Below are 109,161 nucleotides of genomic sequence, written 5' to 3'. Positions count from 1 at the left end.
TTTGACCTCCTGTTTGAACGATTCTTGAACCCGGCCAGAAAGTCCATGCCTGATATCGACGTGGACTTCGCCGACTCCAAGCGCGAACGCGTAATTGAATACGTGAAGGAAAAGTACGGCGAAAGCTCTGTATGCCAGATCGTTACTTTTAACAGGCTTTCTTCTAAAGCCGTTTTACGCGACGTGGCAAGAGTGCTGCAGATACCAATTTCTGTGGTTAGCTCAATTACTAAGTTTATACCTTCTAAATTCGGCAAGGTTTATTCAATCGAACAGGCACTTGCCGAGGTACCCGAACTTAAATGGGTAAATGAATCAAGGGATCCCAAGATACTTGAACTCATAAAGTACGCAAAGATACTTGAGGGTATGAACCGTAACTCCTCAAAGCATGCCGCAGGCGTCGTTATTTCACCGGGCGACGTGAGTAACTTCGTCCCCCTGGCTACTCCCGGAAACTCAAGCGACCTGGTTACACAGTACAACATGAAGGAGCTTGACACAACGGGGCTCCTCAAGATGGACTTCCTCGGGCTCCGTACACTTACGATCATTCAGGATGCTATTGACCTCATAAAAAAGACGCATAATGTTGAAATAAATCCGGATGACATTCCTCTGGATGACGAAAAAACTTTTGCTCTTTTTGCCAAGGGACAGACCACTTCCGTATTCCAGTTTGAAAGCGGCCCCATGAGGGAGTACCTTAAAAAGCTGAAGCCCACAACAGTCAAAGACCTTTCAGCCATGAACGCCCTTTACCGTCCGGGCCCTATGGAGTTTATTGACGACTTTATTAAAAGAAAGCACGGCCTGGCAGAGACCGTATACCTCCACCCCGTCCTTGAGCCTATGCTCAAGGAAACCTATGGCATCATTGTCTATCAGGAACAGGTAATGCAGATTGCAAACCGGGCAGCCGGAATGACGCTGGCTGAGGCTGATTTACTGCGCCGCGCTATGGGTAAGAAGGACCTTCAGGCAATGAAGGAACAGAAGGTAAAGTTTGTCGCAGGTGCCGTTAAAAACAATATTGCTGAAAAAACAGCCTCTGAAATTTTTGACGCCATCGATAAATTTGCAAATTATGGCTTCAATAAAAGCCATGCTGTGGCCTACAGCGTCGTTGCTTATCAGACGGCTTACCTTAAGGCCCATTACCCGGCTGAATTCCTGGCTGCAAACCTTACAAATGAAGTCGGCAATACGGACAAGGTTACAACCTTCCTTGAAGACTGCCGCAAACTTAAGATCGAGGTGCTCTGCCCTGATGTTAATATGCCTTCAGTGTATTTTGACGTCATCGACGGTAAGATCCTCTTTGGTATGTGCGCTATTAAGAACGTGGGTATTGGCGCCGTTGAAGAAATTAAGAAAAAAAGAGAGGAACTGGGGCGTAATTTTACAAGCATATTCGACCTTTGTGCAAACGTCGATACAAGAACGGTTAATAAAAGGGCTCTCGAAGGCCTCATACTTGCTGGTGCACTGGATAAACTTTCAGGCACCAGGGCGCAGAACATTGCAGCCGTCGAAATGGCACTTGAATTCGGCAGCAAAGTAAAAAATTCCAAGTTCAGCATTACGGACAGCCTTTTTGGAGGCGGAAACATGGAGGAGGTTGCAATACCCGAGCCCCCGCTGCCTGAGGTCGAAAACTGGACTTCCAAGGAAGAACTTTCAAAAGAAAGGGAGGTCCTGGGCTTCTATCTTACTGACCACCCTTTAAGAAAGTACGAGCTTGAATACAGGTCATTTGCAACTGTCTTCCTGGGAGAAACAGAAACTCTTGAGAATGTTGAGCAGGTCCGCGCAATTGGCGTTGTTACGGGACTGAAGACAAAAATTGACCGCTCGGGGAAAACCATGGCATTTTTTTCGCTCGATGACCTTTCAGGCTCCTGCGAGTGCGTCGTCTTCGGGTCGACTTTTGAAAAAATCGGGAAGTATATTTCTGAGGAGGCTACTGTTCTTCTCGTGGGGCGCCCTGAAAGCAGCGGCGATGCTATAAAACTGCAGATAGAAAACGCTATGCCCCTGGAGGTTACAAAAGCACAGTTTACAAAAAGCCTCAAGGTTGTAATTGACCAGGAGAAGTTTTCTACTCCGGAAATAATAATTAAATTAAAGAAGATACTGGAAAAATCACAGGGCAATATCCCTGTCATCCTTCACGTAGTTAATAACGGTGAAAAGCCAAGGCTCTTTCACCTGAAGAATTACAGGGTGAAAATTTGCGATGAGCTTGCTCATTCTCTTTTGGAATTGCTTGGTGAGGACAGTATTCTATATTGTACATAGTATTCACAACAATAGCCTTAACTGCCCCCGGGCAGGGGAACCATCTGCCTTAAGGCTTATTGAATAACAAATTCTAATTTTGTATTATGTGAATCATATTTTACGAATTAACGAAGAAAGGATATAAGTTGGAAACAAAAAAGACTAATGAAAAATACTGGGCATTGATTCTTGGGGCATCAAGCGGCTTCGGCGGTGCAACAGCTGTTGAATTGGCAAAACAGGGATATAATATTATTGGTATACATCTGGACAGACAGGTTACAATGCCTAATGTTCAACAGGTTATAAAGAAAATTGAAAAGACAGGCCAGAGGGCGGTTTTCTTTAACATAAATGGCGCCGATCCGATTAAAAGGGAAGAGGTCCTGGATGAACTTCAGGAAAGAGCTTCTGAAACAAAGGAAAAGGTCAGAGTGCTCGTCCACTCCATGGCTTTCGGAACACTGAGGCCCTACTTTGCAAAGAATCCTGACCAGGCTGTAACACAGGCTTCCATGACTATGACACTCGACGTTATGGCTCACAGCCTCGTTTACTGGACACAGGGCCTGGTATCCAGAAACCTCCTGGCCGAAGGCGGCAGGATTTTCGCACTTACAAGTGCCGGTTCAGAAACAGTAATTCCAAACTACGGCGCCGTCTCAGCTGCAAAGGCTGCCCTCGAGGCGCACATTCGCCAGATAGCTGTTGAACTTGGCTTCATGAAGGTTACAGCCAATGCAATTATGGCTGGCGTAACAGATACTCCGGCTCTGAAGAAAATCCCCGGAAGTGACAAAATGCTTGAATCAGCAAAACTGAAAAATCCGATGGGTAAACTTACCGTTCCTGAAGAGATAGGCCATGCTATTGCGCTTCTTTGTGAAGAAAACGCTGGCTGGATCTCCGGCAATACAATCCGCGTCGACGGCGGGGAATATGTAGTTAATTATATGGGCGAGAAAGTCTGTAAACCATTTGCCTGAGAAGTGTAAGTTAGTCGCCACTGGTATGCTATATATAGATTAGGCTCACACTAATAAACAATAAAATAAATTAATCAGGGTTAATTGAATCATGTTTGAATTTAGTTTTACCGAAGAGCAGCAGATGCTGCGTGAGATGGTCAGGGATTTTACAAATAATGAGATCAAACCAATTGCTTCAAAAATTGATGCTGAAGAGAAAATTCCGCGCGATTTAATAAATAAGCTTGCTGAAATCGGCGTGCTCGGCGTTTCTATGCCTGAAGAGTACGGCGGCTCGGGATTTGGTGAAGTTGGTTACTGTATAGCTCAGGAAGAAATTGCACGCGGCTGTATGTCAACTGCTACTTTTATCGGTGCGCATCAGTCCATCGGAACAAACGCAATTTATCTGGGCGGTTCCGAGGAGCTCAAACAAAAATATGTTGTGCCCCTTGCTAAGGGTGAGAAAATCGGTGCCTTCTGCCTTACTGAACCACAGGCAGGAAGCGATTCTTTCAACCTTAAGACTAAAGCCTGCCAGGATGGCGACGAATGGGTTATTAATGGCGACAAACTCTGGATTACAAACGGCGGCATTGCCGACATTGTTTCAGTTTTTGCCCGTACACCAAAAGGTATAACTGCCTTTGCAGTTGAAACAAGTACTCCCGGTTTCCAGGCTGGTCCTTCGGAAAAGAAAATGGGAATAAAGGGAAGTACTACAAACGCTATTACTTTCGACAACGTCAGAGTGCCCAAAGAAAACATGATCGGGCAGGAAGGACGCGGCTTCTTAATAGCAATGAAAACTCTTGACGCCGGCCGCTTAGGCCTGGGCGCTGCCTGCCTCGGTGCTGCAAAGGAACTGCTCGCTATGTCCACAAAATATGCAAAGGAAAGGGAACAGTTCGACACTTCAATAAGCAACTTCCAGGCGGTCCAGTTCATGCTGGCTGAAATGGCAATACTCATATACAACATGGAATCCATTGTATACCGTACTGCCGTGGATTACGACCTCAAGAAAAATATTTCACGCCAGAGCGCAATAGTCAAGTATTTTTGCTCTGAATCACTTGACAAAATTGCAGATCATGCTGTTCAGATCCATGGCGGCATGGGATACTCGCGTGAACTGCCTATCGAAAGATTCTACAGGGATTCACGTATCAACAGGATCTTTGAAGGCACAAATGAAATTCAGAAGGGCATTATTGCCCGTGATGTACTGAAGAGAAACGGAGCAATGTAATATTTAGATTATTTATACTGGAAATTATTAATTACGAAATGGAGAGAGACTAATGAAACCGCTTCAATTTACTGATGCGAACTTTTCAAGTGAGGTTTTGGAATCACCTCTACCCGTAGTGGTTGACTTCTGGGCCACCTGGTGCGGACCATGCAGAATGATCGCTCCTATTATAGAAGAACTGGCCGGTGAGTACGAAGGTAAACTTAAGGTCGGAAAGCTCGACGTTGATGAGAATCAGCAGACGGCAATCAAGTACGGCGTAAGGAGTATACCTACTGTCCTGTTCCTCAAAGGGGGAAAAGTTGTCGATACAATTATCGGCGCTGTTCCTAAGGGGCAGTTCCAACAGAAAGTAAAGGCTCTGCTTTAAGCAGGGCTTTTCTTTTTTTTTATGATGAATATTTATTCACGAAAGTATTGTTTCTTTTCAAAAATATTCATTAACTTATGGTAGGAAAAAGGTACCGGAATTATGCACTAAAAAAAAACGTTCAAAGTTCCACAATCATGTTGCGTTAGACGGTACATTTAATTACTTTTGCGTTTTAAGAATCAGGGCTCGAAAATTATTAAATATGAGAATCCGTAACCCTTGTTACTCCACCGGGCCGCAAAAGTTCCCGGACGGGAGTGATACCGGTTGCTTTTTCTATTATTGATTTTGTTTTTTTCTTTTTTTTATTAAATTATTTTCCAGATTCGTGTGAATGCATTTTACACGCATTCAGAGTTTGTCTTGCATGTAGTTTGAGGGGTTCAAGTCTAGATGCTTCAGGAACAGATCCTGCTTGTCAACACTTAGATACGATGCTAATTTATTCTTCTGTTTTACCCAGTAGGGAGAGGTGTACTCTCTCTGTCGCGGTGATTGCATTTATATACTTATAAAATATCATTTATAACAAATTTTGGAGGTCGGTCAAATCTGAAAATTTCGGTAATGAGGTAATTATATCCTTAGGTTAATTAAACAAATTAGGAGAGTAGTATGCAGCGAAAATTATTTTACTATTTATTTTTAATGCTCCTTTTGCCTATGCTGGTCTTTGCAGGGACAAAAGGAAAGATTAAGGGTAAAGTAACTGACTTGCAATCAGGCGAACCCTTGATCGGAGCCAACGTGATTGTTGAAGGGACATCACAGGGCGGTTCCACAGACGTTAATGGAGAATTCCAGATCCAGAATCTGGAAGCAGGTGCTTATACACTGAAATCTTCATTTATCGGTTATCAAACCGTAACAATATCAAACGTCAGAGTTAATGCAGACCTGACAACAGAAATGAACTTCCAGCTTCCTGCTGAAGGCATTTCTGTGGGAACAATCACAATTATTGCTCCCAAGCCTCTGGTTAATAAAGATAATACGAACGCAGTTCGTATCACTACCAGCGATGATATCAATGCATTGCCGGTCAGAGGCGTCAACAACATCGTCGGTCTTACCGCAGGCGTTGTCTTAAAAGATAATGCAGTGTTTATCCGCGGCGGCCGTATTGACGAAGTTGGTTATTACCTTGAAGGCGTTTCAATCACAAACCCGATGACTGGCGGTCGTGCAGTTTCAATATCACAGGATGCTATCGAAGAAATTCAGGTGCAGGCCGGTGGTTATACTGCTGAATTCGGCGGTGCCAACTCTGGTATCGTTCGCCAGCAGCTTAAATCCGGTGGATCTCAGATGAAGGCCAGCCTTGAATATATCACAGATAATATTTCATTCAAGAGCGGCAAAGATGCTTTTGACGGTAAAAAAAGATTAGGCGCTTACTGGTACGGTTATAATGAAATGAGCGCAGTCTTAAGTGGTCCTGTTTTCGACCAGAGATTCAAATTCTTTGGTAACGTTGACTATAACTTTAGAAGAGATCCTAACCCTCAGCCCTATCCGGGTGTAAATATTGGATCTATTGTTGATAAAGAAAGCGGCGATTCAGTCAACCTGGTTGTTCCTGCAGGCGCAACTTACGGCGCAGCACAGGAATGGACAACTTACACCGGTACATTGAATATGGATTTCACTCCTATCATGATCAGACTTTCTGGTACATATACAAACCAGAGAACTGACATAGGCGGATATCCTGTATCAGGTTTTATGAACAAGAGACTAGGCGAGAACCTGGTCAATAATGGTACCTTTAATGTTAAATTGACACACGTTCTTAGCAGCAACATGTTCTATGAACTTTCCGGTGGTTATTACATTCAGAACAGTGTAACACAGGATCCTTATCTTAAAGATAACTTCTGGGCTTATGGCGATAGCGCCAAAAACGCAGCTGTTGGTTATGTGTGGGAAAGAAGCGCAAATGATCAGCAGTATGAGTCAAGAATGGGTGCTTATACCCCTCCTGCTATCAGAAGCATTATGGGTATTGCTTTTACTGGTGATGGCGGAACTGCTGTCAATTATTCAAAGAACGACAGAACCGGCATTACATTCAATGGCAACCTCTCATGGAACCCTGGCAAGAATCACTCAATTAAATTGGGCGGTGAATTCCAGCAGTACACACTCAGAAACTGGTCAGGTGTTGGCGGACAGAATACCTTTGCCCGTACAATCGCTGAAGACCTGTCAAAAGATCCGAATGCTAACCTTGCCGAAATTCAGAAAAGCCTTCTGGTTGGCGCCGGTGTTAACAACTATGGTTATGATGTATGGGGCAACAAGACTGATGCCGGTATGGAAGCTGCGCACAAACCTATTTTTGCCAGCGGTTATATCCAGGATAAAATTGAATATGAAGACCTCGTCTTAAATCTTGGCGTAAGATATGACTATTTTGATGTAGATAACAAGAAAATGGTCAATCCTGCAAAACCTGAACTCTCAATCAACAAAACAAACGGTGAATTGATTGAATCAGGCTGGGACGACGTTCCTGTATTCAGCGAATTCAGCCCCCGCTTGGGCTTCTCTTTCCCGGTTACTGATAAAACTGTATTCCATGCTCAGTATGGAAAATTCGTTCAGCAGACCAGAGGTCTCGATATGTATCAGGGCTACGGAAGAACCGGTTATGAACTCAGGTACGGATTCTTCTTTACAAACCCTGTTGGTAAATATATTAAACCTACACGTACAACTCAGTACGAATTAGGTTTTACACAGCAGTTAACCGATTTCATGTCTTTAGACATTACCGGTTACTACAAAGATGTTAAAGATCAGGTAATTTTCTATCAGCAGATGGTTGACAAAACCTCACCTTATAAGGCTTACAACACCTTGGCCAACGGTGACTTTGCTACAACCAAGGGTCTGGAAATGACCTTTACAATGCGCAGATATGAGAGAATCGCTCTTAACGGAACTGTAGCATTCCAGGATGCACAGGGTACTGGCTCATCACCGAACTCTAACCGCGGTATGGTTGGAGCACCGGTTGACGGAGTTGTATTTGTTCCTAAATATATCTCTCCCCTTGACTTTAACAATGCTCTTAGAGCAAACCTGAATGTTGACTATCGTTTTGGTGACGATGACGGCCCGGCATTATTGCATAACTTCGGCGTTTCTTTGCTTATGTCCTACAACAGCGGCCATCCATATACACGTGGTCTTGGCGGCCCGGACCTCGAAGGCGATGCAAGAAACAGATACCCGGTTGAACCCCTTAACTCGTCAACAACTCCATCAGTATTCCAGGTTGACATGCGTGTTGACAAAACTGTAAAACTGTATGACAAGTTGTCAGCTAATATCTATGTACAGGTGATTAATTTATTTGACGCGAGAAATATTGAGAACGTATTCTTGAGAACAGGTTCTACTACAGATGATGGCTACATTAATGATCCTACTCTTTCAGGTAAGAAAATCAGCAACTATGGCCAGCAGTACGTAGACCTTTATAAGGCAATGTATATCGATTACTATGAACAATATCAGGATGCTTCAACACAGTTACAGACGTCACCCTTGTTCTATGGTCCTCCTCGTCAAATTAGATTAGGAATTAGATTAGAATACTAATTTCTGATTTATTTTTACAAAACAAATATTGATAGGAGTTTTTAAAAAATATGAATCATAAGCTTATAAAATTCATAAGTATATTATTGCTGTTAGCCGGATTTACAGCACAGGTATACGCCGAAGGCGTATCTAAAGGCAGTAAACGCCCGCTAAGAAAAACAAACGGTACGCCGTCATCAACAAAATTTAATATTAACCAGATTGCTACCTGGTTTATTAATGATGGCTCTTCTGACCTCGACAACCTCGGAAACTCAGGCTTTGTCTATCCTAAAGGAAGCGGCAAAACTGCGTTCTTCCAGTCAGGTTTCGTTTGGGGCGGTAAAGTAGGCGACAACATCCGCGTCGGTGGTTCAACCTACCAGAGCGGTGTCCTTCCTGGCGCTGTTATTAATGGCACTCCTCAGGATCCGGGAGATCCAAGTGTCCACATTTACAGAGTAAGAAGAGACTATAAGACCGGTGGTATGACCACTGAAATGGCTGACGGAGAAGGAAGTGAAGCTGATATCCGTGCTCAGTACGATAACGACTGGATGACCTGGCCGGCAGACCTCGGCGCTCCTTACGAGGACGTCAATGGCGACGGAAAGTACGATCCTAATGTCGATATCCCGGGCGTACCCGGTGCAGATCAGACTATCTGGTATGTTAACAACGATTTCGATAGAAGCACTGTCAAATCTTTATATGGTTCAGAACCGATCGGCCTTGAATGCCAGACGACAGTCTGGGGTTATAATATGGGCGGCGCCCTTGGTAACATGCTCTTTAGAAAATATAAGATCATTAACAAGGGTACTAATAACGTAAAAGATATGTACGTGTCTATGTGGAGTGACCCTGATCTTGGCGATGCTACAGATGACCTTGCCGGATGCGATACTACCTTAAGCCTTGCCTTTATTTACAATGGTAAGGGATATGATAAAGTATACGGCGACTATCCTCCTGCAGCAGGATTTGACTTCTTCCAGGGCCCTGTTGTTGCAGGTACCGCTACAGATACTGCTATCTTTAATGGAAAGAAAGTTCCGGGAAAGAAAAACCTCCCTATGACAGCTTTCTACTATTTCATCAATGGCAGCGATACTTACTCAGATCCTGATCTTGGTCCTTATTATGAAACCGGTACAAAAGCTTTTTACAGGCTTCTTCAGGGCCAGATGAGTACTAAGGATGAATATTTTCCGATTCCGGCCGATTTAGGCGGCGGTGTTACTAAGTTCCCTCTTTCAGGCGATCCTATTGCCGGAACAGGCTACCTTGATGGTAAACTCTTCGATCCGGATGACCGCAGATTCGGTATGTCTTCGGGCCCGTTTACTATGGCCGTTGGCGATACTCAGGAAATCGTGGTTGCTCAGATGGCAGCAGGCGGCCCTGGTTCAGGCCAGAGCTATATCGATGCTCTTAAGACTCTGAAGAATTACGACAAGAAAGCACAGGAAGCATACGATAAATTCTTCGTTCTTCCTTCAGCTCCAAGGGCTCCTATGGTTGATGTTACTGAGCTCGATCAGGAAATTGACCTTAACTGGGGCGCTCACCTGGATCAGGTAGCTGAAACAGAAGCCCACAATAAAGAGGGTTACAAGTTCCAGGGTTATAATGTCTACCAGCTTCCAAGAGCTAACTCAGGCCGTAACGAAGCTATAAGACTCTTTACGTATGACGTTGCAACTTTAGAGGATGGCAGTCCGGATACAGTAAAACTTATTCTGGATAACGAAGTAGATCCTAAGAGCGGTCTTCTCTTACCTGTCGTTAAACAGTTCGGTAACAATACCGGAATTGTTAGAACACTTAAGCTCGAAAAAGACTACATTACAGGTCAGCCTCTTGTCAACGGCAAGAAATATTACTATGCTGTAACAGCCTATGCATATAATCCGGATAAGGAAGCTGTTCCAAATAACCTGGAAAGTTCACTTGCACCTATTACAATCGTTCCTCATGCTCCGAACCCAGGTGTAAAATACAATTCATCTTACGGTGAACTTCTTCCTGTTACAAGAACCGGCGGAAAGAGTGATGGTTCAGTTATTGCTACTGTTGTTGATCCTGCCAAGGTGAATGGACACACCTATCAGGTAACCTTTGATACCATCAGAGTCTTTAATAAGGCTCTTTATGCCGAAACTAAGGATTCTGTTCAGGCTAATGAGCTGCGCAATGCCTGGACTTTAACTGATATGTCAACAACTCCTCATCAGGTCAAGATTTTCCATAAACTCGACCAGGCAGGTACCAGCGATTCTCTGCTGACATTTGACGGCTTAATTATTAAAGTGCTCGGCCCTCCTGAAGGTATGAAGTCAGACGATCCAAACACAACTGACGATGCCAGCTTGTGGGGATGGAATGTAACTGCCGGAAAACGTCAGTTTACATGGTCGGGTGCAAATGGCTTTGGTCTGGAAGGCTTCCAGGGAGCTATGGGTATGGGCTTGGATTATGGTTCAACTGTGCCTGCTTCAAACTTGAAGAACGTTGTACTCAAGTTAGCCCAAGTAGATTCACTTGGAAATGTACTTGATCAAAATGATCCGGATGTATCCTATGCCTACAGGTTCGTTCGTAAGGCTAACAAAGACCTTGCAAACCCTGCCTTTGGTGAATTTATTACCAATAAGGTCGGAGGCTGGGCATATCAGGATTTCAAGAAGAACTTCCCGTTTGCAGCTTACGATGTTGAGGATCCTGCACATCCAAGAAGACTTGCAATAGGCTATCTTGAAAATAATATGCCTAATGGAACTGTTGATGGCAAATACTGGCCTCCGGTTGGTGCAAGCAATACCGCTGACGACAGTCCGAGAGAATGGTTCTTTATCTATGATACTGATTATAAAGAAACACCTGATCCTGAATTGGCCGGCCCTGCAACTGGCAGTGGCGTATCTCCAATGCTTTATTGGTCTACAGTGGACAGGCGTTATGATGCTCCTTGGTCAGGAAAGGATGAATTGGCATTATTCGTAAACCATATTAATCTTCCAGCTGATTCATGGACATTTACTTCAAAGACTGTCGAAGTTAGCTCGGAATATGCTAAAGCAGACGTTGAGAAGATAAATGTGTTCCCGAATCCGTATTACGGTGCTAACTCTCAGGAGTTAAACAAATATCAGAGATTTGTAACGTTCAGCCATTTGCCGCAGAGCGCTACAATCAGAATCTTTAACTTAGCCGGACAATTAGTCAGAACGATTAGAAAAGATTCTCCTGATCAATTCCAAAGATGGGATTTAGCTACAGAATCAGGCCTTCCGGTTGCCAGCGGTCTCTATATTGTATACGTAGACATGCCGGAATTAGGCAAAACCAAAATATTAAAAGTAGCTGTTATCCAAGAACAACAAATCTTAGACAGATTTTAGTTAAAAGGAGAACAAAATGAAGAATATAAAAATTAGTTTAGTTTTATTGCTTTTAGTCCTCGCGGCTGCACAGTCTGTCTATGCGGGAGGCGGCAACCGTAATGGTACTGCTGGTGCTGCCCAATTATTAATACCTGTCGGTACACGCGGTATTGCTATGGGTGGCGCTACTTTGACAAATGCAACAGGCCCGGAAGCCATTTACTGGAATCCGGCCAACCTTTCAAGAGCTCAGAATACAACCAATGTTATGCTCTCACAGATGAGTTACATCGCCGATATCGGTGTTTCTTACGGTGCAGTTTCAACTAACATTGAAGGTCTTGGCGCTCTTGGTCTTTCTATTAAGGGCCTTAATATCGGTGATATCCAGACTACTACTGTTGATAACCCTGATGGTACAGGCCAGACTTTTACACCTCAGTTCCTGACACTCGGCGTTACTTATTCAAGAATGCTGAGCGACAGAATTGCTGTTGGTTTAACTGCAAACTATATCTCTGAAAAGATCGACCGTGTAAGCGCTACCGGCTATGCCTTTAACGTTGGTATTTCTTACCAGAACCTTGGTAACATCAGCGGTTTAAGCTTTGCTGTAGTCATGAAAAACATCGGTCCTCAGATGCAGTACGACGGTCCGGGCCTCTATGTTAAAGGCTCTTCCTCAGAACTGCTCAGAGGTGAACAGTATTATAAAATGACTTCTGCACCTTTTGAACTCCCTTCAACCTTAGAGTTGGGACTTGGATACAAGTATGACATCAACAGCGAAAACGCTCTGCAGCTGTCATCTTCTTTCCAGAATACCAACTTCTATGGCGATGAGTACAAGGTTGGTGCTGAATACGGCTTCAATAACTTATTCTTCGTACGCGGCGGTTATGCCTACGTTTCTGACATCAACAGAGACGACGTAACTTTCGGTCCTACTGCCGGTGCAGGATTAAATTATCAGGCCGACGGTTTTGATTTCAAGTTTGACTATGCATTTAGACAGACAAAATTCTTTAATGCAAACCATGTATTTTCGGTTTCATTCGGATTTTAACAGAATCATTACCTCTTAATTTGCAGCAATGCCCCCTCTATTTGGGGGCATTGTTGTTTTAAATGGAATCTGCACATTTATCCCACTTTACACATCCAGGGTAGGGAATTGAATAATCCCTGTTTTTTTTAGAACTTTTTGATATTTTAGCTGTACAAGAATATAAAATTATTTATAATCACTAAAATCTTTGTACTAAGAGTTCTGTTCCTACCTATTTAAAGCAGATAAATGCAATCTTAGTAATAAAAGGGATATGTATGAAAAAAATCCAACTCATAGCAATCTTGTTTGTTCTTTCTTTCTGGGGTCAGAGCTATGCACAGGGCAAGTTAAATTTTGATTTTGATTACGCCAGGTTCGGCTACGACAGCGTGTCGAATTATGTCGAGTTTTATTATTCCTTCGGGCAAAGCCAGCTGACTTTGTACAGGAAAGACACGGCTCATTTTGTCGGGGCAACTTTACACATTGAGATTACCGATACCGTGGCTAATAAGGTCGTGCTTAACAAGGACTGGAAGATTGAAAATGCTGTAAGAGATACCTCAAAGGCAGGAATGAACAAAAACCTCATCGGCGTCGTGGGCCTTGTTATCCCGCGCGGTGTCTTTAAATGCGTGGTATCGGGGCAGGATGCCGTTAATAAGAACAAAACGAAGTTGATAGTTGAAACTATTAAGGTCGAACCCCTCATCGGGGGCAATCTGTCCTTAAGCGATATCGAACTATCGTCCAATATCAGGCAGGAAAATGCGGATTCAAATTCAATTTTCTATAAGAATACACTGGAAGTCCAGCCGAACCCTACTATGATCTTCGGCGAGGGCGTACCGGTACTGTTCTATTATACTGAAATCTATAATATGATGCAGGATTCACTTAAGGGCAACCTCAAGCTGCATACACTCCTGGTTAACAGCAAGGGTTATAAATTAAATGAAAAAGTAAAACCCATTACACGCGGAAGCCTCTCAAGAGTGGACGTAGGTACTCTAAACCTTACAAAGTATCCAACCGATACATATACACTCATTATAGATGCAATAGACAGCGCAGGCAATTATGGAATCTCTTCCTCAAAAAGATTTTACGTCTATAATCCATCTGTAGTCGATACATTTAAGCAGGTGGCTGGAAAAACCGATATGCTTGGAAGCGAATTCGGCGTCCTTAGCAGCGAAGAGTGCGACCAGATGTTCGAAATCTGCAAATATATTGCCTCAGGCAACGAAACTTCGCAGTACGGCAAACTCGACAACGTTGAAGCCAAAAGAGATTTCCTTTTCCAGTTCTGGAAAAAAAGAGACCAGGACCCTGCAACACCTGAAAACGAATTTAAGAACCAGTACATGAACAGGGTCAGGCTTGCAAACGAAAGGTACGGTACTATTAACCGAAAGGGAATGAAGACCGACCGCGGCAGAGTGCTTGTCCTTTACGGGGAACCTGATGAAATAGACAGATACCCCAGCGACCTCGATAAAAAGCCTTATGAAATCTGGCACTATAACCAGATCGAAGGCGGCGTCATTTTCGTCTTCGGTGATGTTTCAGGATTCTCAGACTACCAGCTTCTCCATTCAACCAAACGCGGTGAACTGAGAGACGATAACTGGTCAAGAAGAATTGTTACAGCCGAATAGTTCTTTTAAGGCTAAACTATTCTTACATAATGCTTAGTTTTTTTTATATGGATATATGAATTTATTTCATATATCCATATTTTTTTTGTGTTAATAATTTGGATTATGCAGCGTGGATTTTAAAAACAGGTTCGAATACTTTCTATTTACATCATTTGTAAGAGTTTTCAGTATTATAGGTATAAAACGGGCCAGGCATGCGGCCCATTTCCTGGCGTTCCTTTTCTATTATGTCATTCCTATAAGGAAATCTACTGTTCAGGGCAACCTTAAGCTCGCTTTTCCTGACCTTTCAGCCAGGGAATTAAAACGCCTTTCATACAGGTGCTATTACAGTTTTGCTGTCACTCTTATCGAGATTATGTGCATTCCGGAGCTTAAAATCGGGGAGCTGAAAAAAATGGTATACTGCCCTGATCTCGAACTTATCCGGAAAAAGTTTGATGAAGGCAAAGGAGTATTAATGCTTACGGCCCATTTCGGAAACTGGGAGCTCGGGGCAATTTCAGTAAGCGCTCAGCTCGGAATTCCTATGTATGTTGCGGCAAAACCGCAGCGCAACAATCTCGTCGGCAGCTGGCTGACCATGATGAGGGAAAAGTTCGGCAACAAAGTGGTTATGCTCGGTATGTCTTTTAGAAACATATTTAAGGAACTCAAAAACCGCCATTTAATTGGACTTGTCGGCGACCAGAGGGGGGACCCCGACGGCCCAAGAGTCAACTTCATGGGCCTCAGCTCTGCAGTATACCCCGGAACAGCCGTGCTTGCAATAAGAACAGGAGCCCCCGTAATTGTCTGCATTATTGCCCGCCAGGAAGACTATTCCTACAGGGCTTTCGTGGAAATAATTGAAACCTCAGAGCTCGAAGGAACTGATGACGATAAAATAATTGAAATTAACCAGCGTTATAGTTCCATACTGGAAAAGTATATCAGGATTTATCCAGAACAGTGGCTTTGGATGCATAAAAGGTGGAAATACTGATGAACAGGGAAAAAATACTGGTAATTCAGACTGCCTTCATTGGAGACGCAATTCTAACGCTCCCAATGCTTAAAAAGCTTAAGGATATCTATCCCGATTCAACTATCGATGTTGTAACTACACCCCAGGCAAGCGGAATATTCAGGGCAAGCCCCTATACTTATAAGGTATATTCGTACGATAAAAAGGGGAAGGACCGCTCATTTATGAGCCTTCTTAGGTTTGCCGGGAAGATTAAAAGCGAAGGCTATACCAGGATTTACTCTCCTCACCGCTCTTTTAGAACCTCCATGCTCGTTTTGCTTTCGGGGGTAAGGGAAACCTACGGGTTTTCAAACGCCTCCTTACGTCAGGTCTATAAAAATATCGTACCCTATAACTCCAGCCATCATGAGGTTCAAAGAAATCTTGAACTGCTTGAGCGTGGCTCTCTTACTTCAGACTGGAGGATCCTGCCCGAGGTTGTTGCTGAAACAGAAGAGAAAAAGAAAGTTACTGAATTCATGGCGGAAGTTACCCGTTCCATAGCCCAAAACGGAGCGGCGGCAGGCGTTAAATCGGCCTCAGGTGTTAAGTTTGCAGCTGTTGCGCCAGGTTCAGTATGGATGACAAAGAGATTTCCAAAAGAAAGATTTATAGAGGTTATAAATTACCTCATTTCCTGTTCCTATACAGTTCTTCTGATCGGAGGCAAAGAAGACCAGGAATACTCAAGCGGGATTGCTTCCATGTTTGATGGCAGTGTGATTTCAACAGCAGGACAGTTTTCCATAATAGAGACAATTGAAATTTTAAGGCAGTGCAAAGTACTCGTTTCAAATGACAGTGCGCCAACGCACTTTGGTATGTGTGCGGATATTCCTGTCCTGACCATCTATTGCTCCACTGTTGCCGCTTTCGGATTCTACCCATATAACTCAAAGAGTAAATATGTGAGCTACGATGACCTTTCCTGCAAGCCATGCGGAATCCACGGCAGAACTCAGTGCCCTCTGAAGACATTTGATTGTGCATATAAACTGGATATCAGAACAATTGCACGGGCAATTGAGGAAATTACAGCAGACGTCTGATTCCACGGCAGAGATTCTGCACCTTTATGCAGCAAATTAATCTGTGGAAGAAAACCTTAATATATATTATACTAAGTAAATATCTATAATAACAATTCATTAATAATTTAATTCGTACTATATGACTGAAGAACGCAAGGGAAAATTTATTTCAATAGATGATGACATCAGTTCAGCCGTAAAGGCAGCTTCTGAAATATTTCGCAATAACGGGGTCTTTGCTTATCCTACCGATACCATATACGGACTGGGAGGTAATCCTTTCAGCAGGGAGGTCGTAAACAGGGTTGCCCGTATAAAGGAGCGCGATGAAAAAAAGAAATTCATTTTGCTCATCCATGACCTGCCTACACTTCTACGTTATACACGTGTGGAACTGGATAAGCATTACGACTTCCTTCATAAGATCTGGCCAAATCCAATTTCCATTATTCTTAACCTTAATGCCGAATCAGCCCGGCTCTTGGGGCAGGCAACGGCTGCTTTCAGAATCCCGCACCATAAGTTCTGTAAAATGCTCCTTTCGGAAATCGAAAGGCCCCTTATCTCTACCAGCATTAACAAGGCCGGCAATATGCCTATTAATGAAAGAGACGTCATTAACTACGAGTTCGGCAACGAACTCGACGCAATATTCTATACAGAGAAAAAGGTGGTTGAAAAAAGCTCAACGCTCATAGACCTGACCGGAAACAGCCCTGAACTTCTTCGTGAAGGTGCCGTAAAATTCAGGGATATTATGGAGGTTTATTAGAAGACCAAAACCCTGTTTTAATTGACTTTTTACGGAGGGTTGACTAACTTTGCAGAAAAATATACAGCATGAACTTACAGAAACTCAAAGATATAAAGGATTTCTCCCTCTTAATTATTCCAAGCCATCAGGGGATCCAGACTAAAAGCCACAGGCTTGGCATTACGAAAATGCTCATCTACATGTCAGCATATTCTTTTTTTATATTTGTCATTATTTTATTATTATTAATTGGCACTCCTGCCGGTAACATCCTCATGATGAAAAATGACGCCGCTCTAAGAGAACAGAATAAAAAACTGTTCCAGCTGAATAGAAAAGTGCTTCTGCTTACGCACGAACTGCAGGGGATTTCAGCAGCAAATAAAAGACTTAAACTGGCAATTGCCATGGGCGATTCTAACCTGGCTAAGACAATGAGGCTTTCCGGGCAGGATAAAACACAGAAGGGAAACCCCCTGGGGGGTGACATTTATGCCGTCGTTGAAAAGTTTTTCCGGGAGAAAATGCCCTATGCTGGCTTGTTCTCTGAAAAAAAAGGAATATATTTCCTGAAACCTGTAGGCAACGCATTCATTAGCCGTGGATTTGACGCCTCAAAAGGGCATATGGGAATCGATTTTGCTGTCAGAACCGGTACCTCAGTTACGGCTGCGGCTTCTGGCTATGTGGCTTTCTCAGGCTATACGGCAGACGACGGCTATATGTTAATCTTAGTCCATGATGAGGGCTATATTACTATCTATAAGCACTGCTCGGGCCTTACAAAAAAGATACGTGACAGAGTTGTGCAGGGAGAAACGATTGCTTTGAGCGGAAATACGGGGCTCGCTACAACGGGGCCTCATCTGCATTTTGAGATCTGGAAGGAAGGGCAGGTAATTGATCCTAAAGACCTATTAATTAACTAAGGAGTAACAGCGTGGGACTCGTACAAAGAAAATCAACCGGCGCAAGCATAGAAGAGGTCAGCATTATCAGTAAAGGTGTTAACCTTGAGGGTAAATTCGTCAGCCCGGGAAACGTTAGAATTGACGGTACTGTTAAAGGGGATATTTTTGTTACCGGAAATCTTACTCTTGGCGAAAGCTCTGAGGTCAATGGCGAGGTAAGAGCTGAAAACCTGACGCTTAGCGGTAAGATTACCGGATCAGTATCTGTTGCTGAAAAGGTTATTCTGGAGGCCAAATCGTACCTCAAAGGTGACCTCGTAGCCAGAATACTGGTAGTTGAGCCGGGAGCATTTTTTGACGGAAAGTGCTCAATGGCTGAATTTGAAAGCACCACCGGAGAATTGGTATCTGAATAAATTTGCTGAATTGTTAAATTTCTTTAATTTAACGGTTATGTTTAACTGAACAATTAAGCTGCCCGGAAAAAACAATGCAAAAGCCGGAAAAACATAATGACCCTTCGGATAAAAACTCTTCACCTGAGAACTATCCCGGGAGAAAATATGCCGAAATAGGCCCTTACCTGGGCTTGGGGGTTCAACTGGCGGCTTCAATTGTACTGATGTTCTTTCTCGGCTACTGGCTCGACGGAAAGCTGGGAACTGGCCCTGTTCTTACTATCGTTATGTCGTTCTTTGGCGGTTTTGCCGGCATTTACAACGTAATTAAGACAGTTTTAGAGATAAACAGGAAGAATAAAAATGAAAAAGGTACTTAGTCAAATCTTGATAGTGTTCCTCGGTGTTTTTGTTCTGGTTTTTGTTCTCTTTAAGGCAGGTACGGTAGGCCCACAATTCCTGAATGCATCTTATTACGGCGGAGCGATTAATTTAATTAACATCCTGGCAGCTTTATATGCCTTTAATTACTCGGTCGACAAGGAGAATAAAACCTTCCTCCTGTTCAACATGGGGGGGATGCTCGTCAGAATGTTTCTCATTCTCGGATCTGTTATAATTTTCCTGAAATTCTTGAATATTGACAAATATGGTTTTATATTTACTTTTTCAATTTTGTATATTGCACTCTTAATAGTTGAGGTAAATTATTTCAGAGTGAAAATATCTCAGTTGAAAATATCACAAAAGAAAGCATAGATCTGGTAAAAATTATGGAAGCTAATACAGTTAAAGCAGTTAGCGATACACTGGCCCAGGCTAATAATAAATCAGACAGCGGATGGATCCTGCACCATATACTTGATTCAAAATATATAGATTTTGAACCGTTTGGTAGGATTTATCTGCCAGAAATACATCTGTTTGGAATTGACATCTCAATTACAAAACACGTTGTATTCATGTGGCTCAGCCTGCTGATTCTGGTGCTGGTTTTTTATTTCGTGTCCAAAAGCTATAAAAAATCCAGAGTCCCTAAAGGCTTTGCAAACGTAGCTGAACTCCTGGTGGTCTTTGTGCGCGATGATATCGCAAGGCCAACCATCGGCAAAGGATTTGAAAAATTCCTCCCTTACCTTCTTACCGTTTTCTTCTTTATTCTCACTGCTAATTTCCTTGGGCTTTTCCCATATAGTGCAACTGTGACAAGCAATATTTCCGTTACGGCTACACTTGCGGCAATTTCATTCCTTGTTACTCAGGCAGGCGGAATTAGAAAAAACGGCCTCTTCGGATATTTTAAGGGGCTTATTCCCCACGGCGTTCCGGTGTTCCTTTTACCTGTAATGCTGGTTGTTGAAATACTGGGACTCTTTACAAGACCTTTCGCATTGGCAATACGTCTTTTTGCAAATATGACAGCCGGGCATATAGTCATTCTGGCTTTACTTGGACTGATTTTTATCCTGAAGACTATATTCGTGGCCCCTGTTTCAGTTGCCTTTGCTCTGTTTATTTACTTGCTGGAAATTTTAGTAGCCTTGATTCAGGCTTATATTTTTACAATGCTGTCTTCTCTTTTCATCGGGATGGCAGTCCATCAGGAACATTAAATTAATCAACGGTACATGTCTAAATAAAAGGAGAAAACTAAATGAATTTCGATTTCGCATATTTGGCAGCCGGTTTCGGTGCAGCTTTAACAGTTATTGGCGGTGCTTTGGGTATTGGTAAATTAGCTGGCGCAGCAATGGAAGCAAGCGGAAGGCAGCCCGAAGCTGCAGGAGACATCAGAACTTCAATGATCATTGCTGCGGCTCTCATTGAGGGTATTTCGCTGTTCGCACTGGTTATTTGTATTTTATTGGCTTTGAAATGAGTCTTTATGGAGTGTTTTTATAACACTCCCATTTATTTTTAGGACTAATAATTCAAAGGAAGGGTAAATATGTTTGTTAAGCTGAATATAGCTTTGATTGCGTTGCTTGAGACTGAAGAAGGGAAGCCAAGTTTGCTTGCTGTGAATCCGGGACTTATCTTTTGGACGGTTATTACTTTCATAATACTGCTAGTCTTGTTAAAGAAAGTTGCCTGGAAGCCAATACTCGGGATTCTGGAGGAAAGAGAAAATTTCATTAAGGATTCCCTCGACAAGGCTGAGAAAGCCCGTCTGGAAGGCGAAAGGCTTTTAGCTGAGAACAAAGAAGCCATGGCCAGAACCGAGGAAGAGGCTCAGAAAGTTATCGCTCAGGGCAGGGAATTTGCTGAAAAACTAAAAGAACAGATTCTTTCAGACAGCAAAGCTGAAGCAAAAAAAATGCTCGATGCCGCAACTGCCGAGATCAAACGCAAAAACGATGAGGCTTTCGAGTCGTTAAAAGGCCAGGTTGCCCTGATTGCTATTCAGGCGGCAGAGAAACTCCTTAGGGAAAACCTCGATAAGGAAAAGCAAATGCATCTGGTTGATAGATTTATTAATGATTTACCGAAAAACTGATTATGAGCAATTTTAACATTTCCACTAGATACGCTAACGCTCTGATGCAGCTTGCTTCAGAGAAGGATCTCTTTGAGCAGATATCCTCTGACATGGAATCGGTTTTTAATACCATCAGGCAGTCACGAGAGTTTAAGGTGATGCTTACCAGCCCGGTGATTAAAACCTACGACAAGGAGCAGGTGCTTCTGAAGGTGTTTGAAAATAATATCAGCCACGATTCACTGAATTTTCTGCTCTTTATTGTGAGGAAAAACAGGGAAAATCTGCTTTTTGACATGATCAGGCGATTTCTCGACTTAAGAGATAAAAAACTGGGAATTGTTAACGCTGAGGTTACCAGCGCATCGGAGTTCTCCGATGAACAGAAAAGTAAACTAACAATTAAACTTGAGGAATATACCCGTAAGAAAGTAAGACTTTCCTTGCAGATTAACAGGAACTTACTTGGGGGCTTTATCGTTAAAATCGAAGATACGGTTTTGGATGCCTCACTGTACCATCAGCTCGAACTGCTGAAGGAGCAGTTCATGAAGGGTGATTCCTCACTGAACTAAGTTTAGATTAAATTTAAAGGAAATAGAAATGGCAGAAGTTAGACCTGATGAAGTATCTGCAATTTTGAGAAAACAGCTGGCCGGCTTCGACAACGAAGTGGATGTTTATGACGTCGGTACCGTCCTTCAGATCGGTGATGGTATTGCACGCGTTTACGGTTTGTCTAAGGTTATGGCTAGCGAGCTTATAGAGTTTCCGCATGATGTTTTTGGTATGGTGCTTAACCTCGAGGAAGATAGCGTCGGATGCGTCCTTTTTGGTGATTACTCCCTCGTAAAGGAAGGCGATACAGTTAGAAGAACCAAACGTGTTGCCTCCTTCCCTGTTGGTGAAGCAATGCTTGGAAGGGTAATCAATCCTCTCGGACTGCCTATTGATGGAAAAGGTCCTGTTCACACCGAGCAGTTCCTTCCCATTGAAAGAAAAGCTCTTGGCGTTATTGCCCGCGCCCCTGTTAAACAGCCTCTGCAGACAGGTATTACGGCCGTGGATGCTATGATTCCAATCGGACGCGGACAAAGAGAGCTTATCATTGGCGACCGCCAGACCGGTAAAACAATTATTGCAGTTGATACTATTATTAATCAAAAGTATACACATACCGAAGATGCCAAAAAGATCGGTGTTAAACCAGTTTACTGTATTTATGTTGCAATCGGGCAGAAGTCTTCTACAATTGCACAGGTTGTAGCCAAGCTCCATGAACACGGCGCTATGGATTATACAGCTGTTATCGTGGCTTCTGCTTCAGAATCTGCCCCCCTGCAGTTTATTGCTCCATATTCCGGAGCTACTTTGGGGGAATTCTTCAGAGACTCAGGCCGCGACGCCTTGGTTATTTATGACGATCTCTCGAAGCAGGCTGCGGCTTACCGCGAAGTTTCGCTGCTGCTAAGAAGACCCCCGGGACGTGAAGCCTTTCCGGGCGACGTATTCTACCTGCATTCAAGATTGCTTGAACGCGCTTCAAAATTAAACGACGAACTTGGCGGCGGCAGCCTTACGGCTCTGCCTGTCATTGAAACTCAGCAGGGCGACGTTTCGGCTTATATCCCTACAAACGTTATCTCAATTACAGACGGCCAGATCTACCTGGAGCCTAACCTCTTTAACGCTGGCGTCAGACCCGCTATTAACGTCGGTATAAGCGTTTCACGTGTGGGCGGTAACGCGCAGGTTAAGGCAATGAGAAAGGTCTCCGGATCTCTGAAACTCGACCTTGCTCAGTACAGGGAGCTAGAGGCTTTTGCCAAGTTCGGTAGCGACCTCGATAAGGCTACCCAGCGCACACTGTCAAAAGGTGCCCGCCTGGTCGAACTCTTGAAACAGGGGCAGTATAACCCTATCCCTGTCGAAAAACAGATCGTCAGCGTCTTTGCAGGCACAAACGACTACCTGGAATCTATACCGGTCGAGGACGTAAAACGCTTTGAAAAGGAACTTCTGGAGTTCATTGAATTGAAGTATGTCGACATTCTGGATACTATCAGGGTCGAAAGGGAACTCAAGGAAACAACAATCGCTAAACTGAAAAGTGCTATTGAAGAGTTCTTGCCTAAATTCAAGGCTTCTGAAAAATAAGGCCCTGCGCCTTAACTGAATTCTTTTATAAATCTTGCCCCTCAAAAAGGCAAGATTTATAATTTATGGCAGTGTGTTATCTAAAAGACTTTTTTCAAATTATGCAGCTTTAACTGGAACTGCTCAAAAGCTTTTAGACTTGTTGTTAATGAAAAATGTTTTATTTTAAATTACAGTGATGTTTTAACCCCAAAATTTAATTAAAATGGCTACATTAAGGGACATCAAAAGAAGAATAATCGGTGTGAAGAGTACGCAGCAGATTACTAAAGCCATGAAAATGGTGGCTGCTGCTAAACTGAGAAGAGCCCAGGAAAACATCATAAATGCCAGGCCCTATTCAAGAAAAATATCCGATCTGTTCAGACAGCTGGTATCAATAGACAGTAATATAAATAACCCGCTTCTTGCCCAAAGACCGGTTAACAATGTGGCTGTCGTTGTCGTAACCTCCGACAGGGGTCTCTGCGGCGGCTTTAATATGAACCTCATACGTGAGGCTACCAGGCTTATACACGAAGACTACAGGGATTATTATGAATCCGGAAACCTTTATATCTATCCAATCGGAAAAAAAGGTGCCGACCACTTCAGCAGAAGAAATTATAAAATGCTGGGTGAACTTTCAGGCGTCTTCTCCGACCTCCAGTTTCCGGCTGCTGCGGGCATTGTAAACGACCTTAAAAAACGTTTCCTCTCCGGGGAAATAGACCGCGTTCTCGTGGTCTTTAATGAATTTAAATCAGTAATGCAGCAGAGAATTACAATCGAACAGCTCTTGCCCGTTCCCAGGGTTACTAATAATGACGTTGAAGGCAAGATAAATACTGACTATATATATGAACCTGATAGAACAGTCATCTTGAATAATCTGCTTCCCAAACACCTTAATTCTCAGATGTGGAGGATTTTACTCGAATCCAACGCTTCTGAATTAGGCGCAAGAATGACGGCCATGGATATGGCTACCGAAAATGCTAAAGAGCTAATTAAAGTTCTGCAGTTGCGCTTTAACAGGGAACGCCAGGCGGCAATTACTACGGAAATTCTGGAGATTGTAAGCGGCGCAAACGCTTTAAAAGGTGAATAAAAATAAAAATATTTGAAAAAATCCGGAAAATTAGCTAAATTTAGTGTCATTTTTTAAAATTATATGTTCGAAGATTTAACATACAAGCTGGAAACAGCTCTTAAGAAAATAAGTGGACAGGGTAGATTAACTGAAAGCAATATTTCCGATAGCTTACGTGAGATACGCCGTGTACTTTTAGATGCTGACGTTAACTATAAAGTCGCAAAAAAGTTTATTGATGACGTTAATGCTAAGGCCGTGGGACGCGAAGTCCTGAACTCTATTACCCCCGGCCAGCAGATAACAAAGATTATATATGATGAACTGACTGCCCTTATGGGCAATAGCCAGTCCGAAATAAAACTAAGCGGTTCTAGCCCTTCGGTAATCCTGATGGTAGGCCTTCAGGGAAGTGGTAAAACCACCTTTAGCGCTAAACTGGCTAAATCGCTTAAATCCAAAAATAGAAAAGTTCTTTTAGTTGCTGATGACGTTTACAGGCCTGCTGCTATAGATCAGCTTAAGCAGCTGGGAAGCCAGATCAGCGTTCCGGTTTTTTCGGCAGACCACAAGGATGCCGTTAAGATTGCAAAGGATGCCGTCTCCTACGCAAAGGAAAACGGGCTCGATACTTTGATAATAGATACCGCTGGACGCCTTCACGTCGACGAGGAGATGATGCAGGAGGTTTCTGCCATTAAGCAGAACGTTAATCCCTCTGAAACACTCTTCGTGGTAGATTCAATGACAGGGCAGGATGCCGTTAATTCTGCCAGGGCATTCCACGAGAAAGTTAATTTCGACGGAATTGTTCTTACTAAGCTCGATGGCGATACAAGAGGCGGCTGCGCTCTTTCTATTCGTGCCGTGGTGGATAAACCGATTAAGTTTATCAGCCTTGGCGAAAAGCTCGACTCAATTGAGCCTTTTTATCCCGAACGCATGGCTTCCAGAATCCTGGGAAAAGGAGACATTGTCTCTTTGGTCGAAAAAGCCCAGGAACAGTTCGATGAAGTTGAAGCTCAGGAACTGGAAGGCCGCTTAAGGGAGAATAAGTTTGACTTTGAAGATTTTCTTAAGCAAATTAAGATGATCAAAAAAATGGGTTCTCTCAAATCCATTATAGGCATGATCCCGGGCATCGGCTCGCAGATTAAAAATGCCGACATCGACGACAAACAGCTCCTTAGAGTTGAGGCAATTATACAGTCGATGACTAAACAGGAAAGATCAGCGCCGAAAATCCTTAACGGCGGCCGCAGAAAAAGAATCGCCCGCGGCAGCGGAACTAGCATTCAGGAGGTTAACCGCCTGATTAAACAGTTCCAGGAAATGCAGAAAATGATGAAAATGATTAACTCATCATCTATGGGCGGAAGGAAAAATCCTTTCGCGGGACTAAAGAACTTTAAAATTAATTGATTTTAGAATAAATTGATATAACGTAATATATAACTCGGAGGAACAAATAATTTGGCAGTTAAGCTAAGATTAAGAAGAATGGGTAAAAAGAAACAGCCGATTTATAAAGTGGTTGCTGCTGATTCACGCGCCCCAAGAGATGGAAAGTTTTTGGAAGCTATTGGATTGTATAATCCGCTTACCGATCCTGCTACTATCGATATAAAAGAAGACAGGGCTCTTTACTGGCTTGGAGTTGGTGCCCAGCCTACAGACACCGTCAAAAACCTTTTAAGCAAAAAGGGTATTTTGCTCAAAAAGGAATTGTCAAAAAAGGGTCTGCCTGAAACAGAGGCAAATTCTAAATTTGAAGCGTGGTCTAAACTTAATGAAGCCAAAGTTGGTTCGGCCAAAAAACAGTCTAAATCTGGTGCAGCAGAAGGGACAGCATCAGCTAAAGAGCAGCCAAAGGAAGTCACGGAAGTAAAGAGTACTACTTCCGATGAAAATCCTGCCTAAAGCGTTCTTATAAAAAAAGGAAACTTTTGGAGGGTTTCAGATCACTAACTAAGTACTCTTCGCTTAAACTTAAGAGGGTTAAAAAATGAAAGAATTCATTGAATTTATCGCAAAGCATCTTGTGGACAACCCAGATGGCGTAAGTATCGAAGAAAAAAGCTCGGAAGACAATAAGATCGTGCTGTCTCTTAAAGTCAGTGCGGAAGACGTTGGTAAGGTGATTGGTAAGCAGGGCAAAACTGCTCAGGCTATGAGAACATTGCTGACAGCTGTCGCTGCTAAAGAAGGCAAACGCGTAGTTCTGGAAATTCTGGACTAAAGTCCAGGCTGACTTGAAAATAGTGAGTGAGTATTATTTAATAGCTGAAATAAAAAGCCTCTTCGAAACGGGAGGCTTTGTAAATGTAATCCCTTACTCAGATAGTCCTGAACGGTTAATGAAGCTTAATGACGTCTATATTGACGTCTTTGGCGATAAAAAGAAGTTCTCTGTTGAGAAGGTAATCCATACGGGCAAAGTATGGTCTGTTAAGTTTAAGAATTTTAACAGCGCCCGCGAAGTTGAATTCCTCCTCGGCAAAAGAATCTTCGTGGACCAGGATAATCTGATCGGTCTTGAAGAAAATACCTATTTTATTCACGACCTGATCGGCAGCCGGGTCTTCCGTAATGGCGGGCTCATTGGTAATCTGGTTGACGTTCTCAGCCTTCCTGCCAATGATGTCTATGTCATTAAGGACTTATCTGAAGGGGAATTACTGATTCCTGCTGTTAGTGACTATGTCGAGAGTTTTGACCCCATTAACAAGATTCTGGTCTTAAGACCAGGCGGTGATATTTTCGAAGAAGAGGACGATGAGGATTGATATAATTTCTGCGGTTCCGGATCTGCTTACTAGTCCGCTTAATACAAGCATTATCAAAAGAGCGCAGGATTTTAAGAAAGTTGAAATTGTAGTTCATAACCTGCGCGACTATGCGCACGATAAACATAAGACAATTGACGATAAGCCTTTCGGTGGAGGAGCTGGCATGCTCCTTAAACCTGAACCGTTCTTTGAATGCATTGAATATTTGTTCAGCCAGAGGAAATACCAGCACGTAATTTATAGCTGTCCTAAGGGAAAAATATTTAATCAACAACTGGCCAATAAGTTCTCTATTGCTGAAAACTTAATGGTAATTGCTGGTCATTATAAGGGAATTGACGACAGGGTTAGAGAAGCTTTCGCTACAGACGAAATTTCAATAGGCAACTTTGTCCTCAGCGGCGGGGAACTGCCCGCTCTGGTCGTTGTCGATGCTATTGTTAGACTCATTCCCGGAGTCTTGGGCGATAGCGAATCAGCACTGGAAGATTCTTTCCAGGATGGGAATATTGTTGAGGCCCCTTACTTTACCCGTCCGGCTGATTACCGGGGCTTGAAAGTGCCTGAAGTACTCTTATCGGGGAACTTTAAGAAAATTAAGGACTGGAAAGCTGAACAGTCCACGATATTAACTGAAAAATGGAAAAAAATAAATAGTTCGGAGTAGGACATGGATAACTTAAAAGAATTTGTTGCGGATCAAATTAAAACCGACTTGCCGGAATTTAACCCTGGCGATCATATTCGCGTACACGTTAGAGTAATCGAAGGTGATAAAGAAAGAATTCAGCCTTTTGAAGGCGACGTTATCTCAATCAGAGGCGGCGGCGTCAGCAAAACCTTTACTGTTAGAAAGATCTCCTCAGGCGTTGGAGTAGAAAGAATTTTCCCGATGAATTCTCCTAAAATTGCCAAGATCGAAGTCCTTAAACAGGGCGACGTCAGAAGAGCAAAACTCTTCTACCTTAGAAATCTTTCGGGTAAGGCTGCAAGAATTAAAAATAAAGCTAAATAAGTTTTGGGAACTACAAGCCGCCTTTAACTAGAGCGGCTTTTTTTTTCTTTTGGACTATACAAAAATTGAAACTAATATTTCCAAAAAATATCTATACTTCAATGCTCCGCGAAGTGCTCCCGAGGGAACTGAAGGATAACCTCACCTTCCGCGAGGCTTCGGTCCTGAGCACTGAACTCGAGAATGGAAACGCAGATGTGGCGCTCTTGCCTGCGTGCGACCTGATAAAACATCCCCACTTCCTCGTCTCTTCCCGTGTGGCTATTTCTTTCGACGGGCTCCTCTCAAACGCATTTTACTATTTCGTGCCCGAACAGAACAGGTTTTCTGATATATTTATGCACGGGGATATTTCTACAAATGAAATTATCCTTTCGAAAATCCTCTTTAAGGAAAAATACTCTGCGGATGTACAGATCCACCTGGAAACGGGTAAAATTGATACCTCACAGAAGAATTACCTCATTGTGGGCGACGATAACCTGGATCATGGACGCTTCAATTCAGGTATTAGCCTTTCAGATGAGGTTTCTGAAATGCTCTTTATGCCTTATGTTAACTTTGTGGCGGCCGCTAAGGAAGCCTCATATCTCGAAGAACTGCACCACGCGCTTCATGATACAGACGTTCTTATTGAGGATAACCTGGATAAGCTCCTGAAAAACTTTGAAATTGACGAGCCCTCAAAAGAGGTGATAAAAAATAACTTCAACTCGGTTTATTTTGAAATGACAAATTCTGAGACCGATGCATTAAAAGAGCTTCTGCAGCTTCCATATTTTCATGGAATAACCGATGATATGGTTGAACTGAAGTTTGTGTAGAAAAAGACGGGTTTTATGAAAAAGGGGAAGCAAATGCTTCCCCTTTTTTTTACTTAAATAGTTACATGCGATATGCTTAAGACATTTTCATTTTCACGGAAACCCTTCAGCATTTCACTCGTTGCAGGCTTGTTTATCTTCATTGTACAGCAGGCGGCTATTCCGCCCTCAAAGATAACATTTTCAACTTCTTCAATGTTTATATGCCCTTCCCTTAGAATGGAAAATATTTCAGCCAGAACACCCGGGCGGTCGAAATGCTTTATTACAAGCTGATACTGTGCGTCTGTCTTCTTTGCGCGGTTTACCCAGTTTGCAATTACGCCGCTCTTGATGAAGTTCTTTATTATTTTTACTGTTTCTTCTGCTACAGCATTCTGCGCCTGTTCTGTAGAGGCCCCTATGTGATGAGTTACGTAAACATTCTCAAGCTCCTGAAGAGGTGAGCAGACTTCGCCCGATTTTCCTTCGGGCTCATCCTTAAAGACATCAAGACCTGCTTTAATTCCCTTTGTCTTAACAGCTTCAATTAAGGCTTCCTCATCCACTATCTCAGCACGCGAGGTATTGATAAAAATTGCGCCCGGCTTAACATAGCTGAACATCTTTTTATCGAAAAGGTTGCGGGTTTCATTTGTAAGCGGAAGGTGGATTGATATAACGTCTGCAATAGGAAGTATCTGATCCATTTCAGAAAAGTCCTTAATTGCAACGCCTTCAATGCGTGAAATATCCTTGCCGTATACGTTCATCCCTAAGGCCAGAGCCCTGTGGGCAACTTCTTTACCTATATTGCCGACGCCAATAAGCGCAAGGTTCTTACCCATAAGTCCCTCGGCTTTGGAATACTCGGCTTTATTCCATTTCCCCGCCTTGAAATCTATTACGTTACCTGGAATTCTTCTGTCCAGGGCAATCATAAAGCCCACCGCCAGCTCAGCAACAGCAACGGAGTTCTTTCCGGGGCAGTTTGCAACATAAACACCCTTCTGGTTAGAAGCGGCTATGTCAATGTTGTTTACTCCGGCACCTGCCCTTACAATAAGGTTCAGCTTGTCGCTTTTCTTTATAGTCTCGGCATTTACAATTGTCGAACGTACTACAAGAATGTCAATATCACTGATATTTGCAGGCAGATCATTTTCGCCAAGTTTTGGGGCGAATATAACCTCCAAACCCATATCTCTCATCTGCTGGAGATAGTGTTCGGGGAACTTGTCAGCTACTAAGACTTTCATAAGTTTCTCCTTTTGGGATCATTTATAAATAAATCGGCTAAAGCATTGGTATTTTTATACCAAGCTCTTTAGCATTATCAATGGCCTGTTTATAACCTGCATCAGCATGCCTTACAATACCCATTCCGGGGTCATAAGTCAATACCCTCTCCAGCCTCCTGGCAGCCTCTTCTGTCCCGTCGGCAACTACTACCATACCGGCATGGATTGAATTACCGATGCCTACGCCGCCGCCGTGGTGAACCGATACCCAGCTTGCTCCTCCAATTGAGTTAAGAAGTGCATTTAAGATCGGCCAGTCGGCAATAGCATCGCTTCCGTCTAACATTTTCTCGGTCTCACGGTTCGGAGAGGCAACCGAACCGCAGTCTAAGTGATCTCTTCCAATTACAATCGGGGCTTTAACCTTGCCATCTCTTACGAGTTCGTTAAATATTTTCCCCATCTTCGCTCTTTCGCCATACCCTAGCCAGCATATCCGGCTTGGCAGCCCCTGGAAATGAACCCTCTTCTGCGCCTTTTCAATCCAGTTAATAAGTGACTTATTCTCCGGGAAGGCATCCATAACCGCTCTGTCTGTAACAAAGATGTCTTCCGGATCTCCCGAGAGTGCAGCCCAGCGGAAAGGCCCCTTGCCGTCGCAGAAAAGGGGACGTATATATTCAGGTACAAAGCCCGGTATGTCAAATGCGTTCTCAAGACCGTTGTCTTTGGCTTCGCCTCTTATATTGTTGCCGTAATCAAACGTTATGGCGCCCCTTTTCTGGAATTCCAGCATGGCTTTTACGTGCTCTACAATGGTCTCTTTTGCCAGGCGTATGTACTTCTCAGGGTTAAGCTCTCTTAAGGAGAGCGCTTCCTGAAAAGTCATTCCCATGGGAACGTATCCGTTCAGAGTGTCGTGGGCTGAGGTCTGGTCCGTCAGAACCTCAGGAGTGATGTTTCGTCTTAAAATTTCAGGAAGTATCTCGCCCGCATTTCCAACAAGGCCAACTGAAAGGGGAGTCAGGCTTTCCTTTGCCTTAAGCACAAGGCTTAATGCTTCATCCAGGCTTTCAGTCATAACGTCCACGTAACCGGTATCAATTCTTTTCTGAATTCTTGCCCTGTCCACATCAATGCCTAAAAATGCTGCACCGTTCATGGTTGCAGCCAAAGGCTGGGCTCCGCCCATTCCTCCAAGACCCGCCGTCAGAAGGAATTTCCCTGCCAGCGTGCCTGAAAAATGCTTCCTGGCGCACTCGGCAAAAGTTTCGTATGTCCCCTGAAGAATGCCCTGTGTCCCTATGTAAATCCAGCTTCCTGCCGTCATCTGGCCGTACATTGTAAGCCCTAAGGCCTCAAGACGCCTGAATTCATCCCACGTTGCCCACTTGGGAACCAGCATGGAGTTGGATATAATAACTCTTGGGGCATCCTTGTGTGTTCTGAAAACCGCAACGGGTTTACCCGATTGTACAAGTAAAGTCTCGTCGCTTTCTAATTCCTGCAAAGTTTTAACAATGGCGTTGTAACAGTCCCAGTTGCGGGCAGCCTTTCCTTTGCCGCCATAGACAATGAGCTGATCGGGATTTTCCGCAACTTCAGGATCCAGGTTGTTCATCAGCATTCTCATTGCTGCTTCCTGAATCCATCCTTTACAGCTGAGGGTTGTGCCGTGCGGAGCTGTAATGCCGCTTTTAAGGTTCGTTTGCATGTTAGTCACTAAAATGTGTTGCTAGAATGTTTTGATATTGTGTATATAAGGACTTATATAACCATTTTTTCAAAAACCAGCTTTTATTCATCTTCTCCTTTAAGAATTTAACATTTTCCTTGAGCTGAAGTGTAAGACGCGTGAGCTCTTCTTTTGTCAGTTTTACGTTTTCACTAGGCTCGTTCAGCTTGTCAACAATTGAACTGAACGCCCTGACGTCCGGAAAGAAACGGTTGTCCGTTTCCATCTGCTTAATAGCCTGTTTACAGAAATTAATTAATAACCTTTTTTCATTTTTGTCAAATTCGTACGTGTAATTCTTAAATAGCTTTTTCATAATCCCTGTTGAAGTTTAATGATAATAAATTCTCTCTCATGGCCTGATAGCCTGGTTTAATAACATTATAAATGTAATGGAGGCGTTCCTTATACGGAATAAAAGCCGACTTCATCGCATTTATAGTAATTTTTTCAATGTCATCGAGCGTGATATGAAAATACTGGATGGCAGTCAGAAACTCTTTTGTCATCGTGGTATCACTCATCAGGCGGTCATCCGTGTTAATTGAAACGCGGAATTTTTCCTTGTAAAGGTACCCGAAAGGATGGTTCTCAATTTTATCTATTGCACCCGTATGCACGTTGCTTAAAAGACAAATCTCAAGCGGAATACGCTTATCGAGTATATACTGGGCAAGTTCACCAAGGCTTACAACATTGCCTTTCTTGTCGAGTACGATGTCTTCAGTCAGGCGCGTTGCGTGCCCAATGCGGTGAGCACCGCACCACTGCAGAGCCTGCCAGATGGATTCCTTTCCGAAGGCCTCCCCGGCATGAACGGTTATGTTGAAATTAGAGCGCTGAATAAACTGAAAGGCGTCCAGGTGTTTCTTCGGGGGGTAGCCTCCTTCTTCACCTGCCAGATCAAAACCCACAACGCCCTGATTCCTGAAATTAACGGCCAGTTCGGCTATCTCCAGGTTGTTTGTCATATTCCTCATGCCGCAAAGTATAAGCCCGTAACCGACTCCGAAATCCCTTTTGCCCTTGTCAAGCCCTTCTAAGACGGCTGCTACAACGTCGTCGTAATAAATCCCTTTTGATGTGTGAAAGACCGGTGCAAAACGCGTCTCTACGTAGCAGACGCCGTCACGTTTCATGTCTTCCATCATTTCATAGGCAACCCTTGTAAGTGCCTCCTTGTTATTCATAACGGCACATGTATGTTCAAAGCCCTGAAGGTACTCTACCAGGTTTCCCTTGTTTGCCCCGCGGTGGAACCACTCGGCTAACTCTTTTGGGTCTTTTGTCGGGAGTTTCTTATATCCAATGTCGTTTGCAAGCTCAATAACAGTCTGCGGCCTTAAGCCGCCGTCAAGATGGTCGTGAAGCAGTACTTTCGGTACCGTACGTATGATCTGTTCAAGTTCCAATTTTTACCTCAATTTTGACTCGTAAAATATCCTTTTTAAGCTCTAAAAGCAATATCAGCTCTTTAGCCCGAAGGAACTTTTTGCCCGATTTTTTGTATATTGATAGAAGTTACTAAAACATTCCATTATGGACAAGATTCGGGAAAAGGAAGAAATAATTCTTGATTTTAGAAGCTTAAAATGGTAATTTTTCCAAGTAAATTTCGATAAAATAACAAGTACTAACCGGGAGATTAAATGAAACGGATTTTTGTTTTCTCAATGACAGCAATCCTGCTGGTACTCAGTTTAAGTGCATTCCAGTGTTCTTCAACTGAAATGACCAGTGCTAAGCTCTATATCCAGCAGAAGAACTATCCGAAAGCGATGGAAGCTTTGCAAAAAGAACTGCAGAAAAATCCTAAAAATGATGAAGCATACTACTTCTTGGGCTATCTCTATAGCGAACAGGGCGACTATACAAAGATGATGGATGCTTTTAATAAATCATTGGCAATCAGCAACAAATTTGCAAAGAATATTGACGATACCAGAAAGTATAACTGGATGAACTCCTTTAACAAGGGTGTTGCATTCTTTAACAAGGCTACCAAAGCCCAGGCACAGGATAGCGTAAAGATGTATTACGACAAGGCTGTTCAGTCTTTCAACGACGGTATTGCAGTTGAGCCCGATTCAGCCGATACTTATAAGAACCTGGCTTTTGCCCTCCTTTCAGCAAACCGTACAGATGAAGCTGTTGCTCCTTTGGAAAAACTCAGAAGCGTTAAAAAATCAGCTGACTCTTACAAACTGCTCGGCCAGATCTACAATCAGCAGGGCTCTACTGAAATGAATAAATACAAGCAGTCAAAGACTCCTGAAGACAGCGTAAAAGCTATGCAGGCATTCGACAAGGCTGTTAACGTTCTGGAAGAAGGAAGAAAACTCTTCCCGGATGATCAGGACATTCTTCTTCACCTTTCAAATGCTTACATTTCAGCAAACAAGGCCTCTGTTGCAATGGAAACATTCAAAACAGGCGTTGAAAAGGATCCGCAGAACCAGTACTACAGATACAACTACGGTACCCTTCTTCTTCAGGCCGCTGACGTCGATTCAAAAGCAGCCAACTACGATAAAGCTCTTTCTGAATACCAGGAAGCAGCCGACCAGTTTACAAAAGCCATGGAACTTGATCCTAAGTACCACAATGCCATATTCAACCTTGGCGTTACTTATGTAAAGTGGGGAACAGCTCTTCGCGAGCAGTCTGATAAGCTGAACAAGGAAAATCCTGAATACAAGAACAAATACCAGCAGGCACTGCCTTATCTGCAGAAAGTAACTGAACTTAAGCCTGATGATCCTATTGCATGGGATACTTTGGCTAAGGTATATGCCGTTCTTGGTATGAGCAAAGAATCACAGGAAGCTTTTGCAAAGGCAGATCAGTTAAGGAAGTAATTTTACTTTAGTTTTACTAAGCCCTCATGTTGCCTGATAATATGGTAACATGCGGGCTTTTTTATTATATTGAATAAAATTTGGAGAAGAAATGAACTCAAACAATAACAATGACCAGCCTCAGTCTCAGCAGATCAATATTGAGCTGGGGGAAAAGGAAGCCGAGGGTATCTATTCAAACCTGGCAATCATAACTCATTCACCGGCTGAATTTGTAATTGATTTTACGCGTGTGGTCCCGGGTGTGCCAAAGGCTAAAGTTCATGCAAGGATCATAACAACTCCGCAGCATGCGAAAATGCTGATGCTTGCCTTAAAAGATAATATTGAAAAATTCGAATCCCGCTTTGGTGAAATTAAGCTCGAGGGTCAGCCCGACCCCCAGCAGTTCGGTTATACCAGGCGCGACGAGAAGATCAACTAACAGTTCAAGGTTCAAAGTTCGAGGTTTTTATGAATAGCCATGACCTTCAGGTCGTGGTGGTTTAATGGTCCCCAAATTCGCGGGACTTTAGTCCCGGATCTTCCAGGAAAATTGGAGGGTAATAAAAAAGCCGGATATCAGAAACAGCTCTGAAATCCGGCTTTATTTTTAATCTATCTTAATCTTAGAACTTCCACCTTGTATCTAATGCGAGCGTCACACGCTTAAGGCTGTTCGAGAAGCAGTAGTTAAGATCCCTGGTTGCAATTGCTGCATCAAAAATGCCGCCGTTAAAGCCAAGCCCGAACGTCCAGTTGAAGTTTTCCCTTCCGCCTGCTGAAATACCGGAGCGGATAAATGGAACACCGTTTGCAATCTTCCATTCAAAACCCAGGCCGAATCTGGGAGTCGTTGAATTTCCAGGCAGATCATTAAAGCCCTGGTGATATTCCAGTACCAGGAGCATGCTTCCCGGAAAATCTGAAATAAACGGCGCCTTATCCAGCTGGTAAGTTGCCCCGAGGCTTAATGCCAATGGAAGCGAAGTTGAAAAGCTGCTGAGGTACCTTCCTTCATAATTATCGCTGCTGTCGCCTATTTCATCCATCTTGTCTTTATTGGTCGGATCAGTTAAATCGATGTGGTTGGTATAGCTGTATTCGGCTGCATTTGTTTTCCACTTTACGCTTCCTGCATCTGTAAGGGCAAGCCCAAGAGTAAGAATATCATTAACCTTTGCCGTAAGTCCGAAATCCAGTCCAACGCCCGAACCTGCCGGAGTAGGGAAGGCAGAGAACTTTCCTTCCCTTTTAGTTGAAAGGGAATCGAAACTGTACGTAATGCCAAGGTTGGGTGAAGTAGCAATAAGTCCGCGTGCCTGTGCATCGGCTATAATACCGTTGTCATTTGTTTCAATCGATGCATTGAACTGGTCTGTTCCTGCATATGCATAACCCTGTATGTACTTTATTGTAACGCCAAATGTAACCTGCTCAAACATATTGCCGGGCAGCTTAAAGACATTGGTTAACAGGTCGTTAATCTGTCTTGAATATGAGAGCCCGTAGCTCCTGAGCCACCAGGCCGTAAGTTTTGCATCACTGAAATTAATAACCGAACCCTCGGGATTGCCTTGCATTGCAAAATTGGCCAGCCCTTCGGGAGCAGTAAAATCAACCGAAACCCTGTCGTTTACAGTAAGGGCAAAAGCCCCTGCCTTCTCCCCTGCATTGATGTATAAGTTGAAAAGAGGCATTGAGATGTCTGTAAAGACATTTCCGCCATCCTTAAACATATCGGCAAAGTGCTCTTTGTCTGCCGGGCTCAGTAGCCTTCCAACCTTCTTCGAGGGATCTGCAGGATCTGGAACTCCGCCGAAAAAGTAATTATAATCCTTAATCGACATAAAGTTGGTGCCGAGGCCGATATTTATTGACGGCAGGGGAAGAGGAATGGCAACCGTCTGAATTTCAACTCCGTTATTTCCCGTTAAGGCCAGGTTGGCCGGATTTTTACCAACAGCAAATATTCCTCTGGAACTTGCCGTATACGTATTCCCCATGGCTGTTGAGCGGGCATCTGAAGGGGCGTAGGAACCTCCTATCTGTGCCTCGGAATTTATGTATATCACGAGGAGAAAAGACATTAAGAAAAAATATTTCATGCAAACCCCAATTCTTTGTTTTCTGTTTTTATTTTAATGGCTGTTTTATTTCTCATTTATCCTGTAGACCAGTCTGGCCGAGGCTTTCACCCTTATGGAATCCGTAATCTTGAACTCCACCGGTAAGGCCGAGCCTGTGGTAGCGCCGCTTGTATTTATTGCAGCGTTTGAGATGATATACTTGCTGTTGACAAATTTATCTACGTCGCTTCCGGTTAGCTCAATGGTTTCCGTTCTTACTGACGGAGCGGTTACCTTGCCATTGGCGTCAATTGCTGCAGCCGGTACAAGTACGAAGTTTTCACCCGTCTGCCTGTTTGGCGGCAGATCCAGAAGTTTTATCTTCTGTGTCTCATCCAGGAAAGAACCCGTCCACTTTACGGCTGCCGGAATCCCGTTTGTAATCTGAAGAGTGAGTACAATGGACTGAATTTTAGTTATCTCTTTCTTCAGGTTGTCTTTAAGCTTAAGCTCGGTCGTATCCTTAAACTCGCCGTCGGCAACGCCTACGTTGAACGGGAAGGAAATCTCGGCATGACCCGTAATTGAGTCGCTCTGTGCCACTGAGTATACAACCTGTTCGGCATCGGGGTTTACCGTTGCTGTGCCGCTTATTGTAAGCTCAGTCGGAAGGCTCGGTGAGAAGCTCGAGAGGAATGCAGCAAGGTCTGCCGAAGGAACATTGACCACGCTGTCTATCTGCCCATCCAGGTTTGAAATGTAATCCGTGAATTTAAGAGTTGAAGAATATCCTTTTGCCTTAACCGTTCCGTCAACTTTAACCTTGAACTTTGAAGAAGGCTTGAGGTAAAGCTTCAGCTCAGGATCCTTGAATGATATTTTAGCATACTTTAATTTATCCTTCAGGTCTCCAAGGCTGAATGAAACAGTAGTCGGTTTTATCTCCAGCGTTGTGGGCTTTACTATACCTGTGATGCTCTTAAGTGAAAGCTGCGACATCTCTACGGTTTCCGAAACATTGTCTGTGCTCCTGACTGTTCTGTCGGTTGCTTCCTTAGTTGTAACTTGTACCTTATATGTTATCAGATTTGTAGGAGCGCCTCCCGACCTCAGTACAAAATTACTCAGATCCAGTGTGTAGGGTAGAGTTGACTTTCTCCCGACATTTAAGTTTAACTCATAGGGCTTCGTTGAGCTGAGATTCTGATAGAGGCTTAAGAGCGTTATCTTTGCACTTAAGTCAACATCTATATTGTTTACCAGATTAAGAACCATTGTCCCATGATCTATGACAACAGTCTGGAACTTTGTCTGGTTATCAAGCTCAAAGCTTTTCTGCATGTCAATAGTATTTACCTGTATGTTTCCCCTAACCTCATTTACAGCAAGGTTCTTAAAAGAAGCATCGATGTTGATTGAGTTCTGAGGAACAGTAACCTGGCTGCCTCCGCTTCCGGGCGTCGAAAGTGCACCATGGAAACCGAGTTTATTTGATACGCTCAGTCCTGTTGCTAAAGGCACAGTAACTGTAACTGATGAATTTTTAGGGATATTAATGTCCGATCCCATCTGCCCGATTTTCACCTTGTTGCCGTCGTTCTCCAGATAACAGTTTGAAAGCACAAGGTCAATGCTCATTACGTTTGTCAGCTTAAGATCCAGTGAGCCCGAACTGAGTACAACGTAGCTGAACTCATCAATCTGCGGGAAAACAACGCTTACAGGAACATTGCTGACCTGTGGAATCGGGAAGGCCTGCCCTGAGGGAAGGTTTGTCCAGCTGCTGGAAATTGAAGCCGACTTTGGTGCCGGATCCTGAATCTTCACTTCTCCGATTGTCTTTATTTCGTTTGAATTGACATCCTGGTCTATCTTCAGGCTGTTGCCGACGGTAACTTTTTCAATTTTCTTGTCGTCGGCATAGTAAAGCAGGTTGGCCTTGGCTGTGCCTGCAGGATAAGACTTGATCATATCTGATTTTTTAATTGCATCCGCTAGCGTGTAAGTCGTATCCATTACCGGCATATTAAGATTTACATCCCACTGCGGGGCTTCAAATCCGTCCGGCGTATCCATACAACCCGTTAAATAAATCGCGGGGAAAAGCAGAGAGAAAATAAAAGTTCTGTAAAGAATTTGCTTCATGAACGTACTCCGATCATTCATTAAAAGTTTGGGATAGTATAGCTGTGAATTACAAAAAGGTTATAAAGAGCTTCAGAATTTATAAAGTTTGTTCTACAAAGACAAGAAGTTTTTCAATACTGAATTATCGGTTTTGCAAATTCAAAGTTTAGCTAATTGTTTAACATAGACTTACTTAAGTCATAATGCCTGAAGATAAATCTTTGCTGAGAAGGATTGTGCTGCCGTTTGGGAAGCCTATCTTGCAATTCTCTTTCTTGAATTCTTTTTCCTGAAGTGAAGGCTGCCATATTGACTTAACAGGGCAGCCCTTGAAAATTACTTTTGTGTCCTGAAAAGATTTATGAGTGCTGCGGAAAGAAAAAGTATGTTGGCCAGCCAGGCGGTTATCAGAGGGTCCAGCACACCGTTTTTTCCGAAAGCTTCGCTGATCTTCATGAAGCCCAGATAAATAAATGTGAATAAAAGGCTGAGGCCGAACTGCAATGCCAGTCCGCCCCTCTTCTTATTGGCTGAAAGAGGGAGCCCTAAAAATATTACTATAAGGCTCGCAAAGGCAAATGAATACCTTGAATGGTATTCTATCAGCGTTCTTGTAGGGTCGTTGCCCGTACGGGCCTGGTTGCGGTAAAAATCCCTGAGTTCCGAAAGCGTCATCTCCTCGGGCTTCTGCTGCTTGGTTACCACATCCCTGGGCAGAAAATGCAGCTCTGGCAGCTGTTTTTCGCTAAACTTCTCCACACTTTCTCCTGCCGGCAAAAACATTCTTTTTGTGCCGTTGAAAGCATGCCATACTTTTTTTGTGCTGTCGTACTGCATCTGTACTGCATCCAGCCTTGAAGTCATGTGCGTCAGGTCCTTTGGGTCAAACTCCTGTATGCTTACCTGGCTTGCCCTTGAATGCTGCGTGTCGAAAAAGTAAATGTTAACTATCCTGTTTCTCGTATCCTGAAAGAATATATTTGTCCCGGCAGCGGCAAGATCTTTTTTCATATAGACCTGCTCAATTTTCACCTTCCCCTTGTTGGCCAGCGGAACCACGTAGCCCCCGAAATAAATTGAGAAGATGCTGATGAAAAGCGATGTAACAATAAATGGCGCCATGATCCTGTAGAGGCTTACACCGCTAGACTTTACGGCTGTAAGCTCATTCTGGTTAGCCATCCTTCCAACAGTAAACAAACACGCCAGCAGTGAGGCTACAGGAATCATAAGCCTTATTATTTCGGGCGCAAAATAGATGTAATACTCAAATATGATCGGGTAGGAGACATTCTGGTCAATAAAATCGTCCAGGTTTTCCATCATGTCAATAATGACAAATATCAGCGTAAAGGCCACGAGGGCAAAAAGCAGCGTCTGCAGAAACTGTTTTACAAAATAACGGTCAATTATTTTCATTTTCTTCCTGAGGTGCCCTTAACTGGCGGGGAATGAGTTTTGAAAGGAACGATAAATTAATGTTGACAGTCTCACGCGCCGATTTTATGGTAAGCAGTATTCCAAGTATTCCAAGAACAAAGTTGGCGCTCCACATCCCCCAGAACGGTGAAAGCAATCCCCGGTCAGCAAACTTTTCGCCGCCTATTAAAAATGCCCAATAGATTAAAAAGAAAATAACACTGATCCCGGCAGCCACTCCCATGCCGCCCCTGCGCGTCATAATGCCAAGCGGCGCCCCGATAAGAACAAAGATAATGCATGCAAACGGAATTGAGTATTTCTTGTGAACCTCAACCATGTAGCTGTCAATTCTCTTCCTGTAGCTGTCAACATTCTCCATGTCGGAAGATAGTATGTTCTTTGCCGCATTAACCCTGTCCTGTACCCTGTATAATAGCAGCTCGCCTGAGGACTGTGAATACGGCGTCCTGTACATGTAAGTGCTGTCTTTAAGAAAATAGTCCCTGATGTCTCTGTTCATGCTTGCCTGAAAGCGGTTCTGAATATTCTTAAGGCTGTCCACAATAACCATCATATCCTGCGCGCTAAGCTCCCTGTCGCCCCTCTGTCCGCCCGGCGTCGACTGCTGAAAGCTGAACTGTTCGGCATCCATGGCTATCCTGTGGTTCGTAAAGAGGAGCTTCCTGTAAAGTGTGCTGCTTCCGGGGCTCGTCTCGTGAATTTCTCCGCTTGAAAGATCCATTATCAGCTTCTTCTGATCGCCTGAAAAATATATCTTCCCCTTTTTTGCTGTCACAACATTCAGGTGCATGGGATCCGAGTAATCGTAAATTGTTACCCCTTCGAGCGTATTTGTCTTTTCATCAATATTCCTGACCAGTATGGAGTAATTTGCCACCTCCTGCGAAAACAACCCCGGTATGAGCGATAAGGTCGGCTTCTTGTTCGAAATATCCTGTATCAGTATGCGTGCTGCGTGGTTGGCATCGGGATAGATCTTGTTATTGAACTCAACGAGCAGAAATCCTATTACTATGCTTAAAATAAATGGAGGCATGATCATCTTGTAAACACTGACGCCGCTGGCCTTCATAATTGCAATCTCATTGTTGTGAGACATGTTGCCGTAGGCCATCAGAGTTGCTACCAGTATGGACATCGGAACTACAAGCACAACCATCCATGCAAGGTTGTAAGCTATCAGCTTTGTGATGATCCAGAAACCCAGCCCCTTGCCAACCAGCCGGTCGGCAAACTTCGTCAGGAAATTAAACAGGAAAATGAATATCAGCGTGAGAAGCGAGAATATAAAGGGTCCTGCGTGGTTTCTTAATATATATCTGAATAAAATCATTATCTGAGAATAAGTCTTCGTTTATAATACATAAATATAGCAAAGGCATAAAAGTTTAACAACATTAAGCCGGGAAATATATTATATTTGATCTGCTGTTTTAAATTGTTAATACTTATTATTAAATTTATAATTATACATTTTGATCTTTTATTAAGTTGCAGTCTGATTATTTGAATCTGCCTATGCAGTTACTGTGGTTATCCGCCCGGAATGCGATAGAAAAGAAATAAATTAAAGCCTGTTTCAGTAATTTTAACCTTGTGGGGTAAACGTGGAAAAAGTAAAAAATTATATTTTGGAAAATCAGGACCGGTACATCGAAGAATTAAAAGACTTCCTGAGAATACCGAGCATAAGTGCGGGCACTGAGAATAAGAAGGATATTCAGCAGTGTGCTTCCTTCGTAGCCGATAAGCTGACTGCGGCAGGTTTAAGCAGGGTGGAAATCTTTCAGACCGAAGGCCACCCGATTGTCTATGGCGAATGGCTCGGAGCTCCGGGCAAACCGACGGTTCTTGTCTACGGGCACTACGATGTCCAGCCGGTCGACCCGGTTGAATTATGGAATAACCCTCCTTTTGAACCCGTTGTAAAAGATGGCAAGATCTGGGCCCGCGGCGCTACAGACGACAAAGGACAGCTTTTTATTCACGTTAAAAGCGTTGAGGCTTTCTTTAAGAGTAACGGCAGCCTCCCTTTGAATGTCAAATTCCTTATTGAGGGTGAAGAGGAAATTGGAAGTGAAAGCCTCTCGGCTTTCTTAAAGCAGAATAAGGATATGCTTAAGTGCGATGCGGTCCTCATTTCAGACACGTCGCTTTATGCCCCCGGAGTCCCTTCACTTACATACGGTCTCAGAGGCCTGTGCTATATGGAAGTTGAAGTCACCGGTCCCGACCGCGACCTCCACTCCGGCAGCTTTGGCGGAGCCGTGGCAAACCCGATAAATATTCTTGCCTCCATGATTGCACAGCTGCAGGATAAAAAAGGAAAAATTAAAATTCCGGGCTTCTACGACGACGTGCAGACACTTACAAAAAAGGAAAAGGAAAGCTTTAAGAACCTGAAATTCTCCGAAAAGGCATATGCAAAGGACCTGAAAGTAGCCGAACTTAAAGGGGAAGAAGGCTATACTACTCTGGAAAGACTCTGGGCACGCCCTACACTCGACTGCAACGGAATCTGGGGTGGCTTCCAGGCCGCAGGAGCAAAAACCGTAATCCCATCCAAAGCCGGCGCCAAGATCAGCATGAGGCTCGTCCCGAACCAGGACCCTAAAAAAATTGCCAAACTCTTTACCACCTATTTCAAACAGCTGGCGCCAAAGAGCGTTAAAGTAAACGTGAAGGCCCTTCACGGGGGCTACCCCGTTGTCGTACCTTTGGAACACAAGGTGATTGTTGCCGCTTCCCAGGCCATGGAAAAGGCTTTCGGCAAAAAGACTGTCTTTATGCGCGAAGGCGGGTCTATTCCTATTGTCGTGGATTTTGTTAAAAACCTTAAGGCTCCGGCCGTACTTATGGGATTCGGCCTGGACAGCGAAAATCTGCATTCGCCAAATGAACATTTTGACCTGAATCACTTCAGGTTAGGTATTTTAAGCTCATCTTACTTTTTAGAGGAACTGTCACAAAAGAGCTGATAATACTCTGCATTTCTCAATGTAAACCGGAGCTATTTTTTGAGGCACAGCCTTTTTAAGGCTGTGCTGCAATTAAGAGGGGGGCCAACAAAAATGAAAAAGTTATCGCTTGGTTCACTGGTTATAATTTTACTTTCGCTCCTACTGGCCTCTTGCGGCAAAAAAGAGGAAGAGAGCCAGGGCTATGATGCTGCATTTTCAGACGTCAGGGATAGACGCATTCAGGAATATAACCTCGATGTGCAGAAGGATCAGGCCTCTCAGAGGTCTGCTAACGATACACTTGCACTTAAGGAACATATTCTCCATAATTATCCGGCCGGATCATACCTTGTTTATTTTGACCGTTCAAATACCTTCAGCGTGCCGCGCCCGGCTGTAATTTACTATAAGGCCGATCAGGCATACGTCTTTGCCATAGTTGCCAAGTCAAAGCCAGGCGAAAGGCTCATTGAAACCAAAAACATTACGGGCTACGAATCGAGCTTCATTAACCTCGACAGCACAAAACTTGGAACCGCTTTCTTCTTCCTCACACTCTTCAGCTACGACGAGGGAGGATTCCAGCAGGTCTGGGAAAAGGAAATTCCCATGCACGGCGGCTTTAACCGCATGATACTTAAGACCTGGGGGCCGCAGAGGATACTCTACGTTGAAGTTAATTTTGAAGACGGAATTATCGTGGGCCACAGGAATTATAACATCTTCATGAATAACGGCATCAGACAAATGCCGCACCTGCTGGAAACCTATGAGGGCATCTCCCGCAAAAGGACTATTGCAGACGTAAATAAGGACAATTATCCCGACTACTATGAATATACCTTCTACTCTCTGAGTAACAGGATATATCCGGTCGATTCGGTTGCCTTTTACTGGGATAAGAAAAGGGATCTCTATGTTAATTCCAGAAATCCCAGGCAGACCAGGCCTTATTAGCTTTAGCATTATTATGCCTGGGAAGTGAAATATCCTTGCCCGTAACTGCTTTAAGAAGTAACTTTTTAGAATTATTTCTTAGCAATTTCCCGTTATTCTTGCTATTTTCCTGCTATAGAAGAAAGGAGTGTAAATGCCAGATACTGTTTTAAGAATTTCTCCAATGATGGATTTCTTTAAGTCAGTATATCAAAATATTGTATTGGATGAGCCAGGCAGCAAAGTCAGTAGCTTTACCGGTGCCAAAGAGGAGTACGAGGCCCTGACGGGCGGGGTTGCCCTTCGCGACATATCAGATTCCGGACTCCTGGAGCTCTACGGGCGTGAAAGCCTTGAATACCTTCACAGGATCAGTACAAATTCTTTAATAGATCTTCCGGCCTCAGGCTCTCAGGCATCAGTATTTACTAACGAGAAAGGGCGCATAATTGACAGGGTAAGGATAGTCAACCTGGGTGAATACCTGCTCTTAATCGGCAGCCCTGCCTATGCAGGCAAGCTTCAGAGCTGGATCAACAGATATATCATAATGGAGGATATTAAGGTAAAAAATGCCTTTGGGGGCTATTCTGCCTTTGAACTCCTGGGCCCGCAGGCTGAATCGTTTCTGACCTTGATTTTCGGAAGCCTGGCCGACAACCTTGAGTTTAACAGCGTAAAGAGGATTGAAGCCGAAGGTATTAAAATTAACATCCTTAAAGTCATTGAATTTAACCAGAAGAAATTTATTTTGTGGGGCAGTGTTGAAGAGGGAATTAACCTCCTTAAGCATATTAATACCCAGGACAGTGTATTTGATTTCAGAATGGCGGGTGAAGAGGCTTATAAAGTTTTCCGCGTGGTAAAGGGAATTCCCGCCGCCCCAAATGAAATAAACGATATGTACAACCCTCATGAAACAAACCTGCTTGAAGACGTAAGCTTTAAGAAAGGGTGCTATATCGGCCAGGAAGTAATTGCCCGCCTGGATACATACGATAAAGTCCAGAAAAGCATTGCGGGACTTATCTTTGATGAAAAGGCGGAAGTCAAAGACGGCTTCAGGCTTTTTAATGCTGGCAATGAGGTAGGAAAAGTTACTACTATGGCGCGCTCGTTTCATCTTGAAAAGGAAATTGCCCTCAGCATCATTAGTAAAAACTTTTCTGCCCCGGGGATAAAACTTACAGCCATGGATGAAAGCGGAAAGGAATATTCTGTAACAGTATGCAGTCTGCCTTTAAGAAAATGAAAATATACACAAAAACAGGCGATAAGGGGGAAACGGGACTCTTCGGCGGGGGACGCGTCCGGAAGGATGACCTCAGAATTGAAGCCTATGGTACTATCGATGAATTAAATTCAGTCCTTGGCGTCGCCTTAAACAGCCTCCGGGACGAAGGCGTTATTACACTCCTCGGAATGATCCAAAGACAGCTTTTTGTTGCCGGAAGTGACCTGGCCGCACCCCGCGATAAGGAAAACGCAAAGTTTAAGATCCCAAGGGTAGAAAAGAGTTTCAGCGTGGAAATTGAGCGCCAGATAGACCTTTATAACGGGAAGCTGGATGAACTAAGGCATTTTATTCTCCCCGGAGGCTCACCCGGAGCTTCTTACCTTCACCTGGCGCGCACGGTCTGCCGCAGGGCCGAAAGACTGGTGGTAGCCTTAAATAAAAGTGTTGAAACAGGGGAGGAAATAATCGTATATTTAAACCGTCTTTCCGATCTTTTTTTCGTCCTTGCAAGGTATGAAAATAAGGTCTCCGGGACTCCTGACGTAGTCTGGAAAGGCATGGAAGAAAAGTAAAGGCAGCCTGAACTTTTTTCCCCATCACGTTGTTTGGATTTATGTTGATAAGCTTTAACTGCTTAAAAACAAGCCTTAAGTCCTTTGAAACATTTTCAAGGGGGTGAAATTGGCTTCGACGGGGTTAGTTAGGCTTTGAACTGCACATCGTGTTCACCGTAGACACGTAAAACGGCGGTAATAAAACAATAACTGGCGAAAATAACTACGCCTTAGCTGCTTAATTATAAAAGTAGCCGTTCGCTCTGACTTCGCGCACCGGGTCTGAGATGAACGCCGATCAGGTGTGATAGCGGGATGAGCGTCCGGGTAAATCCTGCAAATCTTAACCGGGCAAGCTTAAAGTCAACCCTGCCTGCCGGGATGCTTTAAGCCTAAAAAATCGACAGGCTATGTGTGTAGACGTTCTTAGTATTTCAACTTCGGACGCGGGTTCGACTCCCGCCACCTCCACTAATGCTGATTAAAAAAGGCGCCCCTGAAAGGCGCCTTTTTGCTTTTTATACTTCACTTAAGCTACTTAACCAGGATCATTTTTTTTGCTGCCATATAGCTCCCCGAACGGATCTGATAATAGTAAATCCCGCTTGCAAGCTTGTCTGCCTGAAGCATCCTTTCATGCATGCCGGCTGCCTGGTATTCATCAACAAGCGTTGCAATTTTCTTCCCGAGCATATCAAAGATTTCCAGCCTTACCACTCCGGCCTTCGGTATATTGTACCTTATTGTTGTCGACGGGTTAAAGGGGTTCGGATAGTTCTGCATGAGCTCATAATAGGGAAGCGCAGTTAAACCCCGTATGCTGCTCTTAGCGTCTGAGAGTACAACGGGAGCCTTAAAATTAACATTGAGTACTGTATCTGCTGACACATTTACAATTAAGGAGTCTCCCGTAAAAAGCTTGTCTCCCAGATATATGTTCCAGATGAGGCCTGTGGTATCGGGACCATAGATCTTCAGGAGGAATTGACCTTCCTGCATAGATACGAGGTGATATTTCCCGGTCGGTTCTGAATAGTCATATGTGCTGTCGCCCAGTGAAAGCAGGACGCCCTTGACAGGTTTATTATTAACATCTGTTATATGCCCAGTTACTACAGAGGCTTTTTCAAAGCTCAGATATTTATAATCCGACGTCTTAAAAGCATTCTCGATGCTTATTGATTCTTCAGGTATGCCGAGATGGTAAATCAGAAGGTTCTTCAGGTCATAAGGACCGTCGGAGAGGTTACCGTATAACATGCGCCCGCTGAATTTAAGTCTGACATTTCCTTTCTCGTTTGCCGGAAGAAAATCTCTTCCTGAGGCCCGGCAGACACTTTCTCCCTCGGAGTTCATTAGCTGACCCATTGCAACAACATAGCCCGAATCAAGCGGAATTACTTCGACATCTATTTCAAGTGAATCAGTAAGCCCGTTATTATCCGTATCAATAAGCTTTTCGGTATAGCTGCCGGTGGACTGAATGATCTTACCCCTTGGCTGCTCAAACTGATTTATGGTGTAAGCCTGGGTATTGTAGAGATTAAATCCTGATGAAACAAGGTTCAGTACTGTGTCCAGAATTACCGCGTAGCCTATTTTGTACGGCCCGTCTGTTTTGCTCTTTGCTATAGCTGTGCCGGCAAAGTTTAGCCTCACCAGGCTATATCCTTTAATGGCAGAGACCTCGGAAGAAGAAACGGTAATTAAGGAATCTTTCTGACTCGTGAGGTAAGCCGTAATAATATATCTGCTGTCCTTAAGGGATGTCAGCTGCAGTTCGGCCTGTAGAGTATCTATGAGGCCGTCATTGTCGTCGTCCTTCGTATATTCATTTGTTCCCGTAATAATCACGGCTTCAGGAGGCGCAAACTGAGAAGCCTTGTATGCGGCAGTCTGTATCTGATCTGCTGTAAGCTGTGCCCCATCTGCGCTGCATAACTGGACGGAAATTGTGTATGGCCCGTCTTGGCCTGCTGCTGAGAGAGCTCTTGCTCCTGCTTTATGGATTATCTGGTTGTCTCCGGCTATAAGCTGAAAAGGCATTGAAGCCGAAGTTATACTTATGCTGTCTTTCAGCAGCGTGCTTTGTATCAAATAGCTGCCTGCAAGGCTCGACTGAATATCCAACTTTACGGATATAACATCATATAATCCGTCCCCGGTGGTATCTTCGGGGGATTCTGATATCTGACTGACGCGCAGGGGGATCTCACCGAATTCAGTATACTGGTGCTGCCCGGTTTTGAACTCCGCTGAATCAACAATTGTCCCGGTCGTGTCCAGTATATAAAGGTCGAAAGTATATGTCCCGTTTAATTTCTTCTGGAATATGCTTTCACCGCTGAAAGTTGGATGAACGGTCAGTTTGCCCGGTGCGGGTCCGATAACTTCATACCAGCTCCCCGGAGCCTCGGTATAGGGTTGTGTAGCTAAAACAATATCGTTCTGCCTGAGAAGCCCCGAAACCATATATTTCCCTGATTTTGTAATCTCAATTTCAACCTCGGCACCGAGCTGATCAGTATATGCATCTCCGTCAGTATTGACGGCTTTTTCTGAAAATACACCTGTAAATCTGGCGCCGTCGGTTAAGGGGGACTGAATCAGAGGGTGAATTTTGGGAGTGAAAATAAATTCATATGTATATTTTTTCCAACGCCCGTCCTCTAGCTCAAACGACTCTCCTGTAGCCAGAACGCGGGGCCCCTGATCGGGAGGAGGATCGCCTGTCTCATAACCCCCTGGAAACTCTGTCCTGATATCCCAGGCCACATGGAAGTAAAAGTCTTTGAAAGACTTATCAAAGACCGGATCATAATACACTGTTCCTTTCTGCCCGAAAGTATGTGAATCGAAGAGCCACCTTTCAGAATTTATTTCAGCACTCCGGAAAGCGTTACCTCGTGCGCTTTTTGTCCCTCCGTATGCTACCAGATTTGTTTTGGATAAAAAGCCTTTGCCATAAATTTTTCCCTGATGATGCACTGTGGAAGTACCGCCTACCCCAAGAGTTTTTAACAGGTTCATCCATACATTAGAAGTTGCCTTGCAGTCTGCTTCCTCTGTCTTGCCTTCTACTATTTCATACCACCTGAACCATGGAATGGGAGCATTGCCATATGACCACCTCATTCCTCCTTTGTTATAAATGCCATGCATCATCTCCTGAGCAAGCTTTTCTTCGGCGTCCGGACTCAGCATAGTACCTTCAGTAAATTCTATTGCTTTATCCATCCACACCTTTTTTATTCCGCTAAGCTTTGGGTCATCGTAGCTTACCCATAGGTCCAGTATATAAATGTCACTGCCAACCTGGTTTTGGTTGTCTCCATAGAACTTAAAATTAAGTTCCAGGTTGTACTTACCAATTCTGCCCGGCAGCTTTATGGCCAGCTTTCCTTCCTTTCCCTTAAACTCAGATACATCCTCAACGTAAGTTTTCCATTGGGAGGTTATCTTATAATTGCACACTGTTCTGGAATTCGCACCAAGTTTATCATCGGGAAACGACTGGAGTTTTACGTTTAACTTGATTTCACTCTTTCTGGCCGCGGCTGCAAGCGGTTTATTGACAACGGGTGGATCTGTCAATTTCCCGTCTTTATCGAATTTTTGGCTGAGCAGGGGCTTGGGAACATCCTTTAACTCAATGTTTCCTATGGCACTGATTTCTGTGATATTTAAGCCACAGAGTATGGGGTAGTCTTTAACGTCTCCATACGTCCAGTCTGCCTGGCATGGGTCCGTAGGATCGTAGCCCCAGCCGAGGTTTACTCTCATCCAGGCTGGTCTTTTGGCGTCAGCCGGTACTTTTACATCCTTTATTAACGTCATTAAGTGGCTGTCAAAGCCGATGGCATAGCCCTTCATTCCTTCATGTATTACGTATTCGTCCGGTCTGTTGCCCCATGTCTTGTCTCCGTCCCAGTCGATCCATACGTTAATATTCTCAGGACTCGCATCGTAACTCTGGCAGGGGTTATTGGCTACACATCCGTAAGGGTTTGTTATGTTCACTACAACGGTGATTTCAATACCGGTGAATGTTTCTTTTACTTTTACGCTGTTAATGGACTCATAAGTAGTGCTGTGGCTTCCCGGTGCACAGTACCCCGGAGCGCCGTCCTGCGGGGAGGATTTTACTTCAGGCAGGTTCATTGCCGCTCTTTTGAGCAATGCCTTTTTATCCTCCATTCTTCTCTGCGGCAGAATCTCTCCGGCAATCAGAAACAGCAGCAGTATTGTAAATGCTGACTTCCTAATTGTGAGAAGTAAAGGTTTGACTGCGCTGAAAAGTAAATGCTGATTTGACATACCTGATAGCTTCATATATTACCCCCTTTGTTTTGAGAGTTAAAAAAGCCCGATATGTAATAAGACTGGCCGGCTGCCTTGTGCCGTTAAAGAACAGCTTTTATTATAAATAAAAACATTGTATCTGTGCTGGAATGTGATTGCTCTAAATGTAAAAAATCAGACAAAAAAAACAAGTTCATGAAAAAGGGGATTATTGCACCTGATGTCTGTTTTTTCTTGAAGTTTTTCCTTAAAATGTTCTGAAGTGTTTACTCTTAAAATCATCAGGTGAGAAATGATACTGGCAGTGGACGTCAGCTATAATCAGGACGAGGCCTTTGCTGCAGGCGTTGCCTCCTCCCATAACTGGACGGACGAAAAGCCCTCTTATGAAGTTACAACGAGCCTGAAGGGGATCAATAGCTACATCCCCGGCAGCTTCTACTTAAGGGAGCTTCCAGTAATTTTGGAGCTCCTGAAAAAGTTAAATGAAATGCCCGAGGCTATTGTTATCGACGGCTACGTCTGGCTTGGAAGTGAAAAAAAAGACGGCCTTGGAGGCCGCCTCTATATAGCTCTGAATAAAAAGATACCGGTAATCGGCGTTGCAAAGTCGCCCTTTAAGGATACGCCTGAGACCATTAAACTCTTGCGCGGCAAAAGCCTCCGCCCGCTTTATGTTACCTCTGCCGGAATTAGCCTCCAGGAAGCCAAGACTTACATATCACACATGCACGGAAGAAACCGCATCCCAGCACTGCTTAAAAGAGCGGACCAGCTCAGCCGTGAAGGCATAGCCTACTGAATATTCTTCCTTATAAACTTATGCAGCTCCTCAACCGTGTGGAATACATAGTCGCTTTTTGATTCCATTACTATGGCCTTTGCATAGCTGTCCCAGACCACTGAGGCAATCTTTACTCCGGCTCCGCGCGCGGCTTTGATGTCTGCCGGGGCGTCGCCTATAAGAAGCACCCTCGACTTATCCAGCTTGTACTTTTCCACAAAATTCAGTACGCCCTCGGGATTAGGCTTGTGCTTCTTCACGTCGTCGCCTGTAACTATCATGTCAAAATAGTCGTATAACTCAAGTGCCTTAAGCGTTATTGTTGAAGCTTTTCTCCCTTTGCCTGTAAAGATCCCGAGAGGCATTTTTGTCTTTTTTATATCTTCAAGAATATCTTTTATGCCCGGATATGTATCCGCCAGCTCAGCGTGCTTCTTATCGTAAAAATCAAAATAATCATAATGAGCTTCGTTGTACTTTTCACCCGTGAGATCCTTTAAGATCTCATCTTCCGGGGGGCCGAAAAGTGCAATCAGCTCCTCCGGCGTGTATGTCTTATTTAAATACTTTTTTGCAACGTGATTAAATGAAGCAAATATTAACTCGTTTGTTGAAGTAAGTGTACCGTCTATATCGAACAAAATTCCATCAAAATTCTTCACTGCTGTCCTTCTTTAATGCTGAAAACAAAAATCTTTCCGTCCATATTTGACGCCGCAAACATGCCCTGGCCAAGCGGCATTACCGTATGCGTCCTGGAGGTCCCTGTAAATATGAGCGGCTTGTAATTAAAACTTTTATCTATCTGGTAAATAATACCGTTCTTGCAGCCGAAAATTACACTGCCCTCACTTTCAATCGGGGTAATGGGAGTTGTGTCCAGACCGAACTTCAAATCAACTTCTTTCTGAAGCTTACCTTTGGCTGCGCCTACAAAGTAAAACTTGTCTGTCATCCCCTTTATAAAAAGCGTCTGCTTGTTTGCGCTTATTCCAATCGATTCCCAGGCCGGAAAAGCATCGCTCCTCCAGACTTTTTTCCCAAGGAGCAGGTCCACGGCCGAGACAAATTTATCGGGAGTTGCCGTATAGACATTCTTCCCGTCTGTAACGGGTGCGCACGCGGCAGGGGAGTAGTAAAAATTCTTATTTCCCGTCCACTTCCACAGCAATACACCCGAGCGGGCATCAATGCAGTAGAGGTAACTGTCCCAGCTACCGTAGACAAGCCTGTTTTCATAATACATCGGCCGGGTTTCAACCATTCCCTGCGCACTCGTGTTCTCCCAGATCTGATCGAGTGTATTTACCTCGTAGCTTAAAAGCCTCCCTTTGCTTGTTCCTACAATAAAAACAGTATCCGGTTTTGCACCGCTCATCAGGCGCTTGTCGCCATTATAGCCTATTGCAATTATCTGGCTCGTTACCGGCTCCCCAATCCCTATAGTCTGCAGCACCGTCCCTTTTTCCGCATCAATTGTAATCAGGTCACCCTGCATTGTTCCTACTGCAAGCACATTATCTGCAACAGCAGGACGGCTGTAAATTGTTCCCCCGGTCTTTATCTCCCATAATAAATCCCCGTTTGCAGAAAAACATGATACCACGCCGTTGGTTGCGGCAGCGTATATTTTGTTTTTCCAGGCTACCAGGGGGCTTACCATAGTAGTATTAAGATCCTTCTGCCATTTAACCTCGGCATTATAATTTACAAACTGCGCGGAATCCACTTGCGGAACGTTAAGCTCCGTTTTCTTGCTTACGGAAGCCCACAGGTGAGGAACAGAGTCGCGGTTGATCTCAAAGCACAAAAGCGAATCCTGGGCGTTTTCAACCTCAGTATATCCCCAGGTTTTCTTTTTGTCCTCAAGCGTCGAACGGCCCATTACAGCCGGTATGCCGTTAAAATCAAATACCTTGTTTACGTGGCCGTGCCCCAGCATTACAAGCTTAATGTTGTAGTTCCTCAGGCGGTTCGTAACTTCAAACCAGTTGTCCACCTCTTCATTTAACGGGTGATGGGCACAGAAAATAATTTCCTGCTTCTTATCCAGCTTCTGAAGCTCACTATCAAGCCACTTCAGGTCTTCAACTGCAAAATGTCCGCCGCCTCCGCGCCATGGAATGCCGCTGTTCATGCCTATGAACCTGATGCCGTTAAAGTCAAAGCTGAACCTGCTGCTTCCCCAGAGTTCAGTAAATTTGGTAAGCCCGTTGTCGCTCCACTTGGTGTCGTGGTTCCCGGGTATGACGTAATATTTTACCTTCAGCCCATCCAGTATCCCTTTGGCCTGTTCCAGTTCGGCCGATTGCCCTTTTTCAGCAATGTCACCCGAGGCTATAACAAACTGTATGTCGCTCCTCTTGTTTATATCATCCACTACCTGCTTTAAGTATTCCTCTGCCTTGGGGCTTCCTATGTGAACGTCCGTTATCCAGCCGAACTTGAACGGCTGCGCAAAGCTAAGTACGCTTAAAAGGAGGGTTAAGAGTATAGTCAGCTTAAATCTTTTCATTTCTTGTTTCCGAATTTATCATTTGTAAAATTATTCTGTTTTTCTGATGGCATTTAATGCTTTTTACAGATAAAATCATATCCTAAATTTACTAAATATTTTGTTTTAAACTTAAATTGAATTAAATATTAATTATCCTTAAGCTGAATAATGGCTGCAAAAAAGGCGCTTTTATCTCAGAACTTTTTCAGAGTTGGAGTTGTATAAACGGGAAAGAAAGAGTAAAACCAGCTAAGCTGACAAATGCCCGTCCAGGTGAACTTTTGAGCAAAAGTTATTCGTTGAATTTGCAGCCATGTATTGATATATTACTATTCTAAAATTTTGAGTAAAAATGGAACAAATTCGCAATTTTTGTATAATAGCGCACATTGATCACGGCAAGTCAACTATAGCTGATTGTCTTCTGGAAAGAACAGGAGCGGTTTCCGAACGCGAGCTTAAAGCACAGCTCTTGGATGATATGGACCTGGAAAGGGAAAGGGGAATTACAATTAAATCCCACGCAATCCAGATGAAATATCACGCAAAAGACGGCATTGAATATACCTTAAACTTAATCGATACTCCGGGACACGTGGATTTTTCCTATGAGGTATCGCGCTCTCTTGCGGCCTGCGAAGGCGCAATCCTTGTAGTTGACGCCGCACAGGGCGTTGAGGCACAGACCATTAGCAACCTTTATCTGGCTATTGAGGCCGGACTGGAGATAATACCTGTAATCAATAAAATTGACCTTCCCAGTGCCATGGTGGACACTGTCAAGGGTCAGATAGTGGATCTTATAGGCTGCGATGAAAACTCGATCCTCCTTGCAAGCGCAAAGACCAGAACAGGCATCGATGACATTCTTGAAGACATAGTCAGGAAAGTACCTGCGCCTAAAGGTGACCCTGAGGCCCCGCTTCAGGCACTCATCTTCGACTCGGTTTTTGACGCTTACCGCGGGGCTATCGCTTATGTAAGAATTTTTAACGGCACGCTCCACGAAAAAGACCAGATCAGGTTCTTTGCCAACGATAAGATTTTCCTTGCCGAGGAAATAGGCGTCCTGGGGCTCCGCAAGATTAAAACCAAGGAGCTTACAGCAGGTAATGTGGGATACCTTATCTCGGGCGTTAAGGATGTGCACGATACCAAAGTGGGCGATACACTTACTCTTGCTAAAAACGGCGCTGAGCACCCGCTGCCGGGCTATAAGGAAGTTAAACCTATGGTCTACTCGGGCCTCTATCCTACAAATACTGAAGAGTATGAGGACCTCAGGGATGCTTTGGAAAAATTCCGCCTCAATGATTCGGCGCTCGTCTTTACTCCCGAGACTTCGGCAGCCCTGGGCTTCGGCTTCAGATGCGGGTTTCTGGGCATGCTGCACATGGAAATCGTGCAGGAAAGGCTTGAAAGGGAGTTTAACCAGTCCATTATTACAACCCTTCCAAACGTTGAGTACTATGTCTATAAGAAAAGCGGGGAGAGAATAATAGTAGATAACCCTGCCGATATGCCTGATATGGGGGACATAGAGCTCATCGAGGAGCCGTACGTCAAGGCACAGATTGTTTGCCCCAGCGAGTACGTCGGAAACCTGATGAAGCTTGCTACGGATAAGCGCGGCGTCTATAAGAATACATCATACATAGATCCTACACGCGCCGATCTTCAGTATGAGTTCCCTCTGTCTGAAATCATTTTTGATTTTTATGACAAGCTGAAATCTTTTTCGCGCGGCTATGCGTCTTTTGATTATGAATTTATAGGATACCGTGAGAGTGATCTCGTTAAACTCGATATTCTCCTTAACGGCGAACAGGTCGATGCCCTGTCAATCATCGTCCACAGAAGCCGCTCTTTTGAATGGGGAAGGAAAGTCTGCGATAAGCTGAAGGACCTGATACCAAGACAGATGTTTGAAATCGCAATCCAGTCTGCCATAGGTAACAAGGTCATATCACGCTCCACGGTTAAGGCTTTAAGGAAAAACGTTCTTGCCAAATGCTATGGCGGCGATATTACTCGTAAAAGAAAACTGCTTGAAAAACAGAAGGAAGGTAAAAAACGCATGAAGCAGGTGGGTAACGTTGAAATACCTCAGGAAGCGTTCCTGGCAGTTTTACAAATTGAAGATTAAGAGGAGGCTAATTGACTTTTAAGGAAGGTGCCCGGCGGTTCCTGGGCATTAAAACAGAAGAAGAATTAAATCAGGTTAAAACACCGCAGGAAAAATTCAGGAACTTCGTTGAGACCCTTGTCTTTGCCCTGATCGGTGCGCTGCTTATTAAAACATTTTTGCTGGAGTCATCCAGAATACCCACGGGCTCAATGGAAAATACAATCCTGGTGGGGGATTTTGTCCTGGTAAACAAGGTGATCTACGGCTCAACTACACCAAGAAATATCCCGTTTACTAATATTTCACTTCCTCACTTTAGCTTCCCTTCAATCAGGGAGCCTAAGGCTAAGGACGTGGTTGTCTTCGACTGGCCGGGTTACACAAACGACCTGGAGCCGAGCGAAATAATGAGCTACGTTAAAAGACTCATCGGCATGCCGGGCGATACGGTTAAAATTGTCGACAAAGTCGTCTTCGTTAACGGCAGGGAATTCTGGCGCCCGCCTCACATACAGTACGTGAGCCCACAGACTATACCGGCCGGAATCGCAAACCCCAGGATTTTCCCCCCCGGAGCACCCTGGAATGAGGATAACTACGGACCTTTAGTCGTTCCTAAAAAGGGAGACGTGATTCACCTTTCCCCGTCTAACCTGGAGCAGTGGAGGACAATTATAGACAGGGAATTCGGACGCCGCGTGGTTAAACTCTCGGGAAACCAGATTACTATTGACGGCAAACCTGCCGATTCATATAAGCTGACAAAGGACTATTACTTTATGATGGGTGATAACAGGGACAATAGCCTCGACAGCCGCTTCTGGGGCTTCGTTGCCCGCGACAGGGTTATCGGCGAGGCTGCTATCGTCTACTGGTCATGGGACCCGTCTATACCTTTTTCAGATTTCTTCGAACTCCTGGGCTCAGTCAGGCTTAACCGCATTGCCAGGATAATTCATTAAAATTTACTGTTTCATTAAATGGCGGAAATCTTTTTCCGCCAGTGTATTTTAGGAGATTTTACATTGTCCTTTTCCGATGACCTTGAAAAATATGAGGAAGCTCAAGCCGGAGAGGATTTTATCGAAGAAAAATCTCCTGCTGAAAGACTCAGAATGTTTTCAAAGGCTCTTTTTTATGCCATTCTGGCGGCCTTTGTACTTAAAACATTTGTCGTTGAAGCTTTCCGGATACCTACAGGCTCAATGGAAAAAACCCTCCTTGTAGGTGACTTTCTCCTTGTGAATAAATTTATCTATGGCGCCTCCACACCAAGACGCATTCCCTTTACAGAACTGGAAATCCCCCGCGTTACACTCCCGGCTTTTAAGGATCCTGAAAGAAAGGACGTCGTTGTCTTTGAATACCCGGGCGACCGCGACCAGGTAAGGCCGCAGGAAAGGGTTAACTATATCAAACGCCTCATAGGTGTTCCGGGCGATACAATCAGAATCGTGAATAAAGTCGTTTTCGTCAACGGAAAGGAATTCTTCAGGCCCCCGGGCATCCAGTACGTAAGTTCGCATACAAAGCCCGCTGAAGAGGCCGAATACAGGATTTTCCCCAGGGGCGCTTTCTGGAATGAGGATAATTACGGGCCCGTGGTCGTTCCGAAAAAAGGGCAGACTGTGGAGCTTAACTACAGAAATATTGAGCTCTGGCGCACTATTATTAACAGGGAACTCGATTCGGAAGCAGTCAGAGTTGAGGGCAGGAATATTTATATTCTCGATAAGCCAGCCAGCAAATATACGGTCCAAAAAAATTATTACTTTATGATGGGCGACAACCGCGACGACAGCGCCGACAGCCGCTTCTGGGGCTTCGTGCCGAGAGATAAAATCATCGGCAAGGCTTTTATCGTCTACTGGTCATGGGACCCGGCAAAGACAAATATTCTGGACATTCTGGCAAGCGTAAAATGGAACCGCGTGGCACGCCTTATCCGTTAGGCGCTTTTGGAATTTTACGACTCTTAATTTCAATTGATGTTTTAACCATTAAAGACTAACTTCTATAGTGCCGGCCTGCCCGGCCAAATTTGTTTATTTAACCCGAAGGTAATATGCCGAAGAAATTACTTTTACTTTTTGCATTCTTTCTTTTCTCAGGTTTGTCTTTTGCTCAGACAAAGTACCTGATATACTTTAAGGATAAAGGGGTAAAACCTTCTTTGTCTTTATCCAAGTCTTCTTCGTTATTTAACTCTGCGGAAAACCTCCTGAGCCCGAGGGCAGTCGAAAGACGCAAAAAGGTTATGGGCGAGAGTTCCTACATTACTTACGAGGACCTTCCCGTCAAAGATGACTATATTCGCTCATTAGAGGGCCTTGGGGTCAAAATAAACAACGTCCTAAGGTGGTTTAATGCCGTAAGCGCATTTCTCACTCCTGAGGAGCTTAAAAGCGTTTTAAGCCTCCCCTTCGTCGAAAAGTTAGAAAAGGTTAAAGTGCTTTATAGACCGGACCGCAATCTGAAACCGGAGGGCCCGAAGGAGCTTGGGAAAACCGGCAGCCTTATGGACCTCGATTACGGCAACTCTTTCAGACAGTTGAACCTCTCCGACGTTCCTCAGCTGCATCAGAAGGGTATAACGGGACAGGGGATTATAATCGGACTCCTCGACTCGGGATTTGACTGGAAGTACCACGAGGCACTGTATAACAGGACAGTCCTTGCCGAACACGACTTTGTCTTTAATGACGATGTTACAGCAAACCAGGAGCAGGATGCACCTGATCAGGATGAGCACGGAACGGCTGTTTTCTCAATCATCGGCGGCTACGCGCCCGGCCACCTCATAGGTGCGGCATATGGCGCCAGCTTCATACTTGCTAAAACAGAGGACGTAAGGAGTGAAACACACATTGAGGAGGATAACTACGCGGCTGCACTGGAATGGATGGAAGGCCAGGGCGTGGATGTTACGAGCAGCTCTTTGGGTTATAATACCTTTGATTCTCCTGAATCTTCTTACACTTATGCCGACATGAATGGAAAGACTGCTATTTCAACTCTGGCGGCCGAAATGGCATTCCAGCGCGGTGTCCTTACCGTTACCGCCGCCGGTAACGAGGGGAACACTTTCTGGCACTTTATTACGGCTCCGGCAGACGGATTCTATACTATTGCAGTCGGGGCAGTCTCACAGTTTAATGTTGTGGCGGGCTTCAGCTCAAAAGGCCCTACGTCCGACGGACGCATAAAACCGGACATTGTAGCCCAGGGGTCAGGCGTCTATAAGGCCGTATCCCAAACGCAGAACTACTACTCCTACGGCAGCGGAACCTCCTTTGCAACTCCCATCGCTTCAGGATGCGCGGCTCTGGTTCTGTCTGCTTATCCTTACCTTACAAATTTCGAACTTAGGAGGATACTGCAGATCACAAGCGACAATGCCTCGTCTCCCGATTCCTTAAGAGGCTACGGACTGGTCTCTGCCTTGCGGGCAATTGAATACCCGAACCTCGAGAACTCGCGCTCGGGACTCGTTCTTCATAAGGCATTCCTCGATTCCGATGGCGTAAAGCCTGAAAGCGTGGAGATGTTTTATTCTTTTGGCGATTCAAATTTCACGCCTCTTCCGGTTAATCACCTGAACCAGACTTTTTATACCGTGAAGCTGCCGTCAAATAACACAAAAAACCTCCGTTTTTATTTTACATATACCAATAGCCTTGGGAATCCTGTGCGCTCGCCGCTTACGGGAAACTTCAGCCTGGAAGACAGCTCCTTTACCCCTGCGGGCGTCCCTGAATCATTTGCCCTATCGCAGAACTATCCGAACCCTTTTAATACTTCAACAAGGATCGACTTCTCAGCTTATGCAAACGAGAACGCTAAACTGGTTATTTATGACATACTTGGCCAGCAGGTTATGGCTTATGATCTGATAACAAAAAACGGGAAGAATTCGGTTATATGGAACGGCATTAACCAGTATGGATCACACTGCTCAAGCGGAATATATTTGTATTCCTTAAAGCTTAACGGGAGCCTCTACACAAAGAAAATGATCCTCCTGAAATAAATCTGCAATTAAAATAAAAGTTGCAATTAAACGGAAAATTTGTTTTTCTAAGTATTATGAATTTAACCGGGTATTATAATGGAAAATATTATTTGTCCTGAACAGCAGGCATATCTGGAATCCATTAGAAGGGAAGAGGACCCCCTCATTCTTGAGATGGAGCAGTACGCAAAAGAACACAGGGTCCCGGTGCTCGACTGGAAATCCGTCGAGTTCCTGGAACAGCTCATACTTATCTACCGCCCCAAAAGAGTGCTCGAAATAGGAACGGCTATTGCGTATTCCTCAATTCATATAGCACGGTGCCTAAGAAAAAAAGGCAGACTCTTTACAATTGAACATAGCGCCGATAACCTGAAACTGGCTGAAGATAACATCAGACAATCAGGCTATATAGACAAGATTAAACTGGTTGAAGGCAATGCACTGGACGTAATGCCCAAAATGAAGAAAAAGTTTGACTTCATTTTCCTCGATGCCGATAAGGAGGACTATAAGGCACTGTTCGACCTGTCCATGGTGCTCCTGAAAAAAGGAGGCGTTATGTTTGTCGATAACCTCCTCTGGCACGGCTATACCGCCTCTAAACAGGTCCCTAAGAAATTTCAAACCTCAACCGGACACATCAGGAAGTTCAATGAGGAATTTCTATCACACCCGGATCTGAATGCCTCCATTCTTCCCATTGGCGATGGTATAGGCCTTGGCGTAAAGAAAAGATAAAGGAAAATATGCAGCAGAATACAGCTATGAATATCCTGGAAGAGGTGGAAGCCCTTTCAAAAAACAGATTAAAAATGAAGGATGACCTGCAGCGGATCATAGATCTCAGCATGAAAAACGGCAGGGTCCCGCTCCTCGATGAAACTGCCTTTAAGGCAAAGTACCTCCAGGGCCTCTTCGGCATCATACAGCGCGGCGAAAGCTCAATTGATGAGGAGGTATTCAGGCGCTATATGGCTGAATATATGGAAAACATTCAGGAGGTAAAGAAAAACCTGGCGCTTATAATTGAAGCATCAGGAAGCTTTTTCAAGAATATTTTTGAGGAAAAGTACTTTTCCATGACGCAGGAGGGTATCTCCAACCTTAATAAACTGATTTATGACCTCGGATGGTATAAGATGTACCTGAATGACAGGAAAACCGGAAGCCAATGAAGACAATCCAGATAATATTGGTTTTTTTTCTCATTATTCACTATTTTTAACAAAACTTAGCATATAATGGGGTTTTCCCCGGACTTTTTTTGATTTGAATTGTTCTGTTCTTTTGCTGCAGGCTATATTTTTATTGAATAAATTGTGAGGCTGTTATGCAGGAACTTGTACTTGATCAGAAAAATCTCTACCGTCTGCCCTGGACGTTGCCGGACAATGCTATCTCATGGCTGGAACCGACTTCGCTCTGCAACCTGAGCTGCGACGGCTGCTACCGCGAAAATGAAGCCAACTCACACAAATCCCTCGATGTAATTAAAAAAGAACTGGATGTGTTTGGAAAGCTGAGAATTACCGACGGCGTTTCAATAGCCGGCGGCGACCCTCTGCTGCACCCCGAAATCCTTGATATAGTGCGCGAAGTGGCAAAACGCAGGATGAAGCCTATTATTAATACTAACGGCCTGGCCCTTACAAAAGAGCTCCTCCTGGAGCTTAAAGAAGCGGGCGTCTTCGGCTTTACTTTCCATATAGACAGCAAACAGAACCGTCCCAAATGGAAAAATAAGAACGAACTGGAATTAAATGAACTAAGGCTGTACTATGCACAAATGCTCCGCGAGGCAGGAAACATATCCTGCTCATTTAATGCTACTGTTTACGAGGATACGCTTCAGTATGTGCCGGAGATGGTCGAATGGGCTCAAAAACACATCGATATCGTCCAGGTAATGGTTTTTATTGCCTACAGGCAGATTGTTCCGCAAATGCCCATGGACTGGTACGTTGGAGGCCAAAAGGTGGAGATGAACCACTTCTGGTATTCCACTCAGGATAAAAGAAGAGTGGATATTTTATCCACAGACGTACTGGCAAAGGTTCGGGAGAAATTCCCCGAATTCAACCCCTGCGGGTACTTAAACGGAACAGAAAAACCCGATTCATTTAAGTGGCTGTTGTCCATTAGGGTAGGAAATAAAAATTCCATAATGGGCTACATGGGCTCAAAATTCATTGAGCTGATGCAGACCCAGTATCACTTCTGGCAGGGGAAATACCTTGCCTATGCCGCTCCTAACTTTACAAGTATGGGTAAAAGCATCCTTTTACTCTGGCCTTTCGATAAGGGAGTAAGAAAAGCTGCCGGAAAGTTTCTGAGGGCAGTATTCACTAATCCACTTAACCTCTTTAAGGGGCTTCATTTCCAGTCCATTATGATGATTCAGCCGGTTGACTTTATGGAAGACGGGGGACAGAATATGTGCGACGGCTGCCCCGATATAACCGTGTGGGAGGATAAACTGGTCTGGAGCTGCCGCCTGGAAGAACCCAAAAAGTTCGGCTGCTTCGTTAGAACAGTCCCTAGAAAAGACCAGGCTTTCTGATATTAGAAATCATTACTAAAATAGTATAAGCCCCGGAAATAAAAGCCGGGGCTCTTACTCTTTACTTTCCATTATTCAAAAGAAGTATAAATGATTACTAATAGAAAATGGCTTCCTGTTGTGCTCCTCCGCCTCATGATGCTTGCATCTGCCTTTTATGTCTGCAGCTGCGACGTCAGGATAAACGAAATAGAGGATAATAGCGGATATAACTTCCATTACCAGGGGACGGGGGGAGTGACAATTACCTGGGATGACAATTCTGTTGACGAATGGTTTAGTACACGGGAGCTGTTCAAAAAATATGGCGCAAAGTGCACCTTTTTTGTATGTAACTTCTGCAGCCTGAATCAGGAAGAAATAAGAAAGCTTAAGATCCTCAAGGACGAAGGACATGAAATAGCCTGCCATTCTCTTATGCATAAAGATGCAGTGCTCTATTATATGGATTACGGGACTGAAAGCTACATTAAAAACGAAATACTTCCGGCCCTGGATTCTATGCGCCTGAAAGGGTTTTCTCCTGAAACTTTTGCCTACCCTAACGGCTCCAGGAATTCCGAAACAGATGAGGCGCTCTTAAAGTATTTCAGAGTAATCAGAGGTACAACCTATGGCAGTAGGGGAGTGTTATATTCATGGGGAAGAACAAGAATCCTTCAGGCTGCAGGCATAGACAATAGTTATAACATTCAGCTTGAATCAATATACAGCATGCTTAAGGAGGCTTCTGACAGCAGCCAGGTAGCAGTCTTCTACGGACACAGAATTTCAGACTCTGCAAACAATACCGCTTACTACTGCACATCGCGCGACCGCCTGGAAGCAGTGCTTAAGCGGGCATCAGAGCTTCACCTTCATTTCTATACCGCCTCTGAACTTGATGTAAGAAATATGGCAGACACTTATAGCAGCAGTATAAAAGCGAGTCAAAAGAATTACTTCAATAAGTAGATCCAAAGCTTTCCTAAAGAAATTATAGCCTATAAAAATATTATTTACAGTATAGTAGTAACGCTTAATTTAATGCATGTATATGGCGCGTCTTTACATACAGGAAAAGAAAAGACGCATATAATGCAAAGAAAAATACTGTTGCGGAGCTGCATTGAAACTTATACAATAGGGGATTTGTGTAACTCCATATAAAATAATAAGTAGCCCAAATGGTGTAAAAACTACTTCAGGTAAGCAGCGTATAAGTATAAGCAAATGATGATTATGAGAGCGTGATATTAATATTTTTAGACGTCTTTAGACGTTCCTGCTGCCTGAAAATAATATTTTTATTCGTGTTTATTTATCGCATTAATAAATCAATATGGCAGAAGAACTCATGCAGTTAATCATGAATATTCCGTTAAACATTGCGCTGCATGCAGTTAGCATAATGCTTCAGCAACAAAGTATGAATGAATGGAAATAACTATGTATATGAATCGTTTAATGAAGTTTACCGGATAGAATGCTGCAGCATATAGGCACTACTATAACTATGCAAACTCTTAACCGGTTATTAAAATGCAAAGCTTTAATGAAAGCCTGCGCTAACATTAAAGCCGTAATAGTTTTACGCTATACATAAAAATTACTGCGGTTTTATTTATCATTAGATTGATAATATAACATTATGTTTTCATTCTCTTTAATACTCTGCCATGAAAGTTACAGCTTATCCCTTAGCCCTGAATCCTATAAGATTTTAATAACGGATTGTTAACACGTTATTAACACATCACTCAAAATGTTTAAGTGCAGTTTTGCTGTTCCTGCCCGATGCACACGGCTGATAGAAATATGCATGAAAATGCATTAAATTACATTTATAGACAAAAAATCCGATTATACATATTGACAAATAACTTTTTATATCGTAGGTTATAATTCATAAAATAAAAACATTAATAAAGTTTTAATATAAAATCAGCCGACGAACTTTGAAAAACATGACATTAAATAGCGCAATGTGGATGTGTATGATTATGATGTTCCCCCAGGGAAGCTGACGTCGGCTGCGTATATATATAAGTATTAAAAACCGGCTTCAGCAATGAAGCCGGTTTTTTTTTGACCTGAACTGATTAACCGGTTATAATTAATAATATATTTGTACAGAGAGAGATAGAAAAACAATTGGAGAAACAAATGGGAAGTAATAACGGATATAAATTCGAAACCCTTCAGCTTCACGCCGGACAGAAAGTAGATCCGGTAACTAAATCACGCGCGGTGCCTATATACCAGACATCAAGCTATGTCTTTGATGACGCCAAGGATGCTGCCGACTTATTCGGCCTCAGCAAATTCGGCAACATTTATAGCAGGATCATGAATCCTACTACTGACGTTTTTGAAAAACGCATTGCGGCTTTGGAAGGCGGCGCTGCTGCTCTTGCCGTCTCTTCCGGCCAGGCTGCTGCAACTATAACTCTTGCAACCATTGCCCAGCAGGGGGATAACATCGTCTCCTCCAGCTTCCTCTATGGCGGAACCTATAACCTCTTTAAGGTTACTTTCCCCAGACTCGGAATAGACGTTAAATTTGTGGAAGGCGATGAAGTGGAAAAATTTGAAAAACTCATAGACGATAAAACAAAAGCCCTCTATATTGAAACTATCGGCAACCCTAAACTGAACATCCCTGATTTTAAGGCTCTGGCTGACCTTGCACATAAAAACGGAATCCCCCTTATTGTAGATAACACTTTCGGCGCCGGCGGCTACCTGGCTAACCCGATTTCATTCGGAGCGGATATATTGGTTGAATCCGCCACAAAATGGATCGGCGGCCATGGCACTTCAATTGGCGGCGTAATAGTGGATTCGGGAAAGTTCGACTGGGCAAGCGGCAAATTCCCGATGTTTACTGAACCAAGCCCGGGCTACCACGGTATCGTCTTTGCAGATCTCTTCGGTACTAAGTCTCCTTTCGGCAATATCGCTTTCATTATAAGGGCAAGGGTCGAAAACCTGCGTGACCTGGGCCCCTGCATCAGTCCGTTTAACTCTTTCCTCCTTCTCCAGGGCCTTGAAACCCTTTCTCTTAGAATGGAAAGACATTCCTATAACGCCCTCGAACTCGCCAAATGGCTCGAAAAAGATGAGAGGGTTGAGTGGGTACTGTATCCCGGACTGGAAAGCCATCCTTCTCATGAAAATGCAAAGAAATACCTGAGAAAGGGACAGGCTGGCTCAATGCTTGCCTTCGGCGTAAAAGGCGGCCTTGAGGCCGGTAAGGCATTCGTTAACAACGTTAAACTGGCAAGCCTCCTGGCTAACGTGGGCGACGCTAAAACCCTGGTTATACACCCTTCGTCTACAACACACCAGCAGCTTTCTGAACAGGAACAGCTCGAGGCCGGTGTAACTGCCGATATGATCAGAGTCTCTGTGGGACTCGAACATATTGATGACATAAAGGAAGATTTTGACCAGGCGCTTAAGGCAGCGGTAAAATAATTAAACTAATAATTCAGAATATGCGAATACTAAACGAAACTGCGGAAACTAATACTCTTACTCCGGTTACAAAATTTGTGGATCTGTACAGCGAGCGGAATCCGCTTATATTTGAAACCGGAGCTGAATTAACTAACGTTAAAGTTGCTTATCAGACCTACGGCCGCCTTAACGCCGATAATGATAACGCAATTTTAATCTGCCATGCCCTTACGGGTAATGCACATGCCGCTGGTAAACTGAGCCATTTAGAAAGCAATCCGGAGAGTGATCCGGATTGCTTAACTAAATACAGCAGCATGAACTTCGGCAAACCGGGCTGGTGGGATAGCCTTATCGGCAGCGGTAAGGCTTTTGACACAGATAAGTATTTCGTCATCTGCTCTAACATTCTCGGCAGCTGCTACGGTACCTCAGGCCCGGTATCCATAAATAAAAATACGGGAAGAAGCTTCAGGTGCGGCTTCCCTAAGGTAACAGTAAGGGATATGGTTAAAGTGCAGCATGAGCTTGTTAAATACCTGGGCATAAATAAACTCGTTACTGTGGCAGGCGGATCCCTTGGCGGCATGCAGGTCCTCGAATGGGCTGTTATGTACCCTGAAATCCTCAATTCCATAATCCCCATTGCAACTACGGCAAGACACAGCGACTGGGCAATAGGACTTAATAATACGGCAAGAAACGCCATTAAGTTCGATCCGGATTGGAATAACGGAAACTACACTGAACAGCCTTATAAAGGCTTTGAACTGGCCCGAATGATAGCCATGATTACCTACCGCAGCTACACATCCTTTAATTCAAGATTCAATAGAGAAAGATTAAATAACGCCTCGGATTATTTTAACGATGAGAACCTTTTCCAGGTCCAGAGCTACCTTAACTATCAGGGAAAGAAACTGGTTGAAAGATTTGACGCCAATACCTATTTGTATCTTTCAGATGCAATGGATCTGCATGACGTCAGCTATAACAGGGGAACTTTGGAAGACGTGCTTGGAAGCATTAAGACTCCTGCACTCTCAATCGGTATAAATACAGACGTGCTCTATCCGGCTGAGGAGCAGAAGGAAATTGCAAAGCTTATTCCAAATGCCAGATATGCCGAGATAGACTCGCCTTACGGGCATGATGCTTTTCTGATTGAATTTGAACAGATGACAAGGATTATTTCAGGATTTCTTAACGGCCTGTCCTCTTAAAAATATTTCGGGGTAAGAAATTGCAGGATTGCAGGTTTATAAAGCACTGGGAATTATACCCAGTGCTTTTGCTAATAGAATAATATTTTACAAAGTCCTTTGGCCTTATATTCTTCTGACTTTATTTTTTATTAGCTAAGCTTCCTCTTATCACACTTCATATTATTCCTTATCCATTATAAGGTCCCTTTCCGTTGCCGGCTTAATATTACGGTTTGTACGGAACATGTTCTTGGGGTCCCACTTTGCCTTCACCTGTGCAAGCCTCGTTAGCGCTTTTCCAAATGCGGCTTCGTTGCGTTCCGGACCTTCATCCTCAGTCATAAAGTTTACGTAGGCGCCGCCTGTGGAGTACTCTTTCATGTCATTCCACGCGTTACGCGCCCAGGCTATGTGCGCGCTGTCTTCTTCTGCCTTTTCCCACGCGGCTGTTATGTTTAGCGCAAACTTGGCGTTGCGGTTGCCAACAGGCGAATGTTCAGTCCTAAGTTTATTCAGTGCGCCTTCTATCTGGAAAAGGACAACGGCTGAATGAGGCGACTTGATCATTTCAGCATTCTTTATGAACTTTTCACAAAGCGATGGCTCAATATCCGCAAGATACTCACTCTTCCAGTAATAACGCCTGCCTTTCGGCTGAGTGGCGTCTAGCATCGACTGCAGTTGTGTATATGGCCTTTTAATCAGTACATCTCCAACAGGGCTGCCGAAAGACTTTATCGGTGCAACGAGCTTTTCTCCATCCTCGGGCTTCCCGCTGTAGCACGCAAGAAGGGCAATAATAAGTTTTCCATGAATTTCTTTCGGGAGCCATGGTGCAGGAGGTGCAGGCCTTATCAGCGCTACAAGCGTGAGTTCAGAAGGACTTGTCTTAATCAGTTCTCTATAGAGGCCCAGTACCCCGGGAGCTTCGCTTACAGGCCAGGCTACAATTCCTCCTATAACCTCAGGTCCCACATTATAGAGCACGTAATCAATGCCCGTCACAATTCCGAAATTTCCTCCTCCTCCGCGCAGACCCCAGAACAGGTCTGGGTTGACTTCATTGCTGGCGCGCACAAGTTTCCCTTCGGCTGTTACTACATCCATTCCAAGGACATTGTCTGCTGTCCAGCCCCACCGCCTCGTAAGATAACCGAAGCCGCCTCCTAGCGTCAGGCCCGCAATGCCCGTTTGCGAAACAAATCCCAGGACTGCAGCAAGGCCGTGCAGCTGGGTTTCCCGGTCCACGTCACCCAACTGGCAGCCCGCCTGCGCGTGCGCAACCTTTTTCTGCTCATCTACCCATACCCCGCGCATGAGCGACATGTCCAGCATAAGTCCTCCTTCTGCTGAGGCCAGCCCTGCAATATTGTGCCCTCCGCCTCTTATACAGAGGAGAATGTTGTTATCCCGCGAAAACTCTACAGATGCAATTACATCCTGGGTTCCAATGCAGCGCACAATGAGCCCGGGCTTTCTATCTATCATACCGTTCCAGAGGCTGCGGCAATCCTCGTAGCCTGAATCCCCGGGCGTGAGTATGGGCCCCCGGATGCGCATCTTAAAATTGTCCAGCTTATCCTGCGGCAGGTCTATCAGGCTGCCGTCCAATGTATTGAATTTCATAGCACATTTTCCTTCCTTCATTTTACTGTCTTAAAATATGAACTGATTATTTTATCCCGGCGTTTAAAGAAGATCTTTTTAAGTAACATTTATTTTTTTAAGTATCAGTGCCAATTTTCCTGCACACCAAAATCCGGCCTCTGCTTTCAAATGCTCCATACATAGTCGGTTTTACCGCGTCTTCTTTTACTGTCACAGGTAAATTAAGAGTAGAAAAATATTGCATGGAAACGTTTCTTGTCTTAATTTTTCACAAACCGTAAAATTATATACTGTAAGTATTTAACAGGGAGCAATATGAACCGGACAAAGCTGCTTATTTTATCTGTTTTGTTCCTGCCCTGGGCTTCAGGACTTCTGAATGCACAGACAGAAAAACTTCAAATTTCAAATCCGGGTTTTGAACAAAAGTCCCCGGATAATAAGCCCGCAGACTGGCAGACGGATTCCAGGGGTGAAGCACAGATTCTTCTGGACTCAAAGACTGCGCACGAAGGAACTTCAAGCCTTCTTGTAAGTAACAGGGATTTCAGCCGCACTTCGGTCACCTCCGGCGTCGTTAAGCTCAAAATCGGGAGCCTCTACCGCCTGAGCGCCTGGGTTAAAACTGAAAACGCTTATACTAATCCTTCTGACCAGTACCCGACTCCTGTTGCTGCCTGCATCTCAATGATGTCATTCCCTTTTACAAACCATTCGCCGGCGCTCGGAAGTACGTCGGAATGGCAGAGGATTGAAACCATTTTTATTGCAACAACAAAAGAAGACAGAATTTCCCTGAACCTGGGCTACAACGGCGGAGCCAAAGGCAATGCCTGGTTCGATGACGTGCGCCTTGAAGAGGTAAACGATATTTCACAGTACATCCCTATGGAAACTGTCAGGTGGTACGGAAAATCTTTCCGCTTCGAGGATAAAGGATGGATTTTCCTACATATTGAAGGGGAGCCGTACCAGAGAGGCTGCCAGTACGGATACCTTGCTGCCGATGAAATTAGGGAGTTTATTAGTAAACTTGCCATAAAGAAAAATACGGCAAACCCGCAGCAGGGATGGAACGACATCCGCTTTTCAGCCGATGCAATAATGCTGAGACGCTACGAAGAGGAATACCTGACGGAAATGAAGGGTATTGCAGATGGAGCCAATAAGGCCGGCATAAACCTCTTCGGCAAAAACCTCGACCTTATAGATATCGTTGCCCTTAACTCTTCTATAGACCTCGACTATGCGGCCGATGCACTTCATAATACGTCAAACCCTCTTACAGGAAAAAGCTTCCTTGCAGCTGAAGACGAGCTTTCTCTCCAGGATAAACTCCATAAGTGCTCTGGCTTCCTGGCTACAAAGTCTGCAACAAAAGATAGCAGGATTGTCTTCGGACAGCTCTTTATGTGGAACGGATATACAGGACCGCACTGGAATTTTATTGTTGACGTTAAGCCTTCAAAGGGTAACCGCCTGGTTTATGAGACCTACCCCGGCGGAATTCACTCCGGAGCCGATTTCTATATCAATGAATCGGGCATAATGATTGGCGAAACTACAGTAGGCCAGACACCGTATAATCCCGACGGCATACCGCAGTCTAACCGCATCCGCAAGGCCGCCCAGTACGCTAAGAGTATTGATGACGTAGTCAATATTATGGCTGAAAAAAATAACGGTCTTTATACAAACGACTGGCTTATTGCCGACACCAAAACCGATGAAATTGCAATCCTGATACTGGGAACAAATAAATATAAAGTATGGCGCAGCTCTAAAAACGATTTCTACAACGGGCAGAAGGACTGGTACTGGAGCGATAACAATAATAAGTCACTCGAGGTCAGAAAAGAATATATTGTAAACGACGACAACTCACCCTACGACCTGGCATTCAGACCCGTTAACCGCGACCTTGCTTTTACAAAGTTCTACGAGGAAAATTACGGGAAAATTGACCCCTCTAAAGCATTTAACCTCTGGAACTCTTCTCCTATTAACCGTCCCCACGCGTGCGACGGCAAGGTTACAACTTCTGAAATGGCAGAGCATATGATGTTCTTTGCCAACTACGGAAAAGTTACACTCCGTGAAATGTTTATAAATGAAAACGGACGCGTGCCCGACCTGCCGGGCGCAATACCTCATTTGTCGCTCGGATATTCTGTAATTAATCCCGTCCTCTTTACTGAAAAACTCAAGGAAATGCACGAAAAAGAACAGAAGTCTCTAAAAGCAGATGAACTTACTCCTGTGCTTGACGAGGTAAAAGAAGCCTTCTCGTTCGATAAAGCTTCTTTGTGGCACAATACGGTCTATCCTTCATCAGATAAGGTGAACTGGTTCATAAGCGGCACGGCTGCATACTGGAATATGCTGAACTCAATGCCTTCAGGCTCCCTTAAAGCATCATCCTACATAAAAGATGAGCTCGCTGAACTTAATTCGAGGCTCCTTTATACAATGCAGCACGAAGGGACTGTTGCACCCGACGAGGCTAAAACAGTCTATAACGAATACAAGCAGTACCAGATCCCGAGGATACGCGGCACATACCTTCTGCACCAGCTCAGAATGCTCCTGGGAAATGATACGTTCTCAAAGGTCATGACGAAATTCCATGATACTTTTAAGGAAAAAGAAATTACTTCTAAGGATTTCCTGAATAATCTTGAAAAAGTAAGCGGAAAGAATCTGGACGCTTTTGTAAGCCAGTGGACCTCAAGAGGTGACCTGCCTCAGATTAAAGTTTCTGCCTCCTCAGCTTCCGAAGGTAATGGATGGAACGTGACTCTGAACGTTAACCAGGAAGGGAAGCCATACCATTTCTTATCAACAGTCATGATTGAAACTGCTAAAGAACAGGTTTGGAAGAAAGTTGAAGTCACAGATCAGAATGGTACATTCTCCTTCAGGCTTAAGGATAAGCCGGAAAAGCTGACATTTAATGCCGGTAACGACATCCCTGTAGAAAGAGAATGCGTTTATACTTTTAGCAACTTTTCGGACGATTTTTCAAAGACTCTAATTGTCTATGGAACCTCAGGTGAAGATGAAGCTAATCATACACTGGCACAGAGATTCCAGAAAATGGCGGCCGACAAGTTTACTGAAATCCTCCTTCCGATTAAGAAGGATAATGAAGTTGATTTATCTGACCTTTCAGAGAGTGACCTTGTGATTTTAGGCAGCGCTTCTGAAAACAGCCTGATGAAAAAAGTAACTGAAAAGCTGGAAGTTAAAGCAGGGAAGAATCTTTTCAAGTGGAACGGGAAAAACTACGGCAGCTCCGACGACGGGCTCTTCCTGGCTTACCCCAATCCTTATAACCCAAAGAAGACAGTTTACCTCTTCATTGCTAACAGCGCTCTTGAACTCTACCACATGACAAAGAACCTTTACCGCATGCCGCAGTGGGCAATTTTCAAAAAGGATCAGATAGTTGAAAAAGGCTACCATGCTCCCTCGGCAATGCAGGTAACTTTAACCGGCAGCGCTGCACAATAAAATATAATTATAGTATATTCAGGGACAGACTCATATCAGCCTGTCCTTTTTTATTAATCAAAACAGGGAAGTATGACGCTAATCGGAGTTATATCGGATACACACGGGCTTCTTCGCGAAGAGGTAAAAGAGTTATTTAATGGCTGCGCGCTGATACTCCACGCGGGGGATGTGGGGCGTGAATCCGTGCTTGAAGAATTAAGAAAGATAAAGGATACCGTTGCCGTAAGGGGAAATGTCGACTACTGGGCCGACAGTCTGAAAGAAAGAGAATATGTAACTGTTGAGAATAAAAGGATTTTAGTGCTGCATAATATTGCAGACCTTAAGACAGATCCCGCTGAAAACGATATTGACGTAGTGATATACGGGCATTCCCACAAAGCCATGATAAAAAATGAAAAGGGAGTTTTATACTTTAATCCCGGCAGCGCAGGCCCCCAGCGCTTCCGCCTCCCGATAACAGCCGGCCTTCTTAGAATTGAAAACGGGAACATGGAAGCAGAAATAATACAATTAAAATAAAATGCCTTACCATGCCGTCAGGGACCATTTTCCTGACGGCATGACTTTCGTATATTATTTTTTCATGTATCCCACGGTCTGCGAAAGAATGATCTTCTGCTCCGGCTTTAAGTTAAGCTTCTTTGAAAGAGCCTCCCTGTCCACCATCCCGCGCACTACAACGGCCAGCCCCTCTGAGGCGCAGTATAAGTACACATTCTGTGCAATAAAGCCGCAGTCGGCGCCGGTGTAGAGCATATTGTCGCCGCTGGAGGAATTTCCGGTCTTTGACATGTCTGCTACAAAAACCAGGTCAAGCGGGGCATCCTTTACAAAATCCTGCTTCCCCGTAAGCGGCCTCAGATCCTCGTCTGAGACTTTTATGAGCGAGTGATCCTTTGCGTCATAGAGAAACATACCGTCTTTTGTTGCCGCATAAACGTCTATTTCCTGCCAGTTCATGGCCGAGGGAGCTGTCCTTTTTCCCGTTTCGCTTCTGTTGATGCCGAATGCGGCCCAAAGGAGGTTCGACAGATCCTGCATTGAAAGAGCCTCAGGACTGAAGGTGCGTGTGGATTGCCTTAAGCTTAAAGCCTGCATAAGTGGCTTTCCTGCCTCTTTCTGCGGCGGCGGGAGCTTTAATGCCTTGTCCTGTGCGCATGCTGAGACTGTAAGAATAAATAATACCACTGGAAGAAGAACCTTAATCTGAAACATTTCAACTCCGGATTTATTAAACAAGATAGTTTTATACAGAATTATGGGAATTGCTGCAGGACACTTGAAAACATATGACAATAAAGATTCAGAGTCAATATTTACTCTTCTACGGCTACTGTTTTAATGCCTTGTAAGAAAAACAGGGTCTTGGTAAGTTGTTTTGGGCACGAGTGAGGGGATACTGCTGTCAATATATTACTGATTAACGTGGATTAAATAACACCATAATTAAAATAATAATATTATGGAGGCCTTATGAATGCGTATCAGAAAGAAAGCATTAGAGTGCTGCTGCAGAATGTGGACGACTTGCAAAGCGCCATCAGCCCTATGTCTTTTGTCCCTAATTCCTATAAAGATGAGGAAAGAGAGTTCCTTCTTAATTCTGTAAGAGCCCACAAAACCTTTGAAAATCCAGAAGATTCCGCTATGGTTCCTCCGAACCAGGATGTTTTTATAAGGGAATCGTTATCCAGAACTATTAGGGAATTTAACGATTTTATTGCCAAAGAGATCCTGCCCAGAAAAAGGATGGCGCAGATTGAATATATGAGGAACCATTTAGAGGAAATTTCAAAGCGTCCCGTTGTGGATATAATTAAAAACCAGCTTGAGGTGGCACAGGATCTTGAAAACCACGTCTACGGCGAACTTCTGGCAATCCTGGATGAAAAGGAAAAATAATACTTTAAGTCTGCGTCTGCATCTCTGAAAAATTTTCAAGCGGCTTTATTCCCATTGAACAATCCAATTGCGGAATAAGGCCGTAGGGTTAATTTTGCCCTCACTTTTCTCCTTTCCCCTTCTTCACTTTCTCTTGAAAGGGGAAAGGAGCCCAAAGATGTTTCACCTTACAATTGATGAACTAAGCCGCCTGCTGCCGAAAAGTGAACTTACTGCGGTTTCCGCTTCTTCGCATTCCATGCAGGTAGCTAACCCGCAGTTTTATAACAGCAGGGTGCTGGAATTTCTTCGGAAAAGCTGATTGACTCGGAGTAAATTAGTAATTAATTTTGTTCTGTGTTTACTTCAAATTCATGCGTCCTCATAATCCGCTCAATAAAAAAAGGAGTTTTACTATGGCCCCGCAGGGTGAATGTCCTGAAGAAGTTATTATCAATATTGAAAAAGGAGCGCTCGACCGCTGGAAGACCGGCGACACATTTGGGTTTGTTGATATTGCCGCCGATGATATTACTTACTTCGATCCTTTTGTCGAATCGCGTGTAACGGGCTTAAAAGATTTCCGCGATTTCTATGCATCTTTCAGGTATACTTTCAGTTTTCCCCGCTATGAACTGGTAAATCCCCATGTCCAGCTCTATAACGATACAGCAATACTTACATTTAACTTCATCGGCTATTTTGAAAACGGGCAGGAGAACAAGTGGAATACAACTGAGGTCTACCATCTCGTTAACGGCCAATGGAAGCTGGCGCATTCAAACTGGTCGCATACAAAGCCATGAACATTTAACCGTACCATACTCCTGAATTTATGGGGGAAATGAATATTATTGACTTATTGGAAGCTTAAGACTATTATATTCTAACACATTAATGATGAGCTATTCAGTCAGAAATAAAGTTAGGAGTGATGACTTATGGCAGGAGTAATGGCATCTGAGTATCTGAAAGAGCTGGAAATGGAAACGGCTTCCACGCGCAAATGTCTCGAGAGGATTCCAATGGAACTTTCGGCCTGGAAGCCTCACAATAAATCTATGACACTGGGAGACCTGGCAACGCTGGTTGCGGAAATTCCCAGATGGTTAACTCATATTATAAAAGTTGCGGAAATTGATTTTGCCACTTTTGAGCACTACCAGCCCCGTACTACTACTGAACTGGTGAAATTCTTTGATGAAAATATGCTGGGAGCCAAAAACGCTTTGCAAAATGCTTCCGATGAAGGGCTTTTAGAAACATTCTCCCTGAAAAGCAACGGGCTGCTCCTTTTCAGCTCGTCAAAAAAAGAATCCGTGGTGCAGACAATAAACCATCTTGTTCATCACCGCGGGCAGCTGACGGTTTATATGAGGCTTAACGATATACTAGTCCCTTCCATTTACGGCCCGTCGGCAGATGAAAAAGGTTTTTAGTGTAAAAGGATTTTAGTATAAAAAGGATCTTAGAACAGATTACTGTCCTATGAATTTATTGCTGATCCTGAAAGCCCGAAGGCGGTATTTCTGCCTTTGGGCTTTTATATTGCTCTTATATTCATGCCGGCAGAGTGAAATGAAAGCTGGATCCTTTCCCGGGCTCAGATTCCACCCAGATTCTGCCGCCATGGCGTTCGACTATTTTCTTGCATAGGGCCAGGCCGATGCCTGTACCTGAATACTTTTCTCTTTCATGCAGACGCTGGAATATTACAAAAATCCTCTCGTAGTACTGTGGATCTATGCCGATGCCGTTATCGCGCACCGTAATGAGCCATTCGGAGCCCGTTCTTTCTGAACTTATATCCACTTTAATGCCCTCACTGTTCCTGAACTTCAGTGCGTTCTGAATCAGGTTCTGGAAAAGCTGCTTCATCTGTAAATCGTCTGCCTTTACAGTTGGAAGATCTTTATAGGTTATTACTGCTTTACTTTCATTTATAAGTACCTCCAGATCCCCTAAGACATCTTCCACCACCCCTTTTAAATTAACAGAAGTGAACTCTCTTGCTTTTGATGACACCCTTGAATACAACAGTAGATCATTTATCAGCGTACTCATTCTTAGCGCCCCGTCAACTGCATAACTTATAAAGTCGTCTGCATTTTCATCCAGCTTGCCCTTGTAGTTTTTTGAAAGCAGCTGCAGATAACTTGAAATCATCCTGAGCGGCTCCTTCATATCGTGGCTGGCTACATAGGCAAACTGTTCAAGCTCATTGTTTGACCTTTCAAGCTCTTTTAAAACCTCATGGAGCCTTTCTGCTGCTTTTTTCTGTTCATGAATGTCTGTTGAAGTTCCGAACCATTTTATGATATTTCCCTTGTTGTCCCTTAAAGGAACGGCACGCGTTAAAAACCAGCGGTAGTGCCCGTCGTGCTTTCTGAATAGAACTGTGTCTTCATATATTTTCCCGGTCCGGAGGGATTCTTCCCATTTCTCTTCTGTTCGGGCAAGATCATCCGGGTGCAGCATTTTAAGCCATCCCCAGCCTTCCAGCTCCTCTGCGTTCATCCCCGAGTAATCCAGCCCCCACTGGTTTGCGTAATCAAGATCACCTGTTCTCTCAGCCGTCCATACAATCAGCGGCATGGTTTCAGCAATTGTCCGGAATTTCTCTTCACTTACCCTTAAGTCCTCTTCAGCTTTCTTTAATTCTGTTATATCCTGGATTACATTAATTGCTCCTGTTATTCTCCCTGCGTCATCCTTAAGCGGCATTGCTGAATTTATAATGGTTTTAGGATTTCCCCCAAAGCATACTATATTTACAAGCTCATTTGTAACTGTTTCACCTTTTTCAATTGCCCTTGCTGATGCCCATTCATGCGGCCCTATGGGCTCCCCGGAGTCGGGCCAAAACCCCTTGTAATCTGCAAAACTTTCTATGCCCACACGCCTCTCACCCCCCCAGATATCTTTCGCCTTCGGATTCGATCTTGTAATCTCACCCTTTTCATTTAAGAAAAGTATGCCCACAGGAAGCAGCTCGAGCACCTGCTTAAGAAAGGCTTCGCTGGCCTTAACCGTCTCTTCCTCAAGTTTTCTTTTGGTTATGTCTTCCACAACGCCTACAAAGAAGTCCCTGTTTGTAGACGCCTCGTGCATAAGCGTGCACGTAAATATTGTCCATGCTATTGAGGCGTCACGGCGTATATATCTTTTCTCTATTTTGAAATCCGATATTTCTCCCGAGATAAGCCTTAACCTGCAGTTAAGATCCTTCTCAAGGTCGTTGGGATGAATTATATCCGAAGGACTCATGTGCTGGAGTTCTTCACGTGTGTGACCCACAATCTCGCAGTACTTGTCATTAAGCCTGATCCAGCGGCCTGCCATATCAAAATGAACTATTCCTGTCCCTGCCTGCTCAAAAGTCCGCCTGAAGAGGGTTTCACTTTCAATAAGTTTGCCTTCAAGAGACTTTTTGTAGTTCAGTATATACGTAACGAACATGAAAGCTGCTATCCCTAATACCGCATTGAAAAGTGCTATTCTTAAATTCCCCTCAGAACGGCTTAAGAAAAACTCTGCTATTATCAGCAGTACACAGAGCACCAGTATAAGATTTGTAAAAAGAGGGTTTTGCAGCTTTATGGATACATAAATGAGCGGAATAAGGTACAGTATCCATACGGCATATCCTAGCGGAAGATATAAATCTATAACAAAGATTATAACTACAAGAATTTTTGCAATCGCCAGAACAGCTATTACGCTGCTTCCCTTATTATAACCAGTTGGGGGCTGAAGGTTAAGTTCCATTCAATGCCACAACTCCTTTCAAACTCAATCGGCTTTTCTTCAAAAAAATTGTTCCAAGCAAAATCAGGCTATTAACTATATAAATTAACTTAATCCCCATAGGCCGGAATTCAAATACCATAATTTGTCTAAATTATACCCCGAAGTATTATATATCCTGAATTACTACAGTCTTTGATGTGTGAGAAAAGTGATCGATGGCATCTTTTTTTGAAAATGGGGCACTTTGTGCTCTTGTTCTGCATGGCGGAATTTTTATATTATAAAAATTGATGTCCCGCTGGCTCCTGTACAGTCTTTTACAAAACATCTTTTTGCGGATTAATGGCCGGCCAGGAACTTTCAAATGAACCGGATGTATTAATAGATGTAAACCCATGCAGAAGAAATTAAAGTTATGAATGGAAGAATGGATAAAAAGAGGAGGATATTTGCTTCGATATTTCTATTGGGGTATTTGTCTTTTATTGTAGTTAGTATTACTCACTTCCATCACTTTGATTCCCTGAACCCGGATAAAACAGTCCTGTCTTCTGAAACCTCTGTTTCAAAAACTCTCACTAATTCAGAGGATAACTGCCCGGTATGCCATTTGTATTCCTCTGTAATTATCTGCTCCCTCAGGCAAACCGTTTCAAATCTGCAAACGGTTGAAAGCCCTGTAGCCACAGTAAATGAAGCCGGTTACCAGACTGAATTCTTCTCCTCACTTTCCCTGCGTGCACCTCCGTCTTTAGTTTAATTTTTTATTTAAGCCTTAGCTTCGCCTGATTAAAAACAGGCTTTTCTTTCTGAGCGCATACTTATGATGTGCCTGGCTGCTGCTTTTTAAACTATAAAAGGAAAATAAAGATGGATGTACCACAAGTTTATAACCGGCGGGAAGAGGCCCTTAAAAGGTTGTCTCCCGTTCATATGATAAAGAATGCTCTTACAATTGCTTTTATTATGGCCGTTTTACTCCGGACTAACCTGCCGGCAGAAAATGAAAAGAATAACAATGCTCCTTCAAAAAATGAAACAATAAATTTTACAGTAACTGTTCTGGACAAGAATACACAGGCTCCCCTGCAGTACGTGGTTATTGTCCTCAGGGAGGGAGGCTCCATTGTTGCTTCTGCCTCAACGAACCCTTTTGGAAAAGTGGTCTTTAATGACCTTGGAAGCGGCAGCTATCTTCTCTCAACGCATTATGTCGGCTATAACGACTTTAACGACACTGTACTTGTTGACCCCGGGCATAAGGGCTATGGCGTTTTCCTTTCAGAAAGCACAGTGCAGCTGAACGAAATTGTAGTTCAGGGAAGTAAAATCCAGAACTCTGCTTCCTCAATTGACATAATCAGCGGACGCCAGGTTTTTGAAGGAGAGACATACCACGCATCCCCCGCGGGAACAATGACGCAGCTTATTCAGCAGAACCTCTCGGGTGCGGTAAGGGCCCCGAAAGGGGAGGTCCATATCAGGGGTTCGCACGGTGAGTTTTCTTACCTGGTTGACGGAATACCCATCCCGCTTGGAGTATTCGGGGGGCTAAATGAAATTGTTGACCCTAAGGTTATATCAAAAATTACTTTCTATACAGGGGGATTTCCGGCAGAATTCGGCGGGCAGCTTGCAGGGCTGATGGATATTCAGAATAAAGTCCCTACAGGCAGGTTCCACCTCGATTTGTCCAGCTTTGCGGGCAGCTATCTGACTTCAAACAGCGCACTCTCAGGAGGTCGCATAGGCGCCTTTAAGGCATTAAACTCAAACGGGCAAAGCATCTCGCTTAGTGACCATCCGGGAAATCTTGGCTATTTTATTGGGGCTTCGCGCCAGGAAACCGACAGGAGAATTGACCAGCCCGCAGAAGAGCTCTTCCATGACCATGGATCGGATTATTTTGCTTATGGAAAATTTGACTACCTGATTAACGGCCGCGATTATGTTACTATGAACCTTAACTATAGCAAAACACAAACCCAGGTGCCGTATGACCCCGCGGAAGGGATCAGGCTGGATAACCAGGACTCTTATAACTCATTCCAGACCTTGTCCTATTTCCATACGATTTCAACCGAGCCTGAAAATGAAACAAACCTCTTCATCGGGGGTTTTGCACGTGAAGGAGGACTTAATTTTATTCCGGATCTGAATGACGGGAACAAAACTTACCTGAACGGCGATTCTTCCACCGGTTATGTCGTAGGGCAGAACAGGAAATTTACAACCCTTGGCATCAGGGCAAAATACGATGAAAGACTCTCGCACCATTTCAAATATGCCGCGGGTTTTAACTACGGGGATACTTTCGGCAGGGAAGATTTCAGTTTTTTTAATGTCTCGTCTCAAAGCCTTGGCAGCAATACCCGCTACCATGGCTACGACGCTGGCATATTTGCTGAAACAGAATGGCATCCGTTTGAATGGATAAGGCTTGATCTGGGATTAAGATACGACGTGCATAATGCTCCCTCAGCTGCAAATGAGTATGAGCTGTCGCCCAGAATAAAGTGGAACGTGTTTATTAACGAGTTTAACAGCTTAACCCTCAGCTACGACAGGCTTTTTATGCCCTCAAACATAGAAAACCTGGGATCTGTGGCATCCCTCCTCGGCAATAATGCACCCCCGGCTGTTCCTGAAAAGGATAATTTGTATGAACTGACATTTCTCAGGAACTGGCAGAATGGCTTTAGTTCTAAGTTGTCCGGGTTCTATAAAGAGGCTGCCCCGGGACTTGATGACGAGACGCTTGGATCGAGCACAATCAGGGTAAACGTTAATATCGCCCGCGTAAAAGTCAGCGGCTTCGACATGTCCCTTACATACAACCATCCTGAAGTTCCCCTCTCGGGATCCATTAACGGCTCTCTTATTCATGCCTACGGGCGCGGACCGGTTACAGGCGGGTTTCTGCCTGCAGATCCCTCAACGGATGTATTCGACCTGGACCATGACGAGCGCCTCTCGGGATCAATAGTGCTTAATTACCAGCCTGAGAACTGGTTCGTTAATCTCAGCGCAAATTATGCCTCGGGACTTACAAACGGTAATGAGAATTACGCTTTCAGAACCGGGCTTTTCAGTTTTAACCAGGGGGCACATACAACCCCGGCATGGATTTTTAATCTCTCGGGAGGCTTTACAATTAAATTCTCAAGAGGACAGACAATTGAGCCCTCGGTATATGTAACAAATCTTTTGGATCATAAACATCTGATCAAGGGCGCATTTTTCTCAGGCGCAAGTTTTGAGGAAAGGAGAAACGTGGTGTTCAAATTAACTTATCATTTATAAATCTATTCAGCCGCCGGAAATTTTTGAAACATAAATAAAAGCAGAAAAAAGACTCCATTTATGATTGTACTTAGAATTTTATTATCTGTATATTATATCAGCTTAAAACTTTTGTATTCAGGTCAAGCCTTATGCTGATCATCATAAAAACATTCATAGCAAATAGGAAAGATTGCTCATAAATCAACCTGGAGCCCGTAATGAGGAGCCTTTTAACTGCCATTATCGCAATCATTTTTTTACAGACATACGTCTGCCCGCAGGATGTCAAATCCGAAGCAAAGCTTCATAGAATAGAGCCTTTCTCCCTGGTACAGGAAGAACAACTTTTATTGCGCACCAAAAGCGCTGATAAAAGCGAGCTCTATAAAGGTCTGAATAACTTCATAATAAAGAAGTTGGGGAAAAATAAAACTGGTACTGAATCCGATGGCAATATTTATGTGCCTAAACTGATTATATTTGATTCAACCCAAACATCCACTTTTACCTGGAATGAGGACCGCAGCAAAAAGTCTGAAGTTTCCCAGGTGTTGACTGACGGTCAGTGGAGTAACGTTGATAGGAGAACTTATTTCTATGACAACGGCAGACCGGCAGGCTTCCTTTATGAACAATGGCAAAACGGCGCCTGGGTAAACGTTGAGAGAATGACTGAAACTTATCAGGATAATTACACAAAGTATGTGTCAGTTTCAGAGAAATGGGTGTCTGGTGCCTGGGTTCCGTATTCCAGAAATACTTTTATTTACGATGCCAATGGTAACTTCTTAAGCTATACCTGGGAACAAATGGCAAATGGCATCTGGACAAACGTCTTAAAATCCGACTGCACTTATGACGGCAGAGGAAATCTGCTTACCTATACAAATCAGGAATGGGCTAACGGAGCATGGGAAAACAGGGAAAAGTACACTCATTCCTACAACGACCAGGGCAAAGAGCTTACTTACCTTTTTCAGTATTGGCAAAACGGCCTGTGGACAAATCTTATGAGAACAACGAGCACCTATGACTCTAACGGCAATGAGCTTTCTTTTCTCCAGGAGGAATGGAGAAACGGCGACCTGGTAAAAGAGTACAGGATTACCAGGGCATTTGACAATAAAAACAGGCAGCTTACTGAACTTTATGAAGACTGGAATAACGGAGCCTGGGTTAACAATTCAAGATCAAATAACACATACTCCATTAACTCGGATAAGGTTACAAGTCTCCTGCAGGTCTGGAGGCAGGACGCCTGGATTGACTCCTCCAGGATTACCAGAACCTTTAACCCCAATGGTCATCTTTTAACATTTCTTTCCGAAAACTTTGTCGGCAGCATCTGGGTAAATAATAAAATGCAGAGATTGCATTATGATTATTTCGGAAACGCCGATAAAGGCGAATCATTTGTATGGAAAGACGGGGCCTGGACACCTTTTTCTTCAATCTTAGAATTCAACTATAATAACGGCAAGGATTATAGTGAATACTACGGGGCATCTGTACAGATTGCTTATGGTTTGTTTTTGGATGAAGGACCCTCAGTAGCCCAGGAATTTAATGTTTTGCAGAATTATCCAAACCCTTTCAACTCCTCTACATCAATAGCCTTCACCATAAGGAAAACTGCACCCGTCAGGATCTCGGTCTATGATATACTTGGAAACAGGGTCGCTGTAGTAATGGATGAAATCAAGAATCCGGGCTTCTTCCGGGTTGAATTTAACGGCAGCAGACTGCCAAGCGGGGTATACATCTACAGGCTTGAATCCGGCGGATTTAACATTGCTAAAAAGTTCATCTTGTTGAAATAAGGAAGCCCCGGCTCTATAGAGAATCCGGCCCGGTTTTCTTATACTTACTTTATGGTTTTAAGTAATGTTTTTTTATCTTTGAAAACATGTTTATTTGTAATTACAAAAGCAGAGGATTGGGAATAAGTAACTATGTCTGAGGAAATAAAGATCGAGCCGGTAGCATACCTGCTTAAAAATAAAATACAGAACTATGAATGGGGCGCAAGGGGAAATGAGGCCGTAATTCCAAAGCTCCTCGGCATCAAGCCCGAAGAGGGTAAGCCGTATGCTGAACTCTGGATCGGAGCCCATCCTAAGGCACCTTCTTCTGCCGTTCTTTCCGGTGGAAAGGAAATCAGCCTTAACGAACTGATAGATGAATTTCCGGAAGAGGTTCTGGGCAAAGATGTTGCAGAGAAGTTTGACGGAAAACTCCCGTTTCTTCTTAAAGTACTTTCTGCTTCTGAAGCCTTATCCATACAGGCCCACCCGGATAAAGCTAAAGCCGGAATTCTTCACCAGAAGGACCCTAAGAATTACCCCGACGATAACCATAAACCCGAAATTGCAATTGCCCTCGACAGCCTTAAGGCACTGGTCGGTTTTAAGCCGCTTGATAAATTCTTGAAAGCCGTTGAAAGCTATGGCGGACTAAAGGAGTTTACCGGCGGTAAAATAACGGATGAAATTCAAAGCTCATGGCTTTCCGATGAAAACAAGGTTAAATCCCTGTATGAAGAAATTGTAAAGAAATCAGTCTCACATCCTGATGAGTTAAAAACTGCAGTTGAAAAAATAAAAACGGAAATCCTTAGCAGGGAACCAGCGCTAAGGACTGAAGAAGAGCACCTTTTCCTGGAGCTTGAGAAGCAGTATGGAACTGACGTAGGGCTCTTCCCCGTATTTCTTTTTAACCTTGTTGAACTTAAAGAAGGCGAGGGAATCTTTCTAGATGCGGGCATTCCTCACGCTTACCTGAAGGGGAACATAATTGAATGCATGGCAAATTCCGATAATGTTGTCCGCGCAGGGCTTACGCCAAAGTTTAAGGATATCGACTCGCTTCTTGAAATACTATCCTACAACCTTCATCCGGTTGAAATTATAAACAGCAATTCCCAGGAAAATGAAGAAAATGTATACCGCGTTCCGGCTAGGGAATTTGAAATTACCAGGTGGAAGTTCAAAGAAGATTCCTCCAGAGTTATGGATAACAGCAGCGTGAGCATTCTTCTGATTCTGGAAGGAAATATTTCTGTTGAATTAAATGGGAAAAAAGTGTCATATAGAAAAGGTGACTCACTTCTGATACCTGCAATGGTAAAAGAGCTGAAAATATATTTCAGCAAGGGCTCCCTGGTCTTCAGAGCTTCCATTCCAAAGTCCAGATAATTGGGGATAAAGAATCCTGAAAATTTCCCGTTCTAACTTTTTATTGGGGAATTACGGACAGTGGACCAAATGGTACACAGGTGACCAAATGGTACTCAGAAATGGTGACCAAATGGTACCCGGAACTGGTGACCAAATGGTACACTGTCTGGTGACCAAATGGTACACAGCACCACCACTTAAGTCATTATAAAACAAAGGCTTACAGATACCTAAAGAAATATTTAAAGAAAATTAAAGAAAATAAATAGTCCGGACTCCTGAGTAGTCCGGACTTTCTTTCCTTTTTTTTGTCATCACAAAAAGGTCGAAAATTGGAAGTTTCATATTTCAATTTTTTAATGTATTTATAGTTATAACCTCCTTAAATTACAGGAGGGAAATTTACCCGCTTTTCAGAACGCTGATGATAAGTTGTTTTGGTCTTACTCAATAGAACAAACCGGAGCCCGGAGTGAAAAGCCTTTTCTGCTTATATATTTTAATGGCACTTCTGCAGGCAGGTGCCTACCCGCAAAAAATTGAACAGGATATGGGACTTCCTGATGCCGCGCCATGCTTCTTAAGGCATGAGAACCACCTTTCGCCCTTTACCGGGCAGAAACTCTCAAGCAAAAATCTCCGCAAAGCCCGGACGGATAATGAATCGGGTGACCTGGTCTACCGCCCCTCAGAAATTTTAATTGACTCAAGTAAAAGATATACCCGGACCTATGACAATAAGGGCAATCTGTTAACCGAAACTGAAGAGAATAACCAGGATGGCTCATTGGTAAGGTATTTCAGAAGAACATTCAAGTACGACTCTAAAGGCAATCTGCTAATGGAAACCAGGTTTATCTGGTCAAATAGCTGCTGGAATTATCATAGCAGGGTCATTTATACCTACGACATTAATGATAATCTGCGCTATGAAAATACGGAATACTTTACCGATACCGCATGGGTAAACAATTTTAGAAATATTTATGACTACGATAGCAATGGCAGACGGCTTAGCTCACTATATCAGAGGCTTGAAGACGGCCGCTGGACTGATTTTACCAGGATAAGCAGCACTTATAGCAATAATGGCAGTACAATTATGCAGGAAAATTTTGTGGATGGGGCATGGGTTAGAATTGGAAGGGTCACTTACAGTTTTGACAATGCGGGCAATGAACTTTCATATTTGTATGAAAGGTGGGGGCGTGAGGCCTGGGTTAAAACCAACAGTTCTGCTTATACGTATGACAGCCGGGGAAACAGGATTTCTGAAATTTATGAGGACTGGCAGGATGGAATCCTCAGCCGCCGTGACAGAATTACAAATACTTATGATATTAAAGGCAGCTGCACTTCCACACTTAATGAAGCATGGCAGGACAGTACGTTTGTAAAACGATGGCTGACAACAAGAGCATATGATGAAGCCGGCAGCCTCATTTCAGTTATTTCCCAGTTCCCGTCCGGTAATAGTTGGGAGAATGCATTCAGAATTACTTATACATACGACGGTAACGGGAATGCAGTTAAGGGAGAATCTTTCAGCTGGGATGAAGGTGAGTGGGAATATTCAGCAACTCCTTTTAGTGATTATAACTTCCGTTATAACTGGGGGAAAGATCAGTTGGATCAGTTGCCGGTCTCAGGTGCAGTTGTAAAGATTAGATATGATCTGCTGCCGGAGGAAGATCCTTATGCTATCCGGGACTTTACACTTTCTCAGAATTACCCAAATCCGTTTAATCCGTCTACGGCAATAAATTATTTCATAAAAAGCGATGGCAGGGTAAGATTGATAGTTTATGATGCACTGGGAAAGGTGGTCACTTCAGTTGTAGATGAATACCAGACTGCAGGCAGCTACTCTGTAAGGTTTGACGGCAGCCGCCTTCCAAGTGGAGTATACATTTACAGGCTTGAGTCCGGCGGCTACAGTACCGCTAAAAAGTTCATACTACTGAAATGATAGAAGTGCTATTAACAAAAAGCCCTCGAGGAAAAATATCCTGAGGGCTTTGAATTGAAAAATTCTTAATGCTATTTAATCAGGAGAAGTTTCTTTGAACTTCTGAACTCTCCGGCCTGAATGGAATATATGTACATTCCGCTGGGCAGGGAAGAGGCATCAAACTGAACCGTATGCGTTCCGGCAGACCTGTATTCATTTGCAAGTACTCCTACTTCTTTCCCGAGCATATCATAAACCAGAAGTTTTACAAATCTTCCTTCGGGAATTGTAAAGGAAATTTTTGTCGACGGGTTAAAGGGATTTGGGTAATTCTGGCTAAGTGAAAACATTTCCGGGTGCGAAACCTTATCTGTCTTAACTTCTGCTAATATACCTTCTCCTTTTAAGACCGACACCCCTTTATCTGTAGCTATCCATTTATTGCCATCCTTATCAACTGTTACTGATTTAACAAACTTTGCGTCCAAACCTGAATTTGAGCTGTTAAACACAGTCCAGACCTTCCCGTCAAACTTACCCAGGCCGTTATTCGTTCCAAGCCAGATGTTATTCTTCTGATCAAAGCATATTGAATATATATAGTTAGAGCTTAAAGCTGAATTGGTTTTATTATAGACCGTCCAACTGCTGCCGTCAAATTTGACTACTCCACTATTTTTAGTCCCAATCCATTTATTCCCTTGTTGATCTGAGGCAACTACAGTAACCAGATCCTGTGGAAGTCCTGAATTGGACTTATCATATACTGTCCACGTTGTGTCGTTATACTCAATCAGTTCCCCATATGTTGAGGTTCCAAGCCATTTATTCTCATTCTCATCAATTAAGATGGAATTAACTATGTACATTCCTGGGAAACCGGAATTTGAGGTACTATAAAATTTCCAGTCCTGGCCGTCAAATTTTAACAGGCCGGCAGTGTAATCTATTCCAAGCCATTTATTACCCTTGGAATCTACGGCAACTGATGTTACGTAATTTCCAGGCAGCCCGAAATTTGTGCTGTTATACACTGTCCAGGTCGTATCATCAAATCTGAAGAGGCCAAGGTCTGATCCGATCCATTTATACCCCTGAAGGTCTATTGCGATTGAAGTGATTTGTGCATTGGAGACTCCGGTTAAAGTAGGGCGATAGACGGTCCATTCAGTTCCGTCATATTTTGTTAATACAGAATTATCTGCCATCCATTTATTATTGTGGCTGTCTATGGCAATCTGGTTGGTCCCGGTATACAGAAGACCTGAGTTGGAAGTCCTGTACACCGTCCAATTCTGGTCATCGAACCTGGAAATCCGGTAAGTTGTTCCCACCCACTTATTTCCCATATCATCAATTACCACAGATAAGACCTGATTTTCCGGCAGTCCGGAATTGGAACTGTTGAATACTGTCCAGTTTTTGCCGTCAAATTTTGCCAGGCCTGCATTAGTGGCGATCCACTTATTTCCCAGAGAATCCACTGCAATTGACCGGATCCCGTCATCCGGTAATTTCGAGTTAGAATGGTTATATGTTGTCCATGTACTATTGTCAAATTTAACAAGCCCGGCCCAGCAAGACATCCATTTATTTCCATCATTATCGATAGCAAGTGTATGGGAATAATTGTCTAGCAATCCGGAATTGGAACTGTTGTATACAGTCCATGTGGTATCGTTAAATTTTAACAGTCCGCCGCCATAGCATGCAAACCATTTATTCCCTTTATTATCAACCGCAGCAGATTGAACGACGCCGGCTGGAGTAATAGAACCATTTATTTTATATGTGGTCCAATTTATACCATCGAATCTTACAGTTCCCAAGCCGTTTGCAATCCACAAATTGTCCTGCTTATCCAAGGCAATTGACAGGACATAGTTTTCCGGCAAATCCGAATTAGATGTATCATATACGGTCCATGTAGTGTCGTTGTATTTTACGAGTCCTAAATTTGTCCCAACCCATTTGTTCCCTTTATGGTCTACTGCAATTGCATTAATGTTATATCCAGGCAATCCGGAATTTTCAGGACAGAAGAGATCTCTTTCACCAGTCAGCATATTCAGTTTTGTAAGATAGCTTCCGGTTCCGATCCACAGGAATTGCCCATCAACTGCCTGGCAACTTACAACACTTTGAGGCTTGTAGTTAATCCACTCGTCGGACTGGGCGTAAATGAGAGATGAAAAGAAAAGAAATAATGATAGAATTTTTAGAAGTTTCATTCAGCAACCTTATTTATTACTAAAACTGTAGAACTCCGTGGAAAGCAGAAACAGTGTCTTTGATTTCTGCGTTTCAAGTTTATAGATTTTGGAGAAAAAATACAAACCAGTTTTGAGTCATTAATTACAGAGGCAAGTTAAAGATCTCAAAAAATTAAGCTCTCAATATATAAAATGGTGACGGAGGGCGTTCTCGGAAAAGTATACTGAAAAAGTGAGGAGATTCTTCTTTGGGCCGCATTGAATAGCAACTGAAGGGCAGGGTAATTTCACCTTTACGCGTGTAAAGGCTGATTAAGTGCAGCGCCTTCCATTTTGCCCTGTAAGTATCCTGAATGAGCAGCTTAAAAAGTAAAAAGGCCAGTCATAAATGGCTGGCCTTTCCTTAAATTCTCTATTTTAACAGGAGAAGTTTCCTTGTAAAAGCTTGGATTTTATTCGAATCTCTTTCCTTTAGCTCAACTCTTGTAAGATAAATGCCGCTGCTGACAGGCTGATTAAAGGAATCCCTGCCATCCCAAGTGTAAAATTTACCCGCAATTAATTCCTCGCCGTCGGCAATTGTTTTAACAAGCTGTCCCAAAATATTGAAAATATACAGATTCACCTTTGATGGGCTCTTTACCCTGACAAGAATTTTCGTCTGAGAATTGAACGGATTCGGGAAAACAGAAAAGCCTAGTGAATCAGCCTTCGGTTCATCCTCAACTTTTGTTAATTTAGATTCATCAAAAGGATCTTTCATAAAATGAATTTTATCGTTCGGTTCCAATGCAAGCAGGGCAGTATAATCACATAACAGATTATACTTTAACGCAAGCTGAACAATTTTTGTTGTGTCAAAGCCCCCATTTGCAAAGTATCCTTTTATCGCCTCATTTCCCAGCATTGCAGAAATTACGGGGTTTATTTGAGGTGTGTCATGAAAAATTGGTACAGTAAAAGAACGTGTCTTTAGAGAATCAATCCCGGTGAACTTTGCTGCTATATCTAGCGTAATCTCACTTTCTGCGTTGGCTGAACCGATGAAAAATTTAGGACTGTTATTATCCTGCGGATCCTGCCTGATCTCTCTTATTTCCAAAATCTTATCGGGACTGTCATCTGCGGATGCCCTGAGGGTAAATTGTTCAAGTGAAGGAATGGAATATGCTGAAAGCATTGAACACATAATATCCCAGTCGTTCAGATGAGCCTCAAAATGAATTCCCTTCAAATTATCGGCGACTTTTTTTAATAAGAAACCACTGCCATAATAGGTGACATTATCTACAGTAACAGATGGCGGTACACTTACAGTACCATCAATAAGATTGATTGAATTGAAGACCGGTTTTGCTGAACTGCTGAATCGGGATGCATAATTACCAGACCATGCAAATGCATCCTGATCTAAAATCAGAGAATCGGAGTTGCTTATGACAAGAGCCCTGTCAAATTTATTTTTTGTATATTCATCACTCATAGCATTCAGAGTCTGTCCCAACTGAGATGGAGCTTTTGAATGATTAAGTCCCAGGAGCGGCATTCCTAAAAGTTTTTTTAAGGGAGCATCATCGTTGAACGACCAAATACCGGAAACCACAATCAGGCCTTTCCCGATCCTTTTGGAAATTACAACAGGGTTCCCATCTTTGTCCTGCAGTTCAATTTTAACGTCAGGATCATCATATTTTAGTGTATATGTCCCGGCATGATCTATGCTCTCAGGAAAGTCTAGTCCGATATTCCCATTTATATTGCGATAGAATGTCATTGAATTGTGATTGGCTGCTTTTGTGCTTAAGCCATTTATATAATGTGTGGCTACTGGTTCGAGCCTATTGTCTCGGTTTTTATCATAATAGGTAACAAATCTTCCCCCGTTCAGGAAGAAAGTATCTAAAGATGCCAGGATCTTAGGTAATTCAGTTGAAGATGGTATCCTCTCAAAGCCTTGATCGTATGAAGCAATAATGTTTGATTTATTGAAGATTTCTGTGGCCAGGTAAATATTATCAAATTTATTTATGTTAGCAAATAACTCAATTCCCGTAAATCCCCAGCAATTTGGGGCATGGCTATCACAGTACGTTAAATTTGGAAGTTTGCTTTGACTTATAGAATCGGCGTATTTACTTTGTACAAATCCATCCAGCGTATTATCGATATTGACCGGAGCAGCAGGTATCCAGGATGATGATAATATTTTTGTATTGCCTGCTCCGCTTACAATAACATTAAAGTAATCATTAGGCTTAAGTGAGGCTTTGAACAACTTTTTTAAATTAGGTATTAATATCGAGTAGTTCTTATTACTGCTGCCGCTTAAATCAATTCCAATAAGATTCTTTTTACTCGTACTATCGATACTGAGGCCGAAAACATCCTTGAGCTTGAATGAGGATTGGAAATAGGTGAGACTGTCACTTCCTTTATTTAAATCAGAGTAAAAGCCATTCTGCATATTGATTTTGTAGTTCAACTTAAGGCTATTGAACTGGCTGATGTCGGTAAGATTTAATAGTTTATACTCGTAACCTGCTGTGTCCTTCAGAAATTTGAATGTTTGATCAGGACTTTCATTGATCCCGGCTTCACCCCACATGTCCTGCTTTGTTCTAAAAAGAACTTCAAGGGGCTTTACTGCATTGTTATTTGATTTTAGCATTAATAATGGAAGTTCAGTTGCAGCGGTCGAGCCTACCCAGCGAGTTGGAGTAATAAAATTCAGCTTTATTTTTCTTAATTTCCCAGACTCTAATGGATAAATATGCAGTTCGTATTGGTTTCCTTTCTTAGTTAAAAAAGCCGGATCTCGTTTCATGCTTACAATGCTGTCATAAATTGATCGTGCTGTCCACGTATCCATGCAGATTGCCTTCATCACGCTATCGCCGATCCATAACCAGAGGTCATTTACAACTGCCCCCTGGGGTAGTTCAAATCTGTGAATAATTTCAACTTTCTGTCCGGGGCTGAACTGGCCATGATCGGAGTATTCCAGGTAAAGTGATTGTTCCGAGTACCCGCCAAGTGGTTCTACTACAAGTGTCGCCTTGTCAATATAACCTGGCTTTGATAAATAGATATCAGGAACTCTGACAATTACTTCATTGATGCCAAATGTGGATTTAGTAAGGGCGATTAGAAGGATAATAGCAAGCGAGAACATTTTCGTCAGTTTCATGACTCCTCCAGCTAAAGATGCAACAAAAATTGATAAAGTATGAAAATTTGCTTCCATGGAAACTAATCGTCCAAAAACTATGAATTATTAAGCTAAATTCAAAGGAAGCGATAAGATTCCGGCAGAAGCATTGTCTACTGGTATAAAAGATTATTAGAGCATTTGAAAGACATTTAGTTCGCAAAAATGACTCAATTTATTCTTGAATGACTTTGTCTCCATTGAATGGGCAGAATGGAGTAAAATATCTGCCGCCCGGGGCTGATTCAGCCACGGGAGTTCTGATTTTCCGGCATTTCTGCAAAACCTTTTTGGCTATCCAGCAGCGCCTCAATAAGGAGAATCATTCTCCTGTCTGTATTATGCCTTAGAATAACATAAAAACTCTCCAGCAGAAGACCCAGCGCTAGAACCATCATGCATCCGTTTAATATTGCGGATGACCACCCGGGTTTGCTCATAACGTATTCAATCTGCACAATCCATATAACTGATACCAATAAGCCTATCCACGCCCCTGAATAGCTGTTCCTGGACCGGATCCTTTTTAAATTCTCCAGTTCCTTCAGCAGGGCAATTCTTGTCTCTGGACTCATTTTGTCTCCTAAATTCTGCTATTTAGCAGGAAAGAATTTTATTAAATACTTATTCCAAGACCGATTCTGACAGAAGTTAAATTATAGGACCAGCTGCTGTTTGTATCATTAGAGGTCGTTATCGTCCTGGTAGAACTCGATAGCGACATTTCCTCATATTTAACTTCTGATTTGTTCCAGGTCCTTCCGCCTGTAAGCTGAGTCTCAGCAAAAACACGGATGCTCTGACTTATGAAAGCTTCCAGACCGATGAATGCCGAAAGTCCTGCAGAAAAACCGTATTTAAGACTGTTGTCATTCTGATTATATCCGGTATTTTCGGGATAAGTATTATTATTTGACGACTCCTGTTTTAATCTGCTATACGAAATAAAAGGACCCACACCCAGATAGGCCTGACCAAGATGGGATCTGTAGAAATTGTATGAGTAAGCAAATTCCGCTGTAATATTATTCAGGCTGCTTGTGCTGGTATTCTCATAAATTCGTTTATCCGTCGAGGAACTTTTGTATTCACTATTCCGGTCGATTTTGTTATCTGAATACGAGCTTGAAAAATCGATGCGAAGCCTGAAGTCGGAGTTCCCGGAATTATAGAACTTATAGGCAAGGGCATAACCATTGATGAAATAGAAATAAAAGGTATTGCCGGGTAAATTTGTCTTTACGACAGAATCCTGAACCTGGGCTATTGAAACATTATTGACTGAACTTACAAACAGTACAGCAATTAAAACCAAAAGAGTGTGAAGTTTCATAATATTTCTCCTAAGATTAAAGTTTATTAAGAATTGATGGCCTCATGAAAATTCTTAAGGAAACAGGTCAGAACTACTTTTAGCGCCGGGATGCACAAAAATATTTCTTCTTACATATATATATGGTGACGAAGAGCATTTTCGGAAAAAAATGATGAGAAAAATTAAATAAATGTGAGGAATTTTCAAATGGGCCACATAGAATGGCTGTTTACGGGGAAGAATATTCCGGGAAATATCATTAATTGTCCCTGCCGGACAGGACGTCTCCGGCAGGGATAAGTTTATCAGACTAAGGCATTTATTTCTGTTTTACCAGCTCAATATCTGCGCTAATTTTAATTGTTCTGCCTACAATTGCCCCTCCGGTTTCCATAAGGGCGTTCCATTTCAGGTCGTAATCAAAGCGGTCAATGCTGCCGCTCAGGCTGAACCCTGTTCTGAGGTTTCCCCATGGATCGTTTACCGTTCCGCCGTACTCTACGTTCAGCTCAACAGGTTTTGAGATCCCCCTGATTGTAAGATAACCCAGGACTTTGTAGTGTTCATCATCGGTCTGCCTGACTGAAGACCCCTTAAAGGTAATGGCCGGATATTTCTCTGCATTAAAGAAGTCGTCTGATTTCAGATGATTATCCCTGTCGTTATTGCCGGTATCGATGCTTCCTGCGTCAATTGTAACGTCTATCTCAGCAGTTCTGAAATCATCGCCATCTGTACGGACATTTACTTCATATGAATTAAAATGCCCTTTTACGCTAGAGATGACCATGTGCTTTGCCGAAAACTCAAGCCTTGAGTGAGCCGGATCCAATGTCCAGAGGGCTGAAGTGATGTTTTCGTTTACTGTATTGCTAATCTGGGTACTCATATTGTATTTCCTTTGTTTTATTTTGGTTTAATCTGTACTTAACACATGTTACAACAATATATGTTATAACACGTAAAATTATAAAAAAATTTAACTTCCTGTCTTGCTGCCTGTCTTAAAACATGTGTGTTATAACACAAATATAATATGGTTTTCTCTTTTTGTCAAGTTAATTTGAAAAAAAAGGGTAGAATAAATGAAATCTTTAATACTGACTCTGCTGCTCTTTATTTCTTTGCTGATTTTATATACAGGCTGCAGCGCTTCAAGAAAAAGTGAACCACAAAAAGGGCCGCTTTTTGAAATCCTTTATTAGCTTTATAAGCAGCATTATTCCAGAATTTTTATGATGCTCATAAAATTAGTTTTCATTGTACCCTGCAGGGATATCAATAAAAAAGCAAGTGCCTCCAGGTCACGGGCTCTTTTAAGAGGTCCCGCATCAATTGCTCTCATATTGCCCGAAGAGACAAGACTGCTGATTGTTCTTTTGGCTTCTGCATCATCGCCGGCAATGAATACATCCAGCTTCTGCCCGGCGACTTCACCTTTTTTCAGAGTTCCGGCAAAAGTAGTATTAAATGCCTTGACCAGCCTGGCACCCTGAGGCAACAGCCCTGCAATTTCCTCTGCCGCAGAAGTGCCGGGTTTTGTTACAAGGCCATCGTAGCTCTGGTTCAATGGATTTGTTATATCAACAACTATTTTTCCCTGCAGCTGCCGGCTGTAGTCTCTTACGACAGAAGAGGCTGCAGAATAGGGGATTGCAAGAATTACAATCTCTCCCTCAACGGGGTTTCCGGGTGAGGCTGCTTTAACTGCAGCACCTCCTGCGGCAGATGAGGAGAGTCTGCTTATAAGCTCGTCGGCTTCATGCGGCTTGTGCCCTAAAAATGTTATGTTGTTGCCCCCTGAGAGAAGTCTTGTCGAAATTCCTTCTGCCATTTTTCCTGTACCGATAATTGTTACGTCCATTCTGATTCCTTTCATTCTTGTTAGTTAAAATATAAATATGTTAACTGAAGACATATTTTTGCATACAGATAAGAATCGGAAAAGTACCGGTTCAAAGTTCCTGATCATTGTCTTCAGGTTTAATCATAAATTAAGCTAATAAGAATAAAAGCCCATAACCATGCCGAATTTATGACACAATGCCGGGCGGCATTTATTATGGAAAACGGAAAGCTATTTGAATTACAGGTATCGGAGATGGCGGATGTGACACCCAGCATTTTTGAAAAGAAGTGCCAAAAGTAAAAAAAAGCCAGTCATAAATGACTGGCCTTTCTTGTAGCCATCCCCCTGCATTCCTTATTTCAGCAGGAGAAGTTTTCTGGTAAATGTCTGGATTTTATTTGTACTTTTTTCCTTAAGTTCAACTCTTGTGAGATAAATGCCGCTGCTTACAGTCTGATTAAAGGAATTCTTTCCATCCCACATATAGTACCTGCCTGAATTTACCTCCTCACCATCGGCAATTGTTTTTACAAGCTGTCCTAAAATGTTAAAAATATAAAGATTCACCTTTGAGGGGCTCTTAACCTTAACAAGAATTTTTGTCTGGGAATTAAACGGATTCGGGAAAACTGAGAAGCCTGATGAATCAGCCTTCGGTTCATACTCAAGACGAGTTAAATTTGACTCATCAAAAGGATTTTCCATAAAATGAATATTATCATTTGGCTCCAGTGCCAGCAGGGAAGTATAGTCACACAGTAGATTGTCTTTCAAAGCAAGCTGAACAATCCTTGCTGGATCAAAGCTACTATTGGCAAGGATTTTTTTCATTTTCTCATACCCCAGCATTGCAGAAATTATGGGATATAATTGAGGTGTACCATGATATACCGGTATAGTAAAAGTACATGTCTTCAAAGAATCAATTCCGATGAACTTTACTTCAAAACTTAACTTAATTTCGCTTTCTCCTGAAGCTGAGCCGATATAGAATCTGGGACTGATGTTATCCTGGGGCTCGGGTTTGATTTCTCTAAAGTCCAAAATCTTAACGAGTTCGTTTTCGACTGATATATGGAAGGTAAGTTGTTCAAGCGAAGGAATGGAATATGCCGGGAGCATAGAAGATATGATGTCCCAGTCATTCAGATGAGTCTCAAAATGAATTCCATTCATATAATCGGCAACTTTTTTTAACAAAAAACCGCTGTTGTAATAAGTAACATTACCCACAGTTACTGATTGCGGCACACCAAAAGTACCATCGATCAGGTTGACAGAATTGAAAACCGGTTTTGACGAACTGTCGAATTGGGCTGCATAGGCATTTGCCCAAACATATGAATTCTGCTCTAAGACCAGAGAATCGGAATTGCTTATTACAAGAGCTTTATCAAATTTATTCTTTGAATATTCAGTACTTATGGCATTCAAATTCTGCTTGACAAGAAATGGAACAAACGAATGCTTAAGTCCCATAATCGGCAATTCTAAGAGTCTTTTTTGCGTAGCGTCATCGTTAAATGACCATAGGCCTGAAACTACAATCAAACCTTTCCCGATCCGCTTGGAAATTATAACGGGGTTCCCATCATTGTCCTGCAGTTCCACTTTAACGTCAGGGTCACTATATTTCAAAATATATGTTTCAGTATGGTCTATGCTGTCAGGGAAGTCTGATCCGATATTTCCATTTATGTTCCGGTATAATGTCATTGAGTTGTGATTATATGATTTTGCGTTTAAGCCATTAATGTAATGAGAAGCCACCTGTTCAGCATGATTACGATTAAAATCAAAATATGTAAGAAATCTTCCGCCTTTAAGGAAGAAGGCATCTAAGCATGCAAGGATTTTAGACAGCTCTGTTGGAGATGGCACACGCTCAAGTCCATGATCGTAGGAAGCAATTATGTCCGTTTTACTGAAGTTATCAGAAGCCGCATACATATTTTCGAACACTTCAACATTAGCAGAGGACACAATTCCGGAAAATTTCCAGCATTTTGATGCGTTGCTATCACAGAAAGTTAAATTCAGAAACCTGCTTTGAGTTATTGAGTCAGCAAAAGTACTATGCTCAAATTTATCCAGTGAATTATCAATATTGGCAGGAGCAGCAGGTATCCAATCTGATGATAATTTTCTTGTTTTGCCTGACCCGCTTACAATGATCTTAAAGTAATCATTCGCCTTAAGTGAAGCTTTGAGCAACTTTTTTAAGTTGGGGATTAAAGTAGAAAAATTCTTGTAATTGTCTCCACTCAGGTCAATTCCAATAAGATTCTTTTTACTGGTACTGTCAATACTGAGGCCGAAAGCATCCCCAAAATGAAATGATGCCTGGAAATAAGTAAGACTGTCTGTTCCTTTATTTAAGTCAGAGTAAAAACCATTCTGCATATTGATGCTGTTAGTCAGCTTAAGGCTGTTGAACTGGCTGATGTCGGTAAGATTCAATAGTTTATACTCATAACCAGCAGTGTCCTTAAGAAATTTGAATGTCTGGTCAGGACTTTCACTGATCCGGGCTTCTCCCCACATATCCTGCTTTGTTCTAAAAAGTATTTCAAGAGGTTTGAGCGTGTTGTTATTCGATTTCAGCATTAAGAGTGGAAGTTCAGTTACTGCTGTCTTGCCGATCCATTGGGCAGGAGTGATAAAGTTCAGCTTTATTTTTCTGAATTTCCCGGGCTCAAGGGGATAAATGTGCAGTTCGTACTGATTACCTTTTTTTGTTAAAAATGCCGGGGTGCCTTTCATACCTGCTGTGCTGTCATAAACCGGTTTTGTCTTCCATGTGTCCATGCAGACTGCTTTCATCACACTGTCTCCGATCCACAGCCACATGTCATTTACAACCGCTCCCTGGGGCAATTCAAATCTGTGAATGATCTCAATTTTCTGCCCGGGACTGAACTGCCCGTGATCGGAATATTCCAGGTAAAGTGACTCTTCAGAATATCCGCCCAGCGGCTCTATTACCAGTGTAGCCTTATCAATATAACCCGGCTTAGATAAATGAATGTCAGGGGCTCTGACTATTATTTCATTGATACCAAATGCGGCATTGGTAAGGGTGATAAAAAGAACAAAAACAAGTGAAAGCCTTTTCGCCAGTTTCATGGCTCCTCCAGTTATAAGTGCGGTCATGTTGAAAAAGTATGAAATTCGCTTTCCCGGAAAGGACCGTGAAAAATTATGAAATATTAAAGCAAAACTCAAACAGGATAAATCTTCCAGGGCTTCAAATATCGCTTGATGTTATTTAATCAGGAGGAGTTTCTTTGAGGCTCTGAACTCCCCGGCCTCTATAGAATATACATACATTCCGCTGGGAAGGGAAGAGGCGTCAAACTGAACCTTATACTCGCCTGCACTCTGTTCTTTACTGACAAGTGTTGATACTTCACGCCCCAGCATGTCGTATATTTTCAAATCTACATGGGACAGCCTGGGAAGCGCATATGTTATAATTGTCGAAGGATTGAAAGGATTTGGGTAATTCTGCAACAGGCTGAAACTTTGAGGCGCATTTCCATTAAGTGAGACAGCGCTGAACTCCGGGAAAAAGAACCTGGAAGATTTGGTAATCACGGAATTAAATGCTGTATCATTAGCCGTAGTCTCAAGAGGAAAGCCAAGATAAATTAACTTTGCGGCATTCGTGGAAGCACCGAGTGTGCCTGAATATTGGATGCCGGCACCTTTGCCATTTGCGTACTGCATGCATAATGTGCTGCCCCCGGAGATTCCAATCTCATCCGGGTAGCCGACTTCATATGTCTGCGCGAAATTAAAATTTGTCCCTCCAAGTGCTGAACCGGCAACACCGGCTGCGGATTTTGAAGATGCATTGTCATTTAAAAAACTTGCTTTCAGGTAAGTGCTGTAAAAGCTCTTATCAGATGCTGTTCCCTTGGCTGAGAGGTCCCAGCCTATTTCGCTGCCTGAGACGAAAAGTTTTCCGCCGCCTTCAAGATAGCTTTGTACCAATGCCTGTTCTGCCGTACTGAAGGTTTCATTAAGCGTGCTTTCATCGCCCGACATCCAATAAACAGCATCATAATTGTTAAGGATGCCTGATAGGTTTGCCAGCTGAGAACTTTTTACCGATTCAAAAGGCATGTTCAATGCTGATAATGCATTGCCATACCTAATGGTAAAGACAGTTCCATTGCCCCTCCAGCCGCCGGCATCACGGTCGAAGCCGTCGACTATCAGAATCTTTTTTGCCGCGGTGGATGATTTCCCAGTGCCGAGAGCGTTTGACAAGCCGCTTTCAGTTAAAGTTGAATTGTTAAGTACGCTTGAAACACGGTAATATTCGGTATTGCCGCTCATCGTAACTGTTGTAGAGAATGAGTTTAATGTATTTTCATTTTGGATCTGCCTCCAGTTTGTGCCGTCTGCAGAGCTATAAAGCCTGAAGCCCTTTACTCCGGCAGTATCGCAGCTGAAGGTAATTTTTGCCGTTCCATCTGACTGCTTTAATGCGCTTAAGAGCAGAGGCTGCTTTACAGAATAATCATTTATCATCCCGTTATAAGACCTTGGTGTGTAGGCAGTCAGGTCTGAGGGTGTATAAGTCCAGTAAGAAACTGCCCAGTCGCGGGCGGAGGCCTCAGCAATTCTCAAAGCACCGTTTGAAGCTTTATCAATAAACATTCTTACGTGCCCGTTTTTAAGCACGGCATCTCCCGGCTTCATTTCATCCCAGCTTGAATATTGCGTTGTAATATCAGGCATACCGGATGTAGTACAATGATAGTTTAATGACCAGCAGCGGCTTACAAATCCTGAACAATCAACACCGACGGCATAGCCGGAAACACCGGCTGTGTTTATATCGCCGGAATACCTGCCGCTAAGAAGACCGTTCGAGAAAGCTGAGAGTGTACAGAATCCACCCCACATATATGGGACCTTTGCGTTCATTCCAACTATAAGCCATGATGGTGTTCTTACCACGTCGCCATCGGGACCGGTTACATCTGAAGGTGCGAGGTTGTTTTGCTTGCATTGATATTTATAAAGGACATAGCTTTCTGCGATTCTTAAAGCAGTACTCCTGCTTACAGCCTGAACGCCGGAGTTTTGTTTTCCTAAACTTTCATTCAGGCCGGCAGAAACCACAGCTTCAGTATTGGGTACAATATTATTATAATTCAGTTCATAATTATATTCCTGAGGATATGAAATCTTTCCGGAGGCAGGAATTGTAAGATTACTCCATTTGATCAGAGTGAGCTTGTCTTCTTCGGTTAGCAGGTGATAAAGGTTCCCTTCAGCATCTACCTGGAAATCGCGCACCATATAAAGGTATTTAATTGAAGGTACTTCCAGTATTGAAAGTACACTGCCTTCAGGAGACAAAGTATAAACCTCACGCTTAACCCTCAGGGGAATTTCACATACATAAGTTTCTACGAGGACAAAAGAATTTCCTTTTGAATCTATTCCAATCAGGTCAGAATATGCCAGGGTGGAAGGGAAGTTCAGCTTAAATGTTTTATTGAAATTTTGTATTTCATAATTCAATACAAGCTCGTTCCGGTTTTTAACATTTACTGTAATTTTTTCTCCCGCAGCATTTGAAAGAATACCGCAGTCATCTTCAAAAACATCCTGCTTATTAAAGAGGAATGATCTCTTTAAGGTATAACGGTTGTTCGGATCTGAAGTGATCTGATTATCCGGCAAAGCACATTGGAGCTTATCGCTGCCCGGAATGAAACCTTCTGCGGATCTGTTCTGGTTAATTGTCTTTTGGAGACGATTGCCAGTAATGCAGTAACTTACGGGGGAATCGAAAGCATTAAGCCATATATCATCTTTAACAAGATCAAAAGATGAAATGCAGTAGATACCTGAATTTTCAATTCTTAAATTTACAGGAAGATCAGAATATCTTTTTTCTGCAAGCTTTGTAAAAACAGCCTGCCCGTTAACAGAACCGATCGAAAAGACAAAGTACAGGAACAGTAAAAAATACTTCATGAAAAAGCTCCAGGTAAGAGTTAGTCTAAGGGATATATTTTTCTTTAACTGAGATTATCTCACCATTCATTATCTTAAATGAAAAAGGTTTTTGCCTGAACTCAGCATAATCTTTCCGGCTGAAGATCGAAAGGAATTTCTGCAGGCTGATGGCCTCGTTGAACTTAAAATTTCCGGAAGTATCAAGTGAAAGTGTCTGCATAATAATTACAGGTTTGGCGGAAATTTTAATTTTAAGCGAATCTTTTTTAGGATTTCTTATATAGAAACCCTGCGGGGGATCAGTAAGATTAGAAAGTTTTTTCTTCTTATCTTCCGAATATGCCTTTAATGCATCATTGCCGCTGAACCATTCCACGGTATCGATTAAAACGTAATTTGCAGGCATACCGGAAGATACTGCTTCAATATAGCCCGTGCAGTTAAAGTCAGGCAATGCATTTACGGGTGGCTGTGCCGAAGAATTCTGTGCCGGAGAATGCAATGAATCAGTTTGTTTTGGGTCGCTCTGTTTATTATTGCCGCAGCCGCCAGAGATCAGTGCTGCAGATAAAATTGCCGCAGCGAACAAAATTGGCTCAAGGTTTTTATTCAAAGAATGGCAGAATATTTTCATAATAAAAAACCTCCGGCAATATTTGTTATTCCAAACTTTACGGGTACAAAATAACAAAATTTATATAAATTCGGAAAACCGGAAATTTATTTCATTTTGTTCCTCAAAAAGTCTGGTTTTAATATTGGTTAGATCAATTTTGAGTTTAAGACTTATATCCTGTTGCAAAAATGGTGCTTATGCCTGATGAGTCAGTTTAGTCTTCAAGTGGGGCCGGAAAGTAGTAAAATGCAAAAAGTCAAAAAGCGTATTAATCCGTCTTTGAGTTTAACCAGAGGGAAAGGGGATGTAATGCGCAACTATCCAAAATGCTGAGAACTCAGGCTGTTTTGATCATTTCCGATTAGCCTATATCCTATAAATGTCCTAATGTTATTACAACAAAAAGCCCTTAAAGCATTTGCATTTAAGGGCTTTTAATTAAATATCGCTTGATCTTATTTTAATAAGACAAACTTCCTTGAAGCATTGTATGCGCCTGATTCAAGCCTGTAAAGGTATACTCCGCTTGGAAGGCTACTTCCGTCAAAGCTAACGCTGTAGCTTCCCGCAGGTTTATATTCATCTATAATAACAGCAACCATTTCCCCTAGCGCATCAAATACCGAGAGCTTAACCTGACCAGCTTTCTTAATCGAATAGCCTATTGTTGTTGAAGGGTTGAATGGGTTCGGATAATTCTGGCACAGTAAAAACTCATTTGGAAAATTGTTGTTTTCCTCAATTCCTGTCGGTCCTGTAAAGTGACATATTTTTCTATTACTGGCAGTTAACCATCCATTATTGGCATCAATAAAATAAATGTTGAAAATTGCATTACCGCCTTGTGGATTTGTCAAAGGGGTAGTCTGTCTCGTCCAGCTTTTGCCGCCATCTGTTGTATGCTGGATAACCCCATATCTATTTTCGTCTTTGGTAGAAATCCAGCCATTGTTTGCATCCAGAAAGAAGACCGTTTTGCTTCGGTCATTCGGGTTTATTCCGCTGTTAGTAACATAATTCCAGTTTTTGCCGCCATCAGCAGTTTTTAGAACCTTGCCTTCATCACCAACAATCCATCCATTATTTGTGTCGGGAAAAAAGATCGCATTGTAATTACCGGCCGAGTTATCAGAAAATTGTTCTGCCCAATCGGTACCGCCATTTGTAGTATGTAATATTTTGAATGGGGGCTGGTCTCCATTCATACCGAATCCATAAAATGCCCAGCCATTATTCATATCCACAAAATGAAATATTCCGGCTCCGTTAAACGGGGCCCAATTTTTCCCGCCGTCCGAAGTTTTCAAATATGTGTATGCCTGTGTCGAGAAATTAAAATACAGAAGCCATCCGTGATTTACATCAACAAATTGAATCTGGAAACCCATATCGCCTTTTGTTGTGGAAAGCACTTTCTTTTGCCACGATTTTCCACCATCTGCAGTTTGATAAATTACGACTCCGTAGGAAGTGCCAAAGCTGGAGCCAAAAGAATTAATTTTCCAACCGTGAGTCTGATCTGCCCATGACATGGATATTGCCGGATCAGAAGAACACCAGACAGTATCATCAGGAAAAGGTGTTACCATTATCCAATTTTCCCCTGCATCAGTTGAATGGAGCAGGCGGCCCCCAGTGCCGACTGAAATCCAGCCTTCGGTGGGGCTAACAAATTGAACTTTACCGATTTCCGTTGTATCCCCGGAAACTAAGGGACTTGTCTGAAAAGACCAGGACTGAGCCATAAGAGTTGCATGGGAGGAGATAAAAGCAGCAACTATAATCGAATATGTGACAATTTTCCAGGACATATTATTGACCCCCTTTGTTGAACGTTAATTTATAAGTACGGAATTGTTCTTAATAATATGATCAGCAAATGAGCAAAAAATATATGTATTATTTGATAAGTTGGGATCCACGCAAGATGTCCGGTAATAATTCCTTCAAATCTAATATGTTTGAATTTGAAATACAATGGCCTGACTTTTTTTATTAAAATGAGACAGACTATCTATAAATCAGGCGGTTTTTACTGTATCGGGGTGCAAAGTAAAGCGGTTTGTCAATTGGGGAAAGGAATTTTTACTGTATATCCCCAAAATGAACTCAATTGGTAAAACAGGAGAGTTATGGCGTAGTAATGGGTGTTACTTTGAGAAAAAAGCTCAAAAACGTTTTTAATCCGTCTTTGAGTTTTTATATGCGGAAAGGGGGAGATTTTCCGCAGCCCCTTGAAATGTCTGGAATTCAGGCTGTTTTGGGCATTTCTGATTAGTCGATGTCCTAAAAATGTCCTAAATATTTTTCAACAAAAAAGCCCTCAAAGGAAGAATCTTCAAGGGCTTGAACTAAATATCACTTCAAGCTATTTCATCAAAATAAACTTCTCAATAAAAGCCAAGGGTGAAATGATTATTTTATTTTTGAATAACAATGGGAATCCTTTCTCCTTATAAAAGGAACCGTTTAACTGCCCGTAAAAATGTATAAGTAATTCCGCCTTTTGTATACGTCCAGCGAATCTTGAATTCTTATTTTAGTAGTGTAATGATAAACTCATTTACTATGATGAATCATTTATGGCTGGAATAAAAACCTCGAAATTTAAGGGAGTTATATTATGATTAAGGATAAAGTTGTGATTATTACAGGTGCATCATCAGGAATTGGTGAGGCAACTGCAAAACTGCTTGCAGCTAAGGGCGCTAAAGTTGTTTTAGGCGCACGCCGTGAGCAAAAATTAAAAACCTTGGTTGATGAAATTCAAAGAACCGGGGGACAGGCAATCTACCAAATTATGAATGTAGTTAAACCATCGGACAACACAAATATTGTTGAACTTGCCATGAAAAAATATGGAAAGATCGATTCCATTTTTTTGAATGCCGGACTTATGCCGAATTCTCCGCTTTCTGCATTGAAAACCAGTGAATGGAATCAAATGGTTGATGTCAATATCAAAGGTGTTCTAAATGGCGTTGCAGCTGTGTTGCCACAGTTTGTAAGCCAAAAGTCAGGACATGTTATTACAACCTCATCGGTTGCCGGATTAAAGAGTTACCCGGGCGGTGCGGTCTATGGCGGGACAAAATGGTTTGTACGTGATTTCATGGAAGTGCTGCGCATGGAGTCTGCGCAGGAAGGAACCAATATTCGTACGACGACAATTTATCCTGCCGCAATTAACACCGAATTATTGGATACGATTACTGATAAAAATATGGCCCAGGGAATGACCGCACTCTATGATCAGTATGGTATTCCGGCAGACCGTATAGCTGATGTTGTAGCGTATGCAATAGATCAGCCTGAAGACACAACAGTTAATGAAATAACCATCGGCCCATCCAGGCAGAGTTGGTGAAGCTAGTAGCGTGCAAAGAGCTCACAGTGGTTTTATATTCTCAAATATATATCATCTGTTTGCGGATAAAGCGCTCACGAAATGTCTTTAACTATGAAGATGATTATTCGTACACTGAAATAATATGATATTTTGCAGGTAATAACATTGAAGAAAGGATAATATAAATGGAAATTATAAAAAATGGCTCACAAGCATCAGTAAAAGGACCGGAAGATTGGTTCACAGGGTCTGTTAGAATAGATCCGCTTTTTCAGAAAAGGGAAGCAACCAATGCGGCTGGAGCGCTGGTTACATTTGAACCGGGAGCAAGAACTGCCTGGCATACCCATCCTGCCGGCCAGACACTTATTGTAATATCAGGGCTGGGCTGGGTGCAGCGTGAAGGCGGTCCCATTGAAGAAATCTATCCGGGCGATGTAGTCTGGTTTACACCCGGAGAAAAACACTGGCACGGAGCTTCCCCGGATAAAGCAATGAGCCATATTGCTATTCAGGAAGAGAAAAATGGTAAAGCTGTCGACTGGATGGAAAAGGTCAGTGATGAGCAATACCGAAGCCTGAGTAAAGAAAGGAGAACCCACAATGGCTGCATGGCCTAAAGAGGAATTAAATAAGATAGCAGAAACTGATGACCTGCACATTTCACCTTTTCGTGATGATGGAAAGACATATGGTACACCGACCTGGATCTGGTCAGTTGTAGTCGGAAATGATCTTTACGTGAGGGCATACAACGGACAGGACTCTAGTTGGTATAAATCTGCCATGAAGCAGAAGGCAGGCCGCATAACAGCTGCCGGTATGACGAAGGAAGTTACATTCGAGTCTATTACCGGACCTGTAAATGATCTGATAGATGACGCTTACCGTAAGAAATATAATGGAAATCCCTATCTAAGTCCGATGTTAAATTCACGTGCCCGTTCGGCTACAGTGAAGGTCAAACTGTCGTGAGTATATTAATTGGATAAAATCGATCAAACGATCTGAAACTGCCGCTTGAAAAAGTCGCAGGAGGATATAAAGCAATGGATGAGAGGAGGGCAATCAAAACCCTTCTGATGCCTTGAGTGTTGCCTTTACATTAGGCCGCATCTTCCTGACAGAATTGGAGGCGCAAAGGTTGCACTCATCTCAGTGCTGATTGAGCCAATAGGATAGTCGTGAGGTGTTCAGTTGCTGTAGCATTAAGTTTAATCTACCAGCATGTTCCCGGAAAATGCAGGACACTCATTGGTCGGGCTTCATAAACTAATATAGTATATGATTGGTTGTATGAGGCAAATATGTAATTTAGCACATAGAATGACTGGTGAAGTCCATAAAAATACCCGGCCGTAAAATGTATAAGTAATTCCGCCTTTTGTATAAGTCCATTAGCTAATGCGTTTCTTATTTTAGTACTGTGAGTTTTAACCTGATAATTTAATCAGTAATTGGAGTTCATAAAATGAGTACAGCAAACAATATCTCGAGAAGAAAATTTATGCAGCAATCTGCACTGCTGGGAGCAGGAATATTGCTGGCTGGAACTACAAATTTTAACGCAAGAGAAAATGAAGGAGAAAAAATGTCACAAAATATTAAATCCAGAGGATACGCAGCAAAAGATACATCCGGGAAATTAAGCCCCTGGGAGTTTGAACGCAGGCCCGTTGGCGATAACGATATTTTAATTGAAATTAAATATGCAAGCATCTGCCATTCCGATATTCATCAGATGAGAGGGGACTGGGGAGCTCAGCAGTATCCTCAGGTTCCGGGTCACGAGATTGTGGGTGTTGTTTCGGCAATTGGTAAAAACGTAACTAAATTTAAGGTGGGCGACAGGGCAGGCGTAGGCTGTATGGTGGACAGCTGTATGGAATGTGAAAGCTGTAAACACGGGGAAGAGCAGTTCTGTGATAATGGTAAGACACTCTTTACATATGGTTATCCTGATAAAACATCTCCTTCCGGCATTAGCCAGGGTGGATATTCAAGTAACATTGTTGTAAGGGATCATTTTGCTGTTCATATTCCGGAAAATATCAGCTTCCAGGAAGCGGCACCACTGCTTTGTGCAGGAATTACCACCTATTCACCTCTTATGAAAGCAAAATTCAAGAAAGGAGATAAAGTAGGTGTTGCCGGCATCGGAGGGTTAGGGCATATGGCCATTAAACTGGCAGTATCCATGGGTGCCGAGGTATACGCTTTTACAACATCTCCGGATAAAGTAAAGGATATTCTTAAATTTGGAGCAAAAGAAGCCATTGTTGTGGACAGTCCGGAAAAGTTTAAGCCGTATAAAGGGAAACTGGACTATATGATTTCTACCATCCCTGTACAATTTGATATAGCTTCCTATGCGTCAGTTGTAAAGCCTAACGGCTTTTTTACACAGGTGGGCATGCCCGTTGGTTTTGAAGAAAAATTAAGCAATATTGGACTTGCCGCTTCGCGTGTTAACTATAATGCCTCCTTAATTGGCGGTATACCGGAAACTCAGGAAGTTGTTCAGTATTGTGCAGATAATAAAATTCATCCGCAGATACAGATTATTAAAGCTGAAGAGATCAATGATGCCTGGGCAAAGGTAATGAATAAAGAAGCCCGCTACAGATTTGTAATTGATGCTGCAACATTTTAATAAAGGTAATTTATTTAAGATAGGGTAAACAGGGTAAGTATGGACAAAAATAAGGATGACATCTTTGATAGAATGAGGTCTGGAGAGGCCATTCCATTTGATGATCCTCAATATTCCAGGATCTTTGAGGTAGTTTCCAGGACAATGCCTTTATCTGCAAAGCTTAATGCGGCGACAAATGTTGATCAGATACGAAATATTGTGAGTGAAATAATTGGTAGTACTCTGGATAAGAGCACTAAAATTTACATCCCATTTTACACCAATTTTGGAAAATTCATAAAGATAGGACGAAATGTATTTATCAATCATGCCTGTAGTTTTTTGGATTTGGGAGGAATAACGATTGAAGATGATGTTCTTTTAGGTCCTAAAGTCAATCTTATTACTGAAAGTCACCCTGTGAATCCTGCTGAGAGAAAGGCTCTTATCGTAAAGCCGATAGTTATTAAAAGGAACGCATGGATTGGAGCTGGTGTTACCATATTGCCAGGTGTAACTGTAGGGGAGAATTCCGTCGTGGCCGCCGGTGCTTTAGTTTCTAAAGATGTCCCGGCCAATATGGTCGTTGGTGGAATCCCTGCTAAGATCATTAAAACAGTTGATTAGTAAAATTTAATTATTGATTTCATACCAATTACTACACTTATGCTCGAAGGCAGGGGCATCTGGAGCATGATGTTTTATAGTTAAAGTATAAAGTAAAAGGAGAAGCTGATGCATTTTAAGAAAATAAGCGATCTGTTTGAATATCAGGGGGTTCCGGCACCGGAGAATCCCCTGTTGGGGTTGGTCCAATTTAATGAAGCCAGTGAAGCTATGAAAAATAAGGAAGTTTCATACGACTTTTATACAATCTGTTTTAAGAAGATAGAAAGTGGAGAGTTTTGGTATGGGAAGACAAAGTATGACAGTGATAAAGGGCTGATGTATTTTTTGAAACCAGGACAAGTCCTTAATATATACGATGTAGAAATTAAAGAGAAGGGATTTTCAATTTACTTCCATGAGGATTACTTAATGGGGCATTCTTTATTCAAGGAGATCAGGAAATATAATTTCTTTGATTATGAAATCAATGAAGCCCTTCATCTTTCTCCAAGAGAAAAAGAAGTTATGTGGTCTTTATACCATAAAATTGAAGCCGAGTATCACAACAATCCCGATGAGTTCAGTAAACCCATTATTCTCTCCCATCTTGATTCGATGCTGAAGTATGCTCAGCGCTTTTATAAGCGGCAATTCATAGACAGGAAACCCTTATCAGGTTCAACAATTACAAAATTCAACGAGTATCTTGTCGGTTATTTTGAGACCAGAGAAGCAGCTGAGAAGGGTTTGCCTACGGTTAACCAGATGGCGCTCCAGCTCAATCTTTCTCCAAAATACTTAAGCGACCTCCTAAAGCAGGAAACGGGGAAAACCGCAATGGAGCTTATACATCTTTTTGTGATCTCCGAGGCTAAGAATATGATTGTTTCCGGAGAGAAGAGTATTTCTGAAATTGCATATCAGCTTGGCTTTGATAATCCGCCTTACTTCTCCAGACTGTTTAAGAAAGAGGTAGGCTTAAGTCCAAAAGAATATAAAAACCAGATCATGAATTAATATAATTCTTAGGATCTATAATCTGAAACATTAAAAAAAAGGGAAATTATGTGAAGGAAATAGAACTAAATAATGGTGTAAAGATATAGTTCCCCCCAAAAACTGGACAAAAATATGGAATAATTTAAGGTGAAAAAA

86 protein-coding genes and 1 other RNA gene are annotated in these 109,161 nt (G+C 43.0%); 63 read left to right on the top strand and 24 right to left on the bottom strand.

What is annotated here, in order from left to right:
- The 28 genes from dnaE to HF312_03515 form a co-directional block, all read left to right on the top strand.
- A partial coding sequence (gene dnaE / locus HF312_03650) for a DNA polymerase III subunit alpha (GenBank protein ID MCU7519283.1) occupies positions 1–2,301 on the top strand: 2,301 nt, incomplete at its 5' end.
- 164 nt (positions 2,302–2,465) lie between these two features.
- On the top strand, positions 2,466–3,269 hold the full coding sequence (locus HF312_03645) for an SDR family oxidoreductase (protein ID MCU7519282.1): 804 nt from the start codon (positions 2,466–2,468) through the stop codon (positions 3,267–3,269).
- A gap of 91 nt (positions 3,270–3,360) precedes the next feature.
- Entirely contained in the window at positions 3,361–4,503 is a 1,143-nt protein-coding gene (locus HF312_03640) for an acyl-CoA dehydrogenase (GenBank protein ID MCU7519281.1), read from the top strand.
- A gap of 52 nt (positions 4,504–4,555) precedes the next feature.
- Positions 4,556–4,876, top strand: a complete 321-nt coding sequence (gene trxA, locus HF312_03635) for a thioredoxin (protein MCU7519280.1) — start codon at positions 4,556–4,558, stop codon at positions 4,874–4,876.
- 618 nt (positions 4,877–5,494) lie between these two features.
- Positions 5,495–8,488: a TonB-dependent receptor gene (locus HF312_03630; protein ID MCU7519279.1), complete on the top strand. Its 2,994-nt coding sequence runs from the start codon at positions 5,495–5,497 to the stop codon at positions 8,486–8,488.
- A 50-nt stretch (positions 8,489–8,538) separates the two neighbouring features.
- The gene (locus HF312_03625) at positions 8,539–11,874 is read left to right on the top strand and encodes a hypothetical protein (protein ID MCU7519278.1); all 3,336 of its coding nucleotides are present in this window, start codon (positions 8,539–8,541) and stop codon (positions 11,872–11,874) included.
- 16 nt (positions 11,875–11,890) lie between these two features.
- Positions 11,891–12,922 carry a PorV/PorQ family protein gene (locus tag HF312_03620; GenBank protein MCU7519277.1) on the top strand — a complete coding sequence of 344 codons (1,032 nt, stop codon included), beginning with the start codon at positions 11,891–11,893 and terminating at the stop codon, positions 12,920–12,922.
- 260 nt (positions 12,923–13,182) lie between these two features.
- Positions 13,183–14,568 (top strand): GWxTD domain-containing protein, encoded by a 1,386-nt coding sequence (locus HF312_03615; GenBank protein MCU7519276.1) that lies wholly within the window; start codon positions 13,183–13,185, stop codon positions 14,566–14,568.
- A gap of 112 nt (positions 14,569–14,680) precedes the next feature.
- On the top strand, positions 14,681–15,556 hold the full coding sequence (locus tag HF312_03610; GenBank protein ID MCU7519275.1) for a lysophospholipid acyltransferase family protein: 876 nt from the start codon (positions 14,681–14,683) through the stop codon (positions 15,554–15,556).
- Entirely contained in the window at positions 15,556–16,629 is a 1,074-nt protein-coding gene (locus HF312_03605; GenBank protein MCU7519274.1) for a glycosyltransferase family 9 protein, read from the top strand. Before HF312_03610 ends, HF312_03605 begins: the two co-directional genes overlap by 1 nt.
- A gap of 121 nt (positions 16,630–16,750) precedes the next feature.
- Positions 16,751–17,383, top strand: coding sequence for a threonylcarbamoyl-AMP synthase (locus tag HF312_03600; GenBank protein ID MCU7519273.1), 633 nt, complete (start codon positions 16,751–16,753; stop codon positions 17,381–17,383).
- A gap of 68 nt (positions 17,384–17,451) precedes the next feature.
- On the top strand, positions 17,452–18,294 hold the full coding sequence (locus HF312_03595; protein ID MCU7519272.1) for a M23 family metallopeptidase: 843 nt from the start codon (positions 17,452–17,454) through the stop codon (positions 18,292–18,294).
- Positions 18,295–18,341: 47 nt separating this feature from the next.
- On the top strand, positions 18,342–18,692 hold the full coding sequence (locus tag HF312_03590; GenBank protein ID MCU7519271.1) for a polymer-forming cytoskeletal protein: 351 nt from the start codon (positions 18,342–18,344) through the stop codon (positions 18,690–18,692).
- Between the two features lie 74 nt (positions 18,693–18,766).
- A complete protein-coding gene (locus HF312_03585; GenBank protein ID MCU7519270.1) occupies positions 18,767–19,054 on the top strand; it encodes an AtpZ/AtpI family protein in 288 nt (95 codons plus the stop codon).
- On the top strand, positions 19,038–19,433 hold the full coding sequence (locus HF312_03580) for a hypothetical protein (protein MCU7519269.1): 396 nt from the start codon (positions 19,038–19,040) through the stop codon (positions 19,431–19,433). Before HF312_03585 ends, HF312_03580 begins: the two co-directional genes overlap by 17 nt.
- 14 nt (positions 19,434–19,447) lie before the next feature.
- Positions 19,448–20,287: a F0F1 ATP synthase subunit A gene (gene atpB / locus HF312_03575; GenBank protein ID MCU7519268.1), complete on the top strand. Its 840-nt coding sequence runs from the start codon at positions 19,448–19,450 to the stop codon at positions 20,285–20,287.
- Between the two features lie 41 nt (positions 20,288–20,328).
- Positions 20,329–20,553 carry an ATP synthase F0 subunit C gene (atpE, locus tag HF312_03570; protein MCU7519267.1) on the top strand — a complete coding sequence of 75 codons (225 nt, stop codon included), beginning with the start codon at positions 20,329–20,331 and terminating at the stop codon, positions 20,551–20,553.
- A 69-nt stretch (positions 20,554–20,622) separates the two neighbouring features.
- On the top strand, positions 20,623–21,171 hold the full coding sequence (atpF, locus tag HF312_03565) for a F0F1 ATP synthase subunit B (GenBank protein MCU7519266.1): 549 nt from the start codon (positions 20,623–20,625) through the stop codon (positions 21,169–21,171).
- Between the two features lie 2 nt (positions 21,172–21,173).
- A complete protein-coding gene (locus HF312_03560; protein MCU7519265.1) occupies positions 21,174–21,728 on the top strand; it encodes a F0F1 ATP synthase subunit delta in 555 nt (184 codons plus the stop codon).
- Between the two features lie 28 nt (positions 21,729–21,756).
- Complete coding sequence (locus HF312_03555; GenBank protein ID MCU7519264.1) at positions 21,757–23,310, top strand: F0F1 ATP synthase subunit alpha; 1,554 nt, start codon at positions 21,757–21,759, stop codon at positions 23,308–23,310.
- Between the two features lie 205 nt (positions 23,311–23,515).
- Entirely contained in the window at positions 23,516–24,400 is an 885-nt protein-coding gene (atpG, locus tag HF312_03550; protein ID MCU7519263.1) for an ATP synthase F1 subunit gamma, read from the top strand.
- Positions 24,401–24,463: 63 nt separating this feature from the next.
- A complete protein-coding gene (gene ffh, locus HF312_03545; GenBank protein MCU7519262.1) occupies positions 24,464–25,804 on the top strand; it encodes a signal recognition particle protein in 1,341 nt (446 codons plus the stop codon).
- 51 nt (positions 25,805–25,855) lie between these two features.
- Complete coding sequence (gene rpsP, locus HF312_03540; GenBank protein ID MCU7519261.1) at positions 25,856–26,302, top strand: 30S ribosomal protein S16; 447 nt, start codon at positions 25,856–25,858, stop codon at positions 26,300–26,302.
- A gap of 85 nt (positions 26,303–26,387) precedes the next feature.
- Positions 26,388–26,621: a KH domain-containing protein gene (locus tag HF312_03535; protein MCU7519260.1), complete on the top strand. Its 234-nt coding sequence runs from the start codon at positions 26,388–26,390 to the stop codon at positions 26,619–26,621.
- A 13-nt stretch (positions 26,622–26,634) separates the two neighbouring features.
- Positions 26,635–27,168 (top strand): 16S rRNA processing protein RimM, encoded by a 534-nt coding sequence (gene rimM, locus HF312_03530; GenBank protein ID MCU7519259.1) that lies wholly within the window; start codon positions 26,635–26,637, stop codon positions 27,166–27,168.
- Positions 27,158–27,838, top strand: coding sequence for a tRNA (guanosine(37)-N1)-methyltransferase TrmD (gene trmD / locus HF312_03525; GenBank protein ID MCU7519258.1), 681 nt, complete (start codon positions 27,158–27,160; stop codon positions 27,836–27,838). Before rimM ends, trmD begins: the two co-directional genes overlap by 11 nt.
- A gap of 3 nt (positions 27,839–27,841) precedes the next feature.
- Entirely contained in the window at positions 27,842–28,186 is a 345-nt protein-coding gene (gene rplS / locus HF312_03520) for a 50S ribosomal protein L19 (GenBank protein MCU7519257.1), read from the top strand.
- Positions 28,187–28,251: 65 nt separating this feature from the next.
- Positions 28,252–29,010, top strand: coding sequence for a hypothetical protein (locus HF312_03515; GenBank protein MCU7519256.1), 759 nt, complete (start codon positions 28,252–28,254; stop codon positions 29,008–29,010).
- A 53-nt stretch (positions 29,011–29,063) separates the two neighbouring features.
- On the opposite strand, the gene HF312_03510 is transcribed toward HF312_03515, so the two are convergent.
- Genes HF312_03510 through HF312_03495 form a run of 4 tightly spaced genes read right to left on the bottom strand, consistent with a single transcriptional unit; the run spans position 29,064 to position 33,377 of the window.
- Entirely contained in the window at positions 29,064–30,248 is a 1,185-nt protein-coding gene (locus tag HF312_03510) for a phosphoglycerate dehydrogenase (protein ID MCU7519255.1), read from the bottom strand.
- Positions 30,249–30,285: 37 nt separating this feature from the next.
- On the bottom strand, positions 30,286–31,944 hold the full coding sequence (hutU, locus tag HF312_03505; protein MCU7519254.1) for a urocanate hydratase: 1,659 nt from the start codon (positions 31,942–31,944) through the stop codon (positions 30,286–30,288).
- Between the two features lies 1 nt (position 31,945).
- Positions 31,946–32,281 carry a hypothetical protein gene (locus HF312_03500; protein MCU7519253.1) on the bottom strand — a complete coding sequence of 112 codons (336 nt, stop codon included), beginning with the start codon at positions 32,279–32,281 and terminating at the stop codon, positions 31,946–31,948.
- Positions 32,265–33,377, bottom strand: coding sequence for an adenosine deaminase (locus HF312_03495; protein MCU7519252.1), 1,113 nt, complete (start codon positions 33,375–33,377; stop codon positions 32,265–32,267). Before HF312_03495 ends, HF312_03500 begins: the two co-directional genes overlap by 17 nt.
- Positions 33,378–33,614: 237 nt before the next feature.
- Between HF312_03495 and HF312_03490 the strand changes: the two genes are divergently transcribed.
- A complete protein-coding gene (locus HF312_03490) occupies positions 33,615–34,823 on the top strand; it encodes a tetratricopeptide repeat protein (GenBank protein MCU7519251.1) in 1,209 nt (402 codons plus the stop codon).
- Positions 34,824–34,914: 91 nt separating this feature from the next.
- Positions 34,915–35,247 carry a DUF3467 domain-containing protein gene (locus HF312_03485; GenBank protein ID MCU7519250.1) on the top strand — a complete coding sequence of 111 codons (333 nt, stop codon included), beginning with the start codon at positions 34,915–34,917 and terminating at the stop codon, positions 35,245–35,247.
- A gap of 184 nt (positions 35,248–35,431) precedes the next feature.
- On the opposite strand, the gene HF312_03480 is transcribed toward HF312_03485, so the two are convergent.
- The 4 genes from HF312_03480 to HF312_03465 all read right to left on the bottom strand — a co-directional run bounded on the left by HF312_03480 (position 35,432) and on the right by HF312_03465 (position 41,774).
- Positions 35,432–36,910 carry a hypothetical protein gene (locus tag HF312_03480; GenBank protein MCU7519249.1) on the bottom strand — a complete coding sequence of 493 codons (1,479 nt, stop codon included), beginning with the start codon at positions 36,908–36,910 and terminating at the stop codon, positions 35,432–35,434.
- 45 nt (positions 36,911–36,955) lie between these two features.
- Positions 36,956–38,947, bottom strand: a complete 1,992-nt coding sequence (locus tag HF312_03475) for a hypothetical protein (GenBank protein ID MCU7519248.1) — start codon at positions 38,945–38,947, stop codon at positions 36,956–36,958.
- A gap of 387 nt (positions 38,948–39,334) precedes the next feature.
- Positions 39,335–40,417 carry a YjgP/YjgQ family permease gene (locus tag HF312_03470; GenBank protein MCU7519247.1) on the bottom strand — a complete coding sequence of 361 codons (1,083 nt, stop codon included), beginning with the start codon at positions 40,415–40,417 and terminating at the stop codon, positions 39,335–39,337.
- Positions 40,404–41,774 carry a YjgP/YjgQ family permease gene (locus HF312_03465; GenBank protein MCU7519246.1) on the bottom strand — a complete coding sequence of 457 codons (1,371 nt, stop codon included), beginning with the start codon at positions 41,772–41,774 and terminating at the stop codon, positions 40,404–40,406. Before HF312_03465 ends, HF312_03470 begins: the two co-directional genes overlap by 14 nt.
- Positions 41,775–42,048: 274 nt before the next feature.
- On the opposite strand from HF312_03465, the gene HF312_03460 reads away from it, so the two are divergent.
- From HF312_03460 to ssrA, 5 genes are all read left to right on the top strand, one after another.
- Positions 42,049–43,419, top strand: coding sequence for a dipeptidase (locus HF312_03460; GenBank protein ID MCU7519245.1), 1,371 nt, complete (start codon positions 42,049–42,051; stop codon positions 43,417–43,419).
- 93 nt (positions 43,420–43,512) lie between these two features.
- Positions 43,513–44,358 carry a hypothetical protein gene (locus HF312_03455; protein MCU7519244.1) on the top strand — a complete coding sequence of 282 codons (846 nt, stop codon included), beginning with the start codon at positions 43,513–43,515 and terminating at the stop codon, positions 44,356–44,358.
- 133 nt (positions 44,359–44,491) lie between these two features.
- Positions 44,492–45,589 carry an aminomethyl transferase family protein gene (locus HF312_03450; GenBank protein ID MCU7519243.1) on the top strand — a complete coding sequence of 366 codons (1,098 nt, stop codon included), beginning with the start codon at positions 44,492–44,494 and terminating at the stop codon, positions 45,587–45,589.
- Entirely contained in the window at positions 45,586–46,146 is a 561-nt protein-coding gene (locus HF312_03445; GenBank protein MCU7519242.1) for a cob(I)yrinic acid a,c-diamide adenosyltransferase, read from the top strand. Before HF312_03450 ends, HF312_03445 begins: the two co-directional genes overlap by 4 nt.
- A 99-nt stretch (positions 46,147–46,245) precedes the next feature.
- Positions 46,246–46,602: a transfer-messenger RNA gene (gene ssrA, locus HF312_03440) on the top strand.
- Positions 46,603–46,662: 60 nt separating this feature from the next.
- Here ssrA and HF312_03435 read toward each other — a convergent pair.
- Entirely contained in the window at positions 46,663–50,460 is a 3,798-nt protein-coding gene (locus tag HF312_03435; GenBank protein ID MCU7519241.1) for a T9SS type A sorting domain-containing protein, read from the bottom strand.
- Between the two features lie 262 nt (positions 50,461–50,722).
- On the opposite strand from HF312_03435, the gene HF312_03430 reads away from it, so the two are divergent.
- On the top strand, positions 50,723–51,232 hold the full coding sequence (locus tag HF312_03430; protein ID MCU7519240.1) for an endonuclease V: 510 nt from the start codon (positions 50,723–50,725) through the stop codon (positions 51,230–51,232).
- Here the strand turns inward: HF312_03430 and HF312_03425 are convergent.
- Positions 51,226–51,876 carry an HAD-IA family hydrolase gene (locus HF312_03425; GenBank protein MCU7519239.1) on the bottom strand — a complete coding sequence of 217 codons (651 nt, stop codon included), beginning with the start codon at positions 51,874–51,876 and terminating at the stop codon, positions 51,226–51,228. The genes HF312_03430 and HF312_03425 overlap by 7 nt on opposite strands.
- Positions 51,873–53,729, bottom strand: coding sequence for a PQQ-binding-like beta-propeller repeat protein (locus HF312_03420; GenBank protein ID MCU7519238.1), 1,857 nt, complete (start codon positions 53,727–53,729; stop codon positions 51,873–51,875). The genes HF312_03425 and HF312_03420 overlap by 4 nt, the downstream gene beginning before the upstream one ends.
- Before the next feature lie 334 nt (positions 53,730–54,063).
- On the opposite strand from HF312_03420, the gene lepA reads away from it, so the two are divergent.
- The 10 genes from lepA (at position 54,064) to metX (ending at position 67,078) form a co-directional block, all read left to right on the top strand.
- Positions 54,064–55,857 carry an elongation factor 4 gene (lepA, locus tag HF312_03415; GenBank protein MCU7519237.1) on the top strand — a complete coding sequence of 598 codons (1,794 nt, stop codon included), beginning with the start codon at positions 54,064–54,066 and terminating at the stop codon, positions 55,855–55,857.
- A gap of 11 nt (positions 55,858–55,868) precedes the next feature.
- Complete coding sequence (lepB, locus tag HF312_03410; GenBank protein MCU7519236.1) at positions 55,869–56,801, top strand: signal peptidase I; 933 nt, start codon at positions 55,869–55,871, stop codon at positions 56,799–56,801.
- Positions 56,802–56,864: 63 nt separating this feature from the next.
- Positions 56,865–57,791, top strand: a complete 927-nt coding sequence (gene lepB, locus HF312_03405) for a signal peptidase I (protein ID MCU7519235.1) — start codon at positions 56,865–56,867, stop codon at positions 57,789–57,791.
- Between the two features lie 113 nt (positions 57,792–57,904).
- Positions 57,905–59,869, top strand: a complete 1,965-nt coding sequence (locus HF312_03400; protein MCU7519234.1) for a S8 family serine peptidase — start codon at positions 57,905–57,907, stop codon at positions 59,867–59,869.
- Between the two features lie 78 nt (positions 59,870–59,947).
- Positions 59,948–60,592 (top strand): O-methyltransferase, encoded by a 645-nt coding sequence (locus HF312_03395; protein MCU7519233.1) that lies wholly within the window; start codon positions 59,948–59,950, stop codon positions 60,590–60,592.
- 8 nt (positions 60,593–60,600) lie between these two features.
- A complete protein-coding gene (locus HF312_03390) occupies positions 60,601–61,029 on the top strand; it encodes a hypothetical protein (protein ID MCU7519232.1) in 429 nt (142 codons plus the stop codon).
- 155 nt (positions 61,030–61,184) lie between these two features.
- Positions 61,185–62,414, top strand: a complete 1,230-nt coding sequence (locus HF312_03385; GenBank protein MCU7519231.1) for a radical SAM protein — start codon at positions 61,185–61,187, stop codon at positions 62,412–62,414.
- Positions 62,415–62,504: 90 nt separating this feature from the next.
- Complete coding sequence (locus HF312_03380; protein MCU7519230.1) at positions 62,505–63,368, top strand: polysaccharide deacetylase family protein; 864 nt, start codon at positions 62,505–62,507, stop codon at positions 63,366–63,368.
- 1,191 nt (positions 63,369–64,559) lie between these two features.
- On the top strand, positions 64,560–65,873 hold the full coding sequence (locus HF312_03375; GenBank protein ID MCU7519229.1) for an O-acetylhomoserine aminocarboxypropyltransferase/cysteine synthase: 1,314 nt from the start codon (positions 64,560–64,562) through the stop codon (positions 65,871–65,873).
- Positions 65,874–65,893: 20 nt separating this feature from the next.
- Positions 65,894–67,078 carry a homoserine O-acetyltransferase gene (metX, locus tag HF312_03370; GenBank protein ID MCU7519228.1) on the top strand — a complete coding sequence of 395 codons (1,185 nt, stop codon included), beginning with the start codon at positions 65,894–65,896 and terminating at the stop codon, positions 67,076–67,078.
- Between the two features lie 162 nt (positions 67,079–67,240).
- On the opposite strand, the gene HF312_03365 is transcribed toward metX, so the two are convergent.
- Positions 67,241–68,686, bottom strand: coding sequence for an FAD-binding oxidoreductase (locus HF312_03365; GenBank protein ID MCU7519227.1), 1,446 nt, complete (start codon positions 68,684–68,686; stop codon positions 67,241–67,243).
- A 297-nt stretch (positions 68,687–68,983) separates the two neighbouring features.
- Between HF312_03365 and HF312_03360 the strand changes: the two genes are divergently transcribed.
- Together HF312_03360 and HF312_03355 are read left to right on the top strand one after the other, a co-directional pair.
- Positions 68,984–72,181 (top strand): hypothetical protein, encoded by a 3,198-nt coding sequence (locus HF312_03360; GenBank protein ID MCU7519226.1) that lies wholly within the window; start codon positions 68,984–68,986, stop codon positions 72,179–72,181.
- Between the two features lie 72 nt (positions 72,182–72,253).
- The gene (locus HF312_03355; protein ID MCU7519225.1) at positions 72,254–72,706 is read left to right on the top strand and encodes a metallophosphoesterase family protein; all 453 of its coding nucleotides are present in this window, start codon (positions 72,254–72,256) and stop codon (positions 72,704–72,706) included.
- Positions 72,707–72,760: 54 nt separating this feature from the next.
- Here HF312_03355 and HF312_03350 read toward each other — a convergent pair whose 3' ends face one another.
- On the bottom strand, positions 72,761–73,402 hold the full coding sequence (locus HF312_03350) for a SagB/ThcOx family dehydrogenase (protein MCU7519224.1): 642 nt from the start codon (positions 73,400–73,402) through the stop codon (positions 72,761–72,763).
- Positions 73,403–73,660: 258 nt separating this feature from the next.
- On the opposite strand from HF312_03350, the gene HF312_03345 reads away from it, so the two are divergent.
- From HF312_03345 to HF312_03330, 4 genes are all read left to right on the top strand, one after another.
- The gene (locus HF312_03345) at positions 73,661–74,089 is read left to right on the top strand and encodes a hypothetical protein (GenBank protein ID MCU7519223.1); all 429 of its coding nucleotides are present in this window, start codon (positions 73,661–73,663) and stop codon (positions 74,087–74,089) included.
- Positions 74,090–74,246: 157 nt separating this feature from the next.
- On the top strand, positions 74,247–74,390 hold the full coding sequence (locus tag HF312_03340; GenBank protein ID MCU7519222.1) for a hypothetical protein: 144 nt from the start codon (positions 74,247–74,249) through the stop codon (positions 74,388–74,390).
- A 94-nt stretch (positions 74,391–74,484) separates the two neighbouring features.
- A complete protein-coding gene (locus tag HF312_03335; GenBank protein ID MCU7519221.1) occupies positions 74,485–74,874 on the top strand; it encodes a nuclear transport factor 2 family protein in 390 nt (129 codons plus the stop codon).
- 135 nt (positions 74,875–75,009) lie between these two features.
- Positions 75,010–75,507: a damage-inducible protein DinB gene (locus HF312_03330; protein MCU7519220.1), complete on the top strand. Its 498-nt coding sequence runs from the start codon at positions 75,010–75,012 to the stop codon at positions 75,505–75,507.
- A gap of 121 nt (positions 75,508–75,628) precedes the next feature.
- Here HF312_03330 and HF312_03325 read toward each other — a convergent pair whose 3' ends face one another.
- The gene (locus HF312_03325; protein MCU7519219.1) at positions 75,629–77,836 is read right to left on the bottom strand and encodes a PAS domain S-box protein; all 2,208 of its coding nucleotides are present in this window, start codon (positions 77,834–77,836) and stop codon (positions 75,629–75,631) included.
- A 409-nt stretch (positions 77,837–78,245) separates the two neighbouring features.
- On the opposite strand from HF312_03325, the gene HF312_03320 reads away from it, so the two are divergent.
- From HF312_03320 to HF312_03300, 5 genes are all read left to right on the top strand, one after another.
- A complete protein-coding gene (locus tag HF312_03320) occupies positions 78,246–78,578 on the top strand; it encodes a hypothetical protein (GenBank protein ID MCU7519218.1) in 333 nt (110 codons plus the stop codon).
- Between the two features lie 110 nt (positions 78,579–78,688).
- The gene (locus HF312_03315) at positions 78,689–81,121 is read left to right on the top strand and encodes a TonB-dependent receptor (GenBank protein MCU7519217.1); all 2,433 of its coding nucleotides are present in this window, start codon (positions 78,689–78,691) and stop codon (positions 81,119–81,121) included.
- A 200-nt stretch (positions 81,122–81,321) separates the two neighbouring features.
- Positions 81,322–82,923, top strand: a complete 1,602-nt coding sequence (locus tag HF312_03310; protein ID MCU7519216.1) for a T9SS type A sorting domain-containing protein — start codon at positions 81,322–81,324, stop codon at positions 82,921–82,923.
- A gap of 132 nt (positions 82,924–83,055) precedes the next feature.
- Complete coding sequence (manA, locus tag HF312_03305; GenBank protein ID MCU7519215.1) at positions 83,056–84,297, top strand: mannose-6-phosphate isomerase, class I; 1,242 nt, start codon at positions 83,056–83,058, stop codon at positions 84,295–84,297.
- Between the two features lie 454 nt (positions 84,298–84,751).
- Positions 84,752–86,248 (top strand): T9SS type A sorting domain-containing protein, encoded by a 1,497-nt coding sequence (locus HF312_03300; protein ID MCU7519214.1) that lies wholly within the window; start codon positions 84,752–84,754, stop codon positions 86,246–86,248.
- A 71-nt stretch (positions 86,249–86,319) separates the two neighbouring features.
- Here HF312_03300 and HF312_03295 read toward each other — a convergent pair whose 3' ends face one another.
- The 10 genes from HF312_03295 to HF312_03250 all read right to left on the bottom strand — a co-directional run bounded on the left by HF312_03295 (position 86,320) and on the right by HF312_03250 (position 103,224).
- Positions 86,320–88,461 carry a T9SS type A sorting domain-containing protein gene (locus HF312_03295; protein ID MCU7519213.1) on the bottom strand — a complete coding sequence of 714 codons (2,142 nt, stop codon included), beginning with the start codon at positions 88,459–88,461 and terminating at the stop codon, positions 86,320–86,322.
- 394 nt (positions 88,462–88,855) lie between these two features.
- Complete coding sequence (locus HF312_03290; protein MCU7519212.1) at positions 88,856–91,630, bottom strand: T9SS type A sorting domain-containing protein; 2,775 nt, start codon at positions 91,628–91,630, stop codon at positions 88,856–88,858.
- Positions 91,631–91,896: 266 nt separating this feature from the next.
- Complete coding sequence (locus HF312_03285; GenBank protein ID MCU7519211.1) at positions 91,897–92,226, bottom strand: hypothetical protein; 330 nt, start codon at positions 92,224–92,226, stop codon at positions 91,897–91,899.
- 41 nt (positions 92,227–92,267) lie between these two features.
- Positions 92,268–92,984 carry a hypothetical protein gene (locus HF312_03280; protein ID MCU7519210.1) on the bottom strand — a complete coding sequence of 239 codons (717 nt, stop codon included), beginning with the start codon at positions 92,982–92,984 and terminating at the stop codon, positions 92,268–92,270.
- 301 nt (positions 92,985–93,285) lie between these two features.
- Positions 93,286–93,855, bottom strand: coding sequence for a YceI family protein (locus HF312_03275; GenBank protein MCU7519209.1), 570 nt, complete (start codon positions 93,853–93,855; stop codon positions 93,286–93,288).
- 330 nt (positions 93,856–94,185) lie between these two features.
- On the bottom strand, positions 94,186–94,830 hold the full coding sequence (locus HF312_03270; protein ID MCU7519208.1) for an NADPH-dependent F420 reductase: 645 nt from the start codon (positions 94,828–94,830) through the stop codon (positions 94,186–94,188).
- 339 nt (positions 94,831–95,169) lie between these two features.
- Positions 95,170–97,941 (bottom strand): T9SS type A sorting domain-containing protein, encoded by a 2,772-nt coding sequence (locus tag HF312_03265; GenBank protein ID MCU7519207.1) that lies wholly within the window; start codon positions 97,939–97,941, stop codon positions 95,170–95,172.
- Between the two features lie 138 nt (positions 97,942–98,079).
- On the bottom strand, positions 98,080–100,815 hold the full coding sequence (locus tag HF312_03260; protein ID MCU7519206.1) for a T9SS type A sorting domain-containing protein: 2,736 nt from the start codon (positions 100,813–100,815) through the stop codon (positions 98,080–98,082).
- Positions 100,816–100,840: 25 nt separating this feature from the next.
- Positions 100,841–101,431 carry a hypothetical protein gene (locus HF312_03255; protein MCU7519205.1) on the bottom strand — a complete coding sequence of 197 codons (591 nt, stop codon included), beginning with the start codon at positions 101,429–101,431 and terminating at the stop codon, positions 100,841–100,843.
- A 437-nt stretch (positions 101,432–101,868) separates the two neighbouring features.
- Entirely contained in the window at positions 101,869–103,224 is a 1,356-nt protein-coding gene (locus HF312_03250; GenBank protein MCU7519204.1) for a T9SS type A sorting domain-containing protein, read from the bottom strand.
- Positions 103,225–104,036: 812 nt separating this feature from the next.
- Here HF312_03250 and HF312_03245 point away from each other — a divergent pair.
- From HF312_03245 to HF312_03220, 6 genes are all read left to right on the top strand, one after another.
- Positions 104,037–104,780: an SDR family oxidoreductase gene (locus tag HF312_03245; protein MCU7519203.1), complete on the top strand. Its 744-nt coding sequence runs from the start codon at positions 104,037–104,039 to the stop codon at positions 104,778–104,780.
- 167 nt (positions 104,781–104,947) lie between these two features.
- Positions 104,948–105,382, top strand: a complete 435-nt coding sequence (locus tag HF312_03240) for a cupin domain-containing protein (GenBank protein MCU7519202.1) — start codon at positions 104,948–104,950, stop codon at positions 105,380–105,382.
- Complete coding sequence (locus HF312_03235) at positions 105,366–105,737, top strand: DUF2255 family protein (protein MCU7519201.1); 372 nt, start codon at positions 105,366–105,368, stop codon at positions 105,735–105,737. The genes HF312_03240 and HF312_03235 overlap by 17 nt, the downstream gene beginning before the upstream one ends.
- Before the next feature lie 496 nt (positions 105,738–106,233).
- The gene (locus HF312_03230; GenBank protein MCU7519200.1) at positions 106,234–107,415 is read left to right on the top strand and encodes an NAD(P)-dependent alcohol dehydrogenase; all 1,182 of its coding nucleotides are present in this window, start codon (positions 106,234–106,236) and stop codon (positions 107,413–107,415) included.
- Positions 107,416–107,454: 39 nt separating this feature from the next.
- Positions 107,455–108,024 carry a sugar O-acetyltransferase gene (locus HF312_03225; GenBank protein MCU7519199.1) on the top strand — a complete coding sequence of 190 codons (570 nt, stop codon included), beginning with the start codon at positions 107,455–107,457 and terminating at the stop codon, positions 108,022–108,024.
- 108 nt (positions 108,025–108,132) lie between these two features.
- A complete protein-coding gene (locus HF312_03220) occupies positions 108,133–109,023 on the top strand; it encodes a helix-turn-helix transcriptional regulator (protein ID MCU7519198.1) in 891 nt (296 codons plus the stop codon).
- Positions 109,024–109,161: the final 138 nt, after the last annotated feature.

This window comes from Ignavibacteria bacterium (assembly GCA_025612375.1).
Lineage (GTDB): Bacteria > Bacteroidota > Ignavibacteria > Ignavibacteriales > SURF-24 > JAAXKN01.
Note: the sequence above shows the minus strand (reverse complement) of the source record. Positions and strands in the feature narration are given on the sequence as shown.

Excerpts from the sequence above, each read along its gene's own strand:
- HF312_03260 (MCU7519206.1), bottom strand. The coding sequence starts at position 100,815 with ATGAAGTATTTTTTACTGTTCCTGTACTTTGTCTTTTCGATCGGTTCT.
- HF312_03455 (MCU7519244.1), top strand. The coding sequence starts at position 43,513 with ATGAAAAAGTTATCGCTTGGTTCACTGGTTATAATTTTACTTTCGCTC.
- trxA (MCU7519280.1), top strand. The coding sequence starts at position 4,556 with ATGAAACCGCTTCAATTTACTGATGCGAACTTTTCAAGTGAGGTTTTG.
- HF312_03255 (MCU7519205.1), bottom strand. The coding sequence starts at position 101,431 with ATGAAAATATTCTGCCATTCTTTGAATAAAAACCTTGAGCCAATTTTG.
- manA (MCU7519215.1), top strand. The coding sequence starts at position 83,056 with ATGTCTGAGGAAATAAAGATCGAGCCGGTAGCATACCTGCTTAAAAAT.
- HF312_03475 (MCU7519248.1), bottom strand. The coding sequence starts at position 38,947 with ATGGATACGCCGGACGGATTTGAAGCCCCGCAGTGGGATGTAAATCTT.
- HF312_03360 (MCU7519226.1), top strand. The coding sequence starts at position 68,984 with ATGAACCGGACAAAGCTGCTTATTTTATCTGTTTTGTTCCTGCCCTGG.
- HF312_03480 (MCU7519249.1), bottom strand. The coding sequence starts at position 36,910 with ATGAAATATTTTTTCTTAATGTCTTTTCTCCTCGTGATATACATAAAT.
- HF312_03450 (MCU7519243.1), top strand. The coding sequence starts at position 44,492 with ATGCCAGATACTGTTTTAAGAATTTCTCCAATGATGGATTTCTTTAAG.
- hutU (MCU7519254.1), bottom strand. The coding sequence starts at position 31,944 with ATGCAAACGAACCTTAAAAGCGGCATTACAGCTCCGCACGGCACAACC.
- HF312_03395 (MCU7519233.1), top strand. The coding sequence starts at position 59,948 with ATGGAAAATATTATTTGTCCTGAACAGCAGGCATATCTGGAATCCATT.
- HF312_03390 (MCU7519232.1), top strand. The coding sequence starts at position 60,601 with ATGCAGCAGAATACAGCTATGAATATCCTGGAAGAGGTGGAAGCCCTT.
- HF312_03280 (MCU7519210.1), bottom strand. The coding sequence starts at position 92,984 with ATGAAACTTCACACTCTTTTGGTTTTAATTGCTGTACTGTTTGTAAGT.
- HF312_03220 (MCU7519198.1), top strand. The coding sequence starts at position 108,133 with ATGCATTTTAAGAAAATAAGCGATCTGTTTGAATATCAGGGGGTTCCG.
- HF312_03315 (MCU7519217.1), top strand. The coding sequence starts at position 78,689 with ATGGATGTACCACAAGTTTATAACCGGCGGGAAGAGGCCCTTAAAAGG.
- HF312_03620 (MCU7519277.1), top strand. The coding sequence starts at position 11,891 with ATGAAGAATATAAAAATTAGTTTAGTTTTATTGCTTTTAGTCCTCGCG.
- HF312_03630 (MCU7519279.1), top strand. The coding sequence starts at position 5,495 with ATGCAGCGAAAATTATTTTACTATTTATTTTTAATGCTCCTTTTGCCT.
- HF312_03295 (MCU7519213.1), bottom strand. The coding sequence starts at position 88,461 with ATGAAACTTCTAAAAATTCTATCATTATTTCTTTTCTTTTCATCTCTC.
- HF312_03420 (MCU7519238.1), bottom strand. The coding sequence starts at position 53,729 with ATGAAAAGATTTAAGCTGACTATACTCTTAACCCTCCTTTTAAGCGTA.
- HF312_03605 (MCU7519274.1), top strand. The coding sequence starts at position 15,556 with ATGAACAGGGAAAAAATACTGGTAATTCAGACTGCCTTCATTGGAGAC.
- HF312_03385 (MCU7519231.1), top strand. The coding sequence starts at position 61,185 with ATGCAGGAACTTGTACTTGATCAGAAAAATCTCTACCGTCTGCCCTGG.
- HF312_03225 (MCU7519199.1), top strand. The coding sequence starts at position 107,455 with ATGGACAAAAATAAGGATGACATCTTTGATAGAATGAGGTCTGGAGAG.
- trmD (MCU7519258.1), top strand. The coding sequence starts at position 27,158 with ATGAGGATTGATATAATTTCTGCGGTTCCGGATCTGCTTACTAGTCCG.
- HF312_03555 (MCU7519264.1), top strand. The coding sequence starts at position 21,757 with ATGGCAGAAGTTAGACCTGATGAAGTATCTGCAATTTTGAGAAAACAG.
- HF312_03230 (MCU7519200.1), top strand. The coding sequence starts at position 106,234 with ATGAGTACAGCAAACAATATCTCGAGAAGAAAATTTATGCAGCAATCT.
- HF312_03640 (MCU7519281.1), top strand. The coding sequence starts at position 3,361 with ATGTTTGAATTTAGTTTTACCGAAGAGCAGCAGATGCTGCGTGAGATG.
- atpF (MCU7519266.1), top strand. The coding sequence starts at position 20,623 with ATGTTTGTTAAGCTGAATATAGCTTTGATTGCGTTGCTTGAGACTGAA.
- HF312_03245 (MCU7519203.1), top strand. The coding sequence starts at position 104,037 with ATGATTAAGGATAAAGTTGTGATTATTACAGGTGCATCATCAGGAATT.
- HF312_03270 (MCU7519208.1), bottom strand. The coding sequence starts at position 94,830 with ATGGACGTAACAATTATCGGTACAGGAAAAATGGCAGAAGGAATTTCG.
- HF312_03615 (MCU7519276.1), top strand. The coding sequence starts at position 13,183 with ATGAAAAAAATCCAACTCATAGCAATCTTGTTTGTTCTTTCTTTCTGG.
- HF312_03285 (MCU7519211.1), bottom strand. The coding sequence starts at position 92,226 with ATGAGTCCAGAGACAAGAATTGCCCTGCTGAAGGAACTGGAGAATTTA.
- HF312_03585 (MCU7519270.1), top strand. The coding sequence starts at position 18,767 with ATGCAAAAGCCGGAAAAACATAATGACCCTTCGGATAAAAACTCTTCA.
- HF312_03340 (MCU7519222.1), top strand. The coding sequence starts at position 74,247 with ATGTTTCACCTTACAATTGATGAACTAAGCCGCCTGCTGCCGAAAAGT.
- HF312_03375 (MCU7519229.1), top strand. The coding sequence starts at position 64,560 with ATGGGAAGTAATAACGGATATAAATTCGAAACCCTTCAGCTTCACGCC.
- ffh (MCU7519262.1), top strand. The coding sequence starts at position 24,464 with ATGTTCGAAGATTTAACATACAAGCTGGAAACAGCTCTTAAGAAAATA.
- HF312_03240 (MCU7519202.1), top strand. The coding sequence starts at position 104,948 with ATGGAAATTATAAAAAATGGCTCACAAGCATCAGTAAAAGGACCGGAA.
- HF312_03310 (MCU7519216.1), top strand. The coding sequence starts at position 81,322 with ATGAGGAGCCTTTTAACTGCCATTATCGCAATCATTTTTTTACAGACA.
- HF312_03595 (MCU7519272.1), top strand. The coding sequence starts at position 17,452 with ATGAACTTACAGAAACTCAAAGATATAAAGGATTTCTCCCTCTTAATT.
- HF312_03320 (MCU7519218.1), top strand. The coding sequence starts at position 78,246 with ATGGATAAAAAGAGGAGGATATTTGCTTCGATATTTCTATTGGGGTAT.
- metX (MCU7519228.1), top strand. The coding sequence starts at position 65,894 with ATGCGAATACTAAACGAAACTGCGGAAACTAATACTCTTACTCCGGTT.
- HF312_03345 (MCU7519223.1), top strand. The coding sequence starts at position 73,661 with ATGAATGCGTATCAGAAAGAAAGCATTAGAGTGCTGCTGCAGAATGTG.
- atpE (MCU7519267.1), top strand. The coding sequence starts at position 20,329 with ATGAATTTCGATTTCGCATATTTGGCAGCCGGTTTCGGTGCAGCTTTA.
- rplS (MCU7519257.1), top strand. The coding sequence starts at position 27,842 with ATGGATAACTTAAAAGAATTTGTTGCGGATCAAATTAAAACCGACTTG.
- HF312_03330 (MCU7519220.1), top strand. The coding sequence starts at position 75,010 with ATGGCAGGAGTAATGGCATCTGAGTATCTGAAAGAGCTGGAAATGGAA.
- HF312_03500 (MCU7519253.1), bottom strand. The coding sequence starts at position 32,281 with ATGAAAAAGCTATTTAAGAATTACACGTACGAATTTGACAAAAATGAA.
- atpG (MCU7519263.1), top strand. The coding sequence starts at position 23,516 with ATGGCTACATTAAGGGACATCAAAAGAAGAATAATCGGTGTGAAGAGT.
- HF312_03350 (MCU7519224.1), bottom strand. The coding sequence starts at position 73,402 with ATGTTTCAGATTAAGGTTCTTCTTCCAGTGGTATTATTTATTCTTACA.
- HF312_03250 (MCU7519204.1), bottom strand. The coding sequence starts at position 103,224 with ATGTCCTGGAAAATTGTCACATATTCGATTATAGTTGCTGCTTTTATC.
- HF312_03365 (MCU7519227.1), bottom strand. The coding sequence starts at position 68,686 with ATGAAATTCAATACATTGGACGGCAGCCTGATAGACCTGCCGCAGGAT.
- HF312_03265 (MCU7519207.1), bottom strand. The coding sequence starts at position 97,941 with ATGAAACTGGCGAAAAGGCTTTCACTTGTTTTTGTTCTTTTTATCACC.
- HF312_03560 (MCU7519265.1), top strand. The coding sequence starts at position 21,174 with ATGAGCAATTTTAACATTTCCACTAGATACGCTAACGCTCTGATGCAG.
- HF312_03485 (MCU7519250.1), top strand. The coding sequence starts at position 34,915 with ATGAACTCAAACAATAACAATGACCAGCCTCAGTCTCAGCAGATCAAT.
- HF312_03325 (MCU7519219.1), bottom strand. The coding sequence starts at position 77,836 with ATGGAACTTAACCTTCAGCCCCCAACTGGTTATAATAAGGGAAGCAGC.
- HF312_03445 (MCU7519242.1), top strand. The coding sequence starts at position 45,586 with ATGAAAATATACACAAAAACAGGCGATAAGGGGGAAACGGGACTCTTC.
- HF312_03465 (MCU7519246.1), bottom strand. The coding sequence starts at position 41,774 with ATGATTTTATTCAGATATATATTAAGAAACCACGCAGGACCCTTTATA.
- HF312_03380 (MCU7519230.1), top strand. The coding sequence starts at position 62,505 with ATGATTACTAATAGAAAATGGCTTCCTGTTGTGCTCCTCCGCCTCATG.
- HF312_03490 (MCU7519251.1), top strand. The coding sequence starts at position 33,615 with ATGAAACGGATTTTTGTTTTCTCAATGACAGCAATCCTGCTGGTACTC.
- HF312_03470 (MCU7519247.1), bottom strand. The coding sequence starts at position 40,417 with ATGAAAATAATTGACCGTTATTTTGTAAAACAGTTTCTGCAGACGCTG.
- HF312_03580 (MCU7519269.1), top strand. The coding sequence starts at position 19,038 with ATGAAAAAGGTACTTAGTCAAATCTTGATAGTGTTCCTCGGTGTTTTT.
- HF312_03535 (MCU7519260.1), top strand. The coding sequence starts at position 26,388 with ATGAAAGAATTCATTGAATTTATCGCAAAGCATCTTGTGGACAACCCA.
- HF312_03435 (MCU7519241.1), bottom strand. The coding sequence starts at position 50,460 with ATGAAGCTATCAGGTATGTCAAATCAGCATTTACTTTTCAGCGCAGTC.
- HF312_03335 (MCU7519221.1), top strand. The coding sequence starts at position 74,485 with ATGGCCCCGCAGGGTGAATGTCCTGAAGAAGTTATTATCAATATTGAA.
- HF312_03290 (MCU7519212.1), bottom strand. The coding sequence starts at position 91,630 with ATGAAACTGACGAAAATGTTCTCGCTTGCTATTATCCTTCTAATCGCC.
- HF312_03235 (MCU7519201.1), top strand. The coding sequence starts at position 105,366 with ATGGCTGCATGGCCTAAAGAGGAATTAAATAAGATAGCAGAAACTGAT.
- HF312_03400 (MCU7519234.1), top strand. The coding sequence starts at position 57,905 with ATGCCGAAGAAATTACTTTTACTTTTTGCATTCTTTCTTTTCTCAGGT.
- HF312_03275 (MCU7519209.1), bottom strand. The coding sequence starts at position 93,855 with ATGAGTACCCAGATTAGCAATACAGTAAACGAAAACATCACTTCAGCC.
- HF312_03355 (MCU7519225.1), top strand. The coding sequence starts at position 72,254 with ATGACGCTAATCGGAGTTATATCGGATACACACGGGCTTCTTCGCGAA.
- HF312_03600 (MCU7519273.1), top strand. The coding sequence starts at position 16,751 with ATGACTGAAGAACGCAAGGGAAAATTTATTTCAATAGATGATGACATC.
- atpB (MCU7519268.1), top strand. The coding sequence starts at position 19,448 with ATGGAAGCTAATACAGTTAAAGCAGTTAGCGATACACTGGCCCAGGCT.
- HF312_03625 (MCU7519278.1), top strand. The coding sequence starts at position 8,539 with ATGAATCATAAGCTTATAAAATTCATAAGTATATTATTGCTGTTAGCC.
- HF312_03430 (MCU7519240.1), top strand. The coding sequence starts at position 50,723 with ATGATACTGGCAGTGGACGTCAGCTATAATCAGGACGAGGCCTTTGCT.
- HF312_03510 (MCU7519255.1), bottom strand. The coding sequence starts at position 30,248 with ATGAAAGTCTTAGTAGCTGACAAGTTCCCCGAACACTATCTCCAGCAG.
- lepA (MCU7519237.1), top strand. The coding sequence starts at position 54,064 with ATGGAACAAATTCGCAATTTTTGTATAATAGCGCACATTGATCACGGC.